The organism is Methylobacterium sp. C25, from assembly GCF_021352225.1.
GTDB lineage: Bacteria > Pseudomonadota > Alphaproteobacteria > Rhizobiales > Beijerinckiaceae > Methylobacterium.
On the sequence record NZ_JAAUVI010000011.1, the window covers coordinates 57,165 to 142,652 of the forward strand.

At 63.5% G+C, this 85,488-nt stretch carries 82 protein-coding genes, 2 tRNA genes and 3 pseudogenes (1 of these 87 cut by a window edge); 52 read left to right on the top strand and 35 right to left on the bottom strand.

The window, feature by feature from the left end; genetic code table 11:
• The 3 genes from HCU64_RS20635 to HCU64_RS20645 all read left to right on the top strand — a co-directional run.
• A protein-coding gene (locus HCU64_RS20635) for a glycosyltransferase family 4 protein (RefSeq protein ID WP_233386128.1) crosses the window boundary here: on the top strand, nucleotides 1-1,010 show its 3' portion. Its footprint begins 28 nt before the window's first position; only the last 1,010 of its 1,038 coding nucleotides appear in the window; its start codon lies beyond the left edge, outside the window; its stop codon occupies nucleotides 1,008-1,010.
• 27 nt (nucleotides 1,011-1,037) lie between these two features.
• Nucleotides 1,038-1,706: a class I SAM-dependent methyltransferase gene (locus HCU64_RS20640; RefSeq protein ID WP_233386129.1), complete on the top strand. Its 669-nt coding sequence runs from the start codon at nucleotides 1,038-1,040 to the stop codon at nucleotides 1,704-1,706.
• A 71-nt stretch (nucleotides 1,707-1,777) separates the two neighbouring features.
• The gene (locus tag HCU64_RS20645; RefSeq protein WP_233386131.1) at nucleotides 1,778-2,413 is read left to right on the top strand and encodes a hypothetical protein; all 636 of its coding nucleotides are present in this window, start codon (nucleotides 1,778-1,780) and stop codon (nucleotides 2,411-2,413) included.
• A 24-nt stretch (nucleotides 2,414-2,437) separates the two neighbouring features.
• On the opposite strand, the gene HCU64_RS20650 is transcribed toward HCU64_RS20645, so the two are convergent.
• A complete protein-coding gene (locus HCU64_RS20650; protein WP_233386133.1) occupies nucleotides 2,438-4,153 on the bottom strand; it encodes an aminotransferase class III-fold pyridoxal phosphate-dependent enzyme in 1,716 nt (571 codons plus the stop codon).
• A 35-nt stretch (nucleotides 4,154-4,188) separates the two neighbouring features.
• Between HCU64_RS20650 and asd the strand changes: the two genes are divergently transcribed.
• The 7 genes from asd to HCU64_RS20685 all read left to right on the top strand — a co-directional run bounded on the left by asd (nucleotide 4,189) and on the right by HCU64_RS20685 (nucleotide 9,809).
• Nucleotides 4,189-5,061 (top strand): archaetidylserine decarboxylase, encoded by an 873-nt coding sequence (asd, locus tag HCU64_RS20655; RefSeq protein ID WP_233386214.1) that lies wholly within the window; start codon nucleotides 4,189-4,191, stop codon nucleotides 5,059-5,061.
• 130 nt (nucleotides 5,062-5,191) lie between these two features.
• Nucleotides 5,192-6,301: a CobW family GTP-binding protein gene (locus HCU64_RS20660; protein ID WP_233386134.1), complete on the top strand. Its 1,110-nt coding sequence runs from the start codon at nucleotides 5,192-5,194 to the stop codon at nucleotides 6,299-6,301.
• Between the two features lie 159 nt (nucleotides 6,302-6,460).
• Nucleotides 6,461-7,468, top strand: coding sequence for a hypothetical protein (locus tag HCU64_RS20665; RefSeq protein ID WP_233386135.1), 1,008 nt, complete (start codon nucleotides 6,461-6,463; stop codon nucleotides 7,466-7,468).
• A 453-nt stretch (nucleotides 7,469-7,921) separates the two neighbouring features.
• Nucleotides 7,922-8,437 carry a hypothetical protein gene (locus HCU64_RS20670; protein ID WP_233386136.1) on the top strand — a complete coding sequence of 172 codons (516 nt, stop codon included), beginning with the start codon at nucleotides 7,922-7,924 and terminating at the stop codon, nucleotides 8,435-8,437.
• A 143-nt stretch (nucleotides 8,438-8,580) separates the two neighbouring features.
• Nucleotides 8,581-8,823: a DUF6894 family protein gene (locus HCU64_RS20675; RefSeq protein ID WP_233386137.1), complete on the top strand. Its 243-nt coding sequence runs from the start codon at nucleotides 8,581-8,583 to the stop codon at nucleotides 8,821-8,823.
• Between the two features lie 141 nt (nucleotides 8,824-8,964).
• The gene (locus HCU64_RS20680) at nucleotides 8,965-9,288 is read left to right on the top strand and encodes a hypothetical protein (RefSeq protein ID WP_233386138.1); all 324 of its coding nucleotides are present in this window, start codon (nucleotides 8,965-8,967) and stop codon (nucleotides 9,286-9,288) included.
• Between the two features lie 305 nt (nucleotides 9,289-9,593).
• Complete coding sequence (locus tag HCU64_RS20685; protein WP_233386139.1) at nucleotides 9,594-9,809, top strand: hypothetical protein; 216 nt, start codon at nucleotides 9,594-9,596, stop codon at nucleotides 9,807-9,809.
• 87 nt (nucleotides 9,810-9,896) lie between these two features.
• Here the strand turns inward: HCU64_RS20685 and HCU64_RS20690 are convergent, their stop codons facing one another.
• Entirely contained in the window at nucleotides 9,897-10,094 is a 198-nt protein-coding gene (locus HCU64_RS20690) for a hypothetical protein (protein ID WP_183512329.1), read from the bottom strand.
• A gap of 434 nt (nucleotides 10,095-10,528) precedes the next feature.
• Here HCU64_RS20690 and HCU64_RS20695 point away from each other — a divergent pair, with 434 nt between their 5' ends.
• The 6 genes from HCU64_RS20695 (at nucleotide 10,529) to HCU64_RS20720 (ending at nucleotide 18,495) form a co-directional block, all read left to right on the top strand.
• Nucleotides 10,529-11,629 carry an efflux RND transporter periplasmic adaptor subunit gene (locus HCU64_RS20695; protein ID WP_442785994.1) on the top strand — a complete coding sequence of 367 codons (1,101 nt, stop codon included), beginning with the start codon at nucleotides 10,529-10,531 and terminating at the stop codon, nucleotides 11,627-11,629.
• Nucleotides 11,626-14,727 (top strand): efflux RND transporter permease subunit, encoded by a 3,102-nt coding sequence (locus tag HCU64_RS20700; RefSeq protein ID WP_233386140.1) that lies wholly within the window; start codon nucleotides 11,626-11,628, stop codon nucleotides 14,725-14,727. The genes HCU64_RS20695 and HCU64_RS20700 overlap by 4 nt, the downstream gene beginning before the upstream one ends.
• Nucleotides 14,728-14,972: 245 nt before the next feature.
• Nucleotides 14,973-16,313 carry an aminotransferase class I/II-fold pyridoxal phosphate-dependent enzyme gene (locus HCU64_RS20705; protein WP_233386142.1) on the top strand — a complete coding sequence of 447 codons (1,341 nt, stop codon included), beginning with the start codon at nucleotides 14,973-14,975 and terminating at the stop codon, nucleotides 16,311-16,313.
• A 156-nt stretch (nucleotides 16,314-16,469) separates the two neighbouring features.
• Nucleotides 16,470-18,161 carry a single-stranded-DNA-specific exonuclease RecJ gene (recJ, locus tag HCU64_RS20710; protein ID WP_233386217.1) on the top strand — a complete coding sequence of 564 codons (1,692 nt, stop codon included), beginning with the start codon at nucleotides 16,470-16,472 and terminating at the stop codon, nucleotides 18,159-18,161.
• A 119-nt stretch (nucleotides 18,162-18,280) separates the two neighbouring features.
• Nucleotides 18,281-18,364, top strand: a tRNA-Tyr gene (locus tag HCU64_RS20715).
• Between the two features lie 57 nt (nucleotides 18,365-18,421).
• A tRNA-Gly gene (locus tag HCU64_RS20720) sits at nucleotides 18,422-18,495 on the top strand.
• A 704-nt stretch (nucleotides 18,496-19,199) separates the two neighbouring features.
• Here the strand turns inward: HCU64_RS20720 and HCU64_RS20725 are convergent.
• Entirely contained in the window at nucleotides 19,200-19,445 is a 246-nt protein-coding gene (locus tag HCU64_RS20725) for a helix-turn-helix domain-containing protein (protein ID WP_233386144.1), read from the bottom strand.
• A 113-nt stretch (nucleotides 19,446-19,558) separates the two neighbouring features.
• Between HCU64_RS20725 and HCU64_RS20730 the strand changes: the two genes are divergently transcribed.
• Nucleotides 19,559-20,077, top strand: coding sequence for a metallophosphoesterase family protein (locus HCU64_RS20730; RefSeq protein ID WP_233386146.1), 519 nt, complete (start codon nucleotides 19,559-19,561; stop codon nucleotides 20,075-20,077).
• Between the two features lie 16 nt (nucleotides 20,078-20,093).
• Here HCU64_RS20730 and HCU64_RS20735 read toward each other — a convergent pair.
• From HCU64_RS20735 to HCU64_RS20745, 3 genes and pseudogenes are all read right to left on the bottom strand, one after another.
• Nucleotides 20,094-20,455: pseudogene (locus HCU64_RS20735) on the bottom strand (ATP-binding protein); the annotation flags it as partial.
• 583 nt (nucleotides 20,456-21,038) lie between these two features.
• Complete coding sequence (locus HCU64_RS20740) at nucleotides 21,039-23,123, bottom strand: hybrid sensor histidine kinase/response regulator (RefSeq protein WP_233386147.1); 2,085 nt, start codon at nucleotides 23,121-23,123, stop codon at nucleotides 21,039-21,041.
• A gap of 148 nt (nucleotides 23,124-23,271) precedes the next feature.
• On the bottom strand, nucleotides 23,272-23,958 hold the full coding sequence (locus HCU64_RS20745) for an HD domain-containing protein (RefSeq protein ID WP_267922541.1): 687 nt from the start codon (nucleotides 23,956-23,958) through the stop codon (nucleotides 23,272-23,274).
• Nucleotides 23,959-24,075: 117 nt separating this feature from the next.
• Here HCU64_RS20745 and HCU64_RS20750 point away from each other — a divergent pair, with 117 nt between their 5' ends.
• The 3 genes from HCU64_RS20750 to HCU64_RS20760 all read left to right on the top strand — a co-directional run bounded on the left by HCU64_RS20750 (nucleotide 24,076) and on the right by HCU64_RS20760 (nucleotide 26,804).
• Nucleotides 24,076-25,041 (top strand): GlxA family transcriptional regulator, encoded by a 966-nt coding sequence (locus tag HCU64_RS20750; RefSeq protein WP_233386148.1) that lies wholly within the window; start codon nucleotides 24,076-24,078, stop codon nucleotides 25,039-25,041.
• A 448-nt stretch (nucleotides 25,042-25,489) separates the two neighbouring features.
• Nucleotides 25,490-26,437: a hypothetical protein gene (locus HCU64_RS20755; RefSeq protein ID WP_233386149.1), complete on the top strand. Its 948-nt coding sequence runs from the start codon at nucleotides 25,490-25,492 to the stop codon at nucleotides 26,435-26,437.
• Nucleotides 26,438-26,594: 157 nt separating this feature from the next.
• Nucleotides 26,595-26,804 (top strand): hypothetical protein, encoded by a 210-nt coding sequence (locus HCU64_RS20760; protein WP_233386150.1) that lies wholly within the window; start codon nucleotides 26,595-26,597, stop codon nucleotides 26,802-26,804.
• A 199-nt stretch (nucleotides 26,805-27,003) separates the two neighbouring features.
• Here HCU64_RS20760 and HCU64_RS20765 read toward each other — a convergent pair whose 3' ends face one another.
• Nucleotides 27,004-27,258: a hypothetical protein gene (locus HCU64_RS20765; RefSeq protein ID WP_233386151.1), complete on the bottom strand. Its 255-nt coding sequence runs from the start codon at nucleotides 27,256-27,258 to the stop codon at nucleotides 27,004-27,006.
• Between the two features lie 497 nt (nucleotides 27,259-27,755).
• Between HCU64_RS20765 and HCU64_RS20770 the strand changes: the two genes are divergently transcribed.
• From HCU64_RS20770 to HCU64_RS25310, 4 genes are all read left to right on the top strand, one after another.
• A complete protein-coding gene (locus tag HCU64_RS20770) occupies nucleotides 27,756-28,049 on the top strand; it encodes a hypothetical protein (RefSeq protein WP_233386152.1) in 294 nt (97 codons plus the stop codon).
• A 287-nt stretch (nucleotides 28,050-28,336) separates the two neighbouring features.
• Nucleotides 28,337-28,531: a hypothetical protein gene (locus HCU64_RS20775; protein WP_233386153.1), complete on the top strand. Its 195-nt coding sequence runs from the start codon at nucleotides 28,337-28,339 to the stop codon at nucleotides 28,529-28,531.
• Between the two features lie 146 nt (nucleotides 28,532-28,677).
• A complete protein-coding gene (locus tag HCU64_RS20780) occupies nucleotides 28,678-28,974 on the top strand; it encodes a hypothetical protein (protein ID WP_233386154.1) in 297 nt (98 codons plus the stop codon).
• 239 nt (nucleotides 28,975-29,213) lie between these two features.
• Nucleotides 29,214-29,345 carry a hypothetical protein gene (locus HCU64_RS25310; protein WP_267922544.1) on the top strand — a complete coding sequence of 44 codons (132 nt, stop codon included), beginning with the start codon at nucleotides 29,214-29,216 and terminating at the stop codon, nucleotides 29,343-29,345.
• Between the two features lie 345 nt (nucleotides 29,346-29,690).
• On the opposite strand, the gene HCU64_RS20790 is transcribed toward HCU64_RS25310, so the two are convergent.
• Entirely contained in the window at nucleotides 29,691-29,885 is a 195-nt protein-coding gene (locus HCU64_RS20790; RefSeq protein ID WP_233386155.1) for a hypothetical protein, read from the bottom strand.
• A gap of 86 nt (nucleotides 29,886-29,971) precedes the next feature.
• On the opposite strand from HCU64_RS20790, the gene HCU64_RS20795 reads away from it, so the two are divergent.
• The 3 genes from HCU64_RS20795 (at nucleotide 29,972) to HCU64_RS20805 (ending at nucleotide 31,109) form a co-directional block, all read left to right on the top strand.
• Nucleotides 29,972-30,226 (top strand): hypothetical protein, encoded by a 255-nt coding sequence (locus HCU64_RS20795; protein ID WP_233386156.1) that lies wholly within the window; start codon nucleotides 29,972-29,974, stop codon nucleotides 30,224-30,226.
• A 344-nt stretch (nucleotides 30,227-30,570) separates the two neighbouring features.
• Nucleotides 30,571-30,744: a hypothetical protein gene (locus tag HCU64_RS20800; protein WP_233386157.1), complete on the top strand. Its 174-nt coding sequence runs from the start codon at nucleotides 30,571-30,573 to the stop codon at nucleotides 30,742-30,744.
• Nucleotides 30,741-31,109 carry a hypothetical protein gene (locus HCU64_RS20805; RefSeq protein ID WP_233386158.1) on the top strand — a complete coding sequence of 123 codons (369 nt, stop codon included), beginning with the start codon at nucleotides 30,741-30,743 and terminating at the stop codon, nucleotides 31,107-31,109. Before HCU64_RS20800 ends, HCU64_RS20805 begins: the two co-directional genes overlap by 4 nt.
• A gap of 1,286 nt (nucleotides 31,110-32,395) precedes the next feature.
• Here HCU64_RS20805 and HCU64_RS20810 read toward each other — a convergent pair.
• The 4 genes from HCU64_RS20810 to HCU64_RS20825 all read right to left on the bottom strand — a co-directional run bounded on the left by HCU64_RS20810 (nucleotide 32,396) and on the right by HCU64_RS20825 (nucleotide 36,175).
• Nucleotides 32,396-32,899 carry a YciE/YciF ferroxidase family protein gene (locus tag HCU64_RS20810; protein ID WP_233386159.1) on the bottom strand — a complete coding sequence of 168 codons (504 nt, stop codon included), beginning with the start codon at nucleotides 32,897-32,899 and terminating at the stop codon, nucleotides 32,396-32,398.
• A gap of 1,247 nt (nucleotides 32,900-34,146) precedes the next feature.
• The gene (locus tag HCU64_RS20815) at nucleotides 34,147-34,650 is read right to left on the bottom strand and encodes a pyridoxamine 5'-phosphate oxidase family protein (protein WP_233386221.1); all 504 of its coding nucleotides are present in this window, start codon (nucleotides 34,648-34,650) and stop codon (nucleotides 34,147-34,149) included.
• Nucleotides 34,651-35,305: 655 nt separating this feature from the next.
• Nucleotides 35,306-35,683, bottom strand: a complete 378-nt coding sequence (locus tag HCU64_RS20820; RefSeq protein ID WP_233386161.1) for an exopolysaccharide production protein YjbE — start codon at nucleotides 35,681-35,683, stop codon at nucleotides 35,306-35,308.
• A gap of 210 nt (nucleotides 35,684-35,893) precedes the next feature.
• Nucleotides 35,894-36,175 carry a sigma factor gene (locus HCU64_RS20825; protein WP_233386163.1) on the bottom strand — a complete coding sequence of 94 codons (282 nt, stop codon included), beginning with the start codon at nucleotides 36,173-36,175 and terminating at the stop codon, nucleotides 35,894-35,896.
• A 342-nt stretch (nucleotides 36,176-36,517) separates the two neighbouring features.
• On the opposite strand from HCU64_RS20825, the gene HCU64_RS20830 reads away from it, so the two are divergent.
• Nucleotides 36,518-36,703 carry a hypothetical protein gene (locus HCU64_RS20830; RefSeq protein WP_233386164.1) on the top strand — a complete coding sequence of 62 codons (186 nt, stop codon included), beginning with the start codon at nucleotides 36,518-36,520 and terminating at the stop codon, nucleotides 36,701-36,703.
• A gap of 106 nt (nucleotides 36,704-36,809) precedes the next feature.
• Here HCU64_RS20830 and HCU64_RS20835 read toward each other — a convergent pair whose 3' ends face one another.
• Complete coding sequence (locus tag HCU64_RS20835; protein ID WP_233386165.1) at nucleotides 36,810-37,013, bottom strand: hypothetical protein; 204 nt, start codon at nucleotides 37,011-37,013, stop codon at nucleotides 36,810-36,812.
• 29 nt (nucleotides 37,014-37,042) lie between these two features.
• Complete coding sequence (locus tag HCU64_RS20840; RefSeq protein ID WP_233386166.1) at nucleotides 37,043-39,124, bottom strand: catalase; 2,082 nt, start codon at nucleotides 39,122-39,124, stop codon at nucleotides 37,043-37,045.
• A 267-nt stretch (nucleotides 39,125-39,391) separates the two neighbouring features.
• Between HCU64_RS20840 and HCU64_RS20845 the strand changes: the two genes are divergently transcribed.
• Genes HCU64_RS20845 through HCU64_RS20860 form a run of 4 tightly spaced genes read left to right on the top strand, consistent with a single transcriptional unit; the run spans nucleotide 39,392 to nucleotide 42,729 of the window.
• Nucleotides 39,392-40,537, top strand: coding sequence for an acyl-CoA dehydrogenase family protein (locus HCU64_RS20845; protein WP_233386167.1), 1,146 nt, complete (start codon nucleotides 39,392-39,394; stop codon nucleotides 40,535-40,537).
• Nucleotides 40,538-40,541: 4 nt separating this feature from the next.
• Nucleotides 40,542-41,279 (top strand): PIG-L deacetylase family protein, encoded by a 738-nt coding sequence (locus tag HCU64_RS20850; RefSeq protein ID WP_233386168.1) that lies wholly within the window; start codon nucleotides 40,542-40,544, stop codon nucleotides 41,277-41,279.
• Entirely contained in the window at nucleotides 41,276-41,881 is a 606-nt protein-coding gene (locus HCU64_RS20855; RefSeq protein ID WP_233386169.1) for an SAM-dependent methyltransferase, read from the top strand. The genes HCU64_RS20850 and HCU64_RS20855 overlap by 4 nt, the downstream gene beginning before the upstream one ends.
• Entirely contained in the window at nucleotides 41,878-42,729 is an 852-nt protein-coding gene (locus HCU64_RS20860) for a glycosyltransferase family 2 protein (protein ID WP_233386170.1), read from the top strand. The genes HCU64_RS20855 and HCU64_RS20860 overlap by 4 nt, the downstream gene beginning before the upstream one ends.
• 13 nt (nucleotides 42,730-42,742) lie before the next feature.
• Here the strand turns inward: HCU64_RS20860 and HCU64_RS20865 are convergent, their stop codons facing one another.
• From HCU64_RS20865 to HCU64_RS20875, 3 genes are read right to left on the bottom strand one after another with little or no spacing between them, the layout of a single operon-like run.
• A complete protein-coding gene (locus tag HCU64_RS20865) occupies nucleotides 42,743-43,807 on the bottom strand; it encodes a glycosyltransferase (protein ID WP_233386171.1) in 1,065 nt (354 codons plus the stop codon).
• Entirely contained in the window at nucleotides 43,804-44,889 is a 1,086-nt protein-coding gene (locus HCU64_RS20870; protein ID WP_267922545.1) for a glycosyltransferase, read from the bottom strand. The genes HCU64_RS20865 and HCU64_RS20870 overlap by 4 nt, the downstream gene beginning before the upstream one ends.
• Before the next feature lie 4 nt (nucleotides 44,890-44,893).
• On the bottom strand, nucleotides 44,894-45,991 hold the full coding sequence (locus HCU64_RS20875) for a glycosyltransferase family 4 protein (RefSeq protein WP_233386173.1): 1,098 nt from the start codon (nucleotides 45,989-45,991) through the stop codon (nucleotides 44,894-44,896).
• Nucleotides 45,992-46,168: 177 nt separating this feature from the next.
• On the opposite strand from HCU64_RS20875, the gene HCU64_RS20880 reads away from it, so the two are divergent.
• The 9 genes from HCU64_RS20880 (at nucleotide 46,169) to HCU64_RS20920 (ending at nucleotide 52,681) form a co-directional block, all read left to right on the top strand.
• On the top strand, nucleotides 46,169-46,717 hold the full coding sequence (locus HCU64_RS20880) for a cytochrome b (RefSeq protein WP_233386174.1): 549 nt from the start codon (nucleotides 46,169-46,171) through the stop codon (nucleotides 46,715-46,717).
• 66 nt (nucleotides 46,718-46,783) lie between these two features.
• Nucleotides 46,784-46,972 carry a ribosome modulation factor gene (locus HCU64_RS20885; protein ID WP_233386175.1) on the top strand — a complete coding sequence of 63 codons (189 nt, stop codon included), beginning with the start codon at nucleotides 46,784-46,786 and terminating at the stop codon, nucleotides 46,970-46,972.
• Between the two features lie 7 nt (nucleotides 46,973-46,979).
• Nucleotides 46,980-47,693 (top strand): SDR family NAD(P)-dependent oxidoreductase, encoded by a 714-nt coding sequence (locus tag HCU64_RS20890; protein ID WP_233386176.1) that lies wholly within the window; start codon nucleotides 46,980-46,982, stop codon nucleotides 47,691-47,693.
• A 25-nt stretch (nucleotides 47,694-47,718) separates the two neighbouring features.
• Nucleotides 47,719-48,822: a DNA polymerase IV gene (gene dinB, locus HCU64_RS20895; RefSeq protein ID WP_233386177.1), complete on the top strand. Its 1,104-nt coding sequence runs from the start codon at nucleotides 47,719-47,721 to the stop codon at nucleotides 48,820-48,822.
• Nucleotides 48,823-48,911: 89 nt separating this feature from the next.
• Complete coding sequence (locus HCU64_RS20900; RefSeq protein ID WP_233386178.1) at nucleotides 48,912-49,094, top strand: hypothetical protein; 183 nt, start codon at nucleotides 48,912-48,914, stop codon at nucleotides 49,092-49,094.
• A 502-nt stretch (nucleotides 49,095-49,596) separates the two neighbouring features.
• Nucleotides 49,597-50,310: a glycosyltransferase gene (locus HCU64_RS20905; RefSeq protein ID WP_233386179.1), complete on the top strand. Its 714-nt coding sequence runs from the start codon at nucleotides 49,597-49,599 to the stop codon at nucleotides 50,308-50,310.
• A 261-nt stretch (nucleotides 50,311-50,571) separates the two neighbouring features.
• On the top strand, nucleotides 50,572-50,751 hold the full coding sequence (locus tag HCU64_RS20910) for a hypothetical protein (protein WP_233386180.1): 180 nt from the start codon (nucleotides 50,572-50,574) through the stop codon (nucleotides 50,749-50,751).
• A 302-nt stretch (nucleotides 50,752-51,053) separates the two neighbouring features.
• Nucleotides 51,054-51,290, top strand: coding sequence for a DUF6894 family protein (locus tag HCU64_RS20915; protein WP_233386181.1), 237 nt, complete (start codon nucleotides 51,054-51,056; stop codon nucleotides 51,288-51,290).
• 1,205 nt (nucleotides 51,291-52,495) lie between these two features.
• Nucleotides 52,496-52,681, top strand: a complete 186-nt coding sequence (locus HCU64_RS20920; protein ID WP_233386182.1) for a hypothetical protein — start codon at nucleotides 52,496-52,498, stop codon at nucleotides 52,679-52,681.
• 737 nt (nucleotides 52,682-53,418) lie between these two features.
• On the opposite strand, the gene HCU64_RS20925 is transcribed toward HCU64_RS20920, so the two are convergent.
• Genes HCU64_RS20925 through HCU64_RS20935 form a run of 3 tightly spaced genes read right to left on the bottom strand, consistent with a single transcriptional unit; the run spans nucleotide 53,419 to nucleotide 57,865 of the window.
• Nucleotides 53,419-55,143 carry a response regulator gene (locus tag HCU64_RS20925; protein ID WP_233386183.1) on the bottom strand — a complete coding sequence of 575 codons (1,725 nt, stop codon included), beginning with the start codon at nucleotides 55,141-55,143 and terminating at the stop codon, nucleotides 53,419-53,421.
• Entirely contained in the window at nucleotides 55,143-55,604 is a 462-nt protein-coding gene (locus HCU64_RS20930; RefSeq protein ID WP_233386184.1) for a response regulator, read from the bottom strand. The genes HCU64_RS20925 and HCU64_RS20930 overlap by 1 nt, the downstream gene beginning before the upstream one ends.
• Before the next feature lie 2 nt (nucleotides 55,605-55,606).
• Entirely contained in the window at nucleotides 55,607-57,865 is a 2,259-nt protein-coding gene (locus HCU64_RS20935; protein ID WP_233386185.1) for an ATP-binding protein, read from the bottom strand.
• A 461-nt stretch (nucleotides 57,866-58,326) separates the two neighbouring features.
• On the opposite strand from HCU64_RS20935, the gene HCU64_RS20940 reads away from it, so the two are divergent.
• The 4 genes and pseudogenes from HCU64_RS20940 to HCU64_RS20955 all read left to right on the top strand — a co-directional run bounded on the left by HCU64_RS20940 (nucleotide 58,327) and on the right by HCU64_RS20955 (nucleotide 61,082).
• Nucleotides 58,327-58,491, top strand: coding sequence for a hypothetical protein (locus tag HCU64_RS20940; protein ID WP_233386186.1), 165 nt, complete (start codon nucleotides 58,327-58,329; stop codon nucleotides 58,489-58,491).
• Nucleotides 58,492-58,852: 361 nt separating this feature from the next.
• Nucleotides 58,853-59,257 (top strand): PRC-barrel domain-containing protein, encoded by a 405-nt coding sequence (locus HCU64_RS20945; protein ID WP_233386187.1) that lies wholly within the window; start codon nucleotides 58,853-58,855, stop codon nucleotides 59,255-59,257.
• A gap of 59 nt (nucleotides 59,258-59,316) precedes the next feature.
• Nucleotides 59,317-59,586: pseudogene (locus HCU64_RS20950) on the top strand (response regulator); the annotation flags it as partial.
• Nucleotides 59,587-59,921: 335 nt separating this feature from the next.
• Entirely contained in the window at nucleotides 59,922-61,082 is a 1,161-nt protein-coding gene (locus tag HCU64_RS20955) for a sensor histidine kinase (RefSeq protein WP_233386188.1), read from the top strand.
• Nucleotides 61,083-61,299: 217 nt separating this feature from the next.
• On the opposite strand, the gene HCU64_RS20960 is transcribed toward HCU64_RS20955, so the two are convergent.
• The 7 genes from HCU64_RS20960 to phnA all read right to left on the bottom strand — a co-directional run bounded on the left by HCU64_RS20960 (nucleotide 61,300) and on the right by phnA (nucleotide 70,891).
• A complete protein-coding gene (locus tag HCU64_RS20960; protein ID WP_233386189.1) occupies nucleotides 61,300-62,106 on the bottom strand; it encodes an SDR family oxidoreductase in 807 nt (268 codons plus the stop codon).
• 20 nt (nucleotides 62,107-62,126) lie between these two features.
• A complete protein-coding gene (locus HCU64_RS20965; protein WP_233386190.1) occupies nucleotides 62,127-63,398 on the bottom strand; it encodes an MFS transporter in 1,272 nt (423 codons plus the stop codon).
• A 57-nt stretch (nucleotides 63,399-63,455) separates the two neighbouring features.
• Nucleotides 63,456-63,722, bottom strand: coding sequence for a hypothetical protein (locus HCU64_RS20970; RefSeq protein ID WP_233386191.1), 267 nt, complete (start codon nucleotides 63,720-63,722; stop codon nucleotides 63,456-63,458).
• Nucleotides 63,719-64,564 (bottom strand): extradiol ring-cleavage dioxygenase, encoded by an 846-nt coding sequence (locus tag HCU64_RS20975; protein WP_233386192.1) that lies wholly within the window; start codon nucleotides 64,562-64,564, stop codon nucleotides 63,719-63,721. Before HCU64_RS20975 ends, HCU64_RS20970 begins: the two co-directional genes overlap by 4 nt.
• 116 nt (nucleotides 64,565-64,680) lie before the next feature.
• On the bottom strand, nucleotides 64,681-67,545 hold the full coding sequence (locus HCU64_RS20980; RefSeq protein WP_325170006.1) for an ATP-binding protein: 2,865 nt from the start codon (nucleotides 67,543-67,545) through the stop codon (nucleotides 64,681-64,683).
• Between the two features lie 422 nt (nucleotides 67,546-67,967).
• Complete coding sequence (locus tag HCU64_RS20985; RefSeq protein ID WP_233386194.1) at nucleotides 67,968-69,284, bottom strand: MFS transporter; 1,317 nt, start codon at nucleotides 69,282-69,284, stop codon at nucleotides 67,968-67,970.
• A gap of 335 nt (nucleotides 69,285-69,619) precedes the next feature.
• Nucleotides 69,620-70,891, bottom strand: a complete 1,272-nt coding sequence (gene phnA, locus HCU64_RS20990; protein ID WP_233386195.1) for a phosphonoacetate hydrolase — start codon at nucleotides 70,889-70,891, stop codon at nucleotides 69,620-69,622.
• 164 nt (nucleotides 70,892-71,055) lie between these two features.
• Between phnA and HCU64_RS20995 the strand changes: the two genes are divergently transcribed.
• A complete protein-coding gene (locus HCU64_RS20995; protein WP_233386196.1) occupies nucleotides 71,056-71,970 on the top strand; it encodes a LysR substrate-binding domain-containing protein in 915 nt (304 codons plus the stop codon).
• A gap of 414 nt (nucleotides 71,971-72,384) precedes the next feature.
• On the opposite strand, the gene HCU64_RS21000 is transcribed toward HCU64_RS20995, so the two are convergent.
• Both HCU64_RS21000 and HCU64_RS21005 read right to left on the bottom strand, forming a co-directional pair.
• Nucleotides 72,385-73,365, bottom strand: coding sequence for an AraC family transcriptional regulator (locus tag HCU64_RS21000; protein WP_233386197.1), 981 nt, complete (start codon nucleotides 73,363-73,365; stop codon nucleotides 72,385-72,387).
• A 96-nt stretch (nucleotides 73,366-73,461) separates the two neighbouring features.
• Nucleotides 73,462-74,349: a LysR family transcriptional regulator gene (locus tag HCU64_RS21005; protein ID WP_233386198.1), complete on the bottom strand. Its 888-nt coding sequence runs from the start codon at nucleotides 74,347-74,349 to the stop codon at nucleotides 73,462-73,464.
• Between the two features lie 152 nt (nucleotides 74,350-74,501).
• Between HCU64_RS21005 and HCU64_RS21010 the strand changes: the two genes are divergently transcribed.
• Entirely contained in the window at nucleotides 74,502-75,605 is a 1,104-nt protein-coding gene (locus HCU64_RS21010) for an NADH:flavin oxidoreductase (RefSeq protein WP_233386199.1), read from the top strand.
• A 478-nt stretch (nucleotides 75,606-76,083) separates the two neighbouring features.
• On the top strand, nucleotides 76,084-76,611 hold the full coding sequence (locus HCU64_RS21015; RefSeq protein WP_233386201.1) for a YkgB family protein: 528 nt from the start codon (nucleotides 76,084-76,086) through the stop codon (nucleotides 76,609-76,611).
• Between the two features lie 149 nt (nucleotides 76,612-76,760).
• On the opposite strand, the gene HCU64_RS21020 is transcribed toward HCU64_RS21015, so the two are convergent.
• Nucleotides 76,761-77,381, bottom strand: a complete 621-nt coding sequence (locus HCU64_RS21020) for a CGNR zinc finger domain-containing protein (protein WP_233386202.1) — start codon at nucleotides 77,379-77,381, stop codon at nucleotides 76,761-76,763.
• Nucleotides 77,382-77,625: 244 nt separating this feature from the next.
• Between HCU64_RS21020 and HCU64_RS21025 the strand changes: the two genes are divergently transcribed.
• The 4 genes from HCU64_RS21025 (at nucleotide 77,626) to HCU64_RS21040 (ending at nucleotide 81,065) form a co-directional block, all read left to right on the top strand.
• Complete coding sequence (locus HCU64_RS21025; RefSeq protein ID WP_233386203.1) at nucleotides 77,626-78,477, top strand: alpha/beta fold hydrolase; 852 nt, start codon at nucleotides 77,626-77,628, stop codon at nucleotides 78,475-78,477.
• Nucleotides 78,478-78,553: 76 nt separating this feature from the next.
• Nucleotides 78,554-79,525 (top strand): zinc-binding alcohol dehydrogenase family protein, encoded by a 972-nt coding sequence (locus HCU64_RS21030; RefSeq protein WP_233386204.1) that lies wholly within the window; start codon nucleotides 78,554-78,556, stop codon nucleotides 79,523-79,525.
• 26 nt (nucleotides 79,526-79,551) lie between these two features.
• Nucleotides 79,552-80,322 (top strand): SDR family oxidoreductase, encoded by a 771-nt coding sequence (locus tag HCU64_RS21035; protein ID WP_233386205.1) that lies wholly within the window; start codon nucleotides 79,552-79,554, stop codon nucleotides 80,320-80,322.
• A gap of 26 nt (nucleotides 80,323-80,348) precedes the next feature.
• Nucleotides 80,349-81,065 (top strand): haloacid dehalogenase type II, encoded by a 717-nt coding sequence (locus HCU64_RS21040; protein WP_233386206.1) that lies wholly within the window; start codon nucleotides 80,349-80,351, stop codon nucleotides 81,063-81,065.
• A gap of 298 nt (nucleotides 81,066-81,363) precedes the next feature.
• Here the strand turns inward: HCU64_RS21040 and HCU64_RS21045 are convergent, their stop codons facing one another.
• The 5 genes and pseudogenes from HCU64_RS21045 to HCU64_RS21060 all read right to left on the bottom strand — a co-directional run.
• Complete coding sequence (locus HCU64_RS21045) at nucleotides 81,364-81,843, bottom strand: CoxG family protein (RefSeq protein WP_233386207.1); 480 nt, start codon at nucleotides 81,841-81,843, stop codon at nucleotides 81,364-81,366.
• A gap of 12 nt (nucleotides 81,844-81,855) precedes the next feature.
• Nucleotides 81,856-82,560, bottom strand: coding sequence for an ABC transporter ATP-binding protein (locus tag HCU64_RS21050; RefSeq protein ID WP_233386222.1), 705 nt, complete (start codon nucleotides 82,558-82,560; stop codon nucleotides 81,856-81,858).
• A gap of 4 nt (nucleotides 82,561-82,564) precedes the next feature.
• On the bottom strand, nucleotides 82,565-82,849 hold the full coding sequence (locus HCU64_RS25650; protein ID WP_442785995.1) for a hypothetical protein: 285 nt from the start codon (nucleotides 82,847-82,849) through the stop codon (nucleotides 82,565-82,567).
• 9 nt (nucleotides 82,850-82,858) lie between these two features.
• Nucleotides 82,859-83,212, bottom strand: a pseudogene (locus HCU64_RS25655) (hypothetical protein); the annotation flags it as partial.
• Between the two features lie 1,238 nt (nucleotides 83,213-84,450).
• On the bottom strand, nucleotides 84,451-85,488 hold a 1,038-nt coding region (locus HCU64_RS21060; protein ID WP_233386208.1), incomplete at its 5' end, for an oxalate decarboxylase family bicupin.

The following is an 85,488-nucleotide window of genomic DNA, read 5'->3' on the forward strand; positions in this document are numbered from 1 at the left end:
GGGCGCCGCAGGTGAACGGCGTGGTCCGGACGTTGACGTCGCTGCAGAAGAGCGCCGGCCGGGTCGGGATGGAGATCGTCTTCCTCTCGCCGGAAGGCTTCTCGACCTTTCCGGTGCCGAGCTATCCTGGCCTCAACCTCGCGATCCCTGACGGCGCGGAGATCGCGCGCCGGATCGAGGCGGCCCGGCCCGACGCGATCCACATCGCGACGGAAGGGTCGATCGGGCTCGCCGTGCGCTCCTACTGCATCAAGCACCGCCTGCCCTTCACGACGAGTTTCACCACGAAGTTCCCCGAATACATCGCCGCGCGCTTCTTCGTGCCGGCGACGTGGAGCTACTGGGTGCTGCGGCGCTTCCACGCCGCCGGCCGGGTCACGATGGCCTCGACGACCTCGCTGGTTCGGGAGTTGCGCGGACGCGGCTTCCGCAAGCTCGGCATCTGGAGCCGCGGCGTCGATACAGAACTGTTCACCCCGGGCAATGCAGCCCAGCTCGACCTGCCGCGGCCGATCTTTCTGAACGTCGGTCGCGTTGCGGTCGAAAAAAACCTCGAAGCCTTCCTGTCGCTCGATCTGCCCGGCTCCAAGGTGGTGATCGGCGCAGGGCCCCAGCTCGACGAACTGAAGGCCAAGTTCCCCGAGGCGCACTTCTTGGGTGAGCGGCACGGCTCCGACCTCGCCGCGCATATCGCGGCGGCGGATGTCTTCGTTTTCCCGAGCCTCACTGACACCTACGGCGTGGTCCAGCTCGAAGCGCTGGCCTGCGGCGTGCCGGTGGCGGCCTTCCCCGTGACGGGACCGCGCGACGTGATCGGGGATCACGATGTCGGCGTGCTCGACGAGGACCTGCGGGCCGCCTGCCTCGGCGCTCTGAAGGTCTCCCGCGAGGCCTGCCGCACCTTCGCGCTCGCCCGCTCCTGGGAGGCCAGCGCCCGTCAGTTCGCGCGCAACGTCTCTCGGGCGCGCATCCGCAAGCCGAAATGGTCGACCGCCGCGGCGACGGCCTGAATCAACACCCTGGTAGGAGCTACATCCATGGCAGGTAACGGCGCGGTCCCCACCGTCGACGACATGCGGACGGAAGGGGTCGCCAAGGCCTATGACCGTTGGGCCCCGATCTACGACCTCGTCTTCGGCAAGGTCTTCGCGCGCGGCCGCTCGGCGGCGATCGAAGCCGCGGAAAAGGTCGGCGGGCGCATCCTCGAAGTCGGCGTCGGCACCGGCATCTCGCTGCCGCAATACTCTTCGCGCAGCCGGCTCGTCGGCGTCGACCTCTCCGCGCCGATGCTGGAGAAGGCCCGCGAGCGGGTGAAGGAGCTGAACCTGCGCAACGTCGAACAGCTCGAGGTCATGGATGCCGAGCATCTTGGCTTCGCCGACGCCTCCTTCGACGTGGTGGTGGCGCAATACGTCGTCACCGCCGTGCCGAACCCGGAAGCTGCCCTCGACGAGTTCCTGCGGGTGGCGCGGCCGGGCGGCGAGATCGTCATTACGACCCGGATCGGTGCCGCTGGCGGTCTGCGCGGCGCCATCGAGTCGCTGCTCCAGCCGGTGGTGAACCGCCTCGGCTGGCGCACCGAGTTCTCCTGGGCCCGCTACCAGACCTGGATCGACCGCACCCCGGGCGTGAGCCTCCTCGAGCACCGGCCCCTGCCGCCGCTCGGCCATTTCTCGCTCATCCGTCTCCGCAAGGCGGACGCCTGAGCGACGCAACTCCGTCGCCGGACGAACCGGTGACGCAACACCTCAACTCCCATCGAGAGGAGATCAGATCTATGGGCGGCTATTTGGAAGCGTTGCGGGTGCAGCGCTGGGACGACCATCGCTACTACCACCACAGCCGGATCAATCAGGCGCTCCACCTGCTGAGCGCGCTGAGCTTCCTGCTCGCCTACATGATCGCCTTCAAGGACCCGGCCATCGCCGCGCTGATCGCCTGGCTCGTCTCGATGACCAGCCGCCAGGCCGGCCACTTCTTCTTCGAGCCCAAGGGCTACGACCACGTGAACCATGCCACGCACGACCACAAGGAAGAGATCAAGGTCGGCTACAATCTGCAGCGCAAGGTCGTGCTGATGGCGACCTGGGCGCTCTCGCCGTTCGTCTTCACGTTGAGCCCGTCGCTGTTCGGCCTGATCGAGCCGCATCAGACCACCGGCGAACTCGTGCGCCATATCGGCATGCTCTGGTTCGCGATCGGGATCGGCGGCCTGGTTTTCCGCGTGCTGCAGCTCTTCATCATCCGGGACGTCGAGACCGGGCTGGTCTGGGCCGCGAAGATCATCACTGACCCGTTCCACGACGTGAAGCTCTACTACAAGGCGCCGTTCTACCTGATGCAGGGCGAGCTGATCGACCACGGGCTGGCCGACGAGGTCGCCGAGGAAGCCGCACGCAGCGCCGCGCGGTAAGCCGAACGGGGTCCGGCCGAGCCTCTACTCGGCCGGGACCGGGCTGTGTCCGGCATGACTTTGGGCAGGGCTCTTGCGGTTGCGCCAGCCCCGCCAGCGCACGACGAGCATCTCGCGCAGCACGCGGCGGCGGATCGCCTTGTTGGTGGTCGCCGGGCCGGCCCACCAGCCATCGGCCTCCATGGCCCTAGCGCCGGCGACGAAATGCTCGGCGACGGCCGCGAAATCCGCGTCGGAATAATTCAGGCTGAAGATCATGCGTCCCGTGCCGACCCAGGACAGGGCCAGCCCCTCGAGGCGCAGATAATATTGCAGCAGCCAATTGTAGCGGGCGGGCCGGGTGTAGAGCACCGTCCAGATCGACGACATGTTGACGATGCGCAGCGGCAGGCCCTCGGCCTCCAGACGCCGGTTGAGTTCGGCCGCGCGCGCGTTCCAGCGTGTGTCGAGATCCCGGTAGAGCGTTTCCGTCTCCGGCGTCTCCAGCCGGCGCAGGAAGGCGTTCATCGCGCCCATCACGTAAGGGTGCGAGTTGAAGGTGCCGCGGGCGAAGCAGATGTCGCCGGGCCGGTCCGGGCGAAAGCGCTGCATCAGCGCATGGCGCCCGCAGAGCACGCCGATCGGCAGGCCTCCGCCGAGCGTCTTGCCGTAGGTGACGAGGTCGGCCTGGACTCCGAAATATTCCTGCGCGCCGCCGGGCGCGAGGCGGAAGCCGACGAAGACCTCGTCGAAGATCAGCACGATGCCGGCCTGCGTGCAGACCTCGCGCAGGCGCTTCAGCCAGGCCGTGTAAGCCTCGCGGTCGAAGGCGGCCTTGCGGCCGGAATCGACGAGGGAGCCGTCGGAGGGCGCGCCGATATTCGGGTGCATCGCCTGGATCGGGTTGACCAGCACGCAGGCGATGTCGCGGCGGATCGCCAGCACCTTCAGCGTCTGCTCGGACATGTCGGCCAGCGTCAGCGTGTCGTTGGCGGGCCGCGGGTTGCCGATGCCGGGCTGCACGTCGCCCCACCAGCCGTGATAGGCGCCGCAGAAGCGCACCAGCCGCCTTTTGCCGGTCTGGTACTGGGCGAGGCGCACGGCCTGCATCACGGCCTCGGTGCCCGACATGTGGAACGAGACCTCGTCGAGCCCCGAGATCGCCCGCAGCCGCCGGACGTTGTCGGCGACGACCGGGTGCAGGGCGCCGAGCACCGGACCGAGCGCCTCGACCTCGGCCGCGCCTTGCGCGATGCAGGCCCTGTAGGCATCCGTGCCGAGCACGTTGACGCCGTAGGAGCCGGTGAGGTCGTAGAAGCGATTGCCGTCGAGATCCGTCACCTCGACGCCCGACGCGCTCTGCATGAACGAGCCGGCCGAGAGGGTTTCGCGCACGATCCGGCTGAACTGGAACGGCACGCGGTAGCGCCCGATGAATTGCAGGTCGGAGATGCCGGCCTTGGTCTCGTCGGTCAGCGCCCGCGTCTTGGCGTAGCGCTCGCGGTAGAGGTCGCCGAGGCGCTGGAAGCCGGCTTGCCGCCGTGCCGCGACCTCGCCCGAGGCGCCGTCCGACGCAAAGAAGGCGGCGTCGGCATAATCGTAGAAGGGCAATTGCCCGGCGACCCGCTTCGCCATGCGGACATGACCCATCAGCGAGGGGTGCTTGGCCCGCGACAGGGCGAGGCGCTTGCGCCCCTTCAGACCGAGAACGGCCAAGGCCGCACCAGCAGCCGCGATGGTGATGGGTTCGAAGAGATCCATGCCGTCAGCGTGAACCAACGGCAGATCACGGAATGATGACGCTCCGCTCCACGCTCCTCGGGATCGCCCGCAACGAGGACCTGAACTTCCTTCTGACCAACCGGATTCCGCGCCGCTTCGCGACCCGGTTCGTCGGCTGGCTCAGCCAGATCGAGCAGCCGCTGGTGCGCGACGTCTCGATGTGGGCTTGGCGGCTGTTTTCCGATCTCGACCTCTCGGAGGCGAGGAAGACCCGCTTCACGAGCCTACACGACTGCTTCATCCGCGAATTGAAGCCTGGCGCGCGGCCGATCGATACGGATGCAGGCGTGATCGCCAGCCCCTGCGACGCCATCGTCGGCGCGCACGGTGCGATCGAGGGCACCAAACTATTCCAGGTGAAGGGCTTTCCCTACCGCCTGGAGGACCTGCTCGGCAGCGCGGAGGCGGCCGACGCCTATCGCGACGGCGTCTTCGTCACCCTGCGGCTGACGGCGAGCATGTATCACCGCTTCCATGCGCCCCATGACGGGCGCGTCGAGGAGGTGACCTATATCTCCGGCGACACCTGGAACGTGAACCCGATCGCCCTGAAGCGTGTCGAAAACCTCTTCTGCCGCAACGAGCGCGCCGCGATCCGTATGCGGCTCGACGCGACGGGCGAAGCCGTGACGCTGGTGGCCGTCGCTGCGATCCTGGTGGCGAGCGTGCGCCTGCGCTTCCTCGACACCACTCTCGACCTGCGCCGGGGCGGCCCGCGCACGATCCCCTGCGACGTGCGCGTCGCGAAGGGCGAGGAGCTGGGCTGGTTCCAGCACGGCTCGACCATCGTGATGCTGGCCCCGAAAGGCTACGCGCTTTGCCCCGAGCTGGCCGAGGGGCGCACGATCCGTATGGGCCAGAGGCTGCTGGAGCTGCCGGGGCGGTAGGGCGTCGCCGTTCAGGTCGGACGCGATCGGATCACCGTCATCGGCTCGGCAGCCTCGCTCATCCGGCAGTGGCGGCAGGCGTGCCCACCGCCTATCTCCCGGTGACGCATTCACCGGGACCACGATCTCCATGTCCGAACCCGCCGGCCGCCCGACGCCGATCCCATTGACCGTGCTCACGGGCTTCCTCGGCGCCGGCAAGACCACTTTACTGAACCGGCTGCTGCAGGACCCGGCGCTCTCGGACACTGTCGTGATCGTCAACGAGTTCGGCGAGATCGGGCTCGATCACCTGCTCGTCGAGACCCTCGACGAAGACATGATCCTGCTCGGCGCGGGCTGCCTCTGCTGCACCGTGCGTGGCGACCTGATCTCGGCGCTCGAAGATCTGCTGAGGAAGCGCGACAACAAGCGCATCAAGCCCTTCCGCCGCGTCGTGATCGAAACCACGGGCCTCGCCGACCCCGCGCCGATCCTGCACGCGCTGATCGCACATCCCTATCTGTCGATGCGCTTCCGGCTGCAGGGCGTCGTGACCGTGGTGGATGCGGTCAACGGCGCTTCGACGCTGGACGCCCATCCCGAGGCCGTCCGCCAGGCCGCCGTTGCCGACACGCTGGTGATGACCAAGGCGGACCTGCCTGGTGCGGAGCCCGAAGCTCTCACTGCGCGCCTGCGCGCGCTCAACCCCAATGCCCGGCTCGCCGGGCCGGACGTCGCCGCCGAGACCCTGCTCGGCGGATTGTTCGGGTTGGATGGGAAGAGCGCGGACGTCCGGGCCTGGCTCGGGGCGGAAGATGAGCGCGCGACGGGCCATGGGCATCACCATCACCATCACCATGGCTACGACCATCACGACGTGAACCGGCACGACGCCGCGATCCGAGCCTTTCACCTCGTCAGCGACACGCCCGTGCCGCGCCCGGCCTTCGAGATGTTCCTCGACCTGATCCGCTCGGCACACGGGCCGAAGCTGCTGCGGCTCAAGGGACTCGTCGCGATGGCCGACGATCCCGACCGGCCAGTGGTCGTGCACGGCGTCCAGCACGTCGTCCATACGCCGGTGACCCTCGAGGCCTGGCCCGACGGCGATCGCCGCTCACGGCTCGTCCTCATCGTGCGCGACCTGAATCCCTCCTTCGTCGAACGGATCTGGGACGCCTTCCTCGGCCGTCCCCGCATCGACGCCCCCGACGCGGCGGCGCTCACCGACAACCCGCTCGCCATTCCCAACGGTTGAGAACTGCGCGCTCACGCGGTGCAGCGTGACGCTTCGTCATGTCCTGAATCCGGAACACTTGGTTCGGCACCGTTCTTGAAACCTTAACCCCGTGCTCAACGGCAAACCGGCCTTCCGTCCCCGGACGGGACAACCGGTGCAGCGGATCAGGACGGGTCGATGCAACCACGTTTCACCATCATCCAGGGCGGCCTGCCCGAGACGGCCCCGCGGGCGGCCTCTCCGGAAGGTCATCCCTGGCTTTCCCTGGTGACCGACGAGACACCGATCGTGGACCTGCTCGCTCGCCGCGGATGGCGGGTGCTGCTTCGGCGTCCCTCCGAACTGCGGGATGCCGAGATCGAAGAATGGCGCGCCCTCGCCGCGCGCCGCACCGGGCTCGACCCCTTCTCGGATCCCGACTTTCTGGTGACGGCGGCGCTGCACTTGCCGCTCGGCAATACCGGCGGCGTCGCTTTCGCGATGGCCTTCGCAACCGGCGAGAACGGGATCGAACGCCTGCGCGGCGTCATCCCGCTTGCCCTCCCGAATCCGATCTGGGGAGGTTCGGCCGTCTCCCTGTGGCAGGCGCCGCTTCGCCCCCGCCCGGTCGAGCCGGTCTTCGACGACGGGGCCGCCGGGGATGCGGTCGAGGCGGTGCTCGGACATCTCGCGCGAACCAAGCCAAGTGCCGCCTTGCGGCTGTCGAGCCTCGATGCCTCGGGCGATCTCGTCACCGCGCTTCGGGCCGAAGCGCGGCTCCGGGTCGAGACGCGTCAGGCGCCGGCCGCGATCCCGGAGGCCCAGTTCGTGACGCTGGCAAGCCGCGAGACCGTCTCGTGCGCCGAGCGGATCACCGGAGCCGACGCGATCCGCGACGCCGTCGAGCGCTTCCTGTTGTTGGACGCCCAGCGCTCGCGCCGCCCTATCCTGCCCGACCCCGCTGCCGCCTCCACCCTGCGTGTCGTGTCTCGCCTCTTCGCCCGCCGCGGCCTCATCGAGGTCGAGTTGAACTCTGCCTGGGGCGACGTCGTCTCCGGCGCGATCCGTCTCGGCCGTGAAGGCGAACGCGTGATCTGGCGCTCCGTCAACCTGGACGAGGCCGGGCCGGCGCAACCGCGCACGGTGGACATCGAGGTCTCTCTCCCGGAGCCGGTGGCGCCCGCAGGCGCAGTGGGCCTGGCCTGATCGATCCGAAATCCCGGCGGCATCGCACTATTTGTGCGAATGCATACGGTTTTCGATTGTGGGCACATTAAGCTCTGCTAAGCTGAATTCATCATTCGATGCGCGTGGTGGGACGTATCGTGGGAGAGCAAAGCGATGATGCTGCTGTGCGCGGGCTGTGCGGCGGTGATGGCTCTGTGTATCGCGGCGACCTTCGTGGCTCTTAATCTCTGATGGCACCGTACCCGCCCTAACCGCATCGGGCCGGCATTTTCACGGCGAGGATCTGATCTCCTCGCCGGCCGGCGCAGACTGTTTCAGTCAGCATGAAATGCTGCGCCGCTGCCATCCGATCTGGCGCGTGACCGATCACTCTCCGCTCACACCTGGGCATCGGTGACGAACGTCTGACACTTTGTTTTCAGGTGCCGCACTAGAAACGCCGGCTTCACTTTCAGAACTCAGCAGAATGACATGAAAAGGCGCGTCGGAGTGTTGGCCGTGATCGCCGGAGCTGTATCGACAGCGATCCTGGCGTTTCCGAAGAGTGCAGCCGCCCAGACGGATGCAAGCCCGTACGGCTTCTCGGTACGGGTGTCGCTCTCGCCGAAGGCATTGCAGAAGCTGACGGCCATGTCCGAAAGCGTGAACGTCAAGTCGTTCTACTATGGAAAATCGGCCAAGAAGCCGACCCGCGCCGATATCAAGCGCGCACGTGAGGAGGGTCGGGAGCCCGATCAGATCGAGATCGTCGGTGACGTCGTCACGCTGCCTGCCGCGGGCGGCCTCGCCGAAATCCCTGGCCGAAATCTCGATGCTGCCGAGATCGCGGCCGTGGGCCGCAATCTCCTCAAGGTGAACCTCAACGTCTTCTCGGCGCGTAAGGCCGTGCAAGACAACCTACTCGATTGCGACCTCTTCGATGACGATCTCGAGCTCGCCAGGGCAAAACCCATCGCCATCGGGTGTCGTCTGATCGGCGAACAGTGAGACGGACCCGCGATAGCGGCGAGGAGCGTTGCGTGTGCGCTCGACCGCAATATCCGGTCCGGCACCCCCTGCGACCTCGGAGACCATCGTAATCCTGCAGATCGTTCGCATGTGACGAGCGTCACTCGCCCCCTGTCGACCAGATGCCGCGTTACTTCATCGACCTGCACGACGGCGCGAATTTCGTGAAGGACAAAGTCGGTTTCGACGTGCCCGACGTCGATGCCGTGCGTGCGCGCCTGCTCGGCGTGGTGGCCCGCTACGCCCGGGATCTCAGCGCCGACGAGGATCGGCAGGATCTGTTCGTGATCGTCCGGGACGAGGCCGACCGCATCCTGTTTCGCGCGCACCTGTCGCTCGACTTCGACCGGCTCGAGAGCGCCTGACGCCAGCCCCGCGCGAACCGTCACCCCGTGGGGCATGTGGATTATGCGGATAGCGCTGCTGCAGGTCCGCGCACCTGTCCGGCCGTTCAGGTTCGATCCCCGATAGTGCTTGCAGGCACGGCGGTTGGGGGAGTGGGAGAGATGTCCGGACACGAGGCTCGGCGGCAGGGGCTCAAGGATGTTGCCGCGATGGTCGGCACCCTGACGGAGCGGATGATGACCGCCTACGTCGTCGGCTCCCGTCCGAGCGAGCAGGAAGTGATGGCGTTCTGCCAGGGCGTGCTGCTCCTCGAGGAGCACCGGGTTGCTCTGCCGTGCTTCGCCGAGGACGTCATCAAGCGGCTCCAGGCGCAGGAGGCCGCGCGCGCTCCGCTGCCGCCGGCCCCGCAGCCCGCTCCGCCGACGCGCGGTCCCTCGCTGCTCGAGCGTATGCTGTCGCCGTTCAGGCAGCTGCGCGTGGCGTGATCGGAAGGCGGCAGAGAGTCATCGCAGCGGGCCGAACTGTGCCTGCGCTGCATGGATGCCGAACGAACGGGCCTGCCCCTCGTCCACGCTGCTTGACGCGCGTGAACTTCTCCCGCAATCGGACGTTGCCGGTACGTCTGCGTCAGTGACGCTGCGCGCGGGCTCCACAGGACCATCGAACCCCATGCCAGACGACAGTAGTCGATCGACCACGCCGCCCGTGGCCGTCCGCGTCAAGCGCGCCTGATCCTCTGGTCCGGCTCGCCCGCGACCGGCCCTGGCGGCTGGTCGGAACGAGGTGAGCCATGAACGCTTCAAACATCCTGCCACGCGGGAGAGGTCGCCGTGAGGCCGAGCCGGCACGGGATCATTCCGTGCTGATCGTCGTCATCCTGATGATGACGCTCGTCTTCGCCCCGGTGATCGGTTTCCATCTGGCCATGCCGGCATCCGACACCCACGACCAGGTGGCGCCGTCGACGAACCTCGTCGTCGCCGCGCCGACGAAGGAGCCCGGCTGAGTTCGGCTCGGATCCTTCGGTCGTCTCACGTCGCTCGAAGCGCGGCAGCCGGTCAGGCCGCCGCGTCTCGTCTTGCGCCCGACTGCCTCAGCGGTCGCCGACGCCGGCCAGCAGCTTCTCGATCTGCGCCATGCCGTTCTCGCGGGCCTTGGCCTCGGAGTGGTGGTTGCGGTCGGATCGCTGGGCCATCTTGCCGTGCTTGCGGATCGCCCACTGATAGGAGCCTCCGTCGGCCTTCGGCGGGATGATCTCGAGGGTGTAGGGGTAGGTCTCGTTGTCGCTCATGCGGGTTCCATGGCACGGCGGCGCTCCGGAACCAAGCCGGAACGCGTGGTTCCGAGCAGAGAACCGCTGAATGCTCCACCTGTCCCGAGGCCATGATGGTGGGGCCGGGGGCGATCATACCGATCCCGACGATCATCGTCCGGTTGATCGTCTCACTGCTCACGTGTCGTCCCCCTCCCCAAGACGGCATGAGCATGATGGCCTTCGCGGAATGCTTTCCCCCGCGCGAGGACAGCAGTCGCGGTGAGCGCAGTCGGCGACGCTCGCAATGAGGGGCTGTCGGACCGAGCCCAGGCGACCGCTCGCGAGCCCGCATCGACGCGCGACCCGCGACAAGACCGCGCTCAACCCCGGCGTTAGCCCGCCGTAAACCTCGATTTGGAAAGATCGCTCGTGGTTGCGCCTGTCCGGCGATCGCCCGAGGAGGCCCGTTCGTGGCAGGATTCCCGCGTTTCGCGCGGCTGGCACCCGTCTCGGCCCTGGCGGTGTTCGCGCTCGCCTCGTGCGGCCCGGATTCCGACGGGCCACCGCCGCCGCTGGTGCGCAGCTTCGTCGTGGCCGCCGCCGGAACCGGCGCGCAGAGCTTTACCGGCGTTGTGCGCGCGCGGATCGAGAGCGCGCTCGGCTTTCGCGTTGCCGGCAAGATCTCCGAGCGACTGGTCGACCCCGGAGAGCGCGTGCGGCGCGGCCAGCCGCTGATGCGGCTCGATCATGCCGATTTCACCCTGGCGTTGCAGTCGGCCAAGGCAACGGTCGACGCGGCTCGCGCCCAGATGGTCAAGACGGCCGCCGACGAGAAGCGGAGCCGCAAGCTCGCGACCGAGGGTTGGGTTTCCATCGCGGCCTACGATCAGACCAAGGCCGCGGCCGATGCCGCCGCGGCACAGTTCGCGGCGGCGGAAGCGCAGGCCGGCCAGGTCGGCAATCAGGCCGGCTATGCCGAATTGCAGGCCGATGCCGACGGAGTCGTTCTCGAAGTGCCCGCCGAGCCCGGACAGGTCGTCGGGGCGGGCCAGACCGTGGTGCGGCTCGCCCGCGACGGGGCCCGCGAGGCTGAAGTCTTCCTGCCAGAAGGCGCCGAGCGGATGGCACAGGCCGATGCGACGGCCGCGCTCTATGCCGGGCGCGATGCCGCCTTTCCCGCGCATCTGCGCGAGCTCTCGGCCATGGCGGACCCAGCCACCCGCACCTATCGCGCCCGCTACGTGCTGGAGGGGGCCGGCGAATCCGCGCCTCTCGGCGCCACCATCACCATCAAGCTCAAGCCGAGCCTGCGCGGCAACGACGCGAGCTTCGCGGTGCCCCTGGGCGCGATCTTCGACAGCGGCGATGGCCCCTCGGTCTGGAAGATCGATCCGGCCCAACACACCGTCTCGGCCCAGCCGGTGCTCGTGACGCGCATGCGCGAGGAAAGCGCCGACGTCGCCTTCGGGCTCAGCGAGGGCGATCGCATCGTCGCGCTCGGCGCACATCTGCTGAAGGGCGGCCAGCAGGTGCGCGTCGCGGCGGACCGTGTGGCGGCGGCGGCGCCATGAACGGCTTCAACCTCTCGGCCTTCGCCGTCCGCGAGCGCGCGATCACACTGTTCCTGATCATCGCGACGATCGGCGCGGGGCTCTTCGCCTTCGTGAAGCTCGGCCGTGCGGAAGACCCTTCCTTCACCGTGAAGACGATCGTCGTCTCCGCCGCCTGGCCGGGCGCCACGGCCGAGGAAATGCAGCGGCAGGTCGCCGACCCCCTGGAGAAAAGGCTGCAGGAACTGACCTGGTACGACCGCGTCGAGACGACCTCGCGCCCCGGCATCGTGATGATGAAGCTGAACCTCAAGGACGGCACGCCGGCCCATGAGGTTCCCGACCAGTTCTACCAGGCCCGCAAGAAGCTCGGGGACCAGGCCAGCGCCCTGCCCCGCGGTGTCGTCGGCCCCTTCGTCAACGACGAGTTTTCCGACGTCTACTTCTCGCTTTACGCGCTTCAGGCGCGGGACATGCCGCACCGGCATCTCGTGGTGCAGGCGGAGGAGCTGCGGCAAAGGCTCCTGCGGGTGCCCGGCGTCGGCAAGGTCAACATTCTGGGCGAGCAGGCCCAGCGGATTTATGTCGAGATCTCCTACCAGCGCCTCGCGACGCTCGGCATCAGCGGGCAGGCCCTGTTCGCGGCCATCGCCGCGCAGAACGACCTGACGCCCGGCGGCTTCGTCGAGACGGCCGGTCCGCGTACCTATCTGCGCCTCGACGGGGCGCTCGAAGGCATCGAGGCGGTGAAGGCCATCCCGGTTGCCGCCGGCGGACGCAGCTTGAAGCTCGGCGACGTCGCCGACGTCACGCGTGGCTACGAGGATCCGAAGAGCTTCCTGATCCGCAATGACGGCGAGCCGGCCCTGCTGCTCGGCCTCGTGATGAAGCCTCAGACCAACGGCCTTACCCTCGGCGCGGCACTCTCGAAGGAAGAGGCGGCGATCCGTTCAGGCCTGCCGGCCGGCCTGACATTCGAAAAAATCTCCGATCAGGCCAAGGTGATCGACGAGTCGATCGACGAGTTCATGGTGAAGTTCTTCACCGCGCTGGCAGTCGTCGTCGGCGTGAGCCTGCTGACGCTCGGTTTGCGCGTCGGCATCGTCGTGGCGCTCGCCGTGCCGCTGACGCTTTCGGCCGTCTTCGTGGTGATGATGGCGACCGGCCGCGACTTCGACCGGATCACGCTCGGCGCGCTGATCCTGTCGCTGGGCCTGCTTGTCGATGACGCCATCATCGCCATCGAGATGATGGTGGTGCGGATGCAGGAAGGTGCCGACCGGATCAGCGCCGCGACCCATGTCTGGGGCACCACTGCGCTGCCGATGCTGTCGGGAACCATCATCACCATCGCCGGCTTCCTGCCGGTCGGCTTCGCGCATTCAACCGCTGGAGAATATGCCGGCAACATCTTCTGGGTCGTGGCGTTTTCGCTGATCGTCTCGTGGATCGTGGCGGTGACCTTCACGCCCTATCTCGGTGTGAAGCTGCTGCCGCAGATCGCCAAGGTCGAGGGCGGCCACGACGCGATCTACGCGACGAAGCACTACGAGCGCCTGCGCCGGCTGGTGCGCCTCTGCGTCGACCGCAAGCGGGTCGTTGCGGGCGCGACGCTCGGTCTTTTCCTCGTCGCGGCGGCGGGCGCGGGGCTCGTCGAGCAGCAGTTCTTCCCGAATTCCGACCGGCCGGAGCTGATCGTCGAGGTCAACCTGCCGCCGGGCACGGCCTTCGACGTCACCGATGCCTCGGTGAAGCGGATCGAGGATGCGCTGCGGGCCGAGCCCGAGGCCAAGATCGTCACGGCCTATGTCGGCCAAGGCCTGCCGCGCTTCATCCTGCCGCTCGATCCCGAACTGCCCGACCCTGCCTTCGCGCAGATCGTCGTGCTCACCGAGAATAGCCACGCCCGCGACGCCCTCAAGCTCAAGGCGCGGCGCATGGTCGAGAACGGGATGTTCCCGGAAGCGCGAGTCCGGGTCACGCAGTTCGTGTTCGGGCCGCCGGTGCGCTATCCTGTCCTCTTCCGCGTGATCGGCCCGGATCTCGACGAGCTGCGCAAGATCGCAGCGCGGGTGCGCGACGTCGTCGCCGCCAATCCCGACATGCGCCTCACCCATCTCGACTGGGGCGACAAGACGCCGAACCTGCGCCTCGCCTTCGACCAGGAGCGCCTGCGCCTGATCGGCCTGAACCCGCGCGACGCCGCGACCCAGCTCCAGACCATGCTGAACGGCGCCCCCGCCACGCAGGTCCGCGAGAACCTGCGCCCAGTCGACGTGGTCGTGCGCAGCCCCTCCTCCGAGCGCCGGACGCTGGGCTCGCTCGGCAGCATGACCCTGGTGACGAGCGACGGAAAGGCCGTCCCGCTCTCCCAGGTCGCCCGTCTCGTCAGCAATACCGAGGATGCCGTCCTGAAGCGCTACGACCGCGAGCCCTGCATCGCCGTTGAGGGCGACGTCCGCGACGGCCGGCAGCCGCCGGACGTCACCGCGGCCATCCTGCCCAAGCTCGCCGCGATCAAGTCCAGCCTGCCGCCGGGCTACCGCATCGATACCGGCGGTTCGGTCGAGGACAGCGCCAAGGCTCAGGAGGCGCTCGCCGCCGTGTTCCCCCTGATGCTGATCGTGACGCTCGCCGTGATCATGTTCCAGGTGCGCTCGTTCTCGACCATGTTCATGGTGCTCGCCACGGCCCCGCTCGGCCTCTGCGGCGCGGTGCCGACGCTTCTCGTCTTCGGGCAAGCCTTTGGATTCAATGCGATTCTCGGGCTGATCGGATTGTCCGGCATCCTGATGCGCAACACCCTGATCCTCGTCGACCAGATCGACCGCGAGAAGGCGGCCGGCCTCTCCGACTACGACGCCATCGTCGAAGCCACCGTGCGCCGGGCGCGTCCCGTGATCCTCACGGCGCTCGCCGCGATGCTCGCCTTCATCCCCCTCACCCACTCCGTGTTCTGGGGCGCGCTAGCCTATGTGCTGATTGGCGGTGTCGGCGTCGGCACCGTACTGACGCTGCTCTTCCTGCCGGCGCTCTATGCTCTGTGGTTCCGGGTAAAGGCGCCGCTGCGGGTCACGACGCGCAAGGCGTGGCTGGCAGCCGAGCCACTCGCAGCCTGAGGCGCACGAAACCCTCGCTAGAGAGTTCGAAGCAGATTTCTTGCCCACGAACGCAATTGAAACGAACCGATAACCCTAAAAATCTGTTCGTCGATTTTTACAAATCGAAACCATTTCCTGAAGTCATCCATTAATCGCGTTCGGAGTCGCCGCCGTTAGGCCTCTGAGAATTAAGTCAAAAGCAATTCGCGCCCGCAAAACTCTTTGCATTACGCGCAAACACAAGCGCGACAGGCGGGCATGACATGAGCATCAACGGCAAGAGCGACGTGATGGGATCCGGCCTCAGCGGCAGCGCCCGCGATTTCCGGGTTCCGTCGGGTCCCGACCTGCTGGCGCGCGGTGACGGCTTCTTCGCCTGGCAGGAAGGCCGGCGCCAGAACGGATACTGGCCGTTCTCGCGCTCCACGGAGACCCGCCCCGGCACCGCCTGCAAGGCGCGCGACGACCGCGGCAACCCGCTCGAAGGCATCAACTTCTCCTCGCAGGACTACCTCAGCCTCGCCTCCCATCCGGAGATCTCGGCGGTCGCTACCGACGCGGTCCAGCGCTTCGGAGTCCACAGCGCCGGCTCGGCCGTTCTCGTTGGCAACACCGCAAGCTCCGTTGCCCTGGAGCGAAAGATTGCCGATTTCCTCCAAATGGAAGAGGTCGTCCTCTATCCGACCGGGTGGGCCGCCGGTTACGGCGTGATCCGCGGGCTGGTGCGCTCGGCCGATCACATCGTCATGGACGCGCTCGCTCATACCTGCCTGCAGGAAGGCGCCAACGCCTCCACGCAGAACATCTCGCTGTTCCGCCATCTCGACGTCGAGCATTGCCGCGCGAAGTTGGAAGGAATCCGCGCCCGAGACACGCAGAACGGCATCATGGTCATCACCGAGGGGCTGTTCTCGATGGACTCGGACACGCCCGACCTCGCGGCGATGCAGGCGCTGTGCGACGAGTTCGGCGCAACCCTGATGGTCGACGTCGCCCACGATCTCGGCGCGCTGGGAGCCGAGGGTCGCGGCCATATCGGCATCCAGAACATGCTCGGCAAGGTCGATCTGGTGATGGGCTCGTTCTCCAAGACCTTCGCCTCGAATGGCGGCTTCGTCGCCACCAACCGTCGCGAGATCAAGGAATACCTGCGCTACTACAGCCCCTCGACGACCTTCTCGAACGCTCTCTCGCCGGTGCAGACTGCCGTGATCGGCAAGGCCTTCGACATCGTCGCCTCGGCCGAGGGCAAGACCCTGCGCGAGCAGTTGATGCGCAACGTCGTCAGCCTGCGCACGCAGTTCGCGGAAGTGGGCCTCGACGTTTACGGAGACCCGTCAGCCATCGTTTGCGCCAAGGTCGGCCGCGAGAGCATCGCCCGCATGGTGAGCCGCCGCCTGCCGAAGCTCGGCCTGCTTGCCAACCTCGTCGAGTATCCGGCCGTCGCCAAGGGCGCCGCACGGTTCCGTCTCCAGGTCATGGCGGGCCACTCGGAGGAGAACATTCGTCACGCGGTGAAGTCCATCAAACTTGCGGTGGACGAAGCCCGGATCATGGCAGCGGTCCAGGAATCGCGCTCGCAGACGCTGGCAATGGCGGCCTGACGCACCGAGCCCTGATGATCGGCGCGATTTCCGGCTATATCCGCGCGGGTGATCGCCGCTCAGTCCCGAAACTTCCTCGACGTCTCTCGCTCGGTCCTCGGCCGGCCTTGGCGCGAGCGCTGCACCGATCCGTCGCTGCACGCGCTCGCCGCGACGATGACGCAGGCGCACGGGTTGCCGGATCTGCTCGCGCGCATTCTCGCCTCGCGCGGCGTGCGGCCGGATCAGGCTGAAAAATTCCTAGCGCCGAAACTCCGCGACCTGATGCCGGACCCGGCGGTCCTGCTCGACATGGAAGCCGCCGCCGACCGGCTTGCCCGTGCTGTCACCACCCGTGAGCCCGTCGCGATCTTCGGCGATTATGACGTCGACGGCGCGGCGAGCGCTGCGCTCCTCGCAGGCTATCTGCGTGAGTTCGACGTGCCCGTGCAGGTCTGGATTCCAGACCGCATCACAGAGGGCTACGGGCCCAACGTCGCGGCGGTGACGAGCCTCGCCGAGAGTGGCGCGCGCCTCCTCGTCTGTGTCGATTGCGGCACGGCCGGCCACGCACCGCTGGAAGCAGCGAAAGCACTCGGCCTCGACGCAATCGTACTCGACCATCACGTAGCGACCGAGCATTTGCCGCCGGCGGTGGCCCTGGTGAACCCGAACCGTCTCGATGATCTCTCGGGTCTCGGCCATCTCTGTGCGGCAGGCGTGGTCTTTCTCACCCTCGTCGCCTTGAACCGGCGCCTGCGCGGTCTCGGCACCCTTGCGGCCCATGGCGAACCCGCGCTTACCGACGCGCTTGATCTCGTGGCTCTCGCCACCGTCGCCGACGTGGTGCCCCTCCTCGGCCTCAACCGTGCTTTCGTCGTCCAGGGCCTCGCCGTGATGCGCGGCCGCGGCCGCCCGGGCCTCGCCGCTCTCCTCGATGCGGCTGGCCTCAGCGAGCCACCCGAGGCGTGGCATCTCGGCTTCCTCGTCGGCCCGCGCATCAATGCCGGAGGCCGCATCGGCGATTCCGGCCTCGGCACGCGGCTACTAAGCACCAACGATCCTCTAGAAGCCGCCCGCATCGCCGCCGAGCTCGACCGCCTCAATCGCGAGCGGCAGACCATCGAGGCGCTCGCCGTCGAGGAGGCCGAGGCCGCGATGGACCGCGACCTTGCGGGCGACCCCGACCGTCCGGTGCTCGTCACCGGCTCGCCCGAATGGCATCCGGGTATCGTCGGGCTGATCGCGGCTCGCCTGAAAGAGCGCTTCGGCCGTCCGGCCTTCGCTTTCGCAGTGAAGCCCGACGGCACCGCAACCGGCTCTGGCCGCTCGATCCTCGGCGCCGATCTCGGCCGCGCCGTCCACGGGGCAGTGGAAGCCGGGATTGCCGTGAAAGGTGGTGGCCACGCCATGGCGGCCGGCGTCACCCTACCCGCTTCGGATCTGGTGCCGTTTGCCGAGTATCTCGGGACAGCACTTGGCTCTGCCGTGGCCGAGGCGCGCGAGGCCGAGGCGCTGTTAATCGACGGCGCGGTCAGCGCTGGGGGCGCCACGGCCGAACTCGTAAAGACCATCCAGCGCGCCGGCCCCTTCGGTCAGGGCGCTCCGGAGCCCGTGCTGGCGCTTCCGCGCCATCGGATCGTTGATGCAGCGGTGGTCGGCAATGGTCACGTCCGCGCCCGCCTGCGCAGCCGCGACGGACAGGCCGTCGGCGCCATCGCCTTCCGTGTCGCGCAAGGGCCGCTCGGCGCGGCCTTGCTCAAGGGCGTCGGCACCGAGTTCCACGTCGCCGGCACGCTGTCGGTCGATCGCTGGCGTGGAGCGGAGCGCGCGCAGTTCCGCATCTGCGATCTTGCTGCGCCGGAGTGACACCGTCTGCCGTGTCGTCGTGCGGCCACGCGATCCTGTTGACACCCGTCCGGGGCCTCACCATAAGGACGCCCTGTCGAGACCGCCGGTCCATTCTATGGCTGGCGGTCCTGCGGTTTGGGGGAATGTCCCGAGCGGCAAAGGGGGCGGACTGTAAATCCGCTGCGTAAGCTTCGTAGGTTCGAGTCCTACTTCCCCCACCAAACCAGCCCGGCCGGTGCCTTCTCAACGCTCCGGCGCCATGCTATCCGGCGCCCAATGCGGGTGTAGCTCAATGGTAGAGCAGCAGCCTTCCAAGCTGAATACCCGGGTTCGATTCCCGGTACCCGCTCCATCTAAACTTCCCAAGACTCTAGAACGACTTGGGCGATGAATCTGACGCGTTGAACGAAGACTCCGGCGTCGCGTCATACAACGGCTGTACAACGGTCTCACTCTCTCGAATCGCATTCCTTCCATCCTCTCACGATGCCGTGAGCGCATGCGATGATGGTTTTCGAAGCCATTCCTTCATGAAGGACCGGGCAAGGCGCTTCGGTCCGACAGGGACCACAGCGCCGATCGGGGCCGCGACGGGGCTCGGCTAGTCCGTGAGGCCTGACGGCGCTCCTCACCTAGCCTGTGCGCAACGGTTCCCGTTCCTTCCGTTGCTGCGCATGCCGGAGGCGCTGCGAGAGCTCGTCTGCCGTGCCTGCCGAGCGAGGAAGCGACCACGCGGCCGGCACCAGAAGTTCGGTCTTTGCCGCGGCCCGACGGCAACTCTTGCTGCCGGATCGGCCCCGGCGTCCGCTCGCGCCAGTCACCACTCGACACGCATCCGCTGCGCGCGCAAGCTCGACCATGCCGGCGGCGTCGGGCCAGGCGACCGCTCGGATCGTCGGTGTTAAGCTTGTGTCGTCTGTTTCCATCCGTCGCGGCGTCAGTCGATGCGCCGGACTCGCACCGCCCTTGTCATGCCCTCCACGACCCCTCGACAGGAAGAGGGCAGCAACATTGCGTGAAAGAGTGTTGGCCATCCACTGGGGGAGAGTGCGTCGTTCAGGTTTGCGGAACGGCCCGCACACGCTCGATCAGTTCGTGGATGTCGAATTCGAGAGCTTCTGCGAGGGCTAGAAGCTCCACGAGATCGATCCTGCGGCTGCCGCCTTCCATGACGGCGACCGTCGACTGATATCGGCCGAGACGGACGGCCAGCTCCGACTGAGTAATGCCGGACCTTTCGCGATATTCCACGAGTGTGTCGACCAGTTTCCTATGGCGGCCGCTGTGCAAGGTCTTAGGCATTGCCCCGTCGTCGGTCGAATGAAGGCCGACGCGCCGACTAAGCTGATTTCTAGATAATATGAAAATATGATAATCGTATAAATCGCGTCGGCCTCGTGCCGCTGAGAGGTCCGATGACGACTTGGTTCACATCAGATCATCATTTCGGTCACGCAAACATCATTGGGCACTGTGCGCGGCCTTTTGCAGGCCAGCAGCAGATGGACGACGAACTGGTGAGAAGATGGAACTCCGTCGTCGGTCCGGACGACGAAGTCTGGCACCTCGGCGATTTCGCTTATCGATGTGGCCCGAACAGGTTGCTCGATATCTTCTCCCGTCTGCAGGGGCGGGCCATCCACCTCGTATCTGGCAATCACGATCGGAAGCATACCCTCGCGCTTCCTTGGGCATCGATACAGCAGTACGCTGAACTGCAGGTCGAAGGGCAGGCGATCGTGCTGTTCCACTATGCGCTTCGAGTTTGGAATCGGTGCCATCACGGCGCGTGGAACCTATACGGTCATAGTCACGGCCGCCTGAACGGTTCCAGCACTTCCTGCGACGTTGGAGTGGATGCATGGAGCTACACCCCGGCCTCGCTCGAGCAGATTGCGGAGCGGTTAAAGAAGGGCGGCGACGTCGTAAGCTGATCATTGGAAAAATAGGTCATGGCCTCCAGTCTGTAAGGCTAAGAATATTGCCGCCTAGTTTCTGGAAGGCGCGCTGTCGACAAGAAAATACGATGATCTGTTGCTCCCGAGACTGTCGATGAAGGGCGTCGAACATCTTCTCGATGCGATCGTCGTCGGAATAGGCGAGCGTGTCGTCGAGGATGACGGGGCCGGCCGGCCGTCGCGAGCAAGTCGACGTGCGAAGGCGAGCCGCGTCAGCACGGAAAGCTGCTCGCGCATGCCACCGCTCAGGCGATCGATTTCCTCGTCTTGGCCGTTCCGCCGGATCGTGTGGGGCTGGAGGGTCCTATCGTCGAAGGTGATCGATGCGTGGTCAAAGAGCCGCCCGAGTAGTGGCTTCCGTGATCCGCGCCAACCTCCAGGCCGAACTCCCAGTCTACGGGTTCACGTCGGAGCTTGACCAAGACATCGCGGACCTTCGGAGTGGTCGACGCAGTGTCCTGCGGCGCCGACGGCGCTCTCGAAACGGCGAGCTGCCTGACGAGGCCCTTGGCCCCACGGCCCTCGCCATTGCAGACACCTTGATGTCCACAATCAACGAACGGTAGCAGCCTTTAGACAACCACCGTGGTTCCCTGAACACCATCGCTGCCGCGAAGGTGCTGTTCTCCATCGACGGCAGCAAATCTCATTCGTCTTTTCGGAAGCGGTCGGACTATCAGTCACCCGATCTACTCGTAGGGCTCTCCCCCATCGATAGCCTGGAAGCAGACGTTTCCAGGGTCGGCAATGGATTAAGAACGCCCGGCGCGAAGACGTCTGCTTCTTACGACTGGCACTCGGAAGCGGACCGTCGCAAAACCACCCATGCCAACCGTGCCGCTTCCGACCCGGTCCGGCCAAACACGCGCGGTTACGCAGCCGCCTTTGCCGCGACTGCAATCTACAACCCGTCGTTTCATCCGGGCCCCCGACTCAATCACGGCCTGTCGAGTGTTGGCTGCCCCGAGTGCCTGATCGTCGACATCCCGCGGGACGCCTCGATCAACGACCGAATGCGGGCGGCCAGCATGTCGACCGCGAAAGGTTTCGACATCACGGCCATGCCCGGCGCGAGATGACCGTTTCCGACCGCGGAGTTTTCGGCGTAGCCGGTGATGAACAGGACCTTGAGGTTTGGGCGGGTAACGCGGGCCGCGTCGGCCATCTGGCGTCCGTTCATGCCGCCGGGCAGTCCGACGTCGGTCACGAGTAGATCGATGCGTGTGTCCGACTGCAGCAACTTCAGACCGGCTACGCTGTCGCCAGCCTCGATCGCGGTGTAGCCGAGGTCTTCCAGAACATCAGTCACGAGCATCCGTACCGTCGGCTCGTCGTCGACGACCAGCACCGTCTCGCCTTGCTCGGAGCGGGGCAACGGATTCGCCAGGGCGTCCTCGCTCTCGTCGGGCACGGCGCCGTAGTAGCGCGGCAGGTAGATCGAGACGGTCGTGCCGTTGCCGACCTCGGAGTAGATCCGGACCTGTCCGCCGGACTGCTGGGCGAACCCGTAGATCATCGAAAGGCCGAGGCCGGTCCCCTCGCCGAGCGGCTTGGTTGTGAAGAACGGCTCGAACACGTGTTCGATCACCTCAGGCGGCATTCCCGTGCCGGTGTCGGTCACGCTCAGGACGAGGTACTGGCCTTCCGGCATGCCCTGCTGTCGGGCCGCTCGCTCGTCCAGCCACTTGTTGGCCGTCTCGACGGTGATGCGGCCGCCGTCGGGCATGGCGTCTCGCGCGTTGATGCAGAGGTTCAGCAACGCATTCTCGAGCTGGGATGGATCGACCAGGGCCGGCCATACGCCCGACGCGCCGACCACCTCGATGGTTATGGCGGGTCCGACTGTCCGCTGGATCATCTCCTGCATGTCGACGGCGAGGCGATTGGCGTCCGTCGGCCTAGGGTCGAGGGTTTGGCGACGCGAGAACGCGAGTAGGCGGTGGGTCAACGCAGCGGCGCGCTTCGACGCTCCCTGGGCTGCGGCCATGTAGCGCTCGACATCGTTGAAACGCCCCTGCTGCAGCCGCGTCTGCATCAGCTCCAACGATCCGGAGATGCCGGCGAGCAGGTTGTTGAAGTCGTGCGCGAGACCACCGGTCAGCTGCCCGACAGCCTCCATTTTTTGAGATTGACGCAACGCCTCCTCGGTCTCCCGCAGGTGCTTTGCGGCATCGACGGCGACGGTGACGTCGCGCCCGATGGCGAAGATCAAGCCCGCGCTTGGCGCAGCGACCCATTGGATCCAGCAGTAACTGCCGTCCCGGTGGCGGAAGCGCAGATTGACGCTCGGCAATCGATCCGTCTGCACGGTCGCAAGCGCACCGAACATCAGCTTCATGTCGTCGGGATGAGTGAAGTCCGCGGCCGTCGAACCGACGACGTCGGCAGGCTCGTAGCCGAGAACGGACCGCCAAGCCGGGTTTGCACGCTGGTAGACGCCTTCGAGAGAGGCCTCGACCATCAGATCCGGCGACGTGTCCCACATGCGATCGCGCTCGGCGGTCCGCGCAGCGACCTTCTGCTCGAGCGTGTCGGCCAAGTCGCGAAGTCGAGCCTCGCTGTCCCGCAGAGCCGCCTCGGCGTGTTCGGCTCGGATCTTGGGGGTGGCGTCCACCGTCACATTGAGCAATCCCGCGACGGCGCCCATCTCGTCGCGCACCGGCGAGTACGAGAAATTCCACCACGTCTCCTCCGGGTAGCCGTGGCGCGTCATCACCAGCGGCATATCCTCGAAGCGTACGGTTTCGCCGGCGAAGACCTTGTCGACGAGTGGGACGATCTCTTCCCAAACGTCAGGCCACGCATCGCGAAATGGTCGGCCGAGCGCGACGGGATGGCGCTCTCCGAGCATCGGCGCATAAGCGTCGTTGTAGAGAACGATGCGCTCGGCTCCCCACGCTAACTGCATCGCATGGCCCGATCCGACTATGATCTCGACCGCGGTCCTCAGGCTCTGAGGCCAGCCTTTGATCGGTCCGAGTGGGCCGCCAGCCCAGTCGTGAGCACGGATACGGGTGGCCATGTCGCCGTCGCCGCGAGGCCAATTCGTCGGAGTGGTCGGAGGCGATGTCACACTTGGAAAACGCACCCCCCGGTGCCTTCCGTCAATGGTCGGCACGGACGGCAGACGAATAACATAGGGATGCTGCGTCGGAGGCCGCCTTCGCGCCTCAGTCGCGGTGCCCGCACCCGCAGCCCGCCGCATGCGCGCCGCCGGGCCAACGGGAATTCCGGATCACGCTGCAGAAGTTGCGCTTGCGGAAGCCCGGCTCCTTGTCCGCGATGACGTCGGCCTTCACGTTGCCGAAGGTGGTGTCCGGCTTGTGCCGGATGCCGTCATAGAAGGCCTGGATGATGTCTTCCTTGAAGTCCGGCGAGCGTGGGAAGGCCGAGACCACCGCCTCGCGTTCCGCGTCGGAATACTGGCCGTAGGTCAGGCCGAGCACGTCCATCTCGACGCCGGCCGTGACCAGTGCGACCACCGGGTGCATATGGACCGGAATGCCGGGCGTGGTGTGGAGCGCGATGGCCGTCCAGACCGTGTAGACGTCCGCCTCCGGCACGCTGTGCGTCTTCAGGAAATCGCGGGCCGCGTTGGCGCCGTCCACCTCGAAGCGCTCCTCCGCGCTGCTGTGGTCCGGCATCAGGCCGAGGTCGTGGAACATGGCGCCGGCGTAGAGCAGCTCGCGGTCGAAGCTCAGGCCGCGGCGCACGCCGGCGAGCGCGCCGAACTGGTAGACCCGGCTCGAATGGTTGAAGAGCAGCTCCGTCTCGGTATCGCGAACGAACGCGGTGATGGCCTGAGCCAGAGCACTGTCGGGAATGGCGGCGTCGGACTGGATGGTCACGTTGCCCATGGAGGATCTCCATTGCTCAGAGCCTGCCGATGAGCTACGGAGCTTCCGCGATGGCTGCAATCGTCTTAAAGCGGCGATTTCTGCCAACACGCGCGCACTTTCTGCCACGGAACCATCATGGCGCCCCGATCCGTCGCGATCCTCGCCTTTCCCGGCGTCCAGCTCCTGGACGTGGCCGGGCCGCTCGACGTCTTCGCCGAGGCGAACGCGCAGAGCGGCGGGGACGTCTACGATCTGGCCGTCGTCGGGACGGAGCCCGGCCCGATCGTCACCTCGTCCGGGCGCGGGTTGGTCGCGGACCTGGTCGCTCCCGGAGGAGCGTCGGAGCGCTTCGACACCCTCCTCGTTGCGGGCGCTCCCCGGATCCAGGAGCTGGACGTCGGGTCCGGCCTGCTGGCGTGGCTCGGCCAGGCCGCCGGGCGCTCCCGACGCTACGGCTCGGTCTGCAGCGGCGCCTTCCTCCTCGGGCAGGCCGGTCTCCTGGACGGCCGCCGGGTGACCACGCACTGGGCCGTGGCGGAAGCCCTGGCGGAGCGGTATCCCGAGGCCAAAGTCGAGCCCGACGCGATCTGCCTGTTCGACGGGCCGCTGCGGACGGCGGCCGGCGTCACGGCCGGGCTCGACCTCGCCCTGGCGCTCGTGGAGGAGGATGTCGGCGCCGAGATCGCACGGCGGGTCGCGTCGCAGCTCGTGATGTTCTTCAAGCGGGGCAGCGGCCAGATGCAGTTCAGCCGCCGTGGGGTCAGCGCCCCGGTCGGCCGCTCGGCCCTGCAGGAGGTGCAGCGCTGGGTGGCGGCCCGTCCGGCCGAGGATCACGGCGTCGACCGCCTCGCCGCCCGAGCTGGGATGAGCCCGCGGCACTTCGCGCGCCTGTTCCGGGTCGAGACCGGCCTGACCCCGGCCGCCTATGTCGAGGACGTCCGGATCGAGGCCGTCCGCCGCCTCCTCGAGACGGAGGACGCCGCCCTGAAGCAGGTCGCCGGCGCCTGCGGCTTCCGCGACGCCGACACGCTCCGGCGCGCGTTCGTGCGCCGGGTCGGCACGACACCGGCGGAATACCGGCGTCGGCACGTGCGGTCGTGACCGGTGGCCGGAACTCCGATCGCCCGCGCGACGACCGCCCCGGCGACGCAGCCCGTGAAGGTCGACCACCGCTGTCATTGCCCTGGCGCAGATAGCGGCGAGGAAGTGGCTATCCGGATTTTCGTGTGGAATTTCGCTGCAGGGTGCTTCCGGATTTCCGTCTTTCCTGTCGCCGGATCCAGATGTCGCCGCGGCTTTGGGAGCCCTTCCAGAGTGGCCCATCTGCTCCGGTGATCGGAGGATCGTTCGCCCCTCTTCGGCCGAGGCTGCCGATCGACGATCGAAGGAATGGAATCCGGACCTTAAGGAACGGACGGCTACCACCAATGCTCGTCGTCCCGAAGGCACGTCGCTTCGGCAGAAGGAGCTGCGCGACCTCGTCAAGGCGCGCTTCGGGCATCTGAAGATCGCGGACGCCACCCAGCTGCAACGCGCGACGCACGAAGGAATGGACCTGCGCCGGGCGAGGCCGGACGGCGATCTCGTCTTCGGCGGCCGCAGGATGCTGGAGCGTCGGCGCAAGGGTCCGATCACGCGCGAGGCTTGGCGCGAGGCGCGGATGCGGCCGCTCTGCTCGCGAGGGGATACTTCGCACTCGGGCAACCGACATTTCCGGCTGTCCCACGACACCTCGACCTGCAGGCTGGCCGTATATGGCCGGCCGGTCCTGCTGAAGCTCGCCGCGATGCGCGGCAAGGCCGGACTGCTCCTTCGACAGTTGGCTGCCTTGGCGAAGGCCAAGGCGACGAGCGTCACGTTCCGGGTCGACGCGAAGAAGCTGCACGTCACCTTCGATCCGGCGGACCTGCCAGCTCACCCGGAGCGGCGGACTCCCGTCCACGCCGTCGCCGGACGGGCTCTCAAAATCGACCTCAACCCGGATTGGATCGGCCTGTCGGTGGTCGAGGTGCCTTCGGATAGCGATGCCTCGGACCTGCAGCAGACGCAGCTCCTGGACCATCGGCTGATCCGCCTGGCCGTGCCGGTCGAAGCCGGACCGGAACAGGTCCGCGAGATCCTGGCGGCCGCGGCAAGTCGGGCGACGGCTCTGGCCCGCGCCTGGGGCTGCGGCCTCATCGTCCAGGGGAAGGGCCTGGGCCGTATGCGCTCCGGGGGCGGCAACAGACGGCTCAACCGGCTGCTGAACTACTGGGTCCGAACCGTGTTCGGGCAGACCCTGGTCCGGCGCACCGGCCTCGCCGGTCTCGCCCATCGCGAGGTCTGGGGAGCCTACAGCACCACGATCGGAAACGTGAACTTCCCGGCCCCCGACGCCTGCGCGGCGGCGGCCGAGATCGCGCGCCGCGGCATCGCGGCGTCGCGAGGGATCAAGGACGTCCTGCCGTTCTGCAGGCAAGAGGCGATCGCCGACCTATGGAAGGATCGGTTTCTCTGATGCCCGTGCTCTAGAAGGCCGCATGCCCGCAAATCCGATCGAGCCGAGCGCGGGTAGCCTGCGCGCCGCGGATTTCCACATTCCGTCCGATATCTGACGGAGAAATCATGCGCGCCAAGTTCAGCCACGCTTTATGCTTGCAGGGCTGGAGAGACGGATGCCCGACGAAACGTGCCGAGCCGCGCGAGAGCAACTGCGCCATCAGTTCAACCGCCTGGACGACCTGTTGAAGCAATTGCACGGCAGCGAGCCGTGGCCGACCGACGATCTCGCTCTCTTGGATCTCGAGGTCATTATCGGTCACACGAAGGCGATCGAGGCCAGTCTGGACGAGATCGTGCGCATCGTCTCAATGACGAAGGGCTAACCCCTCCCCTACTTCCGCGGCATCGGGCTGCGCTTCTCGATTACTGGCGGCTGGCCGCTCTTCCGCAGGAGGTCGTTGGCCGACACGTCAGCCTCGAGCTGTTCCCACGTGACGATGAGGACGTGCCGTATTCGATCAATGAGCCTCTGGTGACAGAGATGCGGATCTGGCCGACGGAGTGAGATGTCGATGGTTCGGCCTAGCCCGACGCCCAGACAAGTCTCAAATTCTCGCCGGGACGCGCATAGGCTGTCAGAACGATCCCCCCGCCATCCTCGTGAACGAACACCGTCGTGAGAGGAGGAGAGCGCCCGCGTGTCTTCTGACGCGTCTGGGCTTCTTCGACGAGTTGCCGCACGTGCCGCTCAATATCGGCACGATCGGCAAACTTGTAGCTGGTGTCTCCCCACTCTACAGGTCCATCGTCGTGAACATCGAAGATGTAGTGCGACAAGAAGCACCAAGGGGCTCACACAGCGCGATGCGAGCGGCCTCCTCGCCGGTCGTGGCTGTGTCTAAAGCGATACCTGGAGCCATTCCGGATTGTTCCTGTGCCGGAGTGACGGAACAGCTTCAAACATCAACCCGAACTCGGAAGTGCTCGATAAACCGCAGGCCATCCCATAACGCAACGGCATGGCTGCCATCGGCAGCGTAAGCCAGAGCCATGGCCTCATCACCGTCACGAGCAGTGATCTCGCGAACTTCGAGAACCTTCTCGTCAGCTCGCAAAATCACGGTCTAGTAGCCCGTCGCATCAGTTAGAGGTTGGGGACCATCCCACATGGAGTCGCTGCTCCTCCATCAGGCTGGAGCACAGGCGCGTCTCTCAGTCGCCGACGTGCGGAATCTTCGGGGCGCTGGCACGAACGGTGGAGGGCTCGGAATCTTTTTGAACATCTGTCGGCGCAGTCGGTTCTCCCGACATCCCCGAACAATGGAGAACGCAATATGCGCCTCACGACAATCGCGCTTGCTTCGACGCTTGCTCTTTCACTGACTGGGTCTGCCTGGGCTCAGGCCTCGGCTGGCAGCAACAATGGCATGGGTAAGACCAATAGCCAGGAAGGCACCGTCAACAATCCTGGCAGCGTAAACGGAAAGAGCGAAGCCGGATCATCCTCGACCGGCTCCATGGAAAAGGGCTCCGGTAAGATGATGAAGGGTGACGCGATGAAGTCGGGCGCTGGCATGGAGAAGGGTGGTCAGTCCGGCGGTCCTGCCGAGCCGACCCCCGGCCGTTGATCCAAAGCTCCGCTGCGAAGAACCGGGCTTCGGCCTGGTTTTTCTTTGCCTGACAATGGCTTGATGACCCGCGGATGAGTCTTTTATCTAATTGCGGAAGTATGCCGAGCCGTTGAGGATGCTGCGGGCGTCGGTGGAAGAACGCTCGGCTCCCGCATAACCTGCGGCATGGCCGACTATCACGAACCCCGTTGGACGATCGTTTTCCCGGCGTTGGGCATCTGGGCGGGAGTGGCATTTGTTGTCTACCTGATCGGATGGCTGGCCGATTGGTGGTAGGCATCGCCATGGCCGACTCCCCGCGCACTGAAACCCCTGCCCAAGCCTTTGATCGCTACCTCGCCGAGGCAGAGCGCCGGCAGCCGGTTCGGAAGCCACCGAAGCGGTGGGACAGGTCGACGATCATCCTGGCGATCGTTGAGGTGGGGATCGTCTTGGCTGGCTTGGCGTGGTGGCTGGCCGGCGTTGCCGACTGGCGCTGAGCCGGCTCGTTACTCCTCGGGACAACTCACGGTTTTCGCTTTGTCATCTCCCATCTGGGGGATGCTGAGCTCGGAATCGGCGTCGCCAATAAGCTGAGCCGTCCGCGTCCGTCTCGCGCAAGCCCGCGCGTGACGAGAGGCGGCCCGTGAAATTTACCTCGAAACCCCCGCAAGCGCTCCAGATCGAGCACCTTCACGAGCTAAGGCGACGCTGCGACGAACTCTACGATTTCCATGAACCTTACATGCGTTGGTGCCGCTTATTGCCTGCCTTCGCGAAGCTGGACGTCGATGCGCGATGGGAAATAGACCGCTTCGAGTATGAGATCAGGTACGCCGCTTGGTACGAGCAGGATTTCAAGGCAAAGCAGGCTGCGTCCGCCGCGAAACGCAAGGCGACGATCGCCCGTAAGAAGCTCGAATTGGCTGAGAGCGGCAAGTAGCACTAGGCCGAATCCTTCGGCGCGTCGCCCTTTTTGCCGCGAGCGACGATGATCAGATCACCGTCGGGAAGCGGCCGCTGCAGATCCTTGGCTTCGTCTCATGGGGCTCGGAGCCAAGTGTCGCGTTCGTCCTCGGTCTTGAGGATCATCGGCATGGCCTTTTCGTGAATTGTCTTCACTGGCTCGGCAGCTTTGGTGGTCAGGAAGGCGTAGTCGCCGACGCTGTTGAGCCCTTTATATTGGCACAGACTGAGAAGCAGGCGCCGAACGACGTCGTGAACGCCCTCTTGGCCGATCGGCTGACCAACGACGGCTTTCTGCCATACGTCGAGTGCCCACCCGAGGTCGCAGCCAAGGGCGAGTACGAGTGATCAAGCCTTCCCGCCTTGGACGAGCCTCGGCTTCATCAACGCGGCCGGTAGGTCAGGAGGTGGCGGGGATTCGCTCTCCAGATCCACGAAGTAGATGCCGCACCGTGGGGCATATTTCGGTAGCCTGCGAGCGCCAAACCCTCGCTCAGGCTGGGCGTACTGGCACCGCGCAAGCGCCTTAAGCACATCGTCGAGGGAGGCCCTGGCTCCGAACCGCTCAGCTAGGCCGGCAAGCCGGTAGGTGCCCTTCCGGTGCGGGCACAGGATGCAGGCGACGCGCACCTTGACCCACGGGTAATGCGCCAGCGTCGGAACGCGGGATATCGCCATCTAGCCGCCACCCGTTCAGAGGCGGCCTCGGGCGAACCCGTAGGACACCAGCCGCTGGCGCTCGCCCTCCCGGCGCTCGGCTTCGCAAAGATCGGCCAGCGCATCCCGGATCACGAGCCGCAAAGCGAGCCCTGGATTGCCGCCGGCCTTCGCGAGGTAGGCGTCGACAATGGCATCCGCCTCGCTCGGCAGCCGCGCTGGCAAGCCCATGAATCATCTCCTTGCGGATGGAACGTAAAGAGAACAAACATCGGGCTCGGGTCAATCGGAGGCCCGGCGAAAACCAGGGACCGTCCATGGCGATCAAGACCACGCTCGTCGTTCAGAGCTTCATCATCAAACGGAAGCGATTGGTGGTCGGAGACCGTGAGATGACACCGACTGAGAGCGGCGCTCTGAAGAAGGCCGAGGCAATCGCCAAGCGCATCCCTGGTACGGCGGCAATCCGTGTCATGGCGGATTACGAGACCGGCGAACTGGAGCGCGCGACCATCCTCGGCCAGTTCGGCGACGTGCGCGATGACTTCGCAGAGAGCTTTGCGGGCGGTTGAGTATGAGCCTCCACCGACGCCAGCGCTCGGCCCTTCTTGCGATCAAGCTGACCCACGGCGGTCTGCGCAGGGGCGCCTACCCGACGATGATGCCAGCGCTCGAAGCTGCGGGGCTCGTGATTGAGCGGCTGCGGTATCGTGGCCAGACGGCCGAGAGGTGTTGGTTTCTGACGGCAGCGGGGCGGAGGGCTCTGGCTGAGGCTAGAGATGTTGAGCCGAGGACGCCGGATCGGGATTAGGGCCTGTTAATCTCGTGGATAGCGGGCACAACGTGCTAGCCCCGCTTGCCAGACACGCAACCGCAACCCGCCGCCGTGATTGCCCGACTCTCTACGGAGATCGGTATGTTCAGCTTCAAAGAAACGGAGCCCGGTCAGTGGCATTGCGCCTTCGTGTTTCGCGATCAGACGCTCGCGGGCGGTGAAGGATTTGCGAGTGAGGTAATCGCCAGGAAGGCTGTTGATGCCTTCGCGAGCGGGGTCGGCATGGCACTGATCGACTTGCTCGGGCATCAATGAGCGACGCACCGCAACAAATGACGCTCGGCGGCTTAATCGACGCGCTCCGCCGCCTCGAACCCCGTCGCACGATTGCCTTCGAGTTCGGCGGTTGTTCGCCGACCGACTTCGAAAGCTACCGCGGTGAATTCGGCGGCTTGGCGCTTGGCTTCAGCAGTCGACAGGGCGCCACACTCATAGGCGACCTGATCGAGAGGGTGAAGGCTGCGTTCGAGACTATCTACATCACCTGGGAGGAAGAGACTCAAACGGTTTCCCGCGACACTCTGCTCTGGGTCGCGAACTCCGGCTGCATCAGTGGAACAGTGATTGTCGATGTCGTAGAGCGCGGAGCCATCGCGTACATCGTGACGGCGTGGCAATAGTGAGGAGCTTATTCTTTCTCAGTTCGCTCGATCGACTTCCCCTCACGCTGCATTCTGGCGTGAGTGGTGCAAAGGCCATGGTCGCGGGCAAATTGGGTGCACCGTGTCTTAATCAGCTTTGCAGGCGTGATCGTGATGCCATTCCGTACAACGGCGGCCTGCTTTTTGGTGACAACGGCGTGGCACTGCGGTGGCTGAACGTCGTTCATCCTCAGCATGTAGAGGGAGCGAGCCGGTGAGGGAAGTGAGCCGCTACGAACTCTGCGAAACGCCGGATCGCCGCGCCGATGGCGAGCTTTCCAGCTTCTCCAGAATCGTGAAGCTCGGCCATTGCGGGCCGTCCCAAGCCTCGATCTGCTGGCCACACACCTAACAGTCGAAACTACTTTCAGCTTCCCGAGGGGAGCCGCTCTCGTCCCGCTGCTAGATCGTCCCGCATTCGCATCGGACTTGGGTCGTCATTGCCTTCGCTCCCTGTGAGAGCCGGCTAACCCGTGATGCAGGGCCAGGTTCAGAGTGCTCCGGGAACTTGGCTGGCAACGCTCCGACTTCCCCTCGGCAAATGTCGAGAGGAACCGCTTATGGACAATTCTGCTTTGATCATCGCTTTGGCGATCGCAACGCTGGTGATCGTCATTGTCGTCGCGAGCATAATGCGCAGCCGCGTCGCTAAGGCGAAGGGTGACCCAGAGCGATCAAGCTTCACAAAGCAGCATGGTGACGCGTCTCGGCAGAACCGGCCCGGCACGGATCATTAACTCCCGATACGAAAAAGCCCGCTCGGCGAGCCGGGCGGCCGGAAGTAAGGGTCGATGCAGCTAGGCCGATACGGAAGAGGCTTCGCCACACCAAAACCATGCTGCAAATAGCAGTGAAGCAGTGTCGCTGACATGCCGCATCCCAAGGAGAAGGCCGCCGAGCTTTCGCCGGGCAGCCCAAGTTTCAATCTTGGGAGGAATGCTGCGGCACCAGCAAAAGTGTGCTAGACTATGAGCCCTTTTGTTCGCTCCGTGCGGTCCGAATGTAAGTAGTTTTCTACTTGTGCTGTTTGTTTTTGTCGGCCGAAGCAGCATTTTCCTGGGTGTTCCTGTCAGTTTTATCGCCACTGCTTCCGGAATTTGCGGATGTCCCGCCAGTAGAGGTTTTGCCCTCTTCAGCGAAAGCTGCAGGGGCTGCGATTATCGTAACCGCAAAAATGCCCGCGAGAGCTACGCGAGATGGTAACTTAGTCATTGGCAATCCCTCCAATGTTTGACGGTCATAAACGGGGGGCAATTACTACGTTATCAGGCGGCTCGCTGATTGATCTGACTGCCTGCAAGCGAGCTGAGCTTTTCGTCGGTTGCCTTCTCCTCGTCGAGGTTCTGCTGAAGCACAGCGGCGCAGTCGTCGCGGCCGAGACGCTTCGCCCACGCGATCAGTGTTCCGTACCGGGTAATTTCGTAGTGCTCGACGGCCTGGGCGGACGCGAGAAGTGCGGCGTCGAGCACTTCCTTATCGGCAACGTCGCCAGCTAGTTCGTTTGCTTCCTCGATGATGCCGTTGATCGGAGGGGAGGTTACGGCCTTTGGGGAATGGCCGTGCATCTGAAACACCTGTTCGAGCCGCTGGATCTGGTTCTGCGTTTCGCCGAGATGGGTCTCAAACCCTTGCTTAAGTTCAGGATTGGTTGCCTTGTCAATCATCTTCGGCAAAGCCTTAGTGATCTGATTCTCTGCGTAGTAGATGTCCTGAAGAGTGTGGACAAATAGATCGTCTAAAGTCTTGATGTCCTTTGTAAAAAGACCCATATCTGCCTCCTCAAGTTATTAGATCTTCTGTACGTTATCGTACCTTCTCCGATGGGAGCGGTCGCGAAATCTGGGCGCACGAGCGGGTAACTAGAGGAAAGATTGCTTGTTCCGGGCACTGCTCGCTGGCGTCACCCGCCCTCTCAGCGGGCGCGCCGGAGGCAGAGAAAAACGCTCAAAGGCCGAGCCTTCATAAAGCGGCGGGAACTGGAAACTCTCAGCCCCGCCAGGGTCCTGGATCGCCATCGGCGCGGTGCTAAAAACCAGGGCGATACCCTAGGTACAAGGAGCATCCTCGTTCGGCGGAGTACACGGGAGGATAACCTCAAGCGCAATCGCCGACTTTGTGTTCCGACCGCAGCCGTGAGCACCTTTGCGTTCGGTGCAGTCGAGATTGATCAGCTGTCGGGACGGAAGGAGAGACGCTCATGTCAATGACACGTTCCACACAATACTGGCGAGACATAGAGCGGCAGGTCGCCGAGCGTGTCAGAGCAGCGCTAGATTACGGTGACGAAGATCACAGACCAACCCTTGAATTTCTCCGCGACCTCTAGGAAGAGGCCCGGAGAGAGTACGACCGGAATCAGACGGTCCAAGACATTTCATCTGGCCGCCGCGTGCTCGGTGACAAAACCATTCTCGGAAAAGCAGCTGGAAAATACGCGTTCGTCCTCGGCAAACGGTCGCAATGAGCCGCGCAGACACAACAAAGCCCGCTACGGGAATGGTCCGCAGCGAGCTCTGAAGTCAGGAGGAGCAGCACGCACACACCCGAGATCCGGTAACTGAGCAGCTGGCCAATTGTTCAGACACAACAAAGGCCGCCCATGTAAGCCAACGGGGCGACCCTTGAAGCCAAGGCTGCTCTGTATGGGGATTGCCTTAGATCGCCGATACATCATGCGATCGGTGGAAGTTTCAATCCGGACTTATGTCTGACGGCACAGAGGCGGCCACACGCAACAAAGGCCGCCCGTGAAACGCCAGTTGGCCGGGCGGGCTCTGAAGCCGGACCACCTTATCCAAGGGGCAGGATGGCGGCACCAGGATCGGTGAACCTGATGCGCGCGGGAATGTTCAGCGCGAACAGAAGCCCGCACCAGCTTTCACCGGTGCGGCCCACGTGAGCGGCAGAAACCGCTGGGAGAAATAAACGATGACGTTGACGCGGCCGGAATGCGTCGGGTCAAGCGCAGCGAACTCCACCACCTGTCCATTCCGCGAGCCGAGGGCTTGCTCGACCGTCAGGCGAGTTCGACTTTGCCCGTCTCTGCTTTAGGACTCTTGCCCGTCAGCGAAGCTTTCAGAAAACCGTAAAGGTGTACCATCTTGCTGTTCGGGGCATCCCAGTACTCGCCATGCTCAGGATGGACGCGGATCAGCGCAACCTCTGGATCGTCCTTGCCGTTTGGAAACCAGGTCTTGAGCGCCACCGACCACTTTTGGTCGATCACGGCTTGGTCGGTAATGATCTCGGCCTTGCCAGCGACAGACACGTAATTCTGGCTCGACGGGTCGGCGAAGGCGAGGTTGATTTGGTTATCGCGGCTGATCTCGACGGTCTTGGGCGAATGGAGCCGCGTGAAGAACCAGAGATCGCCGTTCTCGTCGGCGTCGTTGTTCCACATCGGTCGACTGTTGAGCGTCCCGTCCGGATCGGCGGTCGTCATCATCGCGACCTTGACGTCCTTAATCAGCTCGAAAAGCTTCTTCGCTCCTTCGTGGTCGCGATGGTTACCTGGGTGCATAGGGTATGTTCTCTTGCGCAAGATGATCGTCGGGGCCGGCTTGGCCGCCGATCGGATGGTGGTCAGACAACATCCGCGCGGCAGGTTGGTTCAGGCACAGTAACGTGTCTGCCATCCCAAAAAATCCAGCAGAGGGGCGCGCTACCCCGCCACGCCGCCGTCGTTCTCACTGGTGAGCTGATCCGGGCGTAGGCCTTCGTCCGGCTTTTCAGTTCTGCCGGCGCCCTCGGCACTTGCTTTTCCGAATGTGCCGCCTTTCCACGCTCGGTGTTGGGCGCAGGACTCTCAGGCCGCTTTGGCTCTTTTTCTGACATTGTGTTCCCAGAGCGGGTGAAATCTACGGCTGCTCCTCGTGCTACAGCAACGGTGCGCTGACAATCAGGATTAACCGCGCTCTTTCCGAAACGCGTTCATGAAGCGGGTGAGCCCCGCGACGACGGAGTTGCTCTCGCTCTGCGCTGGCGCGTCCTGTTTCTGGGGATTATCGGCCTCGTATGACGCACCAGCCTTCATCGGAGGCTGTCTCCGGCAACCCAGCCGGATGAAGTTGGTTCGGCCGGCAGGAAGGCAAATTCCACGAGTATTGTCCGCGAACGAAGAAGCCCGCTGCGGCGAACCGAGCGGGCTTCACACTCTCATGCGCTGCAGCCGATGGTCAGCAGCCATCGTCCTTGCCGACGCCCTGGGCGGCGCCAGCGTTGTTCATGGCGCCGACAGTGCCCGGCGACGCCGGTTGATTGCCGCCCGCCGTGTTTTTCGAAGCAGGGTCTTCCTTGCTCTTGTCGGTGGAAGCCTGCTGGCCCACGCCTTGGTTCGCACCGGCGTTGTTCATTGCGCCGACAGTGCCAGGCGACGCCGGCTGCTGACCGCCAGCTTCGTTCTTGCTCGACTTGTCAGTGGCCGAACTCTTGTCGTTCGAGGCAGAATTTTCTGGAGTCTTGCCTTTCGTCGAACCGGTATTGCAGGGAGCGGCCGTAGCTACAGACAGAGACATCAGAAGCGCGAGGGTGCTCGCGGCGAAAGCCGATTTCATGTGTTTCCTCCGGTTCATTGAGCCGGGGCAAACAGGCAGCCCCAGCCAGAGTTCCCGGCAAATCAACAACGAGCGGCCTGATCGAACTCCTCAACGTTCCGGACGCGAGGACATCTGCGGCGGCATACAAAGGGACGAGGCGCGTCGCCGGGTTGATCGCGAGGGATACGAGCAACGCCTGACCTCTTGCGAGTGCCTGCGACAGGACGATTAGAAGTTATTTCGCATGATCGTGAACAGCCACGCGCCGAGGTTTGTCCCGACCGTGTAGCTCGCTCGGCCTAGCCAAGCCTTCAGCATCGTATCCTGGACAAGGTCGTCGGCTCGCGCCTGGTTTTTCGTCAGGGACAGCGCGAACCGCTTCAGGTTGGGCATCAGGTCGAGGAAATCGACGCGAAATGCCGCTGCGTCGCAGTCGGCCCGCCTGGCAGTTGCCGCCGACAGACGGTCGAGGAGATCTTCTAATTGTGAGGGGAGCGCGGCTGACGACAATGATAAATTGTCGTAAGTGCAACCAAGCGTCCGGCCGAGATGGGACTAAATTTCGAGTGAAATTCCGGCGCTTTTTATCATGTGCTAACTGACAGAATCTTTGGACATCGCAACCATGGTTTCTGCTCGTTTCGGTGACCTAAGGGTCAAACCGAACGCAGATACTTATCAAAAGTTCGCGCCGACTGACCGACGAGATTAACTTAGTCTGAAAGCGAACCATCGTTGCGAGATACCAGTCTTACAAGCAGCGGTCCGAAACCTTCAGGAATGCCTGCGGTTGCCGTCGCACCAGATCGCCGTCGAGTGACCGACGGCGTTCAGATTTGGAGAATGGTGACCATGAGCATCAAAGGCGAAGCCAAGGAAGCAGCTGGCTACATCAAGGAAGAACTCAACGAGCACGGCAAGTCTCCCGAGAGCCAGCGAAAGGCTCAGGAGGGGCGCGACTTGCGTAACGAGGGGCGCGTCGAAGACGGCAAGGCTCCGAAGACAACGCCTCCTGGATCGGGCCATTCCGATAATTGATGGTTCTTAGTTCAAAATAAGAGGCCGGCGCCTGAGCTCCGGTCTTCTTCGTGTATGGGCAAATACGGTCTGTGATCGGATGTGTTGCCTATACTCTTTGCACTCTTCAATGCCCGATGTGCGTCGATGAGTTGGTCCACGATACGATCTCGATCGCCGGTTCCAGATCGGGCGTCGCGCGACGCCAAAAATTGCCACGAACGACGATGTAACGACCGTCGTCAGTTTCCTTGAAATCGGTCACGTCCGGATCTCGCTCGATACCGCCGTGGTCAACGACGAAAACCGTTAAGGCGAGCGGCTTTGTCATCGATAGCCGCCCGCCGTCCATTAGCGAACTCAAGCGAGCGTGCGGACCTTAGATTCGCGGTCCCAATAGCGCTTCGTCGCTGCCGTTACGAAAGCGTCGAGTGCGACCACACCGTCGTCCGGCTCGACGCCAGCTTTGTCGAGCAGCGCCTGGGCTCCCGGATTGTGACCGATGGCCTTGAGATGGCCGAACGCATCCATGACCCATTGTACGGCTGCGCCTTCCTTGACTAGCTTCGCACACGCCTCGGCCGCAAGAAGTACGGCGCAGGCGTCGACGGTCACAGACGGCTGACCGAACAACTGGGCATCGGCCTTTAGTTTCGTGCCATCCGATAGCGGGACTGCGCCGACCTTCGGTGCGATCGTGATCGAAAGACCGCCTGCCTTTTTGACGGCATCCCTGAGTTTCTGCAGGTCTTCCGCGTCGCTGCCGTCCGCCAGGAGTATCCCAACGGTCCGCCCTTCGAGAGTGTGCTTCTCCAATGGGCCACGGATGACCCGCAACGCGGGCGACGGCTCCATATCGATTACAGGCGCGCTAGTCGGCGACGCGTCGGGCAGATCCATCGCCAAGCCGTCCGCGACCCTCTTGGCGAGGGCTTCGTCGACGTTGCGCAGATTGGCCATCGTCGCGAGGCGGACATGCTCCAAGGAGACCTTACTCAGCTCAAACACGAAGGCCGACGCAATATGCGCCTGTTCGGCGGGATCCATCGATCGCCAGAATAGTCTTGCCTGGCTGTAGTGGTCCGCGAAGCTCTCCGGGCGGATGCGCAGCTTCTGCCCCTGTTCTTCGGACGGGAACGTCTTGAACCCATTCTCGGAATCCTCACGTGGGCCGCCGATCTCGCCGGCGAGATGCAGGCTGTTCGGCTCATAATTGGCGCGCCCCTTCGGCACCTGCATCTGCATGTGCCCGTCGCGCTGCATATTCAGATACGGGCAACCGCCCTCTCGCCCCTTGGCCTGATTGATGGGGAGCTGGTGCCAGTTCGTGGTTCCGAGCCGCTTGATCTGCGTATCTTGGTAGGAGAACAGCCGCCCCTGCAGGAGTGGATCGTTCGAGTGGTCGATCCCCGGCACGATGTGGCTCGGGCAGAACGCGACCTGCTCGGTCTCGGCGAAGAAGTTGTCGGGGTATCGATCGAGAACGAGCTTCCCAACGATCCGGACCGGTAGCACCTCCTCGGGAATGATCTTCGTCGCGTCGAGCACGTCGTAGGGCTGGTTGTTAGCGAACTCCTCGTCGAAGAGCTGCACACCGAGATCCCATTCGGGAAAGTCGCCCCGTCCGATCCGTTCGAACAGGTCGCGTCGCTGAAAGTCGGGATCGGCTCCCGCGACCTTGACGGTCTCGTCCCAGATGGTCGAGGCCAAACCGGCCTTCGGCTTCCAGTGAAATTTGACGAAGGTGGATTTACCCTCGCTGTTCACGAAGCGGAACGTATGGATCCCAAACCCCTCCATCGTCGCGAAGCTGCGCGGTAGCGTGCGGTCCGACATGATCCACATGGCCATGTGGGTCGTCTCGGGCATCAAGCTGATGAAGTCCCAAAACGTGTCGTGCGCAGTTGCGGCCTGCGGATAGCCGCGGTCGGCTTCCATTTTCGCCGCATGGATCAAGTCGGGGAACTTGATGGCGTCCTGGATGAAGAAGATCGGAATGTTGTTGCCGACGAGATCCCAGTTGCCGTCCCGGGTGTAGAACTTGACGGCGAAGCCGCGCACATCGCGCGGATTGTCGACGGACCCTGCACCGCCGGCGACCGTCGAGAACCGCACGAAGACATCGGTCCGCTGTCCCTTCTTCTGGAAGAGATCCGCCCGCGTGATATCGGCCAGCGACTGGGTGCACTCGAAGTAGCCGTGAGCACCGGTGCCGCGAGCGTGCACGATGCGTTCCGGGATGCGCTCATGGTCGAAGTGGTTGATCTTCTCGCGATAGACCTCGTCCTCGAGCAGGACAGGACCGCGTTGGCCCGCCTTCAGTTGGTTCTGGTTGTCGCTGACCGGAACGCCGTGGTTGGTCGTCAGGACCGGATGGTCGGCATCGGCCCTTTGATGCGTCTCTCCACCATGGCCGGTGATGCGGTCGGTGCTGTCGCTCATGGGTGTCCTCGCTGGCTTCGACCCCGCAAACCTTCCAACGGCCAGCTAGGTTCGGATTGGACGAGTTTTAGTCTGACAGGCCGCCGCAGGCGCCGCACGGCTTGGCCGCTTTCCGGTGAGCTTGCGGCGTTAACCGCTCGCAGATGACGAAGACCGAACCGCGCTGCTGTTCACCGATCTTGCCGGGGGCGGAACAATCCAGGGCTCGCGCGGCGTTCTCCCGCGAAGCCAAGATTCCTCAGCCAAACGGGCGATCCATTCCCAACCATGCTTGCTTCCCAGGAACAGGCGCCAACGACGGCGTCGTCCATCCTCGCCGATACTGAAGTCGTCGTCGCGGCTGCGGTGACGCTCGACGATGATCTCGATTGCCACGATGCCTTCCCAACGAAGGCGTTCGAGCACTTCCGCCAACGCGGGCTCTTGGCGGCTCCGCTTCCCGTGGAGCGTGGAGGAGCCGATCTCTGCGAAGTGAGCGAGACCGAAGCTTTGCGCGACGTGCTCTACCTCGTCGGTCGTGGCAGCCTCGTCTTGGGACGGCTCTACGAAGGTCATGTGAATGCGCTGGCTCTCGCGCTAAGGTACGGAGACGCGGAAACGCGAAAGCAGGTGTCGGCAGACGCGACGGCCGGACACCTCTTCGGCGTCTGGAACACCGAGCCTGCTCAAGGCGGTCTGTCGATGACGCGGCATGGCGGAGCCCTGGTGCTCGCCGGCTCCAAATGCTTCGCCTCGGGCGCAGGCCATGTCACCCGCCCCCTGGTAACGGCGCGCATCGACGACGGGCGGCGCCTAATGTTGATCGTGCCGCTTGAATCGGGCCTTCGCGCCGAGACGGAGTCCTGGCGGCCCCAGGGGATGCGGGCCACCGCAACCGGCACCGTGGATTTCTCCGGATTGCAGCTCGATGTCGGGGCGGTGGTCGGCGAGCCCGACGACTACCTTCGCCAGCCGTTCTTCTCATGCGGCGCGTGGCGCTTCCTCGCCGTGCAGTGCGGGGGCATCGCAGCCGTGTTCGAGGCGCTTCGTGATCATCTTGTGAAGACAGATCGCGGCGGCGATCCTCATCAACGCGCCCGGCTTGGCGAGGCGGCGACGGGGGTCGAGACGGCACGGCTCTTCGTCGCGCGGGCGGCCGAAGCTGCGGCGGCGGCGGAGGCTGATCCGGAGGCCGCCATTGCCTACGTCAATCTCGCGCGAGGCGCTGTCGAGCGGTCCGGATTGGACGTGATCGAGCTGGCTCAGCGCTCCGTCGGGCTGTCGGGCTTCCTGGAAACGCATCCGCTGGAACGCCGCGTTCGCGACCTCGCCACCTATCTGCGTCAGCCGGCGCCAGACCACGCCTTGGCCTCCGCGGCCGGCTACGTTCTCGATGCTCCGTGCGCCTTCCACGCACTCTGGCAGAGACTCTGACGGGATGCGCGCCGACGCCTTTTTCGCAGCCCTGGATCGGCTACCCGTCGCTTCGCTCGATGCGATCCTCGGCACCGGCGGCCTCGTCGTCGTCGCGCCGCATCCCGACGATGAGAGTCTCGGATGCGGTGGCTTGATCGCGCTGGCCTCGGCGGCCAACCGGCCCGTGCGGCTGGTGGTGTTGAGCGACGGCTGCGGCTCACACACACATTCCCTCCTTTATCCGCCGGAACGCCTTCGGGCTCTGCGCGAGGTCGAGACCCTGACGGCGGTAGCCGAACTGGGCCTTGCCTCCGATACCGTGCGGTTCTTGCGCCTGCCCGACGCCAGGGTACCGAGCAAAGGCCCGCAAGCCGAAGCTGCCGCTGAATCGATCGTCGAGGCGGCTCACACCTGCGCAGCCGGCGCGGTCTGCGTGACCTGGGGCCACGATCCCCATTGCGACCACCAGGCGGCCGCCGCGATTGTCGCCTTGGCCCGCCCCCGGCTCGTCGGCACGCGTATCTTCGCCTATCCGGTCTGGGGTCATACCCTGCCGGCGGAGGCCGATGTCGGCGCCGCACCCAGTGGCGTGCGCCTCGACGTGACTGGAGCGATCGCGGCGAAGCGGCAGGCCGTAGCGAGACATGCCTCACAGACCACGGCGCTCATCGCTGACGATCTCGAAGGCTTCCGACTGGAGCCCGCGATGATCGACCGCCTCTGCGGTTGCTACGAACCCTTCATCGAGATGTCTGCATGAGCCGACACTCGACTTCGCTCTCTCCCGAGTACTTCTCTGGGGTCTATGCCGACGATCCCGACCCGTGGCGTTTCGCCACGAGCGACTACGAGCGCGAGAAGTACGCGACAACGCTCGCAAGCTTGCCGCGTGACCGGTACGCATCCGTGCTGGAGGTCGGCTGCTCGATTGGCGTCCTGACGCGACAGCTGGCAGGTCGATGCCAGCAGCTCACGGCGCTCGACGTCGTGCCGGCCGTGCTAGCGAGCGCCCAGTCGCGATGTGCCGCCCTCGATCACGTCCGCTTCCAGATCGCCAGCGTGCCGGGCGAGTGGCCGGACGGCCACTTCGATCTCATCCTGCTGTCGGAGGTGATCTACTACCTCGACTGTGCCGATCTCGCCCGGTTGGTCGCGCGCGTCGAGGGTTCGCTTCTCCCGGGCGGCGACGTCGTGCTGGTCCATTATCTCGGCGAGACCGACTACCCGCTCTCGGGAGACGAAGCAGCCGACGGCTTTATCGAGAGAGCTTCCGCCTTCGCCAAGCTCGAAGACCAATCGCGTCAGGACGGGTATCGCCTCGATGTGCTTCGAAGGATCGGCTTTGAAGCGGCAAGCTCATGAGTGTCGTCAGCGTCGTCACGATCAACAAAGGGCGCCGTGCGCACCTTCTTAGGCTTCTGGAAGGACTCTCGCGGGGTCCTGCGCCGACGGAGTGCATCGTAGTCGAGATGGGCAACGATACGCGTCCCGTGCCCACCACCGGCTTTCCCGTGCTCCGGATCGACCTTCCGAGCGAAGGACTGCCACTTGCAGCCGCACGCAACGCGGGACGCGCCGGTGCTTCGGGCGACACGCTCGTCTTCCTCGATGTCGACTGCATCCCCTCGGACAATCTAGTTGCCGGCCTCGATGAAGCAGTGGCCGAGAACGATGGCCTCGTCTGTTGCGAGGTTCGCTACCTACCGGCGGGCGCGGTTGCTGACGGCTGGACGGCGGAACGCCTCGACCAGATCGGTCATCCGCATCCGGTGCGCCGGTTTCCGACGCGTGGCATCGTGCCGGCAGAGAAACCTGGCCTGTTCTGGTCGCTCGCCTTTGCCGTGCGCTCCGCGACCTTCGATCGTCTCGGTGGCTTCGACGAGGGGTTCGACGGCTACGGGGCCGAGGATACCGACTTCGCCTTCAGAGCGGCGGCCAGCGGCGTCTCAGTGCTTTTCGCTGGAGGCCCGCACGCGTGGCACCAGCACCATCCGTCCTGCGATCCGCCGCTCCAGCATTTCTCGGACATCGTCCGCAGTGCTCGCCGCTTTCATGCACGTCACAAGATCTGGCCGATGGAGGGCTGGCTCGAGGCATTCGCCGAACGCGGCCTGATCGCCTGGGACCGAGAGGACATCCTCGCGGTTCTGCGCTCGCCGACCCCAGACGAGATCGCGGCGGCCCGATTGCTCCCGGATCGGCCTTTCTAAAGTGCGCTCCGTCTTAAGTGCGGGGGCGGCCCCGATCCTCGATCTCACGAGCGATCCTCTCGATCTCCGCGACGGTCCGTACCAACGAATCCGCATCGGCCAGACTGGCGATCCGCGACGCATCCAGGGCCATCGCCTGGCGGATGAGATCCGGCCACGCCGCGGCATTCGGCCAGCCGTGATTCACGATCGCCGCTCCGAGGCTCGCCAGCGCGTCGGCCTTGGAGGCCTGTTCGCCGTACGGGCGAGGCTCAGGCAGGCAGACGAACCGCTTGGACGCTGCGACGACGGCCGCGACGACGCCGTCGCCGGCTCCTCCCACGACAAACGAGGCCTGCGACAGACTCGCGTCGACGTCCTCGACCCAGCCATGAAGATGCAGATTTGCCGGCACCGGGGTACAGTCAGCTAAGCCCACAACAGGCCCCAGGACATGCCACGCCCGATCGGGAACGGCCCGCGAAGCTTCGGCGAGATCCGCGATGCAGCCACCGCGGCCGCCCTGTCCGAACACGACGACGATGCGGCCATCTTCCGCGCCCTTCGTGACCGGAGACGACCCGAGAAAGCCCGAGAAGAAGGACTTGGCGCGGACCCACTCCGGCACGTCGGCGGCATCGAGGGCGGCGGGATAGGGCACGATCAGACGGGTCGCAGCCCGAAATGCCTCGAGATGAGGTGGATCGGTCCGCGTACCGGCAAGGCGCAGAACCACGGTTGGCACGGACAGGAGACGACACAGCAGGGCGACCTCGACCGAGACATCGACGATCACCAGAACCGGGTCGGCCTTTGCGATCCAGGCCGCGATCCTCGCCATACGCTCTCGTATGCCGGGATGGCCGAGCGGCGCGTAGTGGAGAGCCTCCGGACGTTCGGCCTCTCCGTCATCCCCATCGAAGCCGACGATACGATCGTCCGGCAGATCAACGAGTGGAACGCGCGCCTCCATCGTATCCCGTTCGTTGAAGGTCCCGAGCAGCGTTACGGGCCTGCCCAGGGCGGTCGCGATCCGACAGGCGCGCTGCCAATGCCCGGCTCCCTGGTGATGGACGTAGATGCCGATCGGACGGGTCACGGCGCCGCCCCGAGCAGCCTGCCAAAGCCGGCCAGCGCCGCATCGAGATCCTGAAGCAGCGGCTTGGCGGCTCGTGCTTCAAGCCGCCGGCTGACGCGCTCGACGAAGGCAATGGCATTCGTGCAAGAGCCGGGAGAGATGGCGGCGTGGTCCTCGTCGCTCAGTTCGAACTGCCGGGCGACCTCCGACCATCCGGACGCAGTCGTAGCCGCTGGCCAGCATCGCCGGAGGGCAGCGCGGCGCAGAACGAGGCCGTGCCAATGTTCTGCGGAGGGGAGCAGATAGCGATCGCCACCGCTCGCCACGAGGCGACGTCGGGCCATCTCCGGTGCCATGCCGCCCTTGGCGCGGCCCTCTGCTCTGTCCGACACCCTAACGAAGACGTCCGGACAATGCCGCAACCGGCCGCCTCGCTCCTGCACGCGAGCAACCAGCGCGTTGTCCTCGCCTCGGTCGAGGGGCGGCAGGCCCCCGACGGCCTGATAGAAATCGGCCCGCATGGCGAGGCTCGCTCCGGTATGATCGCCATGGCGCGGCGCAGGGTCGTACGCGGGCGGATCTAGCTGGTCTTCGAGAGCACGCACCGCCCGCCAGTAGCGCTCGATCCGGTCGTTCAGGCCAGCGACAGTCGGGTGCGGCTCGCGTTCGTAGGCAATGACCAGGCGGCCGCCAACGATCTCGGCCTCGGCCAGCGCGCTCAGGTTGGCAGCGACCCAGGTCGGAGGGAGCCACGCGTCGGCGTCCGACGTAAGCAGAACACCGTCTGCACATCCGTCCGCAACGAGCCAATCCGCGCCGGTGTCGAGGGCGAGGCGGCGTGCGGTGCCGACATGGGCTGACACTGGAGCGAAGGTGGTCTCGATCAAGCGCACCGCGAGGCAGGCCGTCTCGTCGCGGGCGATCATTGTCTCGACGGCCTGGACCGTTCCATCGCTGCAATTGTTGGCCACAACCACGACGCGGAGACGATTCGCCTTCGAATATCCGTCCTGTGCTGCGAGCGACCGGATCAAGCGGGGCAGCCGCTCAACTTCGTCCCGAGCCGGCACGCACACCACCGCCGGGCCGCCGGAACTGGCCATTCGCTTAGACCGCGGCCGCGTCGAGCGCTTGGCCGGGCTCTGCGGCGGCTCTGCTCGGGGTGGCAAAAATCGTGCGATACAGGGCCTCGTAAGTGTCGATCATGGTCCCGGCATCGAACATCGCCTCACCGTAAGACCGGCAGGAGTATCGGTCGAGCCGACAGGCCTCGCGGATGGCGCGAGCGAGATCCTCGACGTCATCTGCACGTGCACAGCGTCCGCAGGAGGGCGTCACGAGATCTGGCAGAGCACCTCGGGCAAAGGCCGCCACTGGCGTGCCACAAGCGACCGCCTCGGCAACGACGAGGCCGAACGGCTCCTCCCAGCGCGGCGTCACCAGTGCGACGCAGGCCCGACCGAGGTGATGAGCCAGATCGGCATGCGGTAGATGACCAAGGTCGGTCAGGTCTGAGCCGACGCGGGGCGCGATCTCCGCGTTCCAGTAACAGACGTCATTGCGCGGACCGGCGAAGACCAAGGGAAGCCCCGCGAGACGCGCGGCGTCGATCGCCAAATGCAGGCCCTTTTCCGGCACGATCCGACCGCTCCAGAAGGCATAGGACGGCCGAGCAGCGTCCGCTTCGAAGCGAAAAGTCGAGAGGTCGATGCCGTTTCCGACGATGTGGGCAGCGGGCACATGCAACTTCCAATCCTGCGCGAGCGTCCTTGAGACGACGGCATAGGTCATGTCCGTGCCCGCCGCCTCGACGCCCGCCACAAGCGACGGGAACGGTGGTGTGTGGAGCACCGTGAGCATGGGCGTCCGGAGGTTCCGGACAGCGCGAAGCGGGAGGTCGTGCAGACTGTTGTTGTGAACGAGATCGAAGTCGCCCGTACCAACGGCCTCCAGGATGCTCGAGTAGGCGGCGAATTCGATGGCGTCGACTTCCAGGGCGCGGACGGGATCGTCGAAGGCTTCGCCAGTCGGTGCGCAAACGGTTCGAAGCTCGAGCGCGGGGTCCGACCCCTGTGAGGCGAACAGAACCACATCGTGGCCACGTTCTCGGAGACCTCGTGCCAGCAGATGCGTCTGCATCTCCAGGCCGCCAGCGAAGGGCTGCGCGATCGGGTGCTTGAGATGAGCGAGAAGTGCGATCTTCACTAAGGGCCTTCAACGATGCGAGGGCCTGGGACGGTCGCAACTTCCGCGTTTCACGTCGCAAACCTATGTTCTCGAACTCTGTTCGACACGCGCGAGAACCGCGCCTGATGGCCCGGGTTCCTCACCGCCTGTGGACGCTCGATCGCTGTAGTCGACCTGCGGAGCAATCGACACAGCATGAGTGAGAAGATGGGATCGGGTTGGCTCGACACTCCGCAGCGCTACGGTCGCATCAGCCGCGGGTTCCATTGGTGCATGGCAGCGTTCCTCGGCTGGCAGTTCGCGGGCGCGCTGCTGTTCGTCAGCATTGGCGACAAGGCGATCACGCGCCTCGTCGGGGGAAGCCACTTTACGATGGGCTTCGCGCTGTTCGTTCTGGTCCTGCTCCGCGGAGTCTGGGGCTTGATGAACCTCCGGAGAAGGCCCGCGCATCCCGGACGCCTCGGCCGCGCAGCGGTGGCTGGTCACGTCCTTCTCTACACTCTCATGGTCGTCGTGCCCTCCCTCGCATTGCTGAGGCAGTATGGATCGGGGAAGGGATTTTCACCTTTCGGCGTCGAGCTGATGGCAGCCCGAGACTACAAGATCGAGTGGATGATGGTGCCGGGCGATCTCCTGCACTACTGGCTGGGCTTCCTCCTCCTCGCGAGCATTCTCGGCCACGTGACCATGTCGGTCGTTCACCGACGTTCGAGACACGACTACGTCCTCGGACGAATGATCTGAACGGGCCGGTCCGAGATCAGGTTCTCTGTTCGGAGCAGCATCGGCCGGCAGGATGAGGAGCGCGGCATGACGGACGACCTGGATCCGAAGCGTCAACTCGAACTGGCTGTGGAGGGTGCGACTGTGCGGGCATCGGGACGACCGAAGGACGCCTGCCCGTATCCGTTGGAGTCTCGTGAGAGAGTGGCCTGGATGGAAGGGTTCGACGGAGAACCGGTCGACCAGGGCCCGGACTTGCCGATCGATCAGAGCTGAGCTCCTCATGACGAATGCGGTCGTCATCGGCGCATCTGGCGGGATCGGTCGGGCCTTTACCCAAGCCATCGCGGACTCAGACGCCTATGAAACGGTCTTCGCGTTGTCGCGCTCGGACGTATCGTTGCCTGCGCCGATACGCTCTGCGACCATCGACGTCACCAACGAGGCATCCGTTGCCGCTGCTGCCCAGGCCACCGCAGCGGCAGGCCAGATAGGGCTCGTCGTGGTCGCGAGCGGGATCCTCCATGGAACCGACATTAAGCCCGAGAAGGCGATCCGGGTGTTGGATCCGGCTGCGATGGCCGCCGTCTTCGCGGTCAACACCATCGGACCCGCGCTCGTGGCCAAGCACTTCGTGCCACTGATGCAGCGATCCGGCCGGAGCGTCTTCGCCGCCTTGTCGGCGCGGGTCGGCTCCATCGAAGACAACCGCCTGGGCGGCTGGTACGCGTATCGGGCGTCCAAGGCGGCCCTGAACCAGATCCTCTGCACACTGTCCATCGAGGCTGCGCGAACGCATCCGGACACGATCATCGTCGGGCTCCATCCAGGAACGGTCAGGACTGCGTTATCGCATCCCTTCCGACCCGATGAAGGCACGCCGGGCGTCTTCACACCGGAAGAAAGCGCAGCCTATCTGATGCGCGTTCTGGACGGGTTGAGTGCCGCAGACAGCGGCAAGGTATTCGCCTGGGACGGCACGGTCGTTCCGGCGTAAGCCGCGACGCGAGATGTGAGCCAATATGACCGGGGCGCCACAGCACGAAGACATCAATGAGCCGGTCCGCAAGATCATCCATATCGACATGGACGCCTTCTACGCCTCGGTCGAACAGCGGGATGATCCCAGTCTGCGGGGACGGCCGATCGCGGTCGGCGGCTCACGCGAGCGCGGTGTCGTCGCAGCGGCGAGCTACGAGGCCAGGGTCTTCGGCGTCCGGTCGGCCATGCCGTCGGTCACGGCGCGTCGCCTCTGTCCGGACCTGGTGTTCGTCAAGCCGCGCTTCGAGGTTTACCGGGCGATCTCGGAGGAGATCCGCGCGATCTTTGCCAAGCATACCGAACTGATCGAACCAGTTTCCCTGGACGAGGCCTATCTGGATGTCACCGAGAACCTCCAGAGCCTGCCGACCGCAACGGACGTTGCGAAGGCCATCCGGGCCGAGATCCTGGAGACGACCGGCCTCGTCGCCTCGGCAGGCGTTTCCTACAACAAGTTCCTGGCAAAGGTCGCTTCCGACTACCGGAAGCCGAACGCTCTGTTCGTCATCACGCCGACGATGGGACCAGCCTTCGTCGAGCACCTCCCGATCGGCCGCTTCCACGGTGTCGGCCCGGTCACCGAGGCCAAGATGAAACGGCTCGGCATCCAGACGGGTCGCGACCTCAAGGAGCGATCGATCGAGGAACTGCAGGCGGCTTTCGGCTCGTCGGCCGGCTATTACCATGCCGTGGCGCACGGGATCGACGAGCGACCCGTCCGGGCCCACCGCATCCGCAAGTCGATCGGCGCGGAGAACACGTTCTCGGACGATGCCGACACGTTCGAGATTTTGGCGGAACGCCTCGGACCCATCGTGACGAAGGTCTGGACGGCCTGCGAGACCAAGGGCGTGCGCGGACGGACGGTCACGCTGAAGGTCAAGTTTTCCGATTTTGTCCAGATAACGCGTGCTCGCTCTTCCGCCGACGCCGTGCCCGAGCGCGCAACGCTCGAAGACATCGGTCTCGGTCTCCTGCGCGACGTCTTTCCCTTGAGGCGGAGCGTACGGTTGCTGGGCATCTCTCTGTCCGCGCTGGAAGACAGGTCGTCGGCGAAGCCTCGGCAACTCGGGCTGGGGATCTGACACGCGCCGCTGGCTCATTCGAAGATTTCGACCAGCGGGTACCCGGCGGCGTCGAGAGAGTCCGACGAATCGAGGACGCGCGTGACCGCGTGCTGACCGCCGCCTTGACGCTCGCCAAGGCTGCGACCGAAGAACAAGCCTTGGTCGGCATGGCGTGTACGCACTCCATCGATCCGATCGATGCAGTGAGCTGTCTCTGCTGGCATCAGGCATCGCTAGATAAGGGCGAGGACTTGGCGATGCGGCCGGGGCGCAATGTTATTCATCCTTGATCCGACCATTGCCCATGCGAGGCTGCCGAAGTAGCGATCCCACACTAAAGCAACCTTTACAGCGAATGCACCGTATGAATTCATACAGTCTATTCTGATCCAACAACTCCGCGAGAGGTCGCCGGCGTTGTCAAATCCGTCAATGGGAGTAGTTGACCTAAAGTTTTTGGACGACTCGACATGATTTCTGCAACATCCAACTCTCGACACTTGAATGGTGTCGCGAGGAGATGGCCGTTATGCCATCCAGGATTTGGATTTCGTGGCCGTTCTGCTATTCGAGCGGATTGAGCGCGGCGCGAGGCGAAGGCCGCGGAGGCGGCTCTGGTCTTGGACAGAGACCTCGTCGATCACGACCAGGGCGGCTCGAACGGCGCGCCTCAATCAGTAGCCAAGGCTGGTGTTTTGGTGCGTCTCGTGGCTGGTATGTTGCTCTAAGTTCGGCGGAGGCGGCCACAGAATTCCTAAAGCGCATTGCATCAAGCGCTCTTCGGTCTGTGCCATGATCTTCGTAACCGTCGGAACGCAGGGTTCTTTCGACCGTCTCGTCCGTACAGTGGACGATTGGGCCGGCCAATCCGGACGACGCGACCTGCTCGCGCAAATCGGACCGTCCGACTACCGACCTAAACACTTTGAAGCCAAGCAGTTCCTTCATCCCGACGAGATCCGGGAAAACGTCGAGGCAGCGGAACTTGTCGTAGCCCATGCGGGCATGGGGTCGATAATTACGGCGCTGGAGTACGGCAAGCGGGTCATCGTAATGCCCCGCCACTGCGACCTGCGCGAACACCGCAACGATCATCAGATCGCGACTGCAAAGCGTCTATCCGAGCTTGGACTGGTCGAGGCCGTCTTCGATGAAGCAGCGCTTCATCACGCCCTCGATCGCCTCCCGGGAGCTGTGTCGGCCGATCGGCTCAGTGCCACGGCTTCGCCGCAGCTGATTTCGGTTCTGCGGAAGTTCGTCGAGAACCCAGATCATACTCATCGCCACAACGGCAAAGCGGGTGTCGGGCGTCGGCCCGCGGCAGACGTTGAGCCGAGTGTTTGCCACTCCAAACTCGCTAGCTGCTCATTCAATGGAAATTCCATAAATTCGCGAAGTCAATCGAATTTGAATTTGATTCTCAAAGAAGCGCGATCGTGTTCAGTCTTCACATTCCTGATCGCGATCAGCAACCGACTCTTAAGCATCATCACTCAAATCGATTGAGCGGCATGGTACTGGGATCTGGGGCTGGACTGACCGTCGTCATTGCTCTTGACGTGCTCGTGCTCAACCGCGTGCTATTTCGCGAGATCCCGCATTTGCAGTGGTACGTGCCTCGGTTCATTCGCAGTGCAGTCGCGATACCCTGGCGCTGAACGCTGTAAGAAAAAGGTCGCTATGGCGAACCGGGCGGCCGCGACAGGGCGCGATCTTGTGACCGGCTGAGCCCTCCCTTACCCGAACGGCTCGCGCTAAAGCGCCTCAATGCCCTACTCGCCCAACGTCTCTGAGCGCAAACCCCTCGCCGCCTATACGGCTGCCGAGATCGAGGTGATTGCTGAACGAGCGGGAGAGCGAAAGGACGGCGGCTTCATCGTCAAGCCTGACTCGGTGCCGTTGTTCGTGGCAGCTTTGCGCGCTTTGGCTCGTGAGCGGAAGCGGTGAACCAGCCTTAAGACCCCAACGACACGCTCGCCGCGCAGTTCGAGCGCTATCTGCAGCGCGTCGAGAAGTCGGTTCCCGAGCTCTACAGACGCCCAACCCACACCTCCCGTCCGTTTCATCCGTATCGGGACGGCCCGGCATAGGGCTTGGCGGTCGTGTTGCTTGGGCTGTTCGCCTACGGGGTGACCGGGCGGGCGCCGATCAGGCGGCGGTGATCGCCTCCGGCGTATAGGTGAACCAGTAGACAGAGAAACCGAGCGTCGGCCAGCGGGTTAGCTCGGATCATTTGGTCCGAGGCTGCGATGGCGCGCTACTACTTCGAGATTCACGACGGCGACTGGGCGCATGCTGACGACGAGGGATCAGATCACCCGACAGACATCCATGCCGGCCACGAGGCGATCGAGGCCTTAGCGCACATAGCTAAGGACAATCTGCCAAGCCGGGACGAACGGGACTTCGTAGCCGACGTGCGCGACGAGAGCGGCAACGTCGTCTTTCATGGGACGCTTTCGTTCCGCGGTGAGTGGAAACGGTGACCGGGTGAAAAAGCCCGCCGCGGCGAGCCGGGCGGGCTAAGTAGGCTTCACGACACAGCCGATACGGTAGAAGCTGCGCCGTTGGAGTCGCTGTAACTGATGATCGTCTGATTTTGTGTTGCCGCAGTGCCGCGGGGCCACCTGAAATCAGTCTTGAGCACAGAAAGGCCCGCACCAGCTTTCGCCGGGCGGGCCAAGGTGCGGCCGAAGCCGCTGGGAGGAAGAGGAGCTTCCCGCGTAGATCGGGCGGGTATGAGTCAGCCGGCCATTCCTCATCGTCCTCGCAAAAAGAAGATCCAAATCAAGAGAATGACCGGGATCGGGATCCCGATGAGCCACAAGAGACTGCCGGTAAGCATGACGAACTCCTCAATGAAAACGGCAACGGCGGATGCAGCGGTTTGTTCAGAACGGGCACGACAAAGCCCGCACCGGGGAGTTCAGCCGGGCGGGCCTTGAAGCCGGGGGCTCACAGGAATGAGAGGGACCCAGGCACGGTGAACGAGGGGTGTTGCCGGCGGTTCAGTTTGGATCGCCGCGCGCGTTGACGCGGGGGCGCATTCATTACCTCGTCAGGCTTGCCCTTTAGTACCGGTACGCGCTGCTGTTGATCATGCCAGGTAAGAGGCGCGCTTGAGGGCTGGAAAATCAATGCGCGCGTATCCTCGGCATGTATCCCTGGCGCGCTGAACCGAGCGTGCTTTGATGGCAGAAAGTGCTCAGGAACTTGGCCGCGATCGGATGGCTTGCTCCTCAATAAATATTTTGAGGAAACGCCAGATGGACAACTCAATTCTAATTATCGCGCTCGCAATCACGACCCTCGTAATCGTCGTCGTCGTAGCCAGTGTCATGCGCGGTCGCGTCGCGAAAGCCAAGGGCGATCCAGAGCGATCGAGCTTCACGAAGCAGCATGGTGAGGCGCCCCGTCAGAACAGGCCGGGTACGGATCACTGAGGCTGGATACGAAAAGGCCGCCGCGGCGAACCGGGCGGCCTAAAAGTATGCCGGCAGCGTTCGATAGCCAGCTGTACGGACTTGGTCACTGTGAAAGTCCGCGACCTTACGGACGATGTGCACGCGCTGCTGGCAACGAAGCTCGATGGGCTCCCGTATCTCATCGTAAAGTGAGATGCTGAGGAGGTCTCGTAGATCGCCTGCCGCGCCGCGCCGGAACGAAACGGCGAGTCTCGGCTTTGAGGGCGATGAACGGCAAGCTCACTCCGGACGAACAGAAGCGGCGCTTCGCCGATTTGTTTGCACGCCTCGTCGGCGCAGACGAATACAATGGCACCCCGATCGTACCGCCGTTGGCGGTCGCCGAGGATTTGGCTCAGCCGCGAGAACGGCCCGCGAATGACAATGGGTGCACGGGAGATACGAAGCGTTAGAGACAAGTTTGCGAGCGATATCCGGGACAACAAAGCCCACCACGGGATCGGTCCGCGGCGGGCTCTGAAGTCAGGGGGAGCAGCACGCACACACCCGAGATCCGGTAACCGGGAATCCTGGCGATTGTTCAGACACAACAACGGCCGCCCATGTAAGCCAACGGGGGCGGCCCTCGAAGCCGGACCCTAAAAGAGAAAAACGAGCCCAGGCCCAATGAACCGAGGGCACCGCCGAAAGTTCAGCGGAGTGCCGCTTGGACGAAGTGCGGAAACTTTCCGCGTCTATGACAACGCGCCGTCTGTTCATGCCCGTTCCGGCGGCGGCAGTCCGAGCGATCTCCCGCGCCCACATGGTCGCTCGGACTGTCAGCACATCGGCAGCTCGCTATTCGCAGCGGCCTTGAAGCGTTAGATCCTCAAATTCCCGGACGCGCCACTTTGATCTCCACCGTTTCGCCAGTCCGAGGATTGAAGATCAGCATTAGCGTTGCCTTCGCTTGAGGTGTCTAGAGAACGCCGCACCTCGGCTTTGGAGTCATGGGATCCGTCGAATTGCGCGGGCATGGTCAATTAAGCGTTTACCGTAGAGTTGGGCGTGATCCGCTACGCCGCCTCCCGCTCGATCAGGGTCGGATCGTCGTCGTTTCCGACCTTGTTGACCCGCTTCGATGGATTGCTAGGTAGCGTGGCCATTCGAAATGTTGCGCCCGGACTTTTCGGCCCAGACCTAAACCGGATCAGGTAGCCGAAGCTCCACCCGAGACCAATCGCAGGCCAGCAGGCCGCCGCTTTGCGATGATCTCGGCGATTTTGCGTTCGAGTTCGCCGTCCCGGAACGGCTTCTGAACGATGCCGTCGGCGCCGACCGTGCCGGCCTTCATCAACGCGTTGGTGTCGGCGTAACCGGTCACGAACAGCACCGGGACGCCCGGCCAGCGCTTGCGGATCTCTATCGCTGCCTCGGCCCCGTTCATGCCGGGCATGGCGAAGTCTAGGACCACCGCAGCGACGTGTATGTCCGCCTCCAGGGAAGCGAGAGCGGCCAGCCCGGACCCCGCCTCCCGCACGTCGTAACCGGCCTCGATCAGACGTGTGGTGGTAACCTCGCGGACCGCGGTGTCGTCATCGACGACCAAAACGACGGGCATGCCATCCGAATTCGGCTGGGCCACATAATCAGTCGCGCGTGGGCTCTTGGGAGCCGCTTCTACCACGCCTTCAACTCTTGGCAGGTAGACCTTGATCGAGGTGCCTTCACCGACCACGGTGTCGATCCGGATGCCGCCGCCCGATTGCTTCACGAAGCCGTAAGCCTGCGCCAGCCCGAGGCCAGAGCCCTTGCCGACTTCCTTAGTGGTGAAGAACGGTTCGAACACGCGCTCGACCACGCCAGGCGGCATGCCGGTTCCCGTGTCGCTGACCGCCACCATCACGTATTCGCCGGGCACCGGTTGCTCCGGCCGGGTCTGCTTGCCGGTCACCGTGATGTTAGCGGTTTCGATAGTTAGGCAGCCGCCGACCGCCATCGCGTCGCGCGCGTTGATGGCGAGGTTCAGGATCACGAGCTCGATCTGGGTCGCATCAACCAGGGCCGGCCATAGACCGGTCTGCAGGGTCGTCTCGATCCGCACGGCGCCACCGATGGAGCTCTGCAGCAAATCGCGCATTGATGCGACGGTGTTGTTGAGGTTGACCGGAGTCGGTTCCAGTTGCTGACGCCGCGAGAAGGCGAGCAGTTGGGCCGTCAAACTCGCACCGCGTTCGGCGGCCTGCTTCATCATCGTGAGCCGGCGCTTCGATCGGTCGGTCGTGACATCGTTGACCAGGAACTCGATGTTTCCGGCGATCACAGTCAGCAGGTTATTGAAGTCGTGGGCCACACCGCTGGTCAATTGCCCGACCGCCTCTAGCCGCTGGGCAAGGCGCAGGGCCTGCTCGATGCGCTCGCGCTCGGCTATCTGAGCCTGGAGTGCCTGATTGGCCTCGGCAAGCTCGCGGGTCCGCTCGATGATGCGGGTTTCCAGCGTCTCGTTGAGCGCCTGGAGCGCGGCCTCTGCCGCACGTTTGTCGGCTTTTAGCCGAGCTTCCGAGAGCGCCCTCAGGACCGTGCGCGGCAAGCGGTCAAGCCGCTGCTTCGTCACGTAGTCGACGGCGCCGTTCTTGAGCGCCTCGACGGCCCGCTCCTCGCCAAGGGTGCCGGAGACGAACACGAACGGCGTCTCGGGGCACTGCTCTCGGGCGATAGCTAGCGCGTTGATACCGTCGAAGGTCGGCAACACATAATCGGCCAGGATCAGGTCATGAGCGTCGGGTTGGGCAGCCGCTGCAAAAGCCGGTCGGTCCATAACCCTTTCGATCTCGCATGGGTGGCCGACCCCTTCCAGTACGGCCTCTATCAACTCGGCATCGAGGTCACTGTCCTCTAGGTGGAGGATGCGGACCGGACTGCCGTTGCCCTCCATCAAACGTTCGATGGCCAGCCTCCTCTATGCGGCGGTGGCTCATTCAGCACGGCCCAGAACACGCCGAGCTCCTTGATTGCTGCGAAGAATTCGTCGAACCCAACGGGCTTCACCACGAAAGCGTTCACGCCCAAATCGTAGGACCGCACGACGTCGGTCTCCTCACGGGAGGAGGTCAGCATGACGATGGGGATGGCTCGGGTTTGCGGGTCCTTCTTCAACGCTGCCAGCACCTCCAGCCCGTCGATCTTAGGTAATTTCAGATCGAGCAGGATCACGGCCGGATCTTGGGCTTCGCGCTTCTCATGGGGACCGCGGCGGTAAACGAAGTCCAGCGCTTCAGCCCCGTCGCGGCAGATGACGATGTCGTTGGCGAGTTGGCCGGCTTCCAGCGCCGCGAGGGTGAGCTCGATGTCGTTCGGGTTGTCTTCGACCAGCAGGATCGGCTTCAGGTTCGCCATCGTCAGATGTCCTCCCCACGCAGGGGCAAAGTGAAGAAGAAGGTCGCGCCTTCGCCGAGCTTGCCCTCGGCCCAGGTGTGACCGCCGTGGCGTTCGACGATCCTGCGAACGTTCGCGAGCCCGATGCCGGTCCCCTCGAACTCCTCGACCCGGTGCAGGCGCTGGAAGACCCCGAACAGCTTGTCGACGTAGGCCATGTCGAAGCCGACGCCGTTGTCGCGAACGTAGAAGACGGCCTCCCCGTCTTTCGGCGGAAGCCGCCCGAACTCGATCACAGATTCGGTGCGGTCGCGGCTGTATTTGAGGGCGTTCGAGAGCAGGTTCTCGATGACCAAACGCAGCATGAACGGATCGGCATGAGCCCGACCGAGCGGGCCGATCTCCCAGCGAACCTTGCGCTCGGCAGGGACGTCGCGCATCGCCTTGCGACGCTCCTCCTCGACCAGGGCGTTCATGTCGCCCGCGATCCGATTGAGAGTGTGGCGGCCCATCTGCGAGAACGAGAGCAGGTTGTCGACGAGCGTCCCGGCGGAGAAGGCTGCCTCAATGATGGTGTCGACGTAGTGCTGACCCTTCTCCGACAGGTTGGCGCCCTCGCGGGTCTTCAGCAGGTTCGAGTAGCCGACGATGTGCCGGAAGGGCGCCCGCAGATCGTGGCTGACCGAATAGGAGAAGGCTTCCAGCTCCTTGTTCGAACGTTGGAGTTCCTCGCTCATCGCGGCAAGCTCCTCCGCGCGACGCAGCACGATTCCGATGACCGAGGTTCTTAGATCCCGGGCTGCATCGACCTCCGGTCCTGTCCACGGCAGAGCGCGGCCCTTCAACGTCTCCTTCCAGATCTCGAAGGATTTTCGGGGGTGCAGGCGGTCGGGTTCGCCGTCCGCGCCGGGCGTGACAGCCTTGACCGGGTTGCCGCCCCACTTGACCGTCCGCACCACTTCCGGCCTGAACCAGAGGATGTAGCTGGCGTATCTCTTGGAGACCGAGATCGCGAGCAGGCCGCTGGCCCTGTCGGCGAAGGCGTCCGCCTCCGGCAAGAGTTCGGACATCGACTCCTCCGCGAAGACCTCGACCTCGTCGGGCCGGCTCGCGAGCCAATCGTAGAGGGTCCTGACCTGCGTCTCGGTGGGTGTGCTGCCGATCAGGCGGCAGCGGTCGCCGGTGACGATGGCCGCGCCCGCCGCGTTCGCCAGCGCCATGACGTCGTCGGGGTGATTGAGCAGACCGTCGACGAAGCTGTCCTCCTCGGCCATGAAGCCGAGCAGCCGGGACTGGACCGCCCCGAGGGCGAGACGCTGCTCGGCCTGGGCGCTGCGCTCGTTGGCGAAGAGTTGCAGGGCGAAGATCTGGGTGAGGAAGTCGCAGGCGTTGCGAGCCTGCAGCGGCACGCGGCGCGGCTCCCGGTTGTGGCAGGACACAAGCCCCCAGAGCTCGTCATCGACGAGGATCGACACCGACATCGAAGCGCCGGTGCCCATGTTGCGCATGTACTCGACATGCACCGGCGAGACCGAGCGCAGCACGGATTGGGAGAGGTCGAGCGGCTTTCCGGCTGGCGTCAGCGCCGGCTGGATGGGCACCGGCACGTATCCGGCGTCGGGAATGATGCGCAGTCGATTGCGGCGATAGAGCTCGCGCGCCTGCACCGGGATGTCCGTCGCGGGGAAGCGAAGATCGAGATAGGACGGTAGGGTGTCGTTGCCGTCCTCCGCCAGGACCGTGCCGTGCCAGTCCCGGTCGAATCTGTACACCAGAACCCGATCGAAGCCGGTGATCGAGCGGACGTCCTCCGCAACAATCGCGCAGAGATCTTCGATGGAACGGGCAAGCCGCAGGCGCTGCACGAAGGCGCGCAGCCGCGGGGAATGCGCGTCGAGGCCCGCATCGACGTCGGGATCAGCGACCTCTTCCAATTCGAGTACGACCAGATCGCCGACGCGGTGGGCCGCAACCTCGTAAGTCTGGCATGCCGCATCGCCGCCGAGCGTCACCGTGCGCAGATAATGGGCCCCGTGATCTTCTGTCGGTGGGGCATCGAGATAGCGACGGACGACGGAGACCAGTTCGGGAAGCGCCGCATCGAGACCCGAGCCGGCGCTGGCCGCCGCAGGCGCGTTCGCACTCGCCTGTGCGATCACCAGGCTCCCGGCATCGAGCGTGAGCAGGAAGCCGTGAGGCTGCACGCTTCCGACGATATGGATGGGTTCGCGGTCGCAGGCCGTCAGGTCAAGCCGCGGCGCTGCGTCGTACCGTCGATCCAATACAGGGTACCCTTGGATTAAGCGAACTTAGGAGGCTGACGGGCGATTGAAGTCTAGCATTCGGTTTGTGGCCTGCCTACGCTCCACAGGCGTACCAAAAGTGCTTGCCCCGGGCCGAAACGTCACATCCATGTGATCATAGAAGCAGCGACCGGCAACCACGATGCGATTTTCAGCATTTGTATCAAAAGATACGTAGAGATACGTGCGTGAGCCTGGACGCGTGGCTCATGCGGTCCGATGCAACTAGGGTGTTACTGTAAATCGACGGTTTGGCACTTCACCAATCGGCATCGGCAGGGCTGCGCCCAGGCTATGCTGCGTTGACGATGCCAAGAGCGCAATTGGTCCCCTTATTTCCGAGAACAACGGTTGGTCTGGGTCGTTGAGCCGACATGACGAGTGACGGTGTCCACCCGGATGTAGGCCTGGATCGACTCTGTCGCCTAATCCGGGCGACGATGGCCATCGAGCACGCGGGCTTGGGATTGCTGTCTGAAATGCTCGACGACGGCGACAATTTTCCGCCGGCAGAGGCCAAGGAATTGGTGGACTATATCCATCGGCATCGCGTTGGGATGATCAAACAGCGGGCGTTGGCGGGCGCACTCGGGCTCGACATCTAGCCGCGACGTTCTAACCAGTTGCGGTTTTCGGATAAAATTGGCTGGCAAGCGTCCCGGATTGAAGTCTGCTTCCCAATGCCTGCTATTCGAAAACAGCCCAACGGCTCGCGGCCAAACAAGACAGAGAAGCGGCTTTTCGAGGTTCGACGCTGGTTGTCCGAGAAATGCTCGGCTGCTTTGGGCGCGTGACGAGAGAAGCCAAAAATTGTCTCCCGTATGGCCCTGCTATTGGTAAGTCCACATACCCCACAAGACGATGTGTGAGGATGTGACACCGATTAACATTTTTTGCGCGGCGAGGGAACGAAGCCGGGGGCTGGCGCCTTTCACGCAGCCTACTCAATGGGCAAAGGAGACAATAATGCGTCGCATCGCTTTCGCCGTCATGGCCGCAACCATGTTGGTAACCCCAGTCTTTGCCGAAAGCGCCAAGCCAGTCGCCCCGCCCGCCGAGGTTAAGTTCGCAACGGCCCCCCCGACTGCCGTGCTCAGTTACAACCTCATTGGTCTCACGGTGGTCGATGGGTCCAACAGTACGGTCGGTGAGATCAAAGACTTGATCGTCAACGACGGCAAGCTGGTCGGCTACATCCTCTCGGTCGGCGGATTTCTTGGTATGGGCGAGCACTACGTCGCGGTCGAGCCGTCGTCTGTCGGTCTGACATACGACGAGAGCGCGAAGAAGTGGGTGGCTTCGGTCAACACCACCAAGGAAAAGCTGAAGGAAGCCCCTCAATTTAAATATGAGGGCAAATTCAAGCGCTAAGAGATCGGCGCCCGGGAGCGCTTAGCGCTCTCGGGGCATCTCACTCGGCTAATGTCGCCGGTTGCCGGACCGAGTGGGTCGCCAACGCTGAAGAGGCGCTGGAGAGGCTCGGGGTCGACGGGAACGGGTTCGAGGTGGTGTTCTCCGACGTCCTGATGCCAGGCATGGGCGGCATAGCCTTGGCCAAGGATCTGGAGCGCCGTCTGCCGGACCTGCCGGTGATCCTCGCTTCAGGCTATAGTCATGCCCTCGCGCAGGACGGAGCCCAAGGGTTCGAGTTGCTACACAAGCCTTATTTGGCCGAGCAACTCGCGAGGGTTCTGCGCGAGCGCCGACGGACTGCAGGCCCTGGGACGGTGGTCGTGGCGGATGCCGATTTGATTAGTGTTTCGACTACTGAGATTCCAACCGGTGAAGGTCGCGATCGTGTCCCAGCCGAAGCTGCTTCCGGCATGCCTGATCCGGAGAACGATTGGTCGCCTCCGGCTCCGATGTCGGGCTGACGATTGCCGTCTGAGCAGACGAGCCGATGCCTCGGTCCGAAGTGGCACGGTAGGTTATCGGGATCGAGGCTTCGAACGTGACATTTCTTTTAGAATTCCTGTAAACAGACCCTTCCGCTTTTGTCCGGCTAGCATCCGGCTTTCGCCTGCGAGATGCTCGGATGAATCACATCAAACCCAGCTCGGTTTCGTCCGATCTGCTGACCGCCGAGCGTGAGATCCTGACGCGCGTCGCGGCGGGTGGCGCCCTCACGGATGTGATGCGTGACATCATTCTGATGATCGAGGCGCCGTCGCATGGTGAGATGCTCGCATCGATCCTTGTGACCTCCGAAAACGGCAAGCAACTTTTCGAAGGCGCTGCACCGAGTCTGCCCGCAGAGTACAACGCTGCCGTCCACGGTATCCCGGTCGCACTTGGCGTCGGCTCGTGCGGTACCGCAGCGTTCACGGGCGAGCCCGTCATCGCCACCGACATCGCCACCAATCCGCACTGGGCCGATTACCGAGAAATCGCGCTTGCCCATGGCCTTCGCGCCTGCTGGTCCATGCCGATCCTCGCCGCCGATGGTCGCGTACTCGGGACTTTCGCGAACTACTACCGTGAGCCGAGGGAGCCGACGGAACGCGACCTCGAAGTCATCAGCATGGTCACGCGGACCGCCGCGATTGCCATCGAGCGCACGCGCAATGAAGTGGCCAGGGAACGCGCCGAGGAGCAACGCATCCTCCTTCTTCGCGAATTGAACCATCGAGTGAAGAACGTTTTCACCTTGATCGACTCTCTGCTCCTGATGAGCGCGCGATCCGCGACGAGTGTCGAAGCTTACGCCCAAGCGATCCGAGGGCGCCTCTATGCCCTCAGCCGGGCGCACGAACTGGTTCAGCCGGGATTGGCCCAGTCGGAGGTGTCAGACCCAACCGACGTGCCGCTCAAGCAGGTCGTGAGTGAATTGCTCGCGCCGTACGTCCAGGATGGCACCGAAAAGTTCATGCTGGCGGGATCGGATGACGTCCTCATCTCGCCGCGGGCCATCACCGGCATTTCGCTAGTGTTGCATGAACTGGCGACGAACGCCGCAAAGTACGGCGCACTCGGGCATCCGGACGGCAAACTGCTGGTCTCGTGGAGCCTGGCCGAGATGCTCCAGATCGAATGGTCCGAGCGAGGCGGCCCCGTACCGGCCGCCCGCGGCGCCAAGGGCTTCGGATCAAAGCTGATCCACCGTACGGTCGAGGGACAATTCCAAGGGAAGATCATCTATCGATGGGAACCGCACGGGCTCGACATCATGATAAGCCTGCCTGTTGGTATGCTTTGATCGAGAAGTTAAAGAATCACTTAGGCAAAATTCCTCCTGAAAGACATGTCTAACCTATTGCACTGCTCGGATCAGAAGCTTGGTGCCCATATGCGTAACAGATGGCGATCCAAAGCTTCCCTGAAACCAGACGTTTGTTTTGCCGAAGTTTCGTCGGCCGTGCGCCCCTGCCGAACAGTTAGACTTTGACAAAGCCGACAACAATATTTGTATCGATCTACATGAATCGATCCGCTCCGCCGGATGCCTCGATCGTGTCCCCCGTGACGAATCCATTCCGGCTGGACACCAGGAAAGCAGCGATGGCGGCGATTTCCTCGGGCGTACCGGCACGGCCGATCGGCGTCATCTCGGCGCCGACCCGGGCGAGGACCTGGTCATCGCTGAGTCCAGCCATCTCGGATCGATTGCGGCGGACGGCCGGAAGCATGTTGTTGGCCCAGTTGTCCGTTGCGACTGCGCCGACCCCGATCGCGTTGACCAGAATACCTGCGGACGCAACTTCCAGCGCGAGCGACTTCGTCAGGTTGTTGATTGCCCCGCTGAGCACATGCGAGACGAAGAGCTTGGGGTTCGGATAGATCCCGCCGATCGAAGACATGTTCACGATGCGGCCCCATCTCTTCTCACTCATGTGCGGGATGGCGGCCTTGCAGAGGCGGCGCATCGAGACGAGCTTCAGCATCGTCATCTCGTCCCAATCGCTTTCGGACGAGGTCATCAAGCCGCCGGCATGCGCACGGCCGGCATTGTTCACGAGGATATCGAGAGAGCCGAAGGCGGAGAGGGCTGCATCCACGATCCGATCGGCTGCCGCGGCGCTGGCAACGTCGATCGCGAGCGAGGCGACCTTTGCGTGGCTCTTCTGCTGGAGTTTCGCCTCGGCGGCTTCGAGCCGGTTGTGGTCTCGCGCGACGATTAGCACGGAGGCACCGTTCGCCACGAGTTCTTCCGCGACTGCGAAGCCGATGCCGGTGCTGGCGCCAGTGACAATGGCTGCGCGGCCTGTAATGCCGAGTTCCATGACAATTCCCTTGTTTTCGACTAGTTCGGAAGATGTGTATTCTTGGTTTCCGGCAGAAAGTAGAGTGCGGCCAGAGAAAGAAAATACAGACAAGTAAGAGCCAGGACGGTAGGTTGGTATCCGCCTAGACTGGAGAAAATAAATGCGGTCAGGACAGGCAGAGGAAAGGCGACAAGGCGGCCCAGGTTGAACACGACTCCTGAAGCCGTTGCCCGAATGCGTGTCGCGAACAGCTCGGGCAGATAGATCGGCATCCATGAGAACACGCCGAGCGTGAATATTCCGAGGATGAAGACTGCGATCAAACTCGGCAACAATGCCGGCGGAGCCAAATACATCAGGATGCCGGATAGAATGGCGCCTCCGAAGACGCAGGACATGTACCGCTTGCGTCCGAGCGCCTCGGCCAGGAAACCGGCCGAGATGTAGCCGACGATGGCTCCTGCATTGTAGACGAGGGCGCTTATGCTGGCCCAGGTCGCGGCGTGGCGGCCCTCCTTGGCGGCGATCGCGCCGATGAAGGGGCCCGTGAGCGCGCTGATCGCGTAGAAGACCGACACGGTCACGGCAGCCATGACGAGGGTCGCGATCGCTCGCGAACGGGCTTCCCGGTCCTGAAGCAACTCGATCACGGTGAAGTCCCGCTTGATCGATGCGGATCGCCGCTCTGCAGCCGCCTCCTGCCAGAGCTTCGATTCACCGACCTCGCGACGGATGTAGATCAGGGCGATCGCCGGCAGGACGCCGATCACGAACATCAAGCGCCATGCTTCGGGTCCGAGCGGCTGGATCAACAGCCACAAGCCCGCAGCCAGGAAGAAGCCGAACCCATAGCCGGACTGCATGACTCCGAGCGCCTTCGCTCGGGCGTGGTCCGGCCAGGTCTCGGCGACCAACGCCGTGCCCGTGCTCCATTCGGAACCGAGAAACAGCCCGGTGAGAAAGCGCAACGTGATCAACGCGCCGATCGAATAGCTGGCGGCCGTCAGCGCGGTGAAAGCGCAGTAGCCGGCGATCGAGATCATCAGCATCTTCTTGCGGCCGACATAGTCCGCCAAGATGCTTCCGATGACCCCTCCGACCGCCCAACCGGCGAGCGTGGCGCTCAATGCGGTGCCGATGCTGAGCCTCACTTCATCGGGGCCTGCGTTCGGGATGAGCGAGGCGATGGCCGCGCCGCCGACGAGGATGAGGGTACTCGTCTCGAAACCATCGAACATCCAACCGATGAAACTGCTGGTCAGCACGCGTCGTTGAAGGGGCCCGATACGACCGTCACCTGCCTGGGTCATGCGTCCTCCCGTCCAGTCTTCGCTGGATCGCTCGTGTTGTCCGCCGATGGTGCGGCTTCAGTTTTTGATTTCGGCCCGCATGCGTCGGTTGAAGACCGGAAGAGCGAGCCCGCAGATCTCGAACCTGCTGAGGATCAGGAGCAGAAACGCCGAGGCGCCGTGCCGGTAGAGCCAGCCCACGTCGCCGGAGAGGACCGCCTCCCGCTCCCCGAGGCTCAGCGGCACGGTCGCCAGCGCGGCCGCGGGTTCGGACTGCATCCGCGCCCGAAAGGCGGCGTCATGCAGGATGCGGCGACAGAGCTTCTCGACGTGATAGGCACTCATTGGTCGACCCCTTTCGGGGTCCAGGCCGCGAAGGCGTTGCCCAGTTCCGGCTGATTGACGAGGATGTCGGGCGTGGCCGGGCCGACCGCGCCGAGCGCGGCTATCCAGGTGAGGAGCTCTCCGGCCACGTTCCCGGCTTCGAGCATCCGTTCCTGGCTCGCCGCCTCGATCAGGGTCTCGATCTGTCCGGTCCGGATCTGATCGAGCACCCAACTCGCCCAGTCCGGGTCGGGGACGCCGAAGGTCTTGTTCTCGAAGGCGCGGGGTCCGCCGATCTCGAGGCTCAGTGAACCGCTGGCGAGGATGGCGACCCGCTGCTCGCTGCTCCAACGCGCTATCGCCTCCGCCAGCGAGCGGCCCAGGCGGTGGCAACGGCGGCTGCTCGGAAGGGGCGGGACGATGCAGTTGATGAAGACCGTGACGATCGGAACCGACATCTCGGGCGTGAGGAAGTGAAGCGGAACGAGGTGCGCATGGTCGAGCTGGAATTCCAGCGAGCGCGCGACATCGAACTCGTCCGCGACGAGGTGGCCGAGGAGATGCCGGGCGAGATCGGAGGCGACCTTGACCTCGTACCAGGGCATCTCCGGTGTCTGGTCACTCGGTCCGGCCGTACGGTCCGCCAGCCCGATCGCGAAGGTGGGCCAGTTGTCGAGAAAGAACGTGTTGAAATGATCGTTGCTGATGGAGACGACCACGTCCGGGCGTGCCGCTGCCAGATGGTGTCCGATCTCGCCGAAGAGGCGCGCCGTTTCGGAACGCTCTCCATTCGCCTTCACCTCGGCCACGAAGCTTGGAGTATGCGGCACGACATAAGCTGCGACGACGTCCGCCAAGAGCATCTGCTTTCATGACCGGCCGGCACGGGGCGTGCGGCAACGGGAGACAGATGCGTTTCACAGCTATGGGGTTTGGAGTCTTTGGCGCTTCGTTTCAGACTCCTGAAAAAGCAGGTGGCTCAGTCCGCATCGGAGAGTCGCGAGACGTACCAGCTTCGAGCCGCCCGCCAGTCCCGCGACGACACTCCGCTCGGGAACAGGTCGAGGTATGGTTCGAGGAGCACGCGTGCCTCGTCCCGACGACCATGATCGGTGAGAAGCTTCACCAGATCGAACACGACCCGCAGGCCGAGAGCGGGGGCCTCCTGGCGTTCGGCGATGTCCAGAGCCCGCCTCAGCTCGCGCTCGCGCGAGGCCGGAGTGGGATCGGTGATCTGCGCGCGAACCCGCAGAAATTCCGGCCAGGCCCAGTGTGCCTCGTCTCGGCCGTCGTCGACGCGTTCGGCCAGTCGCAAGAACGCTTCGCGGGCGGGATGATCGACATCGGCGTTGATGAGCAGATCCGTGATGAGCGTCGAATAGAGCGGATCGAAGTCCATGCCGCTGGCAGCCGCGAAGACACGCTCGATGCGGCCTTGCGGATGTTCGTCGTTGCCGGTCGTGGCCCAGGCCATAAACAACTCGCCGTACACTTTCCAGAACCCGAGACCATGCCGGCTCGCGGTCTGGACGAGCAGCGGCGCCGCGCGTTCGACGGCTGTCTCGTCACCGTTCAGGGCATGAACCATGCACCACCCCTCGGCGAGCGCGCAGCAGAGCGTGCAGGCGTGGTCGAGAGCGCGCGCTTTTTCCAAGGCATCACGCGCGACGTCGATGGCCGTCGAGAACTGACCTTCGATCCAGAATATGCGCGACAGGAAGGCGAGCCCGGCGACGCGTTGGTCGAGACCGAAGCGAAAGCGCTGAACCGGAGGATGCCGATCGTACCATCCGAGTGACGTCTCGATCAGGCGGCGTCCCTCGGCATGCTCGCCCAGGAAGTGATGGGAGACACCCGCGATACGCTGTCCGGCGGCAAAGGCCTCACGGTCGTGTCCAAGACTGGCCTGCTCCATCATCTCTCGTGCATGGCGAAGTGAGCCCGCATAGTCGCCGCAACGCAGATGAAAGAGCCACAATCCGTAATGAGCCTGGAGCCCGACTTCGACGTCGGAGAGTTCCGCGGCGAGTTCGAGGGCACGGCTCCAGGCATTCCTGGTTTCCGCAACGGGGCCTTTCGCCCATGTCAGGCAGGCGCCGAGCGCCTTCTGGGCAGCCATCTCGGCCTGAGAATGGATCGGACCCTGGATCGCGATCCCGCCAAGAATCTCGGAGATCCGGCGTTGGCCTTCGTCGTGTTGGGAGTGCTGAATCCAGAATGGCGCCGATTGTGAGAGGATCGTGACGCCCAGGTCGACATCGCCGGACGCGGAAAGCGCCCAGTCGAGGGCGGCCCGGATATCGTCCAGGCCGGTTGCGTGACGGTTCAGCCAGTCTTCGGTGGGCAAGATCCGCCAATCGACGGAGGCTTCCTCGGACATCGCGGCCGTGAAGCTCGCGTGCCGACGGGCGATCCCCTCGACCTCGTTGCTCTCGGCAAGCTTCTCCAGCCCGTAGAAGCGGATCGTCTCCAGCATGTGGAAGTGGGGTTCCGGCCTCACGGCATCGACGAGAAGGAGGGATTTTTCCTCAAGCTCGCCGATCAAGTCTGCCGTCTGCCATTGCTCGTCCAGGTCCCCGGCCGCGACCTGATGCGCGGCTTCTGCCGTGAAGGCCGCCGGAAATGCAGCCACGCGCCGGAACAGCCGCTTCGCCTCTGGGCTGAGCAAGTCGTGGCTCCAGTCTACCGCGCTGCGCAGGGTCCGGTGCCGGGCCAGAACCGTTCTGCGCCCGGCGGTCAGAAGCTTGAATCGATCGTCCAATCCGGTGAGCACGCCGGTCACGCCGAGCGCGGCAACCCGGGCCGCCGCGAGTTCCAAGGCGAGCGGGATTCCATCGAGCCGTCGGCAAATCTCACCGACATCGCAGGCATTGGCGTCCAGAAGCTGGAATTCGCGGGCCCTCTCCTTTGCCCTTTCCACGAAGAGCTCCACCGCCGGATGTCCGAGCGCCTCGCTCGCTTCGCGCACGGTCTTGGGCGGCACCGCGAGCGGACCCAGCCGAAAGACGTGCTCTCCCGGCATGCCGAGCGGCTCCTGGGCCGTACCAAGGACGCTCAGATTCGCGCTGACGTGCAGGAGGTTCGCCAAGACCTCGGCGACCGCCTCCACGACATGCTCGCAATTGTCGACCACCAACAGGATGCGGCGGTGTTCGACATAGCTCCTGAGCCGACCGGGCTGACGTAGGACCGAAGCCGGGATGGAGAGCGCTGCGCCGATCGTCGGCCAGACGAGTTGGTCCTCGGACAGTTTGCCGAGCTCTGCCAGGAACACGCCGTCAGGAAACGCGGGGACGAGCCGACGACCGGCCTCGTTGGCGAGTCGCGTCTTGCCGACGCCTCCCGGTCCCACGATGGTCACGAGCCTGGCGCGACCCAGGAGCCCCTCGATCTCCGACATCTCCGTCGATCGGCCGATCAGGCTCGTGATGGGGTTCGTCAGGGTGCACGTCGCAGCGCGCTGCGGCGGCTCGGCAGGGAGCTGCGCCTGCCCCTCGATCGCGTCCGTTCCGGGCAGAAGGCGGTAGCCGCGTCCGAACTCGGTCGAGAGCAAGTCCCTGTCGGGTCCAAGCGCCTTCCTGAGCGCAGAGATCTGCGCCTGGAGATTGTTCTCCTCGACGACCGCCCCGCTCCAGACCTTCTCGATCAGCTCGTCTTTTCCAACCAGACTGCCGCGGGCCTCGACGAGCACGCACAGTAGATCAAAAGCGCGTGCCCTCAACTCTACTCGTTGGCCCCCCCTCACGAGGATGCGCATCTCCGGGTAGATATAGTGGCATCCAAACCGGTGCCCCAACCCGTTGGAGAGGCCTAGTTCAACAGACAAAGGCGCGCGTGCTCGCATCCGACGAACGTAACGGCACTACTCGCCGGTGTCTCGATGTGCCGCCCCCAGCAAAGGTACTCGGAGAACGTTCCGACCGGCGAACCCGGACGGGCGGCTGAGCGCCCAACCTAGTAGTGCCGGGCTTTAGATTGCAGGCCCGGAAGCGAACATCGATGTTGGGAGGCTGAAGACCGAGTTGGGAGATTACCTGCTGGACTGCTCTCGGGGTGTCATATTTAAGCAGCTGACGCACGACATTCACCTGGCGTTGGCCGAACAAAATCAGAAGGATTTCATTGAAAATTGCGCGTTAAGTAGACGGTGCAAGATTGCGGCATTCACACCAACTGCATGTCATCAGGTTTCAGTTTCAAACGCCGAGCTATGTCGCGAAACAGGCGAACGACCACGACAACGTCGCCGTACGTCAAGGCCTTCTTCTATCGTTTAATCAAAACCGCGCATGTTCCACTCAGAGCACAACACGTTCCGACAACTATAAATACAAGAGCCGTGTTGTGCCCGATATCTAGCAAATGACCGATAGCGGGCTCGGCGAGTCCGGCAAACAGATAGGAATAAGTGCTCATGACGCCAGTTGCCGTTCCAGCCCGTTGACGTCCGACAAGATCCGGTACTAGAGCCCAAAAGGTCGCATGCGGTCCGTAGACGAAAAATCCGCAAAGAAATAGCACGACTATCGCCCAAATGCTTGAGATCGGTAGAGTATACATCACGGCCGTCGCGCCTACTGCCAACAGCATGTACAGAGCAATCGGCTTCCAGCGCACTGATCCGAAAAACCGGTCAGAGATCCACCCATTCGAAAGCGCACCGAATGCCATACCGACTGGGAGCGCGACAGTGATCCACCGTGCATTGAGACCCGTGACTTCGCCCAATTTTGCTGTGGCCTCCAGAAAATGTACTGGTACCCAGACAACGAGACCGTATCGAGCGGCATTGTTGAAACCCAGTGCAACTCCGCCGATATGGATTTTTAAGTTTGATAGGATCGCTTTGTAACGCTCCCTCGAGCTTTCCGGCTCTGCATCGGATGCGTCCGCAGCACATTCTTTTTCCGCATCCGCATCGACCTCGCGTTTAAAACCCATATCTTCTGGATTGTCGCGAACCACAAAATAGAAGACAATTCCCGCGACCATCAGCAATACGACGGGAAGACGAAAGACCCATCTCCATTCGAGATGAAATGTGTCTACGACCAGCAGTCCCAGGACATAGGTGACGACAGACGACATTCCTGCTGCGAACAGGTATAATCCGTAGACTTTCCCGCGCTCAGCTTTTGTCCACCAATTCGAGATAATACGACTGCCTGGCGCAAATCCCAGCGCTTGCAAATATCCATTGAGCCACCAGCTCACCAGGAGAGACTTGTAGCCGACAGAAAAGCTCACCACCCAATTCATCAGACTCGATGAGATGGCACCTGCTGTAACGATCCTTCGACCGCCGTACTTGTCGCCGAGATTGCCGTTTATCGCTTGACCGATAGCATAGCCCCAAAGCATCCCGGCAGATACCCAGCCGATAAGCTGTTTACTCACATTGAATTCAGCTTGAATTCCAGGAATCGCAAATCCGAGCGTCTGGCGACCCGTATAATAAAAAAGATAACAGAACATCACGATCAACAGCATTCGCCATTGAATAGCTCGATAACCCACCTGCGCCTTGGTCGAAACCGGCTCGCCGATCAGTTTAGACGGACTTTGGCTTATCGGCCTGTTCATTCGTTTCTCCCATGGCTCAGCCCCGGCGTTATTTTTCTTATGATTTTGTTTTCTAGATTCTTGTGTCGCCACGCGCGGCGAACAAAGTGAGACGACGTATAACGACGTAAATTTCTCAGAAAAACGACAATATGGCCGCAATTAAAAATTCGATTATTTGAACTTGATCAAAATATGACACTATATTAAGATCGCGATGTCGCAATTTGCGAAATGTATAACGATCAGCTTGTCACAATTATTGAAAGATGGTCGACAAGCTGCTCTTGTGGAAATGCTATGGTCGACGAGGCGGGCGACGGATGCCCACCTCGGATCGGATCGCGGCCTGTCGCCTATCCAATGCCATTCAAAGCAAAATCGAAGACGTCGAGATTGCGAAGCACGCCCGTTTGCGCTCGTTCTTGGTATTCGGGCTTGAGTGGCCGCGACAGCAGGAAGGGCACCCGTTGTTCCCCGATGCCCCCATGAGAGCGTAGGCGGTGATCTCCGAGGGCCGAGAGGTCGTGGTCCTCGCGTCGTGCGCCGACGACGGTTGCCCGATCCGAGAACACCGCGAAATCCCCCTCGCGATCCGGTGGAAGCTGGAAGCGTTCGCACACGGTTGCCCGATCGAGCACCAGCTCGATGCCAGGAAGCGAGCGGGCGAAGCTCATCATGGCCTTTGTGTCGCCTGGCTTGAGCATGTGGACACGCACAAAACCACCGAGCGCGCCGTGGTGGCGCACAAAGGGATCGGCAATCGGGCAGATCACTCGGACGCTTCCCGATCCGAAGTGCTCGTTCAAAGCATCCTCGACGTAGGTGACATTGGGCTGGCCGTCGGCGCCGGACTTGTCGGCCATGCCGTGATCGGCCGTCAGCGCCACCGTCGCGCCGAGCTCGATCATCCGTGCGATCCGGCGGTCTACTTCGCCATGGAAGCGGTTCGATTCAGCTTCGCCTGGCGCGTACTTGTGCTGAACGTAGTCCGAGGTCGAAAGATACATCAGCCCCGGCTTAGTGGTCTCGAGTAGCTTGATCCCAGCATCGAGGGCGAAAAGCGAGAGATCCGCGGAATACTGGTCGGGCCTGCTTCGGCCGACAAGCTCCTCGCCTCCCGATACACCCAACGCCGACAGGTCGGCCGTGTCTGGCTGTTCGGACGAGAAGGCGATGCCGTCCATCTCGTAGGCTAGCACCTTCAAAAGCTTGTCCTTGGCGGTCACGACGGCGGTCTTCACGTCCGCCCTGCTCACCGCACCGAGGATAGTCCCACAACGAAGGCGGCGGGCATCCGTCACCATGATCTCTTCGCCTGTCTCGGCATCGAGATAATAGTTGCCGTTGATACCGTGCACTGCCGGAGGCACGCCGGTGACGATCGAAGTGTTGTTCGTGTTTGTGGTGGTGGGCAAAGACGCTAGCGCAGTTCCCAAATATCCCGTTTTCTGAATCGCTGCGATCGTAGGCAGAGTCCCGTCTTTGATCCCCTTCTCCAGGTATTCGGGATCGAAGCCGTCAAGGCAGATTACGATTACGGGTTGTTTCGGCAACGCGTAAGTGCGCCCGTTAGCCTCGACGTGCGTCGCCGCATGCAAATCAGGGGCTGAGGATGTCTGCGACATATCTTGATCCAATATTGGCGACCGGTTCGCGACCTGGCCTCTAAGCGGTATATTAGTGTCAGTTGATATGTGATAATCAATCGAATAAAGCGCACCTAAATGTGCGAAAAAGGAACAGATTGCTTCAGCGTGGCGATGCGTCAGCGCAAGCGGAGGACAGCGACTTGAACGAACGTGAACTTCCCCTCAACGCCCTCCGCTCGTTTGCTGTTGCTGCCCAATCGCCCAGCTTGGAAGCCGCGGCTAGGCGCCTCGGCGTTACTCATGGCGCTGTGAGCAAGCAGATTGCTTCGCTGGAGGCTTGGCTTGGGCAGAGTCTCTTCGCTCGCCAGGGTCGCACGCTGCAACTCACGCCGTATGGGAAGATCCTTGCGGACAGGGTGATAGAGTCGATCCGACAGATGGGCGCGGCATGTGACTACGTTCGGAGAGATCGCTCGCGCAAAGTCATCTCCGTCGAAGCACCTGCGACCTTCGCGATGTATTTCCTTCTCCCGCGCATCAAGAAATTCGAGGTGCAACACCCAAAACTCTCCGTATGGATCGCAACACGTTTGACCGGCCAGACACCAGATTTCTCACAAAACGATGTCGTCATCAGTCGAGGCCAACTCTCGAAGGGGGGCACACGTGTTGGATCCGCGAAGTTTCTATTTGAAGAAAAGTTGACACCGGTCAGCGCAAATTCTCTTCTGAAAGAAACGCCCATCCGAAAGCCGGCCGATTTGCGAAAGCACAAGTCTATTGCCTCCTCAAGCCGGCCGGGCGACTGGGAGGCTTGGTTCGAGAGAGCGGGGTTGGGAAGTCCGTTGATCGAAGGCGGTCATCGCTTCGATCATCTGAATGTCGCTCTCCACGCAGTGCGCGACGGTTTAGGGTCAACTATTGCGCCCCGGCAGCTCTTCTATGACAACATAAATCAATACCAGCTTCGTTGTCCTCTCCCGGATATATTTTATCCTGGCGAGTCGTACTTCGCCTATTTGGCCTTCAAACCTGAAACGACAGAATCCCAGGCTTTTATATCATGGCTTGAGGACGAATGTAGGTGCGCCGAAGGTGAGCAGCGAGGCGCTTAGGCCCCTATAAATGAAGTCTGATAACGCAACGCATTCTGAAAAATGCTGGTCGGCGGTCAACAGTCGGAGGCTTCATTGTTAAGCCGCTCGCATCGCGGCCACGGAGGCCCTCGTGGTCAAGATGGTGGGGCTGGTGGGGATGATGCCGCTTTCGCCAGTTCGGGTCAGAGCGTTGTTAGACGCACGTCCGCTTTTCTTGCGTTTGAGAGGAGACAGGCCGCGTTCGCCGGTTCACCTCGGCTGCTTCGCGCCCATCCCGGCCATCCAGCCGAGAACGCAACGCTCCCGAAAGCCGCCGTGGAAACCTGTCGTACCAGCGCTTGCGGGACGCCGTCCTGGCGCACCGGAGTATGGCGGAGGGGCTCGGTCCGCTCTTCGCGGGCCTGCCGCCGCAATCCCCTAGCGACGCTGTCCTCACGATGGGAGTGATGGGACGGACAGCTCTGCAGACTGCATGCCCCGGCGCCACTGTGCCGGGGTGATGCCCATGCGCTGCTTGAAGGCGCGCTGGAAGGCGGCTTCAGACTGGTACCCGACGGTTTCCGCAACAGCTCCCGTGCTCGCGGACGGCTTGCGCAAGTCGTTCGCCGCCAGCGTCATGCGAACGTCCGTCAGGAGTTCACTGGCAGATTGGCCAAACTTCTCCTGGAACTGCCGCGCCATGGTCGCCCTGGACATGCCGCAGAGGCGGGCGAGCTTGGGCAGCGTCCACTGGCGGCCCGGCTCGTTGAACATGGCTGACAGTGCCGGAGCCAGGCGAGAATGGCCCGCCAGGGCAAGCAAGCCGACCGGCCTCTCCCTTGCCTCGCTGGCGAGGCGCAGGGTCAGCGTGAACAGCGCCGTCGATAGCGCATCCAACATGGCCCGGCCCCCCAACCCATCAGAGACCGCCTCATGGCGCATCAGCGACACGAGGCCGTTCAACACGTCCCGGGTTCCGGATGATGTGGCTGTCGCTGCCGTTTCGCCCGTTCGCACCACGAGCCGTGGAGGCAGGTAGTCCCGCAGCAGGCGTTCCTGGGGACGCGCGAGCACGAAGTGCCCGCAGAGCATGTCCAACCGCTCGCCTGGACCCTCGTTCTCACTGATCAACAGGTTGGCGGCCGCCCGTGTGTGCGACGGCCCTGCTTGCGCCCCGCTGCCATCGCGGAGGACGTGGTCCTCCCGCCTCGGGAGAAGAAGGATGTCCCCGGCCGAGAGACGCAGCGGTGGGCCACCCGTGGGATCTTCGAGCACGGCCGATCCCGCGACCAGGGCGTGATAGGCCATCTCGCCGACCGCGGCGCTGGCTTGGTCAATGCGCCAAGGGGCGCCGTAGGTACAGTAGATGTCGAGGCGTCCACGGACAGGGACGAGCGCAAGCAGGCGGCTGAGCCAGTCCTCGTGAGTTGCCATGGCGGGTTCTTCTGGCTTGAAACGATGGGGCGGAATACTGCTTGTTTTCCGCACTAATCAGCTCGTCCGGGGCCTGTAAACCGGTTCCGATCCTCCTCAGGACCGAATGTGGGCGGCCAGTTCCTGCTTCATGACTTCGAGAAACGTGCGCACCCGAGCGGGCATGTGCTGCCGAGTCGGCAGCACCGCCCAGATGGCAAGCAATTCGGGCTCGGCATCCTCCAAAGTCACCGCGACGAGCGTCCCGTCATCCAGGTCCCGCGCCACATCCCAGTACGTCAGCAGCGCCAGACCGGCGCCGGCAATGCAGGCGCCGCGGAGCGTGTCGACGCTGTTGGCCGCCAAGCGGCCGCCGATCCGCTTCGACATGGGTTTCTCGCCGACGGTGAAGGGCCACCCGTCCATCGCGTGCAGCGTCAAGCAGGTATGCTCGTCGATCTCGACGAGCCGCTCCGGACGCCCGTGTGTCGCGAGGTAGCTCGGCGCGGCGCAGAGGACGCGCGGATTGTCGGCGAGCTTCACGGCGACAAGTTCGGATGCCTGCAGGGTAGCGACCCTCAGCGCGACATCGATCCCGGCAGCGGCGATGTCGACGATGCTGTCGCTGAGTATCAGGTCCACATGAAGCAGGGGATTCTCGGCCATGAGCCGGACGGCCTGCGGGACCACGAGGGCCCGCCCGATCCGGTTGGGCGCGGTCACGCGCAGGACCCCGCTCAGGCCTTCGTGGCGCTCCGAGAAGGCCGCGACGGCGGCGGCCTTCGCGTCGAGCATGGATTGAGCGAGCGGCAGAAACGTCTCGCCGTCTGCCGTCAGGGCGATCGTCCGGGTCGTGCGATGGAGCAGGCGAACCCCGAGCTCTTCCTCGAGAGCGGCCAAGCGGCGGCTGACCGCCATCGGCGAATGGCCGGATCGTCGACCCGCGGCAGACAGGCTGCCGGCCGCGACGATGGAGCAGAAGAGGGCGACGTCCGTTAGATCCATCACCATATCACTACACGATAAGATCCTTAACGTCCGACCTCGCTACCGCGGGGACGTAGGCAAATCTAGCTTTCGTCCATTGAAGCATTTGACGCGCAACCGGCCGCCACTTCGGCGGTAGGCGGCGTGTTGAACGACAAGGTCAGATCATTATGAGCACGACCAAAGGCTCCCTCTTCACGCCGGTCGATATAAACGCCCTCTCTCTTTGCAACCGCTTCGCGGTCGCCCCGATGACCAGGGTGAGCGCAAATGAGGACGGTACAGCGACAGAGAGGATGGCCCGCTACTACGCGCGCTTCGCCCAGGGCGGTTTCGGGCTATTGATTACTGAGGGCACCTACACGGACCAGGCTTTCGCGCAGGGCTACCGCTATCAGCCGGGCATGGCCGACGAAGCGCAGGCCCTGGCGTGGCGACCGGTCGTCGAGGCTGCCAATCGGCACGGCGCACGCTTCTTCGCGCAGCTGATGCATGCCGGCGCGATCAGCCAAGGCAATCGCTTCCGCGACGGCACCGTCGGCCCCTCGGCTATCCAGCCCCGTGGCAGCCAGATGGCGTTCTACTACGGCAACGGCGCCTACCCGGCACCGGTCGCCATGACGGAAGAGCAGATCGTCGAGGCGATCGACGGGTTCGCTGCCTCCGCCGAGCGTGCCGTTGCCATTGCGGGATTCGACGGGATCGAGATCCACGGCGCTAATGGCTACCTCATCGACCAGTTTCTGACGGATCACACGAACCGGCGAAACGACCGCTGGGGCGGCGACACCCGCGCGCGCACCGCGTTTGCGGTGGCGGTGTTCAAAGCCGTGCGCGCGAAGGTCGGCGAAGACGTGCCGGTCGGCATCCGAATCTCGCAGGGCAAGGTCAACGACTTCACCCACAAATGGGCCGGTCGCGAGCGGGACGCGGAAGTGGTTTTCGGCACACTCGCGGACGCCGGTGTCGACTACATCCACGTCACCGAGCAAGAGGCGTGGAAGCCTGCTTTCGATGGCAGGCAGGACAGTCTCGTAACCTTCGCGCGCCGCTACGCCCCGAAGCTCGCGTTGATCGCCAACGGGGGGCTTCAAGATGTCTCCAAGGCCGAGGCAGCCGTTGAGTCCGGGGCAGACGTCGTCGCGTTCGGCAAGGGGGCGCTCGCGAATCCGGACCTACCCCGTCGGCTCAGTGCGGGTCGGGACTTGGCGCTGTTCGATCCCTCCATTCTCGGGCCCGTTGCCGACATCAAGGCGCGCGAGTTCGCCTCCTGACCGGCTGGGTTGCGGATCGAGATCCAGTGCCCGCGGGCCCGGGAGGCCCAAAAGCGCCAGCTCAGCTCTATCTAGGCACGCACGCTGAACGGGCGACCAAGGGCCTGCCGCACAATCGAAACCAATGATTCCCTTTGAGGGTCGCCATTCCCACGGCGGCCCTTCGTGCGTCTGGCGTCAATGATCGACTACCCCGACTGGCCGCTCGGTCTGGTCCTCACTATTGCGTCGCGCCCTGGGTTGAAGGCGGCTTGCGGCATTGAGGTGTTGTCCGACGGGGCTGTCGTCGGGCCTGGCCTCACCTGGCCGAGTTGCCGTTATTTCTCCGCGTACCCAATCAACCCCCTGGGGCGCCCCAACAAGCGCACATCAAACCGCAATGAGACTATGTGGCATATTTTAAGTCATTTTGAGCATTCATAGTATCACATCCTATAGCTAGGAAAGGTGCACCGAACGTAACACCACGGAGAGCACCATGAACTTCCTCATCGACAAACTGGCTAACTCGGGCCTGCTCCGGCGCGACCTAGACTATAACCTGCTCCGAGCCGCAATGGTCGTCATCTTCGCTTGGTTCGGGTACGACAAATGGTTCGAGGCCGAGATCAGGGGATTGCTTCCCTTGATCACACACGGCCCCTTTACGTCTTGGACTATCCCGGTCCTGGGCATCCGCGGCACGGCCATTTTCCTGGGAGCCTCGGAGTGGACGTTCGGCACGCTCCTGCTGCTAGGCTTCTGGAACAAGAAGCTGGGGGTACTGGGCGCCCTCGGCTCGACGGCCACCTTCATCTCTACCCTGACGATCCTACCGTTCGTGCCCGATGCCTGGGACGCAGGCGCCGGCGGATTTCCCGCAATGGCGATGAACGCCGCCTTCCTCCTTAAAGATCTCGTCCTGCTGGCCGTTTCGGTCTACTTGCTCCGGCAGGATGTGACACGGGCGATCGCGGTTTCCGACGAAGCGCACGGTCGTCTCGCAGACCGGCCGCATAGGGCATGACATACACCGCCCCTCGACCCATGCGGCTGGGTTCAGGGGTAGGCTCTGGCCGGACCTTCGTCAGATACGGTTGCGCGCAACCAAAGCACTTCTACCGTAGGATCGGATTGCCGCTGCAGGTCGGCGGGCAACGCGATTGCGGTCTGCAGCTAGGGCTTGAGGCGGCTTCTGTGGGCGGCCTGTTTAGCCCTATTGCCGCAGACCGCCATGCTGCACCACCGCCGTGCCCGGCCGCGGGTGTGATCTGCAAACAGCAACGTGCAGTCATGGCCCTGGCACGCCTTGATGTGGGTGAAGTCCTCATCGCAGACGAGCCGGGCCAGAACCTCGCCGATCGGCTGAAGCAGGGAGTCGGGCGTGCGCCAGTGGCGCGCGGTCTGCAACGCCAGGCCGGAGACGCCGTCGCGTATTTCGGAGACGATCTGGCTGAAGCTCTGCCCCCGCTCGAGGAGCCGGTTGAGCGGTTTGAGCTCGGCTAGATCATCGGACGTGAGGACCCGGCCTCTGCGGTCTTCGACGAAACCCCGGAACCACGCCCTCAGCTGGCGAGCCTGAGCAGCAACGTCGTCAAGTTCGCCCGGGGTCGCACGGTCTCGGACGGCCGCGACTGCTTCCGCCGATACGAGGCCGGCCTGTTCCAGCCAGTCCAGGAGTCCCTCGCCATCACCGATCCAGTCGACGGGCGTGTCGACGGGCGTCGCGATCGAGTTGAGGAAATCCAGGCCCGGCGCGTCGGCCACGAAGATCGCGGGCGTGTGGTGAAGGTTCATTCCATGGCCTTGGGAGCCGCAAGTGGTCTCACCTCATATGGCGCCTAACCTAACAGATTGCATCGTCCCGGTTAGAAACGTGCAGCCGAGAGTCCGACGAACGGCCTTCGCATGCGCGCATCCGAGATCTTGGGCACGTCCTCATTCGACAAAATCGACCATAACCGCTCCGAAGGATGTTGACAGGTTATTTTACGCAGGTATAACCTCCCAACTTGAGTTCGGGCGGTTACGGAGAGATGTCATGGCCCAGGTCCGCTATCGCTCCGTGGATGTCGACGGCTTCCGGATCGCCTTCCGAGAGGCGGGGCGCTCCGATGCGCCGAAGCTGCTCCTGCTTCATGGTTTCCCGAGCGCTGGGCACATGTTCCGCGAGCTCATCCCGTTGCTGAGCGACCGTTTCCACCTCGTGGCCCCGGACTTTCCCGGGTTTGGCCTTTCAGACATGCCGGCGCGGGATCGGTTCACCTACAGCTTCGACAACATCGCTGCCGTGATCGACCGATTCACCGAGGTGATCGGCTTCGATCGGTTCGCGATCTACGTCTTCGACTACGGCGCGCCGATAGGTTTCCGCATCGCCGCCGAGCATCCGGATCGGATCACGGGCATCGTCTCGCAGAACGGCAACGCCTACGAGGAGGGGCTGAGCGACGGCTGGAACCCGATCAGGGCCTATTGGAAGGATGCGTCGCAGACCAACCGAGACGCGCTTCGCGACTTCCTAAAGCCGGAGGCGACGATCTGGCAGTACACCCACGGCGTTCCCGACCCGACGCTGGTCTCGCCGGACGGATACTCACTCGACAACCACTATCTGAGCCGTTCCGGCGCTGACGAGGTCCAGCTCGATCTATTCGGCGACTACAAAAGCAACGTTGCCCTCTATCCCGCCTTCCAAGCCTACTTCCGTACCCACAGACCGCGCTTCCTCGCGGTCTGGGGCCGCAACGATCCGTTCTTCCTGCCGGCGGGAGCGGAGGCTTTCCGTCGCGATATCCCGGACGCGCAGGTGACCTTCCTCGAGACCGGCCACTTCGCGCTCGAGACCCATGCGGCCGAGATCGCCGGGGCAATCCGAACTTTCCTCGTCTGACCAGAGCCTAAATGCGCTTCGCGCGCGTCCCGGCACCCTCGCGCTCGAACGGCGCCTAGCACCAAGGAACACCGCCATGCGCGCGATCGTCCTGGACGGCTTCGGAGGCCTCGAGGTCCTGAACTACAGGGATATCCCCGAACCCGAACCGTTGGACGGGCACGTCGTCATCGAGGTCAAGGCCTTCGGAATCAATCACGCCGAAGTCCACATGCGGCGAGGTGAGTGGGCAGAGGCGGCTCCGGTCTCGGGGATCGAGTGCGTCGGCATCGTCAAGTCGTGTCCGGGCGGCGAGTTTGCGGTCGGCGCCAAGGTGGCGGCGCTGATGGGCGGCCTCGGGCGCACGATCAATGGGAGCTACGCCCAAGTCACGCGCGCTCCCGTAACCAACGTCGCCCTGATCGAGGCTGACCTTCCCTGGGCCGAACTCGCCGCCATCCCGGAGACCTACGCCACTGCCTGGACCTGCTTGTTCCGCAACCTCGATATCCAGAAGGGGCAGCTTCTTCTGATCCGTGGGGCGACCTCGTCGTTCGGGCAGGCTGCCCTGAAGATGGCGGCGAACGCCGGCGCACGGGTCGTCGCGACGACGCGCAGTCCCGATCGATTTGCCAAGCTGAAGGCGCTGGGTGCCGAGCGCTGCGAGATCGAGCGGCCGGACCTGTCCAAGCACGTCTCCGATGTAAAGCAGTTCGACGCGGTTCTGGATCTCGTCGGCAACAGCGTGGTGCTGGACTCCCTCGCGGTGCTCCGTCGCGGAGGTCGTTCGTGCCTCGCCGGCTGGCTTGGCGGACTCGACCCGATTCCGGACTTCAACCCGCTGCTGCAGATGCCGAGCGGCGTCTACCTGACCTTCTTCGGCAGCTTCGTGTTCGGCACGCCGGGATTCCCGCTCGCCGACGTTCCGCTCGGGCAGATCGCTCAGGACGCGGCTGCCGGGCGTCTCGACGTGAAGCCCGTGCGGGTCTTCGGCTTCGACGAGGTCCGAGAGGCGCAGCGCCTGATGGAAGCGAACGCCGCCGGCGGCAAGATGGTCGTCGTGCACTAAGCCTGATCGGCTCGAATGAGATCGAGATGAAGAAGACGGTAGCCATCGTGACCGGCGCCAGCCAAGGCATCGGTCGAGCCACGGCGATGCGCCTGGCCCGTGACTTTTCGGCGCTTGTGCTGGTGGCGCGCAATCGCACCAAGCTGGAAGAGACGGCTTCAGCCGTGAGGGAGGCTGGGGCCGAAGCCTTGGTGATCGACCTCGACCTTTCCGACCCGAGTGCGGCGGCGGCTGTCGTCGAGCAGACACTGTCTGCGTTCGAGCGCATCGATGCGCTGGTCAACATTGCCGGTGCGGTTCCAGGCCTCGATGTCTTTCAGATGACGGACGAGCAGTGGCATTCGGGCCTGGAACTCAAGCTTCACGGTGCGCGACGCCTCACCGTTCACGCGTGGGATGCGCTGAAGGCGTCCCAGGGTGCTGTCGCGTTCATGTCGGGCAACGCCGCCGTGACGCCCAAGGCTGCCGCTGCGGCTGTGGGCGCGATCAACGCCTGCATAGAAGCCTTGGCCAAGGCGTTCGCGGATCGCGGCATCTCAGATGGCGTGCAGGTCAATTGCGTGTCGCCCGGCGCGATCATGACCGACCGCCGCACGGCGATGCTCAAGGGAGCCGCTGAGGCCAAAAAGGTCGACATCGAGGAGGCGAAGCAAGGCTTCCTAAGACAGGTCGGGATCGCTCGCTTCGGAGCTGCGGAAGAGGTCGCGGACCTGATTGCGTTCGCCGTCTCCCCGCAGGCTCATTGGATGACGGGGACCGTGCTCCGCATGGACGGCGGTGAGATCAGGTCGGTCTGAGTTCAACCCTACTGTCCGAGGAGGCCATGATGTCCACGCCCGATGCCTTGATCGGCGCTCGCGCCGTCGTCTTCGACGCCTACGGCACCTTGCTCGATGTCCATTCAGCCGTGCAGCGCCATGCAGGATCGGTCGGGCCGGACGCGAGGTCGTTATCGGACACCTGGCGTCAGAAGCAACTCGAGTATTCCTGGGTTCTCTCTCTGTCTGGCCACTACACGGCGTTCTGGACATTGACGGAGCGGGCGCTCGACTATGCGTTGGCCCGCCACCCGAATGTGGATTTGTCTTTGAGGTCGGCGCTTCTGGAAGCCTACCGAAGACTGGACGCTTACCCGGAAGTGCCTGCGACCCTCGACGGACTTCGGGCACAGGGCCTCAAGACCGCGATCTTATCCAATGGCGACACGGCGATGCTCGACATTGCGGTCCGAAGCGCGACGCTTCACGTGCACCTCGACGCGGTGTTGTCGGTCGATGCGGCGGGGGTCTTCAAGACGAGTTCGCGCGCCTACGACCTACCGGTCGAACGGCTTGGGTTCGATAGTCGTGAGATTGTGTTCGTGTCTTCAAATCGGTGGGATGTGGCTGGAGCGGCAGCCTACGGTTTCGTGCCGGTGTGGGTGAACCGCACACATCAGCCGGATGAGTATCCCGATCTAGCGCCTGTGAAAGTAATCGATACTCTCGGCGGACTGCTCAGTTGTTTTTTCGGTCGCGACGCGAGCACCTCAAAAATTTAGCAGACAATTCGTTCTTTAAGTTTACACACGTTGCTACGAACCGAAAATCAGCGAACTCAACCGGAAAGTCGAAGCAGACGACAAACACTGCATTTTCATAGAAGGTTGCGGATATGATTAGTTTCGTATTGGCGGTCTCGGCGCGTTTCTGAAGCGTCAGCCAAATTGACCTAGATGGCGGAAGCCTCATTTGAAGCCTGGACCTGTGCCTTGTTGCACGTAGCTCCGTAGTGTTTTGGGCCGTAAGCAGTCCGTCTGCCCCGAGGCATCTGGGTAAAAAAGCCAACACCGACGCTCGTCAAACGGCTTGCGAGGTCGGGTCGGCCCTTCCAACCGGATGGTCGCCCAGATAGTTAGCGAAAGCTCCAAAGAACTGGTCAGCCAGTTTTCTCGACGTCGATTGCAGCAAACGCCCCCCGAGCGAAGCGATTTTGCCACCCGTTTCGGCTTTCGCTTCGTATCTCAGCAGAGTTTCCGGCCCTTCCTCGACGAGGTTCACGACCGCCCTCCCCTTCGCAAAGCCTGCCATGCCACCGTTGCCGTGGCCCACTAGTGTGTAGCCGTTCGGAGCGTTGACATCCTCGAATTTGACGCTCCCCGAGAAGGTTGCCGACACCGGCCCTACTTTGAGTGCGACTTTCGCGGACATCTCTCCGGGCGCATCCTGGCTGAGCTCCTTGCAGCCGGGGATGCAGAGCTTGAGTACTTCCGGATCGTTCAAGGCCTCCCAGATCTTGTCCCGCGCAACCGGAATTCTGTACTCGCCATCGATATCCATGATCGTGTCTCCTCAAACGGCGCAGTAGCGGTCCTGGGTGACGGGATCCGCAAGCAACTCGGCGGCGCTGGACTCGTGGACGATCGCGCCCTGGTCGATGACGACAGCGCGGTCCGCAAGCCCAAGAGCCCACTCGACGTTCTGCTCCACGAGCAGCAGGGTGGTTCCGGTCTCGCGAAGCCTACGGAAGAGTGTGCCCATCTCTTCGACGAGAACAGGCATGATCCCTTCGGATGGCTCATCGAGGAGGATCAGCTTGGGGCGCGCGATCATCGCCCGCGCAATAGCAAGCATCTGCTGCTCGCCGCCGGACATGGTAACGGCCGTCTGATCCAGGCGCTCTGCCAATCGAGGAAACGTCCTGGCGACATTCTCGATCGCTTCAGCCTCGTCTATCGACTTGGGTGCCTGAAGAAGGCCGAGACGCAGATTCTCGCGAACGGTCAGGCCCTGAACGATGCGGCGGTCTTCGGGAACGTACGCGAGGCCGAGAGCGAAACGGGAGTGGGCCGGCAGTTCGAGGAGGCTCCGGCCGCGGAAGACGACCCGGCCGGCCGCCCGCCCGAGCAATCCCATGACCGCCTTCATAGTCGTCGTCTTGCCGGCCCCGTTGCGGCCGATGAAAGACAGGATCTCCCCTTCCCTCACGCTCAGCGACGCCCCGTGAAGGACATGGCTCGCGCCGTACCAAGCCTCGAGATTTTCGATCTCCAGCATGGGATCAGGCATGTCCGTATCCGCCGGTCTGGCCGAGGTAGACGCGCTTCACTTCCGCGTCGGCCTGGATCTCCGCGGGCGTGCCGTCGGCGATCAGACGCCCATGGTGGAGGACGAGAACGCGTTCGCTCAGCCCCAGGATCATCTTCATCTTGTGCTCGACGAGAAGGATGGTGCGCTCGTCCCCGAGGCGCCGCAGCAGCGCGACCATGTCCTTGGTTTCCTCGGGACCCATGCCCGCGGTCGGCTCGTCGAGAAGCAGCAGCTTCGGATCGGCCGCCAACGCCATGCCGATTTCCAACGCCCGCTGCTCACCGTGCGCGAGGGCGGACGCCGTGCGGTCCCTGCGCGAACCCAGGCCGACGGTATCGAGCAGGTCGTCAGCCCGATCGGAAAGATCCTTGAGCGCGTCCCGGCGACTCAGAACGCATACCGGCCATGGAAAGCCTGGAGAGCCGTGCGCAGGTTCTCGTGTGCGGTGAGCCGAGGGAAGACGTTCGTGATCTGATACGAGCGCGCTATGCCGAGATGCGCAAAACGGGCCTGCTTCACCCTGGCGAGGTCCTGTCCGCCGCCAGAGCATCGCGAGCACCATTGCAGCCGGAATGCTGAAGGCAAGCGTGCATCCTACAATGAAGAAGTAGCGAGCCATGTCGGGCGGATGCTGCGCCCAGGAAGCCGAACGGCTACGGAGCTAGGTGAAAGAACCAGCCTTGAGAGACCAATATCTCTCAACCTTGACACACAGCCGGCGCGTGCTCGCTCACTCATGTTAGTCTTGGCCCAGACTGCTGCCCTTACAAACACAGCGTTCGGAAACGTACCAATTAACGGATTCCTGCTGGTTTCTGATCATCGAAGAACTTTACTTGTCCTCAGTATCGTGGCGCAGTCCCCGCCCAACGGACCGCTCTGTAGCGGGCAGATGCCAAGATCGGTCGTTCTGCGTTCGGCTAGGCCATACCGCCCTGTTGGCGCTCATCCCCGCTGTTGAGGCGGCTTTTTAAACGTCTCAATGCGGACACGAAGCGATTGAGCTGTTTTTTTTGCACATTGACAAGCTTGTTTGCGGATCGTCACGTTGATCTGTTCGATAAACTTACAACGTAAAAATGATCCAAATTTAAATCTCAAAAACTAATATATGATAAGGTATCAAGATCATTCTTGTGTAGGCTGACACAATACCGCACGTCATTGACGCATGTCCGATGCGTTAATTGGGTTAGTTCGTCATGATTCTTCCTCCCTTGACTACGCCTTGCAGTCCTATTGGCCTGCGAGGCGTTTTCTTGACTGCTGAGTATTGGGATCATATGCGATGGCAACCGAGCCCGTCTCAGAATATCACTGGATTAGCGCCCTCATTTGCACACTGCTCGTCGCTGAGGTCGGCTTGTTGCTCGCTGGCGCAATTTGGCTAGATTGAAACATCTTGTACCGCGCCGCGCATATTCTCATCGAGATTTTAAATAAGGCCGTCGCAGCCGATGAAGATGCTGCAAACGCTCTTTATGAAGCCGCTGAAGATATTGCCAATTGCGGACAAGCCGCAGAAGCTCAACTAACCTTGCACCTTGCGCGCATGCATCGAATCAAAGCCATGCATCTTCGCTGTCAGATTAATCTAATACGTATCAAAACCATACTTCACTTCAGGGAAAGTAAATTGGGTCCTCCTAGATAAGCTAAATACGAGGAGATCTTCGAGATCGCGCGCAAGCTCTACAAGAAGGGCCGCTGATGCCATCCGAACGGCGAACAGCCGTCTCGCCGGACCGGACCGCGAGGATCGCGATCATGGCAGCCACACCAGCCGTCAAGAGCAGCGTCGCCCGGATGCGTGGCCGTGCCGACTATCGGCACGGCCTCAGATTGATCCTCGATCCACTACGCCGGCACGACTAGGTTCTTGCGCGTCGGCAGCCCGTCGATGTTGGCACGCTCCAGCTTCGTGTGCGCTTGCACGAGGGCATGCGGAGTCAGGGCCATCCACTGCGCCAGTGAGAGATCGGCGTAGTTTGGACTGCGGAACATCTCGAGAAAGGTCAGCTTCTCGCTGCCGGTATTCTCGATGTAGTGACCCATGGCGAACGGAACGTAACCAACATCCCCAGCTTGGTAATCGAAAGTGCGTGCCTTCGACTCCGATCCGAACACCGTCATCCGGCCCTTTCCCGAGAGGTAGTATTGCCACTCGTCGCCGTTCGGATGCCAGTGCATCTCCCGCAAGGCCCCGGGTTCGAGCTCGACGAGGGCGGCGGCAATCGTCTTCGAGGCTTTGAACAAAGACGAGTCGGTGATGCGCACCGTACCGCCCTTGGTTCGAATGGGATCCTGCGCGGTCATGCGGTGGACGAACGGGTTCGGCACGGGACCGGCGCCCTCCAATCTGTCGCCGGCCAGCGTGCCGGGTTTCGGCGCGGGGAAAATGTACAGTTCCTTCTCGGGAATGTTGGCGAACGCGCTCTCGGGAAGGCCGAAGTTCTTGGCGAGCACATCCTTGGGCGTGTGCGCGAGCCAATCGGTGATCAAAAAGGTGGAATCCTCGGAGAAGGCGCCGTCATCGAAGACGAGGAGGAACTCGCAGCCGTCGACCTCGCTCTCCAGCCCCTGGATCGAGTGCGGGATGCCGGAGGGGAAGTACCAGAGGTCGCCTTCGCCCAGATCGTCGGCGAAGGTGCGTCCGTCCTGATCGATTGCGGTGACCCGCGCCTTGCCCTTCAGCATGTAGGCCCACTCGGCTTCCTTGTGCCAATGCATCTCCCGGACGGCATTGGCCTTGAGCCGCATGTTGACGCCGGACATGGCCTTGGAGATCGGCAGTTCGCGGATGGTGGTTTGACGAGCCCAGCCGCCCTCTTCGAGCCGCATATGGCTGTCGGCGAACGACCATTTCAGGTTCGGCAGAGTCCCGTGATCGGTCTT

What these genes read in the sequence shown, in the direction of transcription:
- HCU64_RS20965 (WP_233386190.1), bottom strand. Translation starts at nt 63,398, where the DNA reads ATGACCCAGGCAGGTGACGGTCGTATCGGGCCCCTTCAACGACGCGTG.
- dinB (WP_233386177.1), top strand. Translation starts at nt 47,719, where the DNA reads ATGACCGGGGCGCCACAGCACGAAGACATCAATGAGCCGGTCCGCAAG.
- HCU64_RS20795 (WP_233386156.1), top strand. Translation starts at nt 29,972, where the DNA reads ATGGCGATCAAGACCACGCTCGTCGTTCAGAGCTTCATCATCAAACGG.
- HCU64_RS20925 (WP_233386183.1), bottom strand. Translation starts at nt 55,143, where the DNA reads ATGGAGGGCAACGGCAGTCCGGTCCGCATCCTCCACCTAGAGGACAGT.
- HCU64_RS20955 (WP_233386188.1), top strand. Translation starts at nt 59,922, where the DNA reads ATGAATCACATCAAACCCAGCTCGGTTTCGTCCGATCTGCTGACCGCC.
- HCU64_RS20960 (WP_233386189.1), bottom strand. Translation starts at nt 62,106, where the DNA reads ATGGAACTCGGCATTACAGGCCGCGCAGCCATTGTCACTGGCGCCAGC.
- HCU64_RS20740 (WP_233386147.1), bottom strand. Translation starts at nt 23,123, where the DNA reads ATGGCCACCCGTATCCGTGCTCACGACTGGGCTGGCGGCCCACTCGGA.
- HCU64_RS20650 (WP_233386133.1), bottom strand. Translation starts at nt 4,153, where the DNA reads ATGGATCTCTTCGAACCCATCACCATCGCGGCTGCTGGTGCGGCCTTG.
- HCU64_RS20835 (WP_233386165.1), bottom strand. Translation starts at nt 37,013, where the DNA reads ATGACAAAGCCGCTCGCCTTAACGGTTTTCGTCGTTGACCACGGCGGT.
- HCU64_RS20850 (WP_233386168.1), top strand. Translation starts at nt 40,542, where the DNA reads ATGCGCGCCGACGCCTTTTTCGCAGCCCTGGATCGGCTACCCGTCGCT.
- HCU64_RS20980 (WP_325170006.1), bottom strand. Translation starts at nt 67,545, where the DNA reads ATGCGAGCACGCGCGCCTTTGTCTGTTGAACTAGGCCTCTCCAACGGG.
- HCU64_RS20915 (WP_233386181.1), top strand. Translation starts at nt 51,054, where the DNA reads ATGGCGCGCTACTACTTCGAGATTCACGACGGCGACTGGGCGCATGCT.
- HCU64_RS21010 (WP_233386199.1), top strand. Translation starts at nt 74,502, where the DNA reads ATGAGCACGACCAAAGGCTCCCTCTTCACGCCGGTCGATATAAACGCC.
- HCU64_RS20760 (WP_233386150.1), top strand. Translation starts at nt 26,595, where the DNA reads ATGCCCGACGAAACGTGCCGAGCCGCGCGAGAGCAACTGCGCCATCAG.
- HCU64_RS21015 (WP_233386201.1), top strand. Translation starts at nt 76,084, where the DNA reads ATGAACTTCCTCATCGACAAACTGGCTAACTCGGGCCTGCTCCGGCGC.
- HCU64_RS20840 (WP_233386166.1), bottom strand. Translation starts at nt 39,124, where the DNA reads ATGAGCGACAGCACCGACCGCATCACCGGCCATGGTGGAGAGACGCAT.
- HCU64_RS20945 (WP_233386187.1), top strand. Translation starts at nt 58,853, where the DNA reads ATGCGTCGCATCGCTTTCGCCGTCATGGCCGCAACCATGTTGGTAACC.
- HCU64_RS20815 (WP_233386221.1), bottom strand. Translation starts at nt 34,650, where the DNA reads ATGCACCCAGGTAACCATCGCGACCACGAAGGAGCGAAGAAGCTTTTC.
- HCU64_RS20870 (WP_267922545.1), bottom strand. Translation starts at nt 44,889, where the DNA reads ATGGCCAGTTCCGGCGGCCCGGCGGTGGTGTGCGTGCCGGCTCGGGAC.
- HCU64_RS20725 (WP_233386144.1), bottom strand. Translation starts at nt 19,445, where the DNA reads ATGCCTAAGACCTTGCACAGCGGCCGCCATAGGAAACTGGTCGACACA.
- HCU64_RS21025 (WP_233386203.1), top strand. Translation starts at nt 77,626, where the DNA reads ATGGCCCAGGTCCGCTATCGCTCCGTGGATGTCGACGGCTTCCGGATC.
- HCU64_RS20750 (WP_233386148.1), top strand. Translation starts at nt 24,076, where the DNA reads ATGGCGCCCCGATCCGTCGCGATCCTCGCCTTTCCCGGCGTCCAGCTC.
- HCU64_RS20940 (WP_233386186.1), top strand. Translation starts at nt 58,327, where the DNA reads ATGGCCATCGAGCACGCGGGCTTGGGATTGCTGTCTGAAATGCTCGAC.
- HCU64_RS21035 (WP_233386205.1), top strand. Translation starts at nt 79,552, where the DNA reads ATGAAGAAGACGGTAGCCATCGTGACCGGCGCCAGCCAAGGCATCGGT.
- HCU64_RS20800 (WP_233386157.1), top strand. Translation starts at nt 30,571, where the DNA reads ATGTTCAGCTTCAAAGAAACGGAGCCCGGTCAGTGGCATTGCGCCTTC.
- HCU64_RS21050 (WP_233386222.1), bottom strand. Translation starts at nt 82,560, where the DNA reads ATGCTGGAGATCGAAAATCTCGAGGCTTGGTACGGCGCGAGCCATGTC.
- HCU64_RS20775 (WP_233386153.1), top strand. Translation starts at nt 28,337, where the DNA reads ATGGCCGACTCCCCGCGCACTGAAACCCCTGCCCAAGCCTTTGATCGC.
- HCU64_RS20885 (WP_233386175.1), top strand. Translation starts at nt 46,784, where the DNA reads ATGACGGACGACCTGGATCCGAAGCGTCAACTCGAACTGGCTGTGGAG.
- HCU64_RS20860 (WP_233386170.1), top strand. Translation starts at nt 41,878, where the DNA reads ATGAGTGTCGTCAGCGTCGTCACGATCAACAAAGGGCGCCGTGCGCAC.
- HCU64_RS20730 (WP_233386146.1), top strand. Translation starts at nt 19,559, where the DNA reads ATGACGACTTGGTTCACATCAGATCATCATTTCGGTCACGCAAACATC.
- HCU64_RS20680 (WP_233386138.1), top strand. Translation starts at nt 8,965, where the DNA reads ATGTCCGGACACGAGGCTCGGCGGCAGGGGCTCAAGGATGTTGCCGCG.
- HCU64_RS20905 (WP_233386179.1), top strand. Translation starts at nt 49,597, where the DNA reads ATGATCTTCGTAACCGTCGGAACGCAGGGTTCTTTCGACCGTCTCGTC.
- HCU64_RS20975 (WP_233386192.1), bottom strand. Translation starts at nt 64,564, where the DNA reads ATGCTCTTGGCGGACGTCGTCGCAGCTTATGTCGTGCCGCATACTCCA.
- HCU64_RS20920 (WP_233386182.1), top strand. Translation starts at nt 52,496, where the DNA reads ATGAACGGCAAGCTCACTCCGGACGAACAGAAGCGGCGCTTCGCCGAT.
- HCU64_RS21030 (WP_233386204.1), top strand. Translation starts at nt 78,554, where the DNA reads ATGCGCGCGATCGTCCTGGACGGCTTCGGAGGCCTCGAGGTCCTGAAC.
- HCU64_RS20985 (WP_233386194.1), bottom strand. Translation starts at nt 69,284, where the DNA reads ATGAACAGGCCGATAAGCCAAAGTCCGTCTAAACTGATCGGCGAGCCG.
- HCU64_RS21005 (WP_233386198.1), bottom strand. Translation starts at nt 74,349, where the DNA reads ATGGATCTAACGGACGTCGCCCTCTTCTGCTCCATCGTCGCGGCCGGC.
- HCU64_RS20880 (WP_233386174.1), top strand. Translation starts at nt 46,169, where the DNA reads ATGAGTGAGAAGATGGGATCGGGTTGGCTCGACACTCCGCAGCGCTAC.
- HCU64_RS20645 (WP_233386131.1), top strand. Translation starts at nt 1,778, where the DNA reads ATGGGCGGCTATTTGGAAGCGTTGCGGGTGCAGCGCTGGGACGACCAT.
- HCU64_RS20790 (WP_233386155.1), bottom strand. Translation starts at nt 29,885, where the DNA reads ATGGGCTTGCCAGCGCGGCTGCCGAGCGAGGCGGATGCCATTGTCGAC.
- HCU64_RS21040 (WP_233386206.1), top strand. Translation starts at nt 80,349, where the DNA reads ATGATGTCCACGCCCGATGCCTTGATCGGCGCTCGCGCCGTCGTCTTC.
- HCU64_RS20970 (WP_233386191.1), bottom strand. Translation starts at nt 63,722, where the DNA reads ATGAGTGCCTATCACGTCGAGAAGCTCTGTCGCCGCATCCTGCATGAC.
- HCU64_RS20690 (WP_183512329.1), bottom strand. Translation starts at nt 10,094, where the DNA reads ATGAGCGACAACGAGACCTACCCCTACACCCTCGAGATCATCCCGCCG.
- HCU64_RS20640 (WP_233386129.1), top strand. Translation starts at nt 1,038, where the DNA reads ATGGCAGGTAACGGCGCGGTCCCCACCGTCGACGACATGCGGACGGAA.
- HCU64_RS20930 (WP_233386184.1), bottom strand. Translation starts at nt 55,604, where the DNA reads ATGGCGAACCTGAAGCCGATCCTGCTGGTCGAAGACAACCCGAACGAC.
- recJ (WP_233386217.1), top strand. Translation starts at nt 16,470, where the DNA reads ATGACGCAGGCGCACGGGTTGCCGGATCTGCTCGCGCGCATTCTCGCC.
- asd (WP_233386214.1), top strand. Translation starts at nt 4,189, where the DNA reads ATGACGCTCCGCTCCACGCTCCTCGGGATCGCCCGCAACGAGGACCTG.
- HCU64_RS20845 (WP_233386167.1), top strand. Translation starts at nt 39,392, where the DNA reads ATGCTTGCTTCCCAGGAACAGGCGCCAACGACGGCGTCGTCCATCCTC.
- HCU64_RS20660 (WP_233386134.1), top strand. Translation starts at nt 5,192, where the DNA reads ATGTCCGAACCCGCCGGCCGCCCGACGCCGATCCCATTGACCGTGCTC.
- HCU64_RS20665 (WP_233386135.1), top strand. Translation starts at nt 6,461, where the DNA reads ATGCAACCACGTTTCACCATCATCCAGGGCGGCCTGCCCGAGACGGCC.
- HCU64_RS20770 (WP_233386152.1), top strand. Translation starts at nt 27,756, where the DNA reads ATGCGCCTCACGACAATCGCGCTTGCTTCGACGCTTGCTCTTTCACTG.
- HCU64_RS20700 (WP_233386140.1), top strand. Translation starts at nt 11,626, where the DNA reads ATGAACGGCTTCAACCTCTCGGCCTTCGCCGTCCGCGAGCGCGCGATC.
- HCU64_RS20810 (WP_233386159.1), bottom strand. Translation starts at nt 32,899, where the DNA reads ATGGGTCTTTTTACAAAGGACATCAAGACTTTAGACGATCTATTTGTC.
- HCU64_RS20705 (WP_233386142.1), top strand. Translation starts at nt 14,973, where the DNA reads ATGAGCATCAACGGCAAGAGCGACGTGATGGGATCCGGCCTCAGCGGC.
- HCU64_RS20910 (WP_233386180.1), top strand. Translation starts at nt 50,572, where the DNA reads ATGCCCTACTCGCCCAACGTCTCTGAGCGCAAACCCCTCGCCGCCTAT.
- HCU64_RS21000 (WP_233386197.1), bottom strand. Translation starts at nt 73,365, where the DNA reads ATGGCAACTCACGAGGACTGGCTCAGCCGCCTGCTTGCGCTCGTCCCT.
- HCU64_RS21020 (WP_233386202.1), bottom strand. Translation starts at nt 77,381, where the DNA reads ATGAACCTTCACCACACGCCCGCGATCTTCGTGGCCGACGCGCCGGGC.
- HCU64_RS20745 (WP_267922541.1), bottom strand. Translation starts at nt 23,958, where the DNA reads ATGGGCAACGTGACCATCCAGTCCGACGCCGCCATTCCCGACAGTGCT.
- HCU64_RS20855 (WP_233386169.1), top strand. Translation starts at nt 41,276, where the DNA reads ATGAGCCGACACTCGACTTCGCTCTCTCCCGAGTACTTCTCTGGGGTC.
- HCU64_RS20890 (WP_233386176.1), top strand. Translation starts at nt 46,980, where the DNA reads ATGACGAATGCGGTCGTCATCGGCGCATCTGGCGGGATCGGTCGGGCC.
- HCU64_RS20755 (WP_233386149.1), top strand. Translation starts at nt 25,490, where the DNA reads ATGGACCTGCGCCGGGCGAGGCCGGACGGCGATCTCGTCTTCGGCGGC.
- HCU64_RS20675 (WP_233386137.1), top strand. Translation starts at nt 8,581, where the DNA reads ATGCCGCGTTACTTCATCGACCTGCACGACGGCGCGAATTTCGTGAAG.
- HCU64_RS21045 (WP_233386207.1), bottom strand. Translation starts at nt 81,843, where the DNA reads ATGGATATCGATGGCGAGTACAGAATTCCGGTTGCGCGGGACAAGATC.
- phnA (WP_233386195.1), bottom strand. Translation starts at nt 70,891, where the DNA reads ATGTCGCAGACATCCTCAGCCCCTGATTTGCATGCGGCGACGCACGTC.
- HCU64_RS25650 (WP_442785995.1), bottom strand. Translation starts at nt 82,849, where the DNA reads ATGGCGTTGGCGGCCGATCCGAAGCTGCTGCTTCTCGACGAGCCGACC.
- HCU64_RS20820 (WP_233386161.1), bottom strand. Translation starts at nt 35,683, where the DNA reads ATGAAATCGGCTTTCGCCGCGAGCACCCTCGCGCTTCTGATGTCTCTG.
- HCU64_RS20685 (WP_233386139.1), top strand. Translation starts at nt 9,594, where the DNA reads ATGAACGCTTCAAACATCCTGCCACGCGGGAGAGGTCGCCGTGAGGCC.
- HCU64_RS20805 (WP_233386158.1), top strand. Translation starts at nt 30,741, where the DNA reads ATGAGCGACGCACCGCAACAAATGACGCTCGGCGGCTTAATCGACGCG.
- HCU64_RS20830 (WP_233386164.1), top strand. Translation starts at nt 36,518, where the DNA reads ATGAGCATCAAAGGCGAAGCCAAGGAAGCAGCTGGCTACATCAAGGAA.
- HCU64_RS20670 (WP_233386136.1), top strand. Translation starts at nt 7,922, where the DNA reads ATGAAAAGGCGCGTCGGAGTGTTGGCCGTGATCGCCGGAGCTGTATCG.